The following is a 115,343-nucleotide window of genomic DNA, read 5'->3' on the forward strand; positions in this document are numbered from 1 at the left end:
AGCAGGGTCGTCCTTGGTTTTGAGGGCGGCGAAGATTCAGATTCCGTTGACGAGCGTTGGGCATGTGACAACGCCATTCAACAAGTCCAGCAAAGCCATTTACACGTTCCTCAAGCCCTTCAGGAATATACGTTGTTTCTTCCGGGCGTTCGGGTTTGAGCAGGTGCTCGTAGTCAACTACGACTTGGGGATGGCCTGGAATCTGGGACTTTCGCGGGCTTCGATTTTGGCGATAGTCTTGTGGGATCGCATCAAACTGGGGCACGGATGGCCGAGAGTTAGTCACGGCGGGTAGGCTCGTCGCCATTGACCCAAATGTAGATTCTATGATCTTCGGTGTCGGCTTTGACGAGAGCGGTGTTCTCTCCCCGCTTGAGTACCGCGCCAGAACGCTGTGACCGTCTTGAAGATGAAAGTATTCATGCGCACAATGAAGCGCGACATAATGCTGGTCGGCAGGACGCGTCGCGAAGCGGTACTGGAAGGCGAGCGCGCGGGCCCACTCTCGCCTGTATACGGCTCGTCTTTGGGCAACAGATCAGGCACCAGCAAAGTCTGGTTCGGTCTGGATGTCGTAGCACAATCCTCGAACTTGCGCATCATGTCCACGATGAACAGGCGCTTGCTACTCGGATATTGGGGCAGGTTCAAGATGTCGTTGAGCATATCTATTAGGTGAGGACACCCTGCGCCTGGAACAACTGGTGAGCATTGAGAATCTTGTAGACGCCGTTGGTCACCCACTGTGGATTGAGAATACCAAGTGCTTCGAGGCGCGAGTCGTCCTGAAAGTGCAAGACAACACCCAGGTCGTGTAGAAAGCCGATCAGCGTGCGCTGGCTGAGATCATTGGCAATGTGATTCTCGGTACACAACGCAAGATACTCGTCATAGTTGATATAGTTTTTGTCATGCCCCAGGCTTTCAAGGAGAGTCTTGACCGTGAACCACCTCTCGGGCAGCAAATCATGCACGTGGGGCAGGGTGCTGACCTGAGCGGCGATGGCAGCGCGCAAATCGGAAACGCTACCCCCGTAGCGGCAGATGTTTCCACAATGTCAACGAGGGTGGGATATTTGTTGCGTAAGCCCGTACGGTCACCGCCGAGTGGGTGCTGGTCAATCTTATTGCTGATGATCAGCACCGGCGACCCACCGCCGAACGAGTGAATGATTTTCAGCCAATACTCTACTCGGTTTTCCTCCTGCGTCAGGCGTGCATCCAGCACGAGCAGGTAGAGACTACGTTTGGTGAGAAAGAACTGGTGGGTGGCATGCATGATTTCCTGCCCACCGAAATCCCAGAGGTTCAAATGAATTCTAGGTTGCTGGTTCTTAATTCCAGATGGATCGCCCATAGCCCATTGACTGATGACAATACCGTCCGTCTTAGATTCGTGAGGATCATAGGTATCGTACAGGATACGCTGGACGAGGTTTTACAACCGAGCCTTGTCCGACCCACTAAGACTTTGACCTCGTTGATCGGCTTCTTGATTCCTTCCTCGAAGTAATAGGCAAGAATGGCGGCTGGCTCTTTCGTTCTTTCAAGGATTTCAGGCGGGATGGGCAGAGGATTGCCAACCAGTTCTAGTTCTTCGAGTGTCAACAGCCGACGGATGGTGTAGGGCAGTTTGGTTATTTTGTTGGGCACTCCCTCACGGCCGCCAAGCAAATCTGATTTGCCTGCCTTCAATTGACGTAGATTCTTGAGTTGGCCGATTTCGTAGGCAGCGCCGTGAGTTGGTTGCTGGAGATGCCGAGCGACGTCAGTCTGGTGAGTTGGTCAGACTTCACCGGCAGCGCCGTGAGTTGGTTGCTGGAGATGCCGAGCGACGTCAGTCTGGTGAGTTGGGCGAGTTCCGCCGGCAGCGCCGTGAGTTGGGTGCTGGAGATGCTGAGCGACGTCAGGCTGGTGAGTTGGCCGATTTCCGCCGGCAGCGCCATGAGTTGGTTGTACCCGAGGTTGAGCGACGTCAGGCTGGTGAGTTGAAAGAGTTCCGCCGGCAGCGCCGTGAGTTGGTTGCTGGAGATGCCGAGCGACGTCAGTCTGGTGAGTTGGCCGATTTCCGCCGGCAGCGCCGTGAGTCGGTTGCTGGAGATGTCGAGCGACGTCAGGTTGGTGAGTTGAAAGAGTTCCGCCGGCAGCGCCGTGAGTTGGTTGTACCCGAGGTTGAGCGACGTCAGTCTGGTGAGTTGGCCGATTTCCGCCGGCAGCGCCATGAGTTGGTTGCTGGAGATGTCGAGCGACGTCAGGCTGCTGAGTTGAAAGAGTTCCGCCGGCAGCGCCATGAGTTGGTTGTACCCGAGGTCGAGCGACGTCAGTCTGGTGAGTTGGCCGATTTCCGCCGGCAGCGCCGTGAGTTGGTTGCTGCTGATATCGAGCGACGTCAGGCTGGTGAGTTGGCCGATTTCCGCCGGCAGCGCCGTGAGTCGGTTGTACCAGAGGTTGAGCGACGTCAGGCTGGTGAGTTGGCCGATTTCCGCCGGCAGCGCCGTGAGTCGGTTGCTGGAGATGTTGAGCGACGTCAGTCTGGTGAGTTGGCCGATTTCCGCCGGCAGCGCCGTGAGTCGGTTGTACCAGAGGTTGAGCGACGTCAGGCTGGTGAGTTGGCCGATTTCCGCCGGCAGCGCCGTGAGTCGGTTGCTGGAGATGTTGAGCGACGTCAGGCTGGTGAGTTGAAAGAGTTCCATCGGCAGCGCCGTGAGTCGGTTGCTGCTGAGATCGACGATGTTAGTCTGGTGAGTTGGCCGATTTCCGCCGGCAGCGCCGTGAGTTGGTTGTACCCGAGGTCGAGCGACGTCAGGTTGGTGAGTTGAAAGAGTTCCGCCGGCAGCGCCGTGAGTTGGCTGTACCAGAGGTTGAGCGACGTCAGGCTGGTGAGTTGAAAGAGTTCCGCCGGCAGCGCCGTGAGTTGGTTGCTGGAGATGCCGAGCGACGTTAGTCTGGTAAGTTGGCCGATTTCCGCCGGCAGCGCCGTGAGTTGGTTGCTGCTGATGTCGAGCGACGTTAGGCTGGTGAGTTGAAAGAGTTCCGCCGGCAGCGCCGTGAGTTGGTTGCTGCTGATATCGAGCGACGTCAGTCTGGTGAGTTGGCCGATTTCCGCCGGCAGCGCCGTGGAGTTGGTTGCTGGAGATGTTGAGCGACGTTAGGCTGGTGAGTTGGCCGATTTCCGCCGGCAGCGCCGTGAGTTGGTTGCTGGAGATGTTGAGCGACGCTAGGCTGGTGAGTTGGCCTATTTCCGTCGGCAGCGCCGTGAGTTGGTTGCTGCAGATGTCGAGCGACGTTAGGCTGGTGAGTTGGCCGATTTCCGCCGGCAGCGCCGTGAGTTGGTTGCTGGAGATGCCGAGCGACGTTAGTCTGGTAAGTTGGCCGATTTCCGCCGGCAGCGCCGTGAGTTGGTTGCTGCTGATATCGAGCGACGTTAGTCTGGTGAGTTGAAAGAGTTCCGCCGGCAGCGCCGTGAGTTGGTTGCTGGAGATGCCGAGCGACGTCAGTCTGGTGAGTTGGCCGATTTCCGCCGGCAGCGCCGTGAGTCGGTTGCTGGAGATGCCGAGCGACGTCAGTCTGGTGAGTTGGCCGATATCCGCCGGCAGCGCCGTGAGTCGGTTGCTGGAGATGTCGAGCGACGTCAGGCTGCTGAGTTGGCCGATTTCCGCCGGCAGCGCCGTGAGTTGGTTGCTGCTGATGTCGAGCGACGTCAGTCTGGTGAGTTGGCCGATTTCCGCTGGCAGCGTTGGCGAGTCGGTTGTACCAGAGGTTGAGCGACGTCAGTCTGGTGAGTTGAAAGAGTTCCGCCGGCAGCGTCGTGATTCGGTTGCCAGAGGTTGAGCGACGTCAGGCTGGTGAGTTGGCCGATTTCCGCCGGCAGCGCCGTGAGTTGGTTGCTGGAGAGGTTGAGCGACGTCAGGCTGGTGAGTTGAAAGAGTTCCGCCGGCAGCGCCGTGAGTTGGTTGCTGCTGATTTCGAGCGACGTCAGGCTGGTGAGTTGGCCGATTTCCGCCGGCAGCGCCGTGAGTTGGGCTGTACCCGAGGTCGAGCGACGTCAGTCTGGTGAGTTGGCCGATTTCCGCCGGCAGCGCCGTGAGTTGGTTGCTGCTGATTTCGAGCGACGTCAGGCTGGTGAGTTGGCCGATTTCTGCCGGCAGCGCCGTGAGTTGATCGCTGGAGATGGCTAGCACGTCAGGCTACTGAGGTAGTCATCCCTCAATAATGTCATGAAGTCATCAAACAAGACTAGAGCTATGTTCTCGCCATGAAGGTACTGCTTTTCAGTCTCTGGAACTCTTGTAATTACATAACTAGAGCCTTCTTCCAAAACAAGGTGCTCAGAACCCTGATGAAGATTTGATTCGTCAACCACGACCAGATCTTCTATCCGGTATTGACGTAGCAACTCGATCAGGTGTTCGTACGTTGGCATTTCCGGCTCCATTCGATGCAATAAGCCCATTCCAATGTGCCTACCAGGATCTCTGGTGTTGATCCCGCGTCTCCAGACATTGCATAACAGGTCCATTTTCGTAAGCCGATGGACCTGTCTACATTCCAGATCAGATGCAGCGGCACTATGCAGGTGGTAGACGCTTTCCAAGCCCCGGTCTTGCGCGATTTCGTAATGTCAAGAACCGGTGCAAGGCCACATTGAGGCTGGCACGATGATTATACTGTGGGCATGACAAGGCGTCAACCGTCCTGTGCCGGCGACTAAGCCATTGGTGCAGGCGCGGCATTTCCCCTCAAGCGGCGCCCAGGCTCACCGGGTGCATCAAGCTTTGGGCAAAGGTAAGGTCTGCGAGCGCGCGTGCGCGGCGTTAGCCCGCAGGCGCCATTCCTGCGGCTGGAAGTTGTGATCACGTCGAATCCCTCACGGCCGGTAGGTCACGACCAGGCGCGGTGGATTGGGCGGTGCGCTGCTTTCGCGGCTGGCAAAGCCGCGCCAGCCGATGGTGATCTCGTTCTTGCTCATCAGCGCCAAGCCGTTGTTGACCGCGCCATCCACCCAGGTCTGCACCAGGCTGGTCACATTCCACGTGTAATAGGCCGGTGCGATGCCGACGCCCAGCACGTTGTTGGCGCCGGTGTAGCCAGGCTGCGTGTTCCAGGTGACGGTCATCTCCTGCCAGGCGCCGTCGCTGCGCTTCAGTTCGATGTCGAGCAGCGCCGGGCTGGCGCTGGACGAAACCAGGTAGGCCATGAATGAGGCGCTCTGCACGGTTGCACCGGCCGGAATGCCGCCGAGGTTGAAGCGGTAGAGCGCGCGGCCCGTGGCGCTGGCGCTCTGGCTGCCGACGTAGTGAATCGTGGCCGCGCCGTAGTTGCTGGTGGGCGCGGCCGAAAAGACGTAAGTGTCGGCCACAGGCGTCAGAATCACCGTCACCGGCGTGGCAGTCGGCGTCGGCGTGCGCGTGGGCGTTGGGGTGCGCGTGGGCGTAAACGTCGGCGTGCGCGTGGGGGTGTAGGTTGGTGTGAACGTGTAGGTCGGCGTGCGCGTCGGCGTGTGCGTGAGGGTCGCCGTCGGCGTGGCAGTCGGCGTATGCGTGAAGGTTGGCGTGCGCGTCGGCGTATGCGTCAAGGTGGCCGTCGGCGTAAAGGTGAAGGTCGGCGTGCGCGTCGGCGTAAACGTGAAGGTGGGCGTCGGTGTGAATGTCGGCGTGTGCGTGAGGGTAGGCGTTGGCGTATGCGTCGCTGAGAACGTGGCCGTCAGGGTCGGCGTGCGCGTCGGCGTTGAGGTGGCGGTTGGCGTGCGCGTCGGCGTTGACGTAAACGATGGCGTGGCCGTCGGGCTTGGGGTTGGCGTGGGCGTTGGGCCGGATGGACATTCCTGCAGCCAGCGCTGAGCGCCGGCCGTGATATCGAGCACATCCACGTCGCCGTCGCGGTCCAGGTCGCGATGGTAATCGAAGTCGGGCTGGCTGAGGTCCAGGCCGAAGCTGGCCGCCACCCGCTGCACATCCACGATGCTGACCCGGCAATCGCCGTCCAGGTCGAAGAAGGAGGCGCTGTGAGTCACCGTGACGACCACGGGCGCCACCACGCTGCCCACCAGGGAGGCGCTGGTAAAGGTCACATGCCCGCTGTGAACGCCATCCTCCAGCTCATAGGCCTGCACCAGGATGGTGACGCCGGACACAGTGACGCCGGTGACGACCGTGGAGGCCAGCCAGTCCACGTCGGCCGCCACGGTGAAGGTGGCCGGCCGGCGGCTGACTACCTGCAGCGCCTGCTGCGGCAGCGGGGTGTCCAGGGCAAGGTCGGCCGTGAAGCTGAGGCTGGGCGGATAGACCGCCAACTGGTCGGGCGGCAGGGGTGGGTCGTTGGTGGCCGGGTCGGTGCCAGCCAGCAGCTCGTCGCCGTCGGAGCGGCCATCACCATCGCTGTCAGGGTCGCCAGGGTCGGTGTGGCGCCTGATCTCCACCAGCCGGGAAAGGCCATCGCCATCGGCGTCGCTGAATAACTCCTGCGCGTTCAGCGGGCTGAGGCCCATCCCAGATTCCTCGGCGTCCGGGAGGGTGTCGAGGTCGTAGTCTCCCTGCACGGTCACGCTGATCGCGATGGTATCGGTCAGCCCTACGCTGTTTTGCGCCTGCAGGACCAGGGTATGGGCGCCCACGCTGAGGATCACCGCGAAATCTGCACCGCTGCCCAGCGCGCCGTCCCGGCTGCTCCACCAGGTCAGATTGGCGCCGGCCACGCGGCGATCCTGGTTGTCATAGGCGCCGCCGCGAAGGTCAATCCGCCGTCCTTCCAGGAAACTGTCGCCCGCCTGGGGAAAGCCGATGTAGGGCAGGGGCGGCTGACCGGCCACCGTGAAGGCGGGCGAAGTGGCGCTGCCCTCGGTGAAGCCATCGCTGGCCGTGACCCGGAAGCGGGCATTGCCGCTGCCGGCCAGGCGGGCGACCGGTACCTGCACCGTACCGCTGCCGCTGCTGAAGGCCAGGGGCAGCCAGGAAGCGCCGCCGTCGGCCGAATAGTCAATCGCAATCACCAGCGGGTCGGCGTCGGCGTCGCTGGCGATCCAGGTAACGGGGATGTTGCCGCTGCTGTAGGAGCCGCCGCTCGGGCTGCTGATGCTCACCGTGGGCGCGGCGCCGCCGGCCGTGAAGCTGTCGAGCAGGGTGTCGCCGTGCCGCAGTTCCAGACGGGCCACGCCGGTCTGACGCAGGATGGTGGCGGCAAAGAAACCGCTGGCGTTGAGGCCGGTTTCCGGGGTGCGAAAGGCCGGAAAGACGCCGTTGCGGGCCAGTTCAGCGCCGCCGCCATCGAGCTGCACCAGCCAGTAATTACTGACAAAGTCCACGCTGAGCGGCGCGTCCTCGCCCAGGGTTTCGACGCGGCGCAAGACGCCAGCTTCCACCGTCCGGCTGACCAGGCCGGAGACGTAGAGCCGCGGGCCTGGCACAGGGGATGTCACCGGGATGCTTGCCGGCCCGGTTGGCGCGGTGCGGTTGGCGCTGTCATTCGCTCCCGCCAGGCGCAGCCCGCCGAACGGCCGCAGGTCCTCGAAGCCGAGCCGCGTCGAGATCATGCCATATTCAGCCCGAACTGCCTGCTCGTCCACCGGCTCGAAGAAGACGTTATCGTCGTCCCGGCCGCAGGCATAGCTCATCAGGGCCTTGCCGCGGCGGGTGTTTTCATCGGCCGGATCGCCGTCGTCTTCTACAATCCATTGCGCGCGGTATTGGCGGCCGGACATCGGGTTGACCACCGGTTCCTCCACCCCCGGTTGGAGATAGATCGTCTTGGACACGTCGTAGCTGGCGCCGCCATCGTTGCATTCTCCGTTGTCCAATTCGTCGTTGACCGAATGGCTGAGGTTGTCGGTGTAGGAGCCGTTGGCCGCGGTGGGGCCAACCAGCCCCATGATATGGCCGATCTCATGCCCCAGGCGCCGGCTGTACTCGGTGTTGTCGGCGCCATCCGTGACGCTGCCCACAGCCCAGCCGACATAGAGCGGCACTTCGACCTCGCAACTGCCAAAATCGGCCAGACCCAGGGTAGCCACGGTCAGCGCGGCGTCGGTCAACTCGCAGAAGGCATCCAGTCCGTCCAGGAAGATGATGTTGATCAGGTCGCTGACATCGGCCCACAGTCCGTAGCCGTTCTTGTCGCCGGTTTTCAGCCGCTCATCCACGATGCCGAAGGCGATGATCGCGTCAGGATCATGAAGATCGTTCCAGCGGCGGCGAATGGGATCCATGTCATGGGCGGCTTCGAGCAGCTCGCCCCAGGACCCCAGGGTCAGCGACACGGCGCTCGTCAGGCTGACATCGGCCCATTCGAACTCCAGGCGGCCGGTCGGCATGTAGCGCTGGCGCAGCTCCTCCAACCCGTTGCTGACGTTGACCCGCAGGTGAAACTCATCGGTCTCTCCGGCCTGATCCCACATGATGGGCACCAGCAGCACGCGCAGGGGCAGGTTGCGGCGGAACTCGGCTGTCGTGTCGAAGGCAGCGACGGTGAAGCCGCGGCGGCGCAGCACGGCATGAACCTGTACGGTCGTGCCCTCGTCGCTGACGAAGTCGTTGAGCAGCGGCGTCAGCGACACTTCGACGCTCTGCGCGATGTCACGCAGGGCCTGCGGCGGCAGCGGCTCCGGGTTGTAAGGAATCACATGCAGCGCGTCCTGGGTCTCGCTGTAGCTCTGGCCGCTGCCCGGCTCGGTCAGGCTGATCTCGATGCTGTCCACCTCCAGCACATCATCGTCGTTCGGCCACAGGGCGTGCGTCAGATAGAACTGGATCATCGTCGGCCGGTCCGCCACCAGGTCGTAGGCGCTCAGGCCCTGGTTGAGGACGATGGCGTCCGCGTGCAGCTCCACCACGCGCAAGAAGTCGGCGCTGGTGGTGCTGTAGGTGGGGCCGCCCGGGCAGGCGTTACGCACATGCACCGGGCCGGACTCGTCGCCGGGCTGCACGATCATCTGCAGATGGCGAGGGCCGATGTAGGTCGGGCTGCGATAGGGGCCATCGCCCACGGCCACCATCGCGCCAGGATCGAAGTTCGAGCCAGTGATGTCCACGAACAAGCCCACGTTGCCCCCTTCCGGGCTGACCGTCAGGATACTCGGCTCCGCGCAGAAGGCCGGCCGGCCCACGCCGGTGAGGGTGGCGCGACGCCGGCCCACGCTGACGGAGACATCGCCGTTGACGTTGTCGCGATTCAGGCGCACCTCGATCTCGGTCTCGCTGATGCTCTCGATCTCCACGACCGCACCGCCGATGACCACCGTGACATCGGCCGGGTTGGAGCCGAAGCCGGTGCCGCTGATCGTGATGTGATCGGGCGAATGGCCGTGGTCCGGCGAAATGCTGTTGATGGCAGGGATGACATCGGCCAGGGGCGGCAGGAACGCGCCGCGCACGCTGACCCCGTTGGCCGGCGCGTGGCCGAACCAGACCCGGTCCGCGCCGTCGGCCGCCACGTCGCTGATGGTGCTGCTGCGCAGGCCGGAGTTGGTCCACCAGTAGCCCTGCCAGCCGTTGACCGTGCGCACCGCGGCGCCGGCCCACAAACGGCCCAGTTCATCCACCGCCAGGGGCAGGCTGTAGGCCGCAATGGGCGGGGTTTCGTTGGCAAATCCGTTGCCGTCGAAGAGGCTGAGGCCGTTCGCGGTGCTGATGGCAATGTCGCCATCGCCGGTCTGCGCCAGGTCGCGAATCTGATTGGAAGGCAGGCCGGAGGCCGTGGTGAACACGATCAAGGTGTTGCCCTGCAAACGGGCCAGCCCCTGGTTGGTGCCCACCCACAACCGCTGCTCACGGTCGGCCAGCAGGGCGCGCACGGTCGTGGCCGGCAGGCCGGAATTGCCCGCGTCGAAGGTAGTCACGAAGCGCTCCCGGTCGAAGAGGGTCAGGCCGCCCGCGCCGCCGATCCAGATGCGGCCGTTCATGTCCTGGGCCAGGGCCTCGATGGGGCCGGCGGGCGGCGTTCCCTCGGCCCAGGCCAGCAGGTCCCAGCCGCCGGCCGTGTAGAGGCGCACATCGGTTGCGGTGCCCACCCAGATGCGGCCGCGGCTGTCGCCCAGGACGCTCAGCGCCTGCACGTCATTGCGGTTGTCCCAGGTCTGGCCGTCGGGCTGCAGCACGTGCAGGCTGGAAGCGGTCGCCAGGAAGGCCCGGCCCCGCACTGTCCAGACGTGCGCGATGGCCTTGCTGTCCAGGCTGTTGCTCTCATCCAACTGCTGCCAGCGCTGGGCCACCGTCACCAGGCGACCGTTCTCTTTGCCGGCCCACACGCGCTCATCGGCCGCGCCGACCGCGCTGACGCCGCTGTCCCAGACAGTTGCGGGGCCTGACGAGTCGGCCGTGCGGCTGCCCAGCGGCGCGGCCGTCCAGTTGTACTCTTCGGTGTACAGGGTGGCCTGATTGGGCGGCGCGCCCACCGCCTGGTAGGCCACCAGGCCCCCGCTCTCGCCCGGCTGCGCTTCGACAGCCGTCCAGATGCGGCCGTCTGCGTCCACATCCACGGCCGCAGCCGCCACGCCCAGCAGCGGTTCCAACAGGTTGCCTGCGCCGGGCGTCACCGCGCCGGGAATGCGGCAAACGCCCTGGCCGTCTACATCTGGCCGCGCGCCCAGCACGAAGTAGTTGGGCGAGACGACCCACCAATCGCTGTTCGGTCCCAGGGCCAGATCGTCCGGCTCGAACAGGTTGCACTGGCTGCCGCTGTAGTTGGTCTCGGTGTAGAACGGATCGAACTGCATACGCCGCAAGCCGCCGTCAGCGATCACCCACACATCCTGCACAGGCTCGGCGCGCAGGGCGATGGCGTCGAGGCGGCTGCCCACGAAGTTGGTATGCCACTGATAGCCGGGAAAGGGCCAGAGGATGCGGTCGCGCCAGCGCAGCCCCTGGCCGTCCGTGCCGAAGAAGGGAATACTGTCAGCGCTGGTCGCGCCGGGCTGCACCGCCACGGCCAGCACGCGGTTGGCGCCGAGCACCCCGGCATCGAAGGTGGTCACCGCGCCGGCGCTGGTGATTTGCTTGCCGCCCGCGTCATCGGTCGCCAGCCAGGTCTCGTCGTTGACCGCGTCGTAGCGCACATCGTTGATGATGCCGCTGGCGCTGCCCAAGTCGGCCGGGGTGTAACGGGTGCGGCCGCTGTTGGCGTTGTAGCGATAGGCGCCGCTGCCATACGTAGCCACCACCACCCGCGTCTCATCGCCATCAATGGCGTTGACCGCATCGCCCACTGTCATGGGGAAATCCCAGCGGCCCAGGGGAATGGCCGGCCCGTCGCCCAACGGCGCCCGCCAGATGCTGGCTGTGGCCCCGCCGCCCCCGCTCGTCCAACCGCCCATCAGCAGCGCGTGGCGGTTGCGGCTGCTGTAGATCACGCTGGCGTAGAGGCGATCTTTCGGCAGCGGAATGAGCGTCGGCCAGAGCTGGGCAGTCGCCGGGTCGAAGACCAGCACGCGGTCCACATCAACCCCGCCCAGCAGGTAGATCAGCCGGCTGACCGGGTCCTCCACCGCGGCGAAGGCGTAGGTCTCGACCGGCAGGGCGACGCCGGCCACCAGGCTGACCGAGCCGCCCAGACCGTCGTCATCCAGCGCCAGCTCGTAAATCGTGCTGGTGGGGTCGAGACTGCCGTCGAGGCCGCCAAAGAGATAGATCTTGCCGGTAGCGCCGGCATAGGCCGCGGCCAGGTTGTAGCGCGGCGCGGGCAGGGTCAAGCCGGGCGGGCTGCTGAGCGTTTCCGTGTCTGGGTCGAACACACTGATGCGGCTCTGCACGCTGCCGCTGTAGCCGCCGATGATGGTGATCAGGTGCAGGTCGGGATGATAGACCGCGGCCGCGCTGCGCACAGAAACGGGCAGCGTCGCGGCCAATGTGCGCACCGCGCCGGTGGCGCGGCTGACCGCGTAGATCGTGTTCTGATAGTTGACGCCCGCCTGCCCGCCAAAGACGTAGATGGTGTCGTTGTCCGGCGCATAGGCGGCCGCGGCGTAATTCAGGGCCAACGGCAGGTTGCCAACGGCGCTGGTCGCACCGGTGGCCGCGTCCACCGCCTCGATCTGATCGCTGACCGCGCCGCCGCGGCTGCCGCCCAACAGCCAGGCCTGATTGGTTCCGGGGATGTAGACAGTGGCCGCGCCGGAGCGCGTGGTCGGCAGCGTGTTGAAGGACTCATCCAGGGGAACCAGGGCCGGCTGCGGCGGCGCGGCCGGGCCGCTCAGATCAGCCTGACCGCGCGGCGCGCCATGATGCCCACCGATGCTGTCATTGTAGTCATCGGCCAGGCGCCAGACGGCCACCAGGCCCGGCCGCGGCTCATCCAGGGCGATGTGCATGGTGCGACGAATCTCGTCCTGGCTGCGGGCCACCGTCCACAGCCGCACCTCGGCGATGTTGCCGGCGAAAAGAGAGAGATCAGCCGAGGGGCCGGGGTCGGCGCCGATGGCGACCGGATAGGCGTTGACCGCGGGCGTCGGGCCAGCGTCGCCCGTGTACTCCAGCTCGCCGTTCAGATAGTAGTGGCGCTGGTCGCCATGCTCCCAAACCACCGCAATGTGCGTCCAGACGTGGGCGGGGATGACCGTGCTGCCGTCCTGCCAATCGCCATTAGAATAGTAGCGAATGTGCTGATTGCAGATGCCCAGCCAGTACGAGTCAAGCAGGTCCTTGCTGATGACGGTATTGCAGGCGTCGAGGTTGAGGGGGTAGAGGCTCACCCAGGCTTCGAGGGTGATGGCGTCGCTGTAGGGCACCAGGGCGGAGTCGTGTGGAATCTCAACGTAGTCATCGGTGAGTTGCAGAGGCGAATCGTTGAGCGCCAGGGAATGCTCGAAGGCGGCGGGGACCAGACGTGTCATGGCTGCTTCTCCCGTCAAACTGCCGAAGAGGAGGGCGCAGAGCAGCACAAAAATAACAACCAGCGGTGGGGCACATTTGCAGCGCAGCGTACGCATGGCAACACCTCGCACGTGGGGTATCTGGTTCTCGTCAGTGGGCACCATCAACCATACATCAGGATCGCGCAAAAGTCAAGACCAAATACGCGCAATTTCCTGACCCAAAAAACAGCCCTGTACCGCAATCCTCCGGGTTGCAGCCCCAAACCCATGCAAGCGCCCACAACACAAACGAGTAACAAATTATAAAAAATGGGATCAAAGTATTGACTTTTATAACAAAAAGTTCTATAATGCTCTCGTAGACTCCCGATGAGCATTCCCCCTTCTGGGCGAAAGGCGAGCGAGACAATCATGCCTGACAAACTGCTCACGACCCGTGAATTGCAGGATCACCTGCAATTGGACCGCGTCACCATCTACCGGATGGTCAAAGAAGGCGAGCTGCCGGCGCTGCGCGTGGGCGGCCAGTGGCGCTTCTCGGCCGACGCCATCGAATCCTGGCTGGGGGACCGCGACACTGCACGCTTGCCAGCCGTCGTTCCCGCTCCCGCTCCTGCAGCCGCCCTTCCGCAAAACCTGCGCCTTTCTGATCTGATCCCGCTCAAGATCCTGCAAGGCATTCAGGACCAGTTTGCGGCCGTGCTGGGCATGTCCTCCTTCATCACCGACCTGGACGGCCTGCCATTGGTGCCATGCAGTCGCTGCAGCCGCTTCTGCCGGTTGATCCATACCACCGGGGCCGGCATGGCAGGCTGTCAAGGCTCGTGGCGGTCCGTGGCCCGCTCGGCCAAAGAAGGCGCCAACGTTCACACCTGCCATGCCGGCATCCGCTACGCCAGCGCGCCGGTCGTGGTTGCCGGCCAACGCGTGGGCATGGTGACGGCCGGTCAGTTCCTCACCGAGGCGGCCGATCCGGCCGCGTTCGAGAAGCAGGCGCTGGTCACGGGCGCCCGCATCGGGGTGGATGGCGACGCTCTGGCTGCAGCCCAAGACTCGCTGGTCATCGTCAGTGCGGAGCAAGCCTTGCGCATCACCGAGCTGCTGGCGGTCATTGCCAATGCCCTGTCTGGCATCGGCTATCAGGCCTATCTGGCGCGCCTGACGCTGACCAGGATCGCCCAACTCAGCGGCGCGGTAGCGCCAGAACTCATTAGCTGAGGGTTCGCAGGGGAATTAGTTCCTGTATTTTGCCGAGAAAACGCTGAGAAACACAGGAAGTTATATTTTTACGAACCCTGAGCGCCGGGGATTGCCGGCGTCATCCTAATTTTCAGGAGCCTTTCATGCACCTTCCCGCCTTCATCAAGAAAAACGCCGCCTGGGCCATCGGCCTGACCGTCACCCTGGCGGTGATCCTCGTGCCGCTCATCTTGCTGCGACCGCAGACCACCACCGCGCCCGACGCGCCCAAATCAGCCCTGCTCACGCGCGTCCCTGAGACCGATCACTCGCATCTACTCACCGGCCCGTATGCCAACGGCCCGGAAGTGACCGCAGCCTGCCTGACGTGTCATCCCGATTCCTCCTCGCAACTCATGGCCACCACGCATTGGACCTGGGAGAGCCAGCCGATGACCGCTACCTGGCGCACAGACCTGGTGACGATCGGCAAAAAGAATCAGATCAACAACTTCTGCATCAGCGCGCAGGGCAACGAAAAGAAGTGCATGAGCTGTCACACCGGCTACGGCTGGGAGAACGATGGGTTCGACTTCAGCAACCAGCTCAATGTGGACTGCCTGATCTGTCACGCCGATCTCTCCACCTACGGCAAGGGCGATTTCGGCTATCCGGCCGAAGGCGTGGATTTGACGGCTGCGGCCCAAAGCGTGGGCAGACCCGCCCGTGAAAACTGCGGCGCCTGCCACTACGATGGCGGCGGCGGCAACAACGTCAAACATGGCGACCTGGACACCAGCCTCAACTTCCCGGCGGCCAATCTCGATGTCCACATGAGCAGCCTGAACTTGCAGTGCATTGACTGCCACCGCACGCAGGACCACGTCATCCAGGGCCGTCTGCTGGCCGACAACATCGCCATCGAGCCTGCTGAGCAGGTGCAGTGTACCGATTGCCACGCCAGCACCCCGCATGAGGACGAACGCCTCGATGCCCACACGGGAGCGGTGGCCTGTCAGTCCTGCCACATCCCCGCGGTCGCACTCAAGAACCCCACCAAAGTCTACTGGGACTGGTCCGCGGCCGGGCAGGACATTCCGGAGGATCACTACACCTATCTGAAGATCAAGGGCGAGTTTCATTACGAAGAAGACGTGGCCCCCTCCTACCACTGGTTCAACGGCAGCAACGCCTACCGCTACCTGCTGGGCGACACGATCACGCCCACACAGCCGACGATGATCAACCTGCCGGCCGGCGACATCAACGACCCCAACGCCAAAATCTTCCCCTTTAAGATCCATATCGCCAAACAGCCCTACGACACCGCGACCAACACGCTGTTGGCCCCGCGCACAGCCGGCGAAAACGGCTACTGGACCACCTTCGACTGGCCCTCGGCCCTCGCCCTGGGCGCGCAGGATGCCGGCATCACCTTCTCCGGCCAGTACGGCTTTGCCGAAACCTGGATGTACTATCCGACCACGCACATGGTGCAGCCTGCCGAGAACGCGCTGCAGTGCGAATCGTGCCACGGCGCGGACGGCCGCATGGACTGGCAGGCCCTGGGCTATCCCGGCGACCCCATCACCTGGGGCGGGCGCTCGCAGGCGAAGTGAGGGAGCATCATGAAAATTCCACGCCACTCCGCGCTGTTGACCATCCTCGGGCTGTTGCTGCTGGCCGCGTTGACCGGCCTGCCCTGGGTCGCGGCTCAGCCCGCCGCCGCGCCGGTCTCACAGCCGCCGCCGATTCACCCGCAGTTCGCGCTGCTCGATGAGGCAGGCGCGCCCGTGCTGATCTCCGGCAATCCGGTCTCCACCCTGAAAACCTGCGGCGCGTGCCACGACACCGCCTTCATTCAGAGTCACAGCTACCATGCCACCCTGGGCCTGGATGAATTCAACCCATCCGGCCAGACCGCCGGCGCCCGCGCCTGGGACAGCAGCGCCGGCGCCTTTGGTCGTTGGGACGCCCTGCGCTACCGCTACCTCTCCCTGGCCGGCGACCCCTTGCTTGACCTGGGCACGCCTGAATGGGTCATGGACTTTGGCGATCGGCACGTGGGCGGCGGCCCGGCCCTGATCACGCGTGACGGCGGGTCGCTCAGCGCCCTGCCCGCCGACGCCAGCAACCCGGAGACGGCCGTGCTCGATCCCGTCAGCGGCCAGGCCACCGCCTGGGACTGGGCCGCATCGGGCGTGGTGGAAATGAACTGTTTCCTGTGCCACCTGCCCAATCCCAACAACGCCGCCCGCATTGCCGCCCTGCAGAGCGGTCAGTTCCGTTGGGCCAACACCGCCACCCTGCTCGGCACCGGCCTGGTGGAGGCTGACGGCAACGGCTTCCGCTGGAATGCCGCCGCGTTCGAGGCTGACGGCCAGCTCAGGACCGAATTCATCACCGTGCAGGACCCCAGCAACGCCAACTGCGGCCAGTGCCACGGCCTGGTGCAGACCGGCATCAGCACCCCCGTTTCCCTGACCCAGGCGACAACCACACTGTGGAGCACGCTGACCACCGGCCAAATCATCTCCGGGCAGCGCATCTCTGCCTCGGGCCTCAACCTGGCCGACAAGGCAGAATTGAACCGGCCCTGGGACGTTCACGCCGCGCGGCAGCTTCAGTGTACCGATTGTCACTTTGCCCTCAACAACCCCATCTACTTCCGTGAAAGCGCCGCAACCCGGCCCGCGCACCTGGCCTTCGATCCGCGCCGTCTCGACTTCGGCGAGTATCTGCAGCGCCCAGTGCATGACTTTGCCAAAGGCATCACCGCCCAGCACGCCATCGCGCCGGAACTGACCGACACCATGCGCCGCTGTGATAGCTGCCACAACGCCGCCAGCACTCACCAATGGCTGCCCTACACCGACCGCCACCTGGCAACCGTCGCCTGCGAAACCTGCCACATCCCGCAGGTCTACGCGCCCGCGCTGCAGAGCGTGGACTGGACCGTCCTCACGGCAGACGGCGAGCCGCGGCGTGAGTACCGCGGCGTGGCTGGCGACCCACAGGCCGCGGCGTCCCTCATCAGCGGCTTCCAGCCTGCGCTGCTCCTGCGCCAGGATGTGGATGGCAAGACGCGCCTGGCCCCGCACAACCTGGTGACAGCCTGGTACTGGGTCTACGGCGATCCGGCGCAGCCGGTGCGCCTGCTCGACCTGCAGGCCGCCTGGTTCGATGGTCAGAGCTATGCGGCCGCAGTGATGGCCGGCCTGGACGCCGATGGCAACGGCGCCTTGAGCGAAACCGAGCTGGTGCTCGACACCCCCGCCGGTCAAGCCATCATCGCCGACCGCCTGGCGGCCCTGGGCCTGGCCAATCCCCGCATCGCTGGCGACGTGCAGCCCTACACCATCAGCCACGATGTAGCCAACGGTGAGTGGGTGACCCGCGAATGTACCGCCTGCCACAGCGCAGATTCACGCTTGGCCCAGTCGTTCACGATCGCCAGCGCCGGTCCGACCGGGATTACGCCGGCCCTGCTGGCAAACGGCAGCACGGTCATGGACGGCAGCCTGGTCAACACCGCGGATGGCGCCTGGCGCTACGAGGCAAACGCCGCCAGCGCCGACCTCTACATCTTCGGCAAATCGAGCGTGTCCTGGATTGACTGGTTCGGCATGATCGCCTTTCTTGGCACGCTGCTGGCCGTTGGGGCGCACGGCGGGCTGCGCTTTGCCTCCGCGCTGCGCCTGCCCAAACACACCCCGCAGCTCAAGCAGGTGTACGTGTACACCGTCTACGAGCGTTTCTGGCACTGGCTGCAGACATTCACCATTCTGGGGTTGATCTTCACCGGGCTGGTCATCCACAAGCCGGATCTGTTCGGCCTCTTCGCCTTCAAGTCCATGGTGCAGGTGCATAATATACTGGCCGCCATCGTCGTCATCAACGCCGCCCTCTCGCTCTTCTACCACCTGGCGAGCGGCGAGATCAAGCAGTTCATCCCGCGGCCGGCCGGCTTCTACGACCAGGCCATCGTGCAGGCCAAATTCTACCTGCAGGGTATCTTCAAGAACGAGCCGCACCCGTTCGAAAAGGGTCCCGAACGCAAGCTGAACCCGCTGCAGCAGCTTACCTATTTTGGCTTGCTCAACGTGCTCCTGCCCGGACAGGTCATCACCGGCGCGCTGATGTGGGGCGCGCAGCGCTGGCCTGACCTGGCCCTGAGCGTGGGCGGCCTCCCCCTGCTGGCCCCCGTGCATTCGCTGATCGCCTGGCTGCTCGCCACCTTCGTCGTCCTGCACGTCTATTTGACCACCACCGGTCACACCCCGCTGGCCAACATCCAGGCGATGATGAACGGATGGGATATGGTGGAAACGCATGAAGCACTCCCCGCGCCCGTTGGCGCGGACCCAATCATTCTAGCCCAGGAGGCGCCATCTCATGGCAACTAATACCGAATCTCTCGCTCCCCGGCCCTCGCTCAGGGCTGCGGTCGGCCGCGTCTTGTTTGCACGCCCGGCCAAAGACTACATTCACCCCTATCTGGCCGCGGTGCTGCTCGGCCTGGTGCTCTTCCTGGCCTTCTTCCTCACCGGTAATGGGCTGGGCGCGTCTGGCGGCTTGAACAGCATCATCGCCTTCATCGAAGACCTGGTCGCGCCCGGCCACATGGACCGCCTGCCCTACCTGGTCAAGCTGGCCGGCGGCAACAAGAACCCGCTCGACTCCTACCTGGTCTACATGGTCATCGGCACCCTGATTGGTGGGTTTCTGTCCGGCTGGCGCAACGGCCGCCTAAAAGTAGAAACGGTGCGCGGCCCGCAGATCACCCCGCGCACCCGCTGGTTCATGGCCTTCCTGGGCGGCGCGATCATGGGCTACGGCGCCCGCCTTGCCCGCGGCTGCACCTCCGGCCAGGCGCTCTCCGGCGGCTCCGTGCTCTCGGTTGGCTCGTGGGCTTTCATGTTCGCCATCTTCGGCGGCGGCTACGCGGTGGCCTACTTCGTACGCAAACTCTGGAACTAGATTCAGGCACCCAAAGGAGACATCATGGCGCCTTTTCCGCTTTCGTTGGCAACCCTACTCGGCCATTGGGGCCAATATGTAGTTTATCTGTTGATCGGCGTGGGCTTCGGCTACGTGCTGGAGAGCGCCGGCTTCGGCAACTCGCTCAAGCTGGCGCGGCAGTTCTACTTCCAAGACCTGACGGTGCTCAAGGTGATGTTTGGGGCCATCATCACCGCGATGCTGCTCATCTTCACCGCCTCCGGCCTGGGCCTGCTCGACTATAACCTGGTTTGGGTCAACCCCACCTACCTGTGGCCCGGCATTGTGGGCGGTCTCATCATGGGCGTGGGCTTCATCATCGGCGGCTTCTGCCCCGGCACCTCGCTGGTGTCGCTCGCCACCTTCAAGCTCGATGGCCTCTTCTTCGTCCTGGGCGGGCTGTTCGGCATCTTCCTCTTCGGTGAAACGGTGGACTCCTTCGCGGTCTTCTGGAATTCGTCCTACATGGGCCGTTTCACCATCCAGGACTGGTTGGGGCTGCCCGTCGGCGTGGTCGTCCTGCTCGTCATCCTGATGGCGCTCTTCATGTTCTGGGGCGGCGAGCAGTTGGAGCGCCTCGTGGGCGGCAAGAATCTTAAATTGGAACCGAAGATGCGCTACGCCGGCGCCGGCCTGATGGTTCTCGGCGCGGTGATCCTGATCATCATCGGTCAGCCTACCGCGGCAGACAAGTGGCAGGCGCTGGCCCCCGCCAAAGATCCGCTGCTGGCTGAACGCAGCGTGCAGATTCCGCCGGCTGAACTGCTGGACACGCTGCATAACGACGCGCTGAAGGTCATCCTGCTCGACGTGCGCAGCGAAGGAGATTACAACCTGTTTCACATTGCCGGAGCAGAACGGGTGACCCTGGCGGCCCTGCCAACCCTCATTCCTGATCTGCTGCTGGAGCCGGCCAACACCATTTTCGTCGCCATGAGCAACGATGAAACGGCTGCGACAGAGGCCTGGAAAATGCTGACCGCCGAAAGCGTACCCAACGCCTACATCCTGGAGGGCGGCCTCAACCACTGGCTGGAAACCTACGCCAGCGCCGATCCCGCACTGCCGCCGGCCACGCCGTCTCCGGGCGACGACCGTCTGCGCTACGAATTCGCTCTGGCCCTCGGCGCCCAATCGCCGGCCGCCACGCCCGACCCGCATGAGTTCGCGGTAGATTACACCCCCAAGATCCAGCTCAAACTCAAGCGCGGCCCCAGCGGCGGAGGCTGTGGGTAATTCAGGAAATCAACAAACTGCGCAGGTGGCGGCGGACTTCGGGCTGGCGCACCTGACGCAGGGCGATTTGCGCTTCGTGCAGGTCGTCCAGGCGGCGCGAGTCGGCCCAGCGCCCCAGGCGCAGGCCAAACTCACGCAAGCTGTCCAGATCGGCCGTGGGTACCTGCCCCAGCAGACCGGCGCCCACGGCCGCGGCCGCGCACAGGATGGCATTGGACGACCACGCGCTGGCGGGCGCGCTGCCCAACTGCTGGCGCACCTGCGCCTGACTGATGGCCTGCAGCGTCTGCGCAAACAGCGCCACCACGGCCGGCAGTTCGGCCTGCGCGGCAAAAACAGCCGACTGCGCAAAAAGATGATCGCCCAGCAGGACCAGGCCGCCCAGCAGTTTGCTGTTGGCGGCCTTGCCGTTGGTGGGCAGGGCCTCGTGCGCCTGGCTGGCGGTGAAGAGCGCTTCCAGGGCCGCGGCCAGGGCCTGGCGCCGCGCCGGCGCCACATGCAGCGCGCGGCCCACCGTCAGCACCACGCGGGCGCGCAGGCGATCCGCATTAGCCGCCAGGGCCGCGCTCAGCGGGTCAGCCAGGGGCGCAAAGGGCACCACCGCGGCCTGCGCCAGCATGGCCTCGATGCGCACCAGCTCGCTCGGATCGTAGGGAAGCGCCGTCTCCGTCACTTCTGTCAACAAAGGCTGAGGCTTGCCCCACAGCGTGGGCAAAGTCAGCCGTGCCGTTGCCGTCGTCATCAATCTATGTCCTTAACCCGGGCATGCCGGAACCAAACAGGGAGACAGGAACCGCGGCATTATCGCGCCAATCTGCCGGCGTGTCGTGAGGCGAACGGCCCGGCGAACACAACAATCGTCCCAACCTTATTTTCAGGCAATCAACCCGCGACGGTAGCCCTCGGCCACGGCCTGGCTGCTGTTGCGCACATCCAGCTTGCGGTAGATCGTGCTCAGGTGATTCTTGACGGTCTTTTCCGCCATGAACAACTGCTCGCCGATCGCGCGCGCGGTGAGACCGCTGGCGACAAGTTGCAAGACCTGCTGTTCCGCGGTGGTCAAACCAAAACGGCCGCCCGCCTCCCGATTGGCGCGGCGGTAATCGCCCAGAACGTGCTGCGTGACGTCCGGATCGAGCCAGCCCTTGCCGCCATGCACGTTGCGAATGGCCTCTGCAATCCGTTCGGCCTTCGAATTCTTGAGGACATAGCCCTTGGCCCCCGCCAGGGTGACGGCGCGCACATCGTTCTCGTCGTCAGACTCGGTCAGGGCAATCACCTTGACGCGTGGGTGATTCAGCGCCAATTGCTGTGTGGCCCGAATTCCCCCCTTCGGGTCATGCCGCGGCATGCGCAGGTCCATCAACACCACGTCCGGCTCGCGTTCCGCCACCCGCTGCAGCACCTCTTCGGGCGAACAGGCTTCACCGATGACCTCGATATCGCTCTGGCGCTCCAACAGGCGCCGCAACAGTTCGCGGTGCAGCCCCATGTCGTCGGCAATCAAAACCCGAATAGGCGCCATACATCCTCCCACACGCTTGGATTCCGCCCGGCATCGCCCGGCTCAGCCTGCAGCGGAATCTGGATCAACACACGCGTACCCTGGCCGGGCGCAGATTCGATCTGACACCGACCGCCAACCTGCTGCGCCCGCTCGCGGATATTCTCCAGGCCCCAGCCTTTGCTCCCCTCTGGCCAGGCGGCCACTGCGGCCGGGTCAAAACCTTCGCCGTCGTCGCCGATGATGACTTCGATCTGCTCGGGCTGCGTCTCGATGGCCACCCAGGCCGCCTGGCAGTTGGCATGCTTCCAGACATTGACCAGCGCCTCTTCCACGATATAGCCCAGGTGGCGCAGCGTGTCGAAAGGCAGCGCCGGCTCCTGCTCCGGCAAACGCACCTCCACCGGCAAATTGGTGTTGCGCTCGAAACGTTCTACAATACTGCGCACCACGGGGAAGAGACGCATCTGCGTGGGATCGTCGCGCAGCGCACGCACGGTCCAGCGAATGTCAGCATGGATGTCGGATGCCATCGCGGCCACGTGATTCAGCTCATCGCGCATCGCTTCCGGTTCTTCGGTCGCCAGCAGTTCGGCGAACTCCACCCGGCGGCTGAGCGCAGTCAGCCGGCTGAGCACGCTGTCATGAATGTCCATGGCGATGCGGCGGCGCTCCGCTTCGATGCCGGCGTCGGCCTGCAGCGCGTTCATGCGCTCCAGGCTGCGCTGCCAGAGCACCATCAGCAGGGCGATGAAGCCTAAGACGAGCGCCAGGACGGGGTAGGTGCTGGTGCGCAGGATCACTTCATCCACCGCGCGCTGCTCGATGACCGAGGCGAAGGTGTAACCGTTGAGCCACAGCGACAGGGCAAAGCCGAAGGTGCCAACGCCGCCGACGAAGATCAGGAGCAGGCCGCGGCGCCAGAGCGTGGGCGAGGCGGGGATCGAGAAGGCGGTCGTCAGCACCGGAATGGCTGAGTGCAGTGCAAAGACGTTGCGATAGCCGCCGTCCGTGGGGATCAGAATGGCGCTGCAGATCAGGGTGTCCAACAGCAAGAAAAATGGTGCGCGCAGAATCGCATCGCGCACGAACAGAAGAACGATCAGGCCGGCGGTGTAGGCGGCCATCGCCCACCAAACGGTCATGATGATTTCCTGACGCGCTTCGATGACCGGATGCGGGTGAAAACGCGTCAGCACCAGGGCATAGGTCAGGGCCAAAATCCGACACAGCATGGCAAATGCACTCAACCAGCGGTTGATGCGCCGGCTGTCCAGGTCAAACACAATCATGGGATCATCTTACAATGTCTATTTTCGATCTGCAAATCACCCTGTACAGCACCGCACTCTACACCACCTGGATCTTCATTGACCAGTGGAAACTGCTGTTCGATGCCGGTGATGGTGTGACGGCGGGACTGTTGCACAAGTCACGCAAGGTGCAGACCGTGGCCCTGACGCACGCTGACCGCGATCACCTGGCCGGGCTGCTGCAATTCCTGCAGCTCAACGGCCGGCCGGGCGCGCCGCGGCTGCTCTATCCGCGCGATTCCAATTCCTTCCGCAGCCTGGCCGCGTTCACTGCGCAGTTCGACCCCACCACCAGCGCAGGGGCCGTCTGGCAGGCGGTTGCGCCCGGCGATGTGATTCCCTTGCAGAAACAACTGCAACTGCTGGTACGCCCCAGTCTGCATTGGCGCGATGTGCCGCCCGAACAGGTGAAGGTCGTCGCGTACACCGTGCAGCACGCGGCATCGAGCCTGCGCCCCGAACTGCAGGGGCTGCCCCAGGCCGAGTTGGACGCCATCCGCCTGCGCGACGGTCGCGACAGCCTGATGACCACGCGCACGCACGATCTGCTAACGTTTAGCGGGGACACGCCGCTCATGCCCGCGGACGCCTGGGGCCAGCCGCAGCTCCTGATTCACGAAGCCACCTTCCTGGACGACGAAACCGCGGCTGACGCGGCTGCCACGCGTTACAACCGGCACAGCGGGCTGCCCGGCGTGCTGGACATGGCGCTGGCGCTGGCGCCGCAGGGCCTGATCCTGACCCATTTCTCCCTGCGCTACCCGCCCGAGGAGATCGTCGCGACCATTCAACGCGAGGCGCAGCAGCGCCAGCTTCCGTTCCCGGTCTGGGCTGTCCTGCCCGGCGAGATCCAGCGCGACATCCTGCACACCCCGCCCGTGTGGGGGTGAGGCCCCCTGGCCCCCAAGTATGGGGGGATTGGGCCTCCACACCCCGCCCGTGTGGGGGTGAGGGTTGGCGATTGACAAACCGCTCAATTTAGTATGAATTAGGGGAGTCGTCCCACCTGATTAAGGAGAATTTCATGATTCAATACGTTCGCGCCATCCAGCCCGCCGTTGAAGCTGCCTTGTTCAGTCAACCGCACCAACTACCTGGATTTCGTGACGGCCTGAACCTAAACGTGATTCTCCGAATCCGCTTGCGCGCCGGATGTAATCAGACCAGAGATGCTCGCCACGAGCGCGTCGCGCTCCCAGCCTACTTCGAGTGCAAACGCGGGGTGGCGCGCCAATAGGGTGTGCGCGTGGTGCAGCACGGTTTCCAGGAAGGGCAGGCTGTCCCACCAGCCGAGCGCAGGAATGGCCCGCTCGAGCGCCTGGCCGGCCGTCAGCGGGGTGATGTGCGTGGCCAGGCGCTGTCCCACTGAAACGAACAGAGGCAGCAGACGCGTGACCCGCGGCGACGCGCTGGTGTAGCGCCCCGGAAACACCTGCGCCAGGTCGAGGCGGTATTTCTCCCCTTCCCAGGTGTTGAGCGCCACCGCCTGCTGGCGCAGATGAGGGAAAAAGTCGAACGCGCCCGACCGCACCCGTAATTCGCCCACCGGGCTGGCCAGTACCTCCACGCCCGCGGCATCCAGCCGTGTGTAGATCAGCCCATCGGCCAGCAGCGTGAAGCCCGCGTGCAGCAGCGTCAACGCGGTGGTGGATTTGCCGCTGTTGTCGTGGCCGATGAGCAGCAGCACAGTATCCTCATGCACCAACGCCACCGCATGCCACTGCAGCAGTCCGGCGCGGCGTGTGAGCAGATTGTAGAGGACGGTGCCGAAGATGAACTTGCTGACCAGCGCGGTTTGCGCCGCCAGAGACGGCGCGACGAAACCGATTGCCTCCTGCTTCCGCAGATCGGCCAGCACATGCCCATCCCTCCCGGCGCTGATCGCAATCCAATCGCCATGCCCATCGTAGGTAAACGGCGATTCACCCTCCAGGTTGACCGCGTCCCACTCTGCCGTCTCCGCCCGGCCACGCGATCGGTCAGCAGCCTGGCGCTCGAACAGACTGATCTGCATCGGCGCCTCCGCCGCGGCCAGGGGCGCTGTGCTGAACTTCGCTACCCACGCCGCACAAGCCGCGACCAGCCGCTGACTGTTGGTCGTCAGCAGCAACGGGTAGCCGAACACATTGAACTGCTGCGTCGTTGCCCCCTCCGTCGCCCGACGCTGCCAGAAATCAGGCATGCGCTGGCGTAAAACTTCCATATCCAATCTCCCTCAATAATGCGCCAGACTGCCATCCTGACGAGCGCGATGCGTGGCATAGCGGAAGAGCGCGAGGCTGACAGGCAGCAGCACCACCGTGAAGGCAAGCAGGGCCAGCAGCGGGCGTCCCAGTTGCCCCAGGGAAAGGCCTTGCAAGAGCGCGCCGCGGATCGCTTCCAGCGCATGCGTGACCGGCAGCGCGTAGGCTACGACCTGCAGCCAGCGCGGCAGGATCGAAACCGGGAAATAGACGCCGCCAAAAATATAAGTCGTGCCCGACACCAGCCAGGCGATGGGATCGCCTTTCTTGAAGATGAGCACGAACGCCGCCGAAGCAATGCCCCAGGCGCTCAGGCAGACCAGCGACAGAGCGATGGTGATGACCAACGTCGGCCAGTTGGCGCCGAGAAAACGTGCCCCCAGCAGCCAGCCCGCCAGCAGTTGCAGCGCCAGGATGACCAATCCTTCGAGCAAGGCCCAGAAGGCGCCGCCCAGCAGCGCCAGCGACGGGTGTGTAACCGTGACCAGCAGCGGCTCGATGGTGCCGGTCAGCATTTCCTCGCGCAGGCCCAGGGCAAACTGGCGCAAGACGGTGTTCAGGTACTGGGAAAAGACGGTGCCGACCAGCGCGAAGGTGAAATAGTCAACCCCGTACGCGGCCACGGCCGCGGGCGGTGTGCTGAACAAGCGGCCCAGGAAATAGACAAAGACCAACCCCGTGAATGCTTCGATGTAGCGTGCCCAAAAATTGGGACGATAGCTGCGTTCCAGCGTGTAGCCCTTCAGCACGAAGGCCAGAAATTTCTGCCAGCTCAGCCCGCCGGCGATACCGATGAGGCTTCTCATGCGGCCGTGACCTCTTTGACGACATCGCGCAGGCTGCGCCGGCGCACCTGCTCACAGCGGCGCAGTTGCGCGCCGTGCAGCATGACGGCCTGCCAGACCTGGGGCCATACCTCGCCGCCATCCTCATTCAAGGTCAACTCCCAGGCCACCAGGCCCGCGGCTGCACCGCCGTTGATCGGCCTTAGCTCCTGCACGCCGGGCACGGCCTGCAGGCTGACGCCCAGCGCCGCGCCCTCGTCGGTCGCTACCTCCAGCAGGTAGGTGGAGAGGCCCGGCAACGCCTGCAAGACCGCGGCCGGGGTGCCTTCGAGCACAATTTCGCCCATGCGAATCAGGGCCACGCGGTCGCACAGGTCCTCGACGCCGTGCAGCTCATGCGTGGTGTAAAACACGGTCTTGCCCTGGCGTCCCACCAATTCCTGGCGAATCAGATCGCGCAACTGATCCGCGCTGGTCACGTCGAGGCTCTTCGTCGGCTCATCCAGGAAAAGCAGCGGCGGATCGTGCAACAGGGCGCGTGCCACATTGAGCTTCTGGCGCATGCCGGTGGAGAAGAACTGCACCGGCAGGTCGCCCGCCCGCTGCAGATCGAACCAGGCCAGCAGTTCTTCGATACGCGGGCGCAGCCGGCGCCACGGCACTTCCTGCAAAGCGCCGTAGAAGGTGAGGTTTTGGCGGGCGCTCAGGCGCGCGTAAAAGCTGCGGTCTTCACTGGAACAAAAACCGATGGAAGCGCGCACCGCGGGCGCCTGCGTCCGCGTGTCGAAGCCGTTGACCCAGGCCTGGCCCGCGCTCGGTTCCAGCAGCGTGGTGAGCAGGCGAATCAGAGTGCTCTTGCCCGCGCCATTATTGCCAAACAGCCCAAACAAAATGCCCCGCGGCACCTGCAAACTGACCCCCCGCAACGCCTCCACCCGCCGCTTCTCGCTCGTGTACGTCTTACCCAAACCCCGCGTCTCGATCGCCTGCACGCCTCTCTGGGGTGGGGAGAGAAAAAGGGGAGGAGGGGAGAGGAGAGAGGGGGGGTTGGGGGGGGGGGAAAAGGGGGGGGGGGGTTCCCCCTCCCCGGGTTGGGGCGCGGGCCCCCCCCCCCGCCCCGCCCCCCCCCCTCCTTTTTTCCAGATCTCAGTCATGACGCCTCTCCAAAGCGCGTGCGCAACAGCCGCGCCAGTTCGCGCAGGCCGGCGACGGCGTAAGGGCCATAGGCTAAAAACCACCAGCGTGAGGCGGCCAGGGTGGGGTAATGATCGGCCAGGCGCCAGCGGTGCGGAAAGCCTTCGTACCAGGCCAGGCGCAGCCGCTCGCCGTTCGTGTTGCACCAGCGCAGGCGCTCACGCACCGGGCGCCAGGTGGCAAAATCGCTCAACGGCGCCGGCTCCCGTTGGGTAGCCAGCCAGGCCTGCAGCAGCGGCGACAGACGACCGACCAGCCGCGCCAGATCGGCGGCCGGCACGCAGTCTGGAAAGAGTTCGGCTGCCATCGTCAGCGCGGGCGCGGTCAGACGGGCGTCCAGGCGGTCGAGCCAGGCTTGCGCGTCTGACCACAGGCCGGTCGCCTGCACTTGGCGCGCCAGGTAGGCGGTGTCCTGCAGCCAGATCAGCCGCGGCGGCCCCTGGATGATGTGCGCGGCGGCATGGGCCAGCGAGTAGATGAAATGCGTCACGAGGTCGGGCAGCAGGGTGTTGACGCCGAGCAGCACGCCGGGCCGCGCACCGCGCCAAAGGGCCTCGGTAAAATCCACTGCCAGCCACTCCATGCCCTCCTGCGCCTCGAGGTTGATGTCAACCAGGCGGGCGTTGTCAGGGTGCCAGGTCCAGGGCACTTTTTGCGACCAACCGGGCCGGGTGAAGGTGCGATTCTTCCAATTCTGCTCGCGTTCGACATAGCCCAGGCTGTGCAGGCCGGCGCTGAGCCCCGGCCAGTCGTCCGGATGCGCCAACAGATCAAGGTCTGCCATCTGGCGTTGGTCCGGCGAGGCGTAGAGGGTCTGCGCGGTGACCGCGCCTTTGAGCGGCAGTACGGCAATGCCCGCCCGCTCCGCGCTGCGCAGAATCGCCGCCAGCTCGTCCTGTTGAAGCCGGCTGCGCTCCTGCCCCCACGCGTGCAGCGTCGCCAGGTGCTGGTGCAACCACTCCGGAAGCGCCGCGGCCAGGGCCGGCTGCTGCGCCAGAATGGGCACAATCCAGGGCGTCAGCGTATGCAGATAGAGCACGCGCGGCGCCTGACGCCAGGTGGCGTCATCCCAGCCCCGCACGCGCGCGGCCGCGGCGTCCCAATCCGTTGTGCGCAGCCAACGGGTCAGTTCGGTGGCTGCCAACGCAAAGCGAACCGGGTCCAGATTCGCGATGTTGTCCACTGTGGCTCTCTCCTTCAGATCATCCTCACCGGCGCGGGATTGTACCGCAAAAGGCACAGGAAGCCAAGCGTGGGGCTGCGCGAGGGCGCACCCAAATGTAACCTGATTGTGTAGCTTACCCTACAAAGATGAAGGGCGGCCCCTGCCATAATGACTTCAGTCACCCCTTCATTGCTCGCATTGCTCGCATTGCTCGCATTGCTCGCATTGCTCGCATTGCTCGCATTGCTCGCAGCCAATGGCACGTCATCATCCCCCGGTGTTTTAGAGGAAAAAAATGAATCGGTCATTACAATATACCCTATACGCAGGTGTTGCCGCGCTCATTGGTCTGCTCGTGGTGCAGCCGTTGGTACATGCCGGCGCGCCACGGAGTGCAGGCGTCATGTGGGCGGCGCGGGCACAGGACCAGCAATCTGCTGCCCAAGCGCCGCAGGTGACGCGCACGGTCTGTCCGTCCGGCTGTCCGTACAGCGTGATCCAGACGGCCATTACGGCTGCTAGCAGCGGCGATGTGGTGCGGGTGCTGGCCGGCGTCTATCAGGAGAACATCACGCTCAAGGCAGGCGTGTCGGTCATCGGCAGCGGCCCAGGTCAGAGCATCATTGACGGGCGTGCGCTCAACGCCACCGTGTTGGCAACCACCAGCACAATCGGAAACAGCACGGTGGTGTCCGGCTTCACGATCCGCAACGGCTCGGCCACTGCGGGGGGCGGTGTACGCCTGGACGGCGGCGCCTCGCCCACGATCCGGGACAACATCATCGAGAACAATGTGGCAACCACTTTCTTTGGCGGCGGCATGTCGCTATCGGGCGGCTCCAGTGCGCGCATCGAGTACAACCTGATTCGCAACAACAGCGTCAGCGCTGCCACCGGCTCCGGCGGCGGCGTCTTCATCCGTGAAAGCTCCAACGCCACCTTGATCGGCAATCGCATCGAGGGTAACACGGCGAACAACGGCGGCGGGGTGTACGTGCAAGGTTCAGCGCCCATCCTGACCGCGAATCGGCTGGCCAACAACCAGGCCGCCAACCTGGGCGGCGGCCTGATCCTGACGCAGAGCAGCCACGCAACGCTTTTGAACAACGTCCTGGAGTCCAACACGAGCGGCCTGGACGGCGGCGGCGCCATCGTTCAGAACAGCAGCAACGCCATCTTGCGCAGCAACGTGCTGCGCAACAACACGGCCAACAACAACGGTACGGCCGGCGGCATCAAATTTTACGGCGCCGGCACGCCCACCTTCGATGGCAACTGGCTGGAGGGCAATGAGGGCAAGGACGGCGGCGGGGCGTATCTGGAGTTGGGCAACAACGTGCTCTTTGCCAACAATGTGCTCGTCGCCAACCGCGCCCGCAACTTCGGCGGAGCAATGGTCGCCAATGGCGTACCCGCGATCATTCGCAACAACCTGATCCGCGAGAATCAGGCGGCGCAGAATGGCGGCGGGGTTTATCTGCAGGCAGGGACGCCGCAATTCAGCAACAACACGGTGGACAATAATGATGCGCAGGGGCCAGGCGATGGCCTGGTGGTGCAGGGCGGCGCCGTTGCCACGGTGCGCGAGAACATCATCACCAACAACGCCAGGGGCATCAATGTGCAGGGCGCCACCGTCACCCCGATCGCCAACGATGTCTGGAACAACACGACGAACTACATCAACCTGGCCCCGGATACCGCCAGCATCTCGCAGAATCCGTATTTCACCAGCGGGCCGTTGGGCGCATTCTATCTGAGTCAAACCGCAGCCGGGCAGACCGTCAACAGCCCGGCCGTGAACGCCGGCGCGCGCACGGCCGTCGCGGCCAGTGTGGACACCCGCACCACGCGTACCGATGAGGTGTTGGACAGCGGGGTCGTTGATATGGGCTTTCACTACCCGCCGCAGGCGCCTCAACTGCGAGTCGAACCGTCCGAACTGGTCTTCCATGCCGACAGCGCGGGCGTCACGCTGCCGAGCCGCTGGCTGCTGCTGCTGAGCGACAACGCCTTTCCCCTCACCTGGGGCCTGACCGAAGAAGTGGCGTGGCTGCGCTTGAACGTCAGCACCGGCGCGACTCCTGCTGTGGTCGAAGCCACCGCGCTTTCCGCCAATCTGGCCGAGGGGGTTTACGACGTGTGCGTGTTGGTCGAGGCCGGCGGCGTCAGCGCCGACTGCCTGCCGGTGCGCCTGGAAATCGCCCGCACCTGCAGTCTGCCCACCGACCTGGATTGTGATGGCAGCCTGGCGGCCGCGGATCTGGTTCTACTGGCCGGGCATTGGGGCGAAGCGAGCGGTTCGCTGCCGTTCGTGCCGCGCTTCGACCTGAACAGCGATGGTCGAATCTCCGTGGCCGATTTCATTCTGGCGACGGCCAATTGGGCGCTGGCGCAGTAGAATTGACAGGCATTTCCGGCAAGGCTATAATCGTTCGTAGATTCTGGCACAAATCAGGACGCAGCAGGGGGGGAACGATGCCTGTGAAGGGAACGCTCTACATCACCGGACAGAAGAAGCCGGTGGCCGATCTCACGTGCGATGTCTTCGAATACACGGATAATCATCGTCCAGGGGACCGCTACCGCATCAACTACGAGTATGTGAAACGCCATCAGAAAGTGCGGATCGAGTTGATCCGGGAAACACCGATGCGCCTGGAGCTGGAGGATGGTCGCAGGGCCGATGTGACCGTGCAGTGTGAAAGCACCGCGCCCAACGGCGGTCAGTTAGGCGTCCTGCGCGTCAAGGGCGATTTTACGCACTGACCTGTATTTTCTGCCACGAATTTCACGAATTTTCACGAATTGGTTTCGTGTGTATTCGTGGCATTCGTGGCCCTCGAAAGAAGACCGTTGTATTTTCTGCCACGAATTTCACGAATTTTCACGAATTGGTTTCGTGTGTATTCGTGGCATTCGTGGCCCTCGAAAGAAGACCGTTGTATTTTCTGCCACGAATTTCACGAATTTTCACGAATTGGTTTCGTGTGTATTCGTGGCATTCGTGGCCCTCGAAAGAAGACCGTTGTATTTTCTGCCACGAATTTCACGAATTTTCACGAATTGGTTTCGTGTGTATTCGTGGCATTCGTGGCCCTCGAAAGAAGACTGTTGTATTTTCTGCCACGAATTTCACGAATTTTCACGAATTGGTTTCGTGTGCATTCGTGGCATTCGTGGCCCTCGAAAGAAGACCGTTGCTCCTGGCGCGATAGAAGACACTCGCCATTTTGCGGATTCCACCAGCGGAGAGTGCCGTCACTGCCCGCGCTGACCAATTGTTTGCCGTCCGCACTCCAATCATACGTAAGATAGAAATTGGTGGTCAACAAACCGCTAGTCTACAGTCAATTTGACTGGACTGACAGTTGCTTCATTGGTGGCATAGATGCGCCAACCTGTCTCAAACTCAGCGGTTTTGATTGCCGGTTGATTGCGACTGACCGTCACCTGATAACGCACCTGGCGCTCCATGTGCGCCGGTTTGTCTTTGTAGGCGCGTACTCGGCGCTCGGTCACCTCTTCTTTGAGGTCGTGCTGGAAGAATCCTTGCACCCGGTTTGATTCCGACCGCTACTGAGGGGCTTCACAGAATCTTCACAGTGTGTACATCACGCCAGCACAACTCGCACCTATACTGAGGGCTGTGTTACCCAGGGCGCGATTGCAAGCGCCCTGCGCGGCAACTGAAAACCCAAAGCACGCGTATCGGAGGAGTTCATGAAGCAGGTCGGGAAGAAGAAGCGTCGGTTGAGTTGGCTGTTTATCGTTTTGCCGTTGGTCGTGGTTGCATTGGCCGCCGGTGGTTGGTACTATTTCGGCCAGCGCGCGGCCGCGACCAAAACGCCGGCCACCCCCGCGCTGCAAACTGCCAAAGTGCGCACCGGCGATATCACCATCACTGCCAGCGGCGCTGGCAACCTGTTGCCCGCCAGCGAAACGGCGTTGGCCTTCCGCACCAGCGGCCTCCTGGCCCAGGCGGCTGTCAAAGTGGGGGATCGCGTGGAAGCCGGACAGGTATTGGCGCGGCTGGATGACGCGGATGCACGTGCCCAGGTCGCCCAGGCCGAGGCCAATTTGCGGCTGGCCGAGCTTAAGCTGGCCGATCTGATGGCCGGGGCGGATCCGGCCGCAGTGGCAGCCGCGCGGGCCAGCCTGGCCGCGGCCCAGGCGGATCTTAGCCGGCTCATTACGCCCGCCACCGCGTCCGAGCTGTTGGGGGCGCAGGAAAACCTGCGCAGTACACAGGAGGCTTTGGCTCTCCTGCTGGCCGGCCCTGATCCGGCGAAACTCACGGCCGCCAGAGCCACCTTGACCCTGGCCGAGATCAACGTGCGGGCCGCGCAAGCCGCCTACGACAAGATCGCCGACCGTGCTGACGCTGGCGCGACGGCGCAGGCCGCCGCACTGTGGCAGGCGACGACCAACTATGAGAAGGCCGCGGCGGACTATGAGACGGTGCAGGCTGGCCCGGCCGCGGATGTCATCACCGCGGCGCGCGCTAAGGTGGCCGTGGCGAAGTCCCAGCTTGATGCTGCGAAAGCTGCCCCCGATGCCGCGGCGCTTAAGGCGGCCGAGGCCAAGGTGGCGCAGACCCAGGCGCAGCTGGACGCGCTGCTGGCCGGGCCTAACGCGAACGACAGCGAGGCCGCCAGACTCAGCGTGACCCTGACGCGCTACAGCCTGGAGAATGCCCAGCGGGCGTTGAACAACACGCAGTTGCGCGCGCCGATCTCCGGGACGGTGCTGGCGGTGAACGCCGAGGCCGGCGAGACGGTCGGGACAGCGCCAATCATCACGGTGGCCGATCTCTCCGCTTCGCAGCTGCGCTTCTGGGTCGAAGAAAGCGACCTGATGAGTGTCGCGCCGGGCAACCCCGTACAGATCGTCTTCGATGCGCTGCCCGACCTGGTCTTCGCGGGCAAGGTCTTGCGCGTGGATCCGTCGCTCGTCACGGTGGAGGGCACGTCCGCGGTGCAGGCCTGGGCCAGCATTGATCTGGCGCAGCATCCGGTCAAGCTGCTCTCCGGCCTGACCGCGGAGGTGGAGATCATCGCGGGCGAGGCCAAGGGCGCTGCTCGTGCCGGTGCAGGCGCTGCGCGAGCTGGCCCCCGGCTCCTATGCGGTGTTCGTTGTGAAGGCCGACGGCCAGTTGGAGATGCGGCCGGTGACGGTGGGCCTGCGTGATTTCGCCAACGCCCAGATCACCAGCGGCCTGGCGAAGGGCGATGTGGTCAGCACGGGAACCGTGGAGACCAAGTAGCGGCGGCCAGAGCGAGGTGAGTCGAGATGGAACCGAATGCGAATGTGATCGAAATCCGTGGCTTGACCCGGGTCTACGGCATGGAAGACGCGATGGTGTATGCGTTGGCCGGCGTGGATCTGCAAGTCAAGCGCGGTGAGTTTGTGGCAATCATGGGGCCGTCCGGGTCGGGCAAGTCCACCCTGATGAACATCCTGGGCTGCCTGGATCGGCCGACGGACGGCGAATATCACCTGGATGGCGAGGATGTCAGCCAACTGGACCGCAACGACCTGGCGATCGTCCGCAACCTGAAAATTGGCTTTGTCTTCCAGTCATATAATTTGCTGCCGCGGTTGAGCGCGGTGAAGAACGTGATGCTGCCGCTGCTTTACAACATCGAAGAGCGCCTGACCGAGGCGGAACGCTACGAGCGCGGCGTCGCTGCGCTGGCAGCGGTGGGGCTGGGCGACCGGCTGCATCACCGGCCCAACCAAATGTCGGGCGGTCAGCAGCAGCGAGTGGCGATCGCGCGGGCGCTCATCAACAAACCGGCGATCATCCTGGCCGACGAGCCGACCGGCAACCTGGACACCAGGTCCAGCGTGGAGATCATGGATCTGTTGAACAAGGTGCATGGCAATGGCGGCACCATCGTCATGGTGACGCACGAGCCGGACATCGCGGGCCATGCGCAGCGCGTGGTCTGCGTGCGCGATGGGAAGATTGTCTCGGACGGCCGCGACGGCGCGGGCCATTGCCTGGAACGGGGAGGGCGTGATGACGCTTAATGAAACACTGCGGGTGGCCTGGGAAGGGCTGAAGCTCAACCGGGTGCGCTCCTTTCTGACAACGTTGGGTGTGATCATCGGCGTGGCGTCGGTCATCATCATGTTGGCGGTCAGTGCGGGGGCCGAGGCGGCCATCGCCGATCAGATCAACGCTCTGGGCGCCAACCTGATCATCGTCAACCCGGTGCGCGGGGTGCCGGGCGCATCGCAGACCCTCACCTACGACGACGCGCTGGCAATCAAGGAGGCGGTGAGCAACAGCGAAGGCGTGTCCGCCGAATTCCAGGTGGTGCAGGATACGAGCACCGCACGCGCCAGGCTGGAAGGGATCACCGTGCTCGGCGTCACAGCCGACTTCCCGATCGTGCGCGATTATGCAGTCGGGGAAGGCCGGTTCTTCACCGCCGACGAGAACGAACGCAAGCTGAAGGTGGTCGTCCTCGGCTATGGCATGGCGCAGGATCTGTTCGGCAGTGACAGCGCCATCGGGCAGGTAGTTACCGTCGGTTCAACCAGGCTGACGGTGGTGGGCGTGATGGAGGAGAAGGGCGTGGTGGCCGATGTGGATTACGACGGCCGGCTGTACATCCCGCTGCAACTGCTATATCAGAAGTTCAGCCCATCCGTCCTCGCCGCGGATCGGGTGCGCACCATCTACATCAAGGCGGAGAGCCAAGAGGCGATGACCAGCGTCACCAACCAGATCAAGGCGCTGCTGGTCGAGCGCCACGATGTGGATCCGGCCAAACCCGACTTCGTCCTGCAAACACAGCAGGACATCATCAGCACGCAGCAGGCCACGACCGAGGCGTTCCGCGATCTGCTGGCGTGGGTGGCGGCGATCTCGCTGCTGGTGGGCGGCATCGGCATCATGAACATCATGCTCGTGTCGGTGACGGAGCGCACGCGTGAGATCGGCCTGCGCCAGGCGTTGGGCGCCCGGCCGCGCGATGTGCTGCTGCAATTCCTGATCGAGGCGGTCACGCTCAGCCTGGTCGGCGGCCTGGCAGGCGTCATTCTGGGGATCGGCGGCGCGGAGCTGTTCGGCCGGCTGGGTGACATGCAGACGCAGATCGTCCCGGTCTCGGTCCCGCTGGCGTTCGGCGCGGCCGCGGCCGTGGGCATCTTCTTCGGCTATTATCCCGCCACGAAGGCGGCGCAACTCGACCCCATCGTGGCGTTGAGGCACGAATGATAGGAGAAAATATGAAACGATTCGTTTTGGTTATCAGCCTGATGACCCTGGCCGCCCTGCTGTTGGCGGCGTGTGGCGGCGCAACGGCGCCGCAGGCGGCCCCGGCGAGCGCCAGCGCACCTTCCGGGGCTGCGACGAGCCTGGACACCAGTTATCCCAACGCGCTGCCCATCCGCAATCAGCTCCTGCTAGGCATGCTGAAACTCGAGGAGAGCGCACATCCGCTCAGCGCGCCGCAAGCGGCCGCGCTGCTGCCCTTGTGGCAGGGCATTCGCGGCACGATGAACAGCGGCGCGGCGGCCCAGGCCGAAACCGATGCGCTGCTCCAGCAGATCGAGGCGGGCCTGAGCGCCGAGCAGCGGGCAGCGATCCGCGGTTGGAAGCTGACCCAGGCTGATCTGCAGGAGTGGGCGCGCAGTCAGGGAATCACAACGGGGAGCGGCGATACGGCCGGCAGCGGCATGGGGTCGGGCGAGCCAGGCGGCGGTCAGGCGCTCTCCGCCGAGGCGCGCGCCACACGGCAAGCCGAACGCGGCGGCAGCGCCGAAAGCGGCGGGTTGAGCAAGGCGTTGGTGGATGCTATGATCAAGTTACTCGAAAGCAAGAAAGCAAACTGAGGCACAAACCATGAAAATCCTGAAGACATTCGTGATCGTACTGAGCCTGGCCGTGATGGTGGCAGGCTGTGGTGGGGCGCCGGCCCCTGCACAGCCGGCAGCGGCGCCTGCGGCGGCGAGCAGCGGCGGCCTGGTTGAGGATTATCCCGACGCGCTGAGCGTTCGGAATCAGTTGGCCTTCGGCACGCTCCGCCTGGAGGGGACGGCCAATGCGGTCACCGCGGCGGAGGCAGCCAAGCTGGCGCCGCTGTGGCAGGCGCTCAAGACACTGGCTGCCAGCTCGACCAGCGCGACCGAAGAGGTGATCGCGGTGCAGAACCAGATCAGCGCAGCCATGACCCCCGCACAGATCAGCGCCATCGCCGGCCTGAAGTTGACCAACGCCATGCTCCAGGCGTACTACGTGGAGATCGGTGTGAGCGTCGCGAGCACACCGGAGCCGGGCGTCACGCCGCAGAGCGGCAGCCTCAAGGATTTGCCGCCCGAACAGCGGGAAGCCGCCAAAGCGACCGCCCAGGCGCAAGGCACGCCGGTGGGCGGCGGCAGCTCCAGCGCCAAGAAGGATGCCCTGCTCGACAATGTCATCCTGTTGCTCACGAACCGGGCGAAGTAGGCAACCACCGCCGCCGTGGGCAGCCCTGATGGACCGTTCCTGGGATGTCACGATGCTCCGGCCGCGTACGGCCGGAGCATCGTTTTTTTTACAACCGTAAAATCTGCTTTGTCACCCTTCACTACCGTACAGAACACCTGTTCATCAATCCACTGCGTTGATCTACCCCGGGGGGGGGGCCGGGGTGGGGCAAGGGCGCCCGGAATGGGCATATCCAGCACGGGAGGGGCCCGGCGCGGATTCGGGCGGGAAAAGACCGGCCCACTCATGAAGGTGAGCATACTGAAAGTAAGCTTCCCGGCCCGCATGAGCAGGCCGGGAAGCCGTGGCTCGCCCTGTAGAATGTCCTCCCTACTCGTAGCGGAGCGCGTCCGCCGGATAGATGCGCGAGGCCTGGATCGCGGGTACGATGGTGGTAAGCAGCGAGAAAAGGTACGCGCCAAGGACGATGATCCCGATCTGGCTCCACGGCACGGCCAGGGTGCGCCCGGCCGTGATGACGCTGAATAGTTGGCCGATGATGGCCTGTCCCAGCAGGATGCCCGCAGCCGTGCCCAGGCCGATGCCCACCAGGGCGATGAAGCTGGCCTCCAGCACAAAGGAGAGCGCGACCATTTCAGGCTGGTAGCCGATGGCCCGCAGCATGCCCACCTGCTGCCGTCGCTCCACCACCGTGCGGGCGCTGATCACGCCCAGGGCGGCGATGCCCACCAGCAGCCCGAGGGCCAGGAAACCCTGGAACAGTTGCAGGATGCCGCGGGTCAATGCCTGGCCCTGGGCGGAGCTGTCCGCGATGACCGTGGCGTCCAGCGCGGAGCTCAGGAAGACCCGCTCCACCTCCTGGGCTACTTCCCGCACGTTCGCGCCCTCGGTCACCTTGATGAAGAAGGCGTCCGGCTTCACGTCCTCGCCGGTGACGGCGGCGATGGCCCGGCTGTTGACGTGGACCGAGCTCATGCTGACCGTGGTGATGTCCGACAGCACGCCGATCACTTGCACCCGGTGGATGCGCACCTGTCCGCCCGACTCATCCCGCAGCTCCAGCCACACCTCCGGCAGATCATCCGCCCGCGTGAAGCCGGTCAGCCGGAATCTGAACTCCCCCTGTGTGGCCGGCGTGTCAGCCTGAGAGCCGGCCTCCTCGGCGAGCCCGCCGAGGGTTGCCATCAAGTCGTTGCCACCGCCGCCTCTGGAGCTTTCGTAGCTGCTGTCGGGATTGGCCACCAGGAACGGGGTGACGATCGCCACGTCGTCCCGCTCCAGCAGCGCCTGCCAGACCGCGGCGTCGTCCTCGAACCCCGCCGCTCGCTGTTGGAAGGTGTAGATCCCCCGGGCCTGGGCCATGAAGCGTTCGTCCATGCCCGTCAGCGTGAGAGAATGCCACTGCCCGGGCGTGCCGGGGCCCGCCTGGCGCACGTCCACCATGGGGTTGACAATGGCCCCCACTGCCGCCACATCGTCGTGGGGAAAGTCCTCCATCCCGGCTAAGTCCGCTTCCAGATCCGTCACCCGGTCAAAGAAGCTGAGCAGGCCAAACGACGTGCTGATCTCAAAGCCGGCGCTGCCCTTGGCGTCCGGCGCGATGACGCTTTCCGTGGCCTGGATCACCACGGCCATGAGCACCACGGTGGTGATGATCATGGCGAACATGACCATGGCCACGCCGGTGCGGAAACGACTGGTCAGTGGATAGGCGATGGCGGTCTTGAGCACCGGTGTCAGCGGGCCGATGCCGCCCAGCACCCGGCTCACCGTCTGCAGCAGGATGTCCGCGCTGAACATGATGACCAGGATGCCGCCCAGGATCAGCGCCGGACCCTTTACCACCAGCGAGAGGACGGTCCATCGGGGATCTTGCTGCAGCAAGCCGAAGCCCCTGCCGGGCGCCAAGGTCTCCCAGGGCAGCCCCCAAATGAGCACCAGACCCAGGCCCATGACGGTATAGACCAGCCGTCGCCTGCGTTCCGTGCGCATGGACGTCGCCGAGAGCGCCCAGCTCACGCTCAGCAGCCCGCCCACCAGCACCATGGAGAGCGCGATCAGCAGTAGAACGCCCGACCCTCCGCCCGCCACGCCGAAGGTGAGCCACACACCCACGGCCACGGTCAGCGGGCCGGTGATCAGCCGCCCGATCAGCTTGCCCGTGCCCCGCTCGCCCCCGTCCGGTTCCGGCGTGTCCAGGATAGCCGAGACGATGTTCAGGCGACTGACCCGCCAGGAGGAGACGGTGACGACGGCAAAGGTCAGGAGCACGCCCAGGGTGTAGGCGATCACCACTGACGTGGGGGCGACGTTGAAGCGGAAGGTGAAGAGGCTGCTGGAAAGTTCGCTGCTGATCTGCTGGGCCGCCGTGTTGAAGATGCCGCCCAGAAAGCCGATCATGGCGTAGGAGATGGCCAGCCCCAGGACGATGCCCAGAGCGGCGGCCACCAGATCGTAGATCATGCCCTCGGAGACGAACATCTGCACCAGGTGGCCCCGCTGCATACCGATGGCTCGGGCCATCCCCATCTCGCTGCGCCTCTCCGCCGCCAACATGACGAAGATCAGGAAGATCAGCAGCACGCCGGCGAAGATGGAGAAGATGCCAAAGATGGTGAAGACCGTGGTAAAGACCGTGCCGCCGATCCCTGCCGCCGCGACCACCGTGTTCTTGCTCAGCACATCCAGCACTTCCAGATCGCTGATCCGGCCCAGGATCTCGTCCAGCTTGTCTCCGGTCTCGCCTGGGAGGGGCAGTCTCCGCAGCCAACTCTGCATGTCCGGCTGGGCCAGGATCACCCGCAGCTCCGGGGAGACGCCAGGTCCCGCCAGTTCCGCGACCAGAAGGGGCGTGCGCTCGGCCAGAGCCACGTTGCCCGTCCCCCCGCCGAAGAAGGCCATGAAGTCGGCCATGTCCTCTTCCTCTCGACTCAGGGTGGACGGGGCGGAGCCGTCCGCGCCGGCCGCGATGGCAGCCAGCACGTCCGGTTCCCGGAGCAGGGCGACCAACTCTGTTAGGGCGGCCTCGTTCAGGGCCAATGCTCGCAGTTGCCGGGCCGCGGCCGCCGTGTTCGCCATGCCCGTGTAGGCATCCCCGGTGTTGGAGACGAGCACATTGTTCACCCGCCCCGGCATGAAGAGCAGTTCCTGGGCTTCATCCAGCCGCAGCATGACCACCGGCTTGAGCGCACCCAAGGGGCCGGCCTGCTCCACAACGGCTCGCACCCGGAAGGGCACGGGGATGGGGCCGATAAAGACGTCCAGCACATCTCCCGGCTTAGCGTTGAGCTGCTCCGCGCCCAGTCGGTTGAGGTAAACATCCCCCTGGCGCAGTTCCAGCCCCACCTGCTCCAGGACGCGGTCAATCTCCATGCCCAGGGTGTTCAGGTTCACCGCGCTGAGGATCGCGTCCGTGTTCAAGCCCAACGCCGCTCCCGCCGCGGCCAGGTCGAGATTGCCCCCCGACAAGGCCCTGCCCAGGGCGGCGATATCCGGCTGGCCTGTGTCCGGCGCCGAGGGCCCAGGGTCTCAGTCAAGGGCAGAGTGGGTCCGGGGGGGGCGGCTCGGCTGTGGGTCGCTACCGGGCGAGTTCATTCAGCAGTCCCTGACCCTGGGTGATCAGCGCGCCGGCCTGGGCCACGCCGGCGGCCACGCTTTCCACGTTGATGCCGATGCTGTCCGCCCAGCGAAAGAGGTTGCTGGCCTGGGCAAAGATGTTCCCCACGCCCGTGCGCAGGTCCTCCATCTGCACCGGCTCCCCATCCACCGTCGTGAGACCGAACTGCTCGTCGTATTCGTTGTTCACGGCCACGATGAAACCCAGCGGGATGCCCTGGCCGCTTGTCCGGTCACGGATAATGGTCGGGAAGGCGATGGAGGGCGCCAGCCCATCCACCACGGCGGCGGTGGCCGGGTCTGCCTGGGCCTGATCCCGGAGTTGGGCGTAGCGCGCCTTCGCTGATGCCCGGCAACCCCTTCTGGAGCAAGCCCAGGATGCTGAGCAGGTCCCCCTCCAGCAAGCCGGACAGCTCGGAGCCGGCCAGGGCGTCGGTTGGATTATCCCCCTCCGCGGCATTCGTGGCGAGTCCGGCCAGCACTGAGAGCAAGGGCGGCGAGATCACCTGATCGATGGTGCCGTAAGCGGTGATGGCGTGGCGGCGCACCGAGTAGCTGAGCGTGTCGCCGATACTGAGCGCGCTGACGATGATGATGGTGCTCAACGTCAGACCCAGGATGATGAGGGCCGACTGGGAGCGTCGACGGGGAATGTTGCGCACACCCAGTTTGGCAATGGTGCGGTTGCGCAGCCCCATCACGACCAGATAGAGCAGGACCAGCGCCACGGCGACAAGGAGTCCGATGGCCCATGTTTGGGCCGAGCCTGATCCAAGTTGAGGTGCCATGGTTGCCCCTATTCCCCTGCCGCCACGGCGCCGGACGTCCCGGTGCGGGGATCGGCACCTCCATCTACCCCATCGGGCCGATCGCCTGCGGTGATGCCGATTGGGGGCGCCTCATCGCGCACATCTGCCACGATCTCGCCATCCTGCATGCGGATGACGCGGTCGCACAGGTCACCGATTTTGGGGTCATGGGTGACGATCACGAAGGTTTGACCCTGTTCCCGGTTCAAGTCGCGCATGAGCGTGAGCACATCCGCGGCCGACTTGGTGTCCAGGTTGCCGGTAGGCTCGTCGGCCCAGACGATCGCGGGTTGGCTGGCCAGCGCCCGCGCAATGGTCACCCGTTGGCGCTCGCCGCCGGAGAGTTCCGCCGGGCGATGCTCCGCGCGATCGGCCAGTCCCACTTGGGTCAGGCCACGCAGGGCACGTTGCCGGGCCTCCCGCGGGCGGACGCCGCTGAGCAAGAGGGGAAGTTCGACGTTCTCCACCGCCGTGATGACGGGGAGCAGGTTGAAGGTTTGGAACACGAAGCCCATGCGTCTGGCCCGATAGCTGGTGCGCGCCCGGTCGCTCATCGCCCGCAGGGAGGTGCCTTCGATTTCTACCTCTCCCTCATCGAAGCTGTCCAGGCCGGAAAGGCAGTTGATCAATGTCGTCTTGCCGCACCCCGATGGCCCCATCACGGCCACCATCTCGCCGGCCGCGATGGACAGATCCACGCCGCGCAGGGCATGCACCTCGATCTTGCCGTTGCGGAAGGTTTTGTGTATGTTTCGAGCCAGGATGATTGGTTCCGGGGCCCCCCCTTCGCCCCCCCCCCCCCCCCCCGCGGGGGAACGGGGGAGCGTTTGTTTCCGGGGGGGGGGGTCCCCCCCCCCCCCCCCCGCGCCCCCCCCCCCCCCCCCCCCCCCCCCCCCGCGCGCCCCCCCCCCCGCCCCCCCGAATCTCCCCCCCCCCCCCCCCCCGGCCCCCCCGGCCCCCCCCGCCCCCCTTTCCCCTGGGCCCGTTTCCCGCCCCCCCCCCCCCCCCGCGCCCCCGGGGGTCGCCCCCCGGGGCCCGCCCCCCCCCCCCCCCCCCCCCGGCCCCCCCCCCGCCCGGCCCCGGCCCCCCCCCCCCCCCCCCCCCCCCCCCCCCCCCCCCGCTCCCCCCCGCCCGCGCCCCACCCCCCCCCCCCCCCCCCCCGGCCCCCCCGATTCCCCCCCGGGGCCCCCCGGGCCCCCCCCCCCCCCGCCGGTTCTGGTTGCCGCCCTGAGGCATTTCCTCCTGGGCCACCGCTTGCTGTTGGAGTTGCCTCAACGGTCATGGCAGGTGTCGGGCCGCACTCTCCCCGGAAATAGGCCCACTCGTCACAGGCGCTGCCATCCGGAAAAACACAGATCCCGGATTGACTGCCATCGGCAGCAGTGCGAATTTCGAGTTTATTGCCACCCTGCGTGCAATAGACCGAGGCAGGATTGGGCATACCCGCCTGAGGCATGTCTGTCGCCGCAGGTTCAGGCGCCACCTGAGTCGGGGGCGCCGCCGTGCAGGCTGCCAGTGCTGTCAGAATGAGTATGAATGTAACGATCCTTTTCATTTTTTCCTTCCTTTCTGTTATTCCAGTCCTGCCGGTCTGCGCCACTTGCTCAATGCACAAGTAGAATATCTGCAATACGGTGTTAGTGTATAGACACTTTGGTGTTGATTGGAGGTGTTGTCTTGGATTAGCCCAAGGGGAGAACCCAACATGATGACATCAGTCTGGAGGGATAGAGGGGCTTCTTGTCTAGTCCTTGGCCGTGGCCCAAGTGCCCAAGTGTTTTGGGTTTTCTGACGCACTACGTTTATGATATAATACTTGGAGCGTATAGCGAAGGAAATTCCCGTATGCTCAGCATTTGGGACGCCGAATTCCAGTCCGTGCATATCGCTCTATAGTTGTAAACCGGCGGAGATCATCTGTCCATACGATGTTGGGCGGGAGGGCAACAATCCGCTTTTTGCGCCCCACCGGGGGATTAGGTGGAATGGTTTCCGCATAATAACAAGTTGAACTAAGCGCTTTGCGCAGGTAGTCATCCCGACGTTTCGTGCGCAAAGGGTTTCCATATTCTCCTCGCCAGTTTTTGCTTCTGCGAACGATCTCCATTTTCATCTTCGTGTAAATGAGCTATGCTTTCTGTGCGGGTAACAGCCCGTAAACAAGCACAGGAGGGATGGCGATGGGTGAGTTACGCCAACGGATGTTGGAAGAGATGCAGTTGCGCGGCATGTCGGTGCGGACGCAGGAGACGTACCTGCATGCGGTGACGCAGCTGGTGCGGCGCGTGGGTAAGGCGCCGGATCAGATTACGGTGGAGGAGTTGCGGTCGTATTTTCTGTACCTGACGAACGAGAAGAAGGCCGCGCGCGCCAGCGTGACGATTGCGCTGTGCGGGATCAAGTTCTTGTATGAGCAAGTGCTGCACCAGGCGTGGCAGCGGTTTGGGTTAGTGCGGCCGCAGAAAGAGCACAAGCTGCCCGTGGTGTTGAGTGTGGAGGAGGTGCGGCGGGCACTGGCGGTGGTGGAGCGGGCACCTTATCGAGTCTACTTAAGCACGCTGTACGCCTGTGGGTTGCGGTTGCAGGAGGGACTGCACCTGCAAGTCAGGGATATTGACAGCGGTCGTATGCAAGTTCACGTGCGGGGCGGCAAAGGGAGCAAGGATCGGTATGTGCCGCTGCCGGAACGCACGTTGGCGATGTTACGCCAGCACTGGTTGACGCACCGCGATCCAGTTTGGCTATTTCCGGCGCGCGGCGGGTACATTCTTGGCGAGAGCGCGGCGCGGCAACCGTTGTGTGATAGTACGGTGCAGCGGGCGTGGCAGGCTGCGATGAAGGCAAGTGGACTGCACAAGCATGCCACGGTGCATACGCTGCGCCATTCATGGGCGACGCATCTGCTGGAGGAAGGTGTGAGCCTGCGCCTGATCCAGATCTGGCTGGGCCACAGTTCGCTCAAGACCACGGCCATCTACACCCATCTGACGACGAAAACTGAGATCGCGGCCACGACTGTCATCAATCACTTAATGGCCGATTTGCCATGAGCGAACTGGCCGACATCTTTCGTCAGTTCGGCCCCGCCTACCGAGACAAATACAGCCAGCACATGTTGCCCAGCCACTTGGCGGTGATGCGGGCGATTGAGGCGTGCCGGACGGAGGCGTTGGGCGGGCAGGTGTACCATTGTGCTACGTGCGATGAGACATGGTACTGCTATCACTCGTGCAAGAATCGTCATTGCCCCAAGTGCCAGCAACAGGCGGGCCAGGTTTGGTTGGAACAACAACAGAGCCTGCTCCTACCTGTGCCCTACTTCCTGGTGACCTTCACGTTGCCGGCATCGCTGCGGGACCTGGCGCGGCGCAAGCAGGAGTTGGTGTACAACCTGTTCTTTCGCGCCTCGGCCGCAGCTTTGCAGGAACTGGCCGCCGATCCACGCTTTGTAGGCGGGCAGATTGGTTGCATGGGGGTGCTGCAAACCTGGACACGCGATTTGCGCTATCATCCTCACATCCACTACTTGGTGCCAGGCGGTGGATTGGCCGCCGATGGGCAACGCTGGCTGGCATCAGATCGGAAGTTCCTGGTACGGGTAGAACCGCTGGGGCGTCTATTTCGGGGCAAGATGCGAGCCGGACTACGCAAGGCTGGTCTGCTTGACCAGGTTCCGCCGGCGGCCTGGCGCCAAGACTGGGTGGTGGACTGCCGTTCGGTGGGGCGAGGGCAGACGGCGCTCAAGTATCTGGCGCCATACATCTTCCGTGTGGCGCTGAGCAATAAGCGCATTGTCAAAGTGGAGGATGGCAAGGTGACGTTCACTTATCGGGAAGGCGACACAGGGCGCCGGCGCATCAGTACCGTGACGGCTGAGGAGTTCATTCGACGTTTCCTGCAACACGTTCTGCCCAAGGGCTTCGTGAAAGTGCGCTACTACGGTCTCCTGGCGCCAGGGAATCGCCATCGGTTGCGGCAGGTGCAGGCGCTGTTGGGGGCGCAGGCTCAGCCAGGGTTGTCGTCAGCGACTTCAGAACAGAGCGCGGAGCAGATCGCCCAAGACCACACCGTGCTTTGTCCACGCTGCGGTCAGCCCATGCAGGTTGTGCAGAGCATCCGTCCAACCGCCCAGCGACCGGCCATGCCCGTGCCAGCAAGCGCCAGGCCCGCGCAGAGCTCCTCACCCTAACCGTACAACAGCGCCTGGTTGCGCAAACGCAGCGTTGATGTATGTGGTGGCCTGCATGTGCGAGCGCCTGCGCTGGTGCATCTTGTTCGACGCGCCCATCAGGCGCACCTATGCGCTCGCCGAGGCCGACACCTAGGCTGCTGGTGCTCGCAACCGGCCCTGCCAGATTGTCAAAGTTGCCAAGAAAGGGGCTTGATATTTCTCTCGCTGTGGTGTAGAATCGTGTCAGGCGTGTTTGCCGCTTCGTTGTGCATCGGGTAGGCACGCAAGTCGGCTCTCAAATTCCATATCCCACGTTTTCCGGACGGCTCAGTTCAACTCAGGTTATGCGGCGGCTCAACCGTTACGGAAAGCGCGATGCTGTCTTATTGGCCACCGCATAACCCATATTCCGTTAGGCCATCCCATGCGACACTGTGGTCAATCACCAGGATGACGAGCGGCTCGCCATTAAAGCTCACGCTAAACTCTGTGAGGTAATCGAGTTGTGATGCTACGCTCCAAACTTGAGACCTTCCGCACCAGCTATGATTGGGAGACCACCCAGAATCGATACTTCCGGGATCTGGCTTTTTTAGATGTTGCTGAGTCACTCCCGAATCTTGGCCGCCAGCGAGAAATCTCCGAGAAAGAAGCCAAGTCGGGCACTTATTGCTCTAAAGCGTATTTTGATGCACAAGGAAGACTGCTCAGACTTGACCAGGTAGGTTCTGGAACGATCCCTAGCGAGGTATACGTCGAATACACGGACGGGGTTCCAATACGAGCCGCGAAATTTCGACTTGGTATTGGTTTTTACGGGAAGTTTGTTTCGGAGAGTCCAGAAATATCTGACGAGTGGACATACAAGTACGACGAAAACGGTTGTTTGACTGAGTTGATTTGGCATTCATTCCCCAGTCTGAATTTCAAGTACGGATACCACTACAACGAGAGTTTTACTCATGAGTATTTTGAGTATGATGCGGAGGGATTGCTGCGTATCTCACAACAGCACAAAGGGCTAACCGTAGACGGTCGCCCCTTTTGCCTTGACAAAGTAGTGACCTACGACCGCATAAGACGAAAACTTCTATCGAGGCACACAGTTTCCAAAACCGCTTGGGTTCCCATATTGAAACAGAGGAAGAATCAAATTCCGTTCGTTTTTGGCGGGTCTCCACGCTGGTTGGGTGTAGAATCGCCTACTTGTTGTCGATGCGGCCAATTGCTTACTTTTATTTGTGAGGTAAGACTTGATCAACCACTCAAAAATCGCTCCTTGTTGACCACAGCACCCATTTTCTATTGTTTCGACTGTTTGGAAGGGACTACCAGTACCAAGTTCCAGACAGATGTTGATAACTCGGAAGCTGCAAACAGGGCCGACGGCGTCTTTTCAGAAATACATCTGCGATTAGGCAAGTCCACTGATTCAAATCCAGAAACGGAAATGCTCATAAAGCTGGGAGGACTTCCCGACTGGATACAAGATGAGGAATACCCGAAATGTGCAGAATGCGGACAGGTGATGATGTTTGTCTGCCAAATCAATTCAGATGAGAGCATTGCTGGCAGCAATCGGGTGCTAATGTTTGGAGACATGGGCAAACTATACACGTTTGTCTGTTGTCATACGGTAACTTCTGTGATGCAATGTTATTGACAATCATCCCGGTTGACGGTTTCTTACGACGGTAGTCGGGCAGTTCCGTTCGCCATTATGGGTGACGGGTCTCGTTTTAGTGGGGGGCGGGGGCAGGGGTGGGGCCTAACCCTGCGTCCACCTGACTCGCCACCGTGGCGAGGTTGGGGGTACCCCGGTCACGGGGGGGGGGGGGGGGAGGGGAGCTGTTACCGGGTGGCCCCCAAAAAGGCACGGGGCAAAAGGAAGCCAATTGCGCCATGGAAAGTAAGTCGCTGAACCAAGGCCTGGGCGCCGCGAAGGCGGCCAAGCAGGACGAGTTCTACACCCAGTATGTAGACATCCAGAAAGAGGTCGAGGCCTACCTGGAGTTCGACCCCGACACCTTCCGCGGCAAGGTCGTCTACTGCAACTGCGACGACCCCTTCGAGAGCAACTTCTTCAAGTACTTCGCCGCCAACTTCAACAAGCTCGGCCTCAAAAAGCTCATCACCACCAGCTACGACGGCTCCCCCATCGCCGGCCAGCTCACCTTATTCCCGGAATACAACGAGGGGAATGGCAAGCGCCAGAAGCCCAAGGCGCTCGCCGTCATCCTCGACCAGGTGAAAGACGAGGACGGCGACGGCGCTGCGAACGTGACCGACGTCGAGCTTTTCCTCAAGCGCAACAAGGCCGCCCGGATAGCGTTGAAAGGCAATGACAAGTACCCCGGCGGCGACTTCCGCAGCCCCGAGTGCGTCGCGCTCCTGAAAGAGGCGGACATCGTGGTCACCAACCCGCCCTTCTCCCTCTTCCGTGAGTACGTCGCCCAACTCGTGGAGCACGGGAAGAAGTTTCTGATCATCGGTAACAAGAACGCGATCACCTACAAGGAGACCTTCCCGCTCATCAAGGACAACAAGTTGTGGCTGGGCGTGATCAACGGCGGCGATGGTGGCCCAGTTCAGCATTCACTACGACATCAAGGTCCGAGTCGCGGACGAAGATCGTGAACGGCATAAAGGACTCGTCAGTTTCGGAAGCGTCGGCTGGTTCACAAACCTGGACCATGGCCGCCGCCACCAGAAGCTGCCCCTCATGACCATGACGGACAACTTGAAGTTCAGCAAGCACAAGGAGATCCAAGGGAAGGCGGCCTACGACCGGTACGACAACTACGACGCGATCGAAGTGCCGTTCACCGACGCGATCCCCAGCGATTACGACGGAATGATGGGCGTCCCCATCACCTTCCTCGACAAGTACAACCCCGAACAGTTCGAGATTCTGGGCTACGAGCAGTGACACTGGATGGCGTACGAGATGCTCCCAAGTCGCAGGCGGGAAAGCAATTCGGCAAGCTGAACGCGCGGGTTATCCGAATCGGCCCACGACGAAACCTATACAGTGGCGGCGAGTTACGCAGCAACAGCGAATCTTCATCCGCCACCGCCGCACCCGGCCCGCAGGAGGGACGAATAAGTGAAGACCACCCTGAGAACCGACATCACCGTCGCCGACATCTGCGCCGGGTTTGTGTACAACCAGTTGGAGGGCAAGGGGCTGTTCGGGCTGGGCGGAAAGCTCACCATCCAGCCGGAGTACCAGCGCAACTACATCTATGCGGACGGCGGCGGCAAAAAGGAGCAGGCGGTCATCCATTCGCTGCTCAAGGGGTATCCGCTGGGACTGATCTATTTCAACACCGTCGCGAGGACAAGTTCGAGGTGCTGGACGGCCAGCAACGGATCACCAGTATCGGACGGTTCGTTACCAACAAGTTCGCGATCATGGATAACGGCAATCCAAAGAACTTCGACAGCCTGCCCGCCGACCAACAAGCCAAGATTCGAGACTCGAAATTGCTGATCTACGAGTGCGAGGGCACGGAGAGCGAGATCAAGCAGTGGTTTGAGACGATCAACATCGCCGGGGTGCCGCTCAATCCCCAGGAGCTTTTGAACGCCATCTACTCAGGGCCGTTCGTGACGCTGGCGAAGGCCGAGTTCAGCAACAGCCAGAACGCGAACATCCAGAAGTGGAGCGCGTACGTCAAGGGCAGCGCAAACCGGCAGGAGTTCCTGGAGCGGGCGCTGGACTGGGTGAGCAAGGGCGATATCGGCGGCTACATGAGCGCGCATCGCCACGACCACAACATCAATGAGCTGAAGACCTACTTCAACAGCGTGATCGACTGGGTTTCAACCGTGTTTATCGACGTTCTCCCGGAAATGAAGGGTTAGAGTGGGGCAGGCTGTACGAGGCGTACCACGGCAAGTCCTACGATCCGAAGAAGCTGTCCGGCGAAGTGAAAAGGCTCGCCGCCGATTCGTATGTGACGAGTCGCAAAGGCATCTTTGAGTATCTCTTGGGCGGTTCGGTAGACAAGAAGTTGTTGGCGGTTCGGGTGTTCGATGACAAGGTAAAGCAAGTCGCATACGCTCAGCAGACGCAAGCGGCCCAGGCCAAGGGCGAGTCCAACTGTCCGCTCTGCGCGCTTGGGGACACCACGAACAAGAGCAGAATCTATAAGTTCAACGAAATGGACGCCGACCACGTTTCCGCGTGGAGCAAAGGCGGCGAAAGTTCGGCCATGAACTGCCAGATGCTCTGCATTACCCACAATCGGGCCAAAGGTAATCGATAATTTGGACGTGCCGCGTTAGGCGGCGTCTGTAGCGGAAAAAACAGTGTTGGTTGTATAAAAGACGCGGCCATTCGCAACCACAGGTGAAGTCGGTTCTTCATTCTCGCTTGTCCGGTGTTGTAAGGATTATAGCGAGACACCCAATTGGGATCGAGCGTCAAAGCCCCCTGCTCGATTCGTAAACGGAAGGTATCCGTGTGTTGAGAAGGGATGCCCGGTAACCGGGTTGGGTGTTCGCATTTCCCGGGTTGGTGATGGCGGGATGACCGACATCCTGTGTGGAGATGATGATTTGGCCGGCAGCATGGTCTGGCGTGGTAAGCCATCTCGCCAGCCAAAGGCTGCCGGTCAGCAGCACACCAGAAACAAGCACCCAGAAGGCAAACCGCCAGTGCGATGCGACCGCTTCTTTTTCTTTCATCATTCATTGTCCTGTGCTTGTGGATTGCGTTTTGCCCGGGTTCGATTCGCATCCTCGATCACGGTTTGGCCAACCAGACCGATCACACCGGCAATGATGCCCAAACCGATCAAGACGTAGAACGTTGTGAAGATCTTTGTAAGTGGGGTTGTGGGACTAAAATCGCCATAGCCAATCGTGGTGAGGGTGATGGCCGTGAAATAGTAGGCATCCACCCAGGTAGTGATGGTAGGCTCGAACTGATGATAGAACCATGTCCCAGAAAGAATGGTGATAAAGGCGATCAGAAGCAGGCCGCGCGTCCCTTCTTTACGCCACAAGGCGGCCGCGATCCGAAAGAAAAATCTCCCAATGGCGAATAACCCTACGATAGGCATGGCGTCTCCAATCAATCCTCTGCTGCTGCAAATTCGGCGCTATGGGGCGCGGACTTTGGTCGGTGCGCTGAAGTTCATCTGCCGTTTCGCTGGCTTGGTCCTGGTTGTTGATGATCGTGCGGCGGAGGGCTCCCTCAGCGCCGTTGCTCTGCAGAAAGAGTAGGCCCGATGGCAAGAACGGGAACGAGGACAACTGCGCCGCCGATAATGAGGTTTCGTTTATTCATGATATTTTCCTTATCGAGGTTCCTAGGGCGCGGCCCGATCAACCCGCATGGGGTTATCCAACGCAATGATCACCGGCTCCATATCTGCCGGGCCGGGGGCGGTGTAACGAACACCTTCAAACGGCTCCGGTCCAGGTCCACCGGGGACATAGAATGCACGATAGCCGCCTTCCAAGGAAGGGATCTCTACAAACGTGATATTCCGGGCCGCTTCTTCATCGCCTACAAGAATGATGTCAATGTAATTATCGCGGTCTTCCGAATAGCAGCCGTCGTAGTAGATGCCTGCCTCTGGATTCTCTTTGCCCAGGTCTGATAAACCGACAACGCGCAAGGTCACCCGCCACAGAATACTCCACACCGACTTTTCAAGGAGAATCGTTTCACCATCTGCCCCTTTAACGTAGATACGGAAGAAATCTTCGTACATGTCGGGGGTTACTCCGGTGACGCCGTCGGGCGAAAACCCGCCGGTCGTCAGAATACGAATGCGGAAATCACCTTCATCGTAGAGGGCAAATTCATCATTGGGCAGTAAGCCACTGCCGCTGTCCAATAACGGAACACCCCCTTCTCCCGGCGCTACTGAGCCTACATAATTGAGCTTGGCACCCACAAGAAAGGGCCCTCTGTCGTAGGCCGTCGTGTCCGTTGCCCAGGTGAGACCGACGGCGTTGAACTCCTGACCGCCCGGTCCGATCAGCAGCAGCGGGGTTTCATCCGCCACAATTTCTAGCTGGACGGGAAAGATCACGTCAGCCTCGCTGCGCTTGCCACGATTGCCAAAATCGCCGAAGACCACAACTACGTTCCGCTCATTTAGTTCCCAATTGGGCACCATCCCTGCGGAGTGGGGGAAGACGACCTCCCCCGTGTTGAGCGTGAATTTAAAATCGGTCACGTCAACCGTTTCGGAGGCAACCGGCCAACTGAAGACAATTGGCAAACCATCATCGTAATCGGCGTAGCCTTTGTAGTACCGTTCGACGATATTCGAGAGGGTCGTGCTGGTGCGGTGTCCAAGACTGGGCGCTTCGCCATTGGCGCAGGTCAGTGATCCATACCAACTGCCACCCGCGGCGCGCACCGTCTCTTCGGTCAATTCAGGTAAGCCAATGATGTTATCGGAAACCCATGCCTGCGCTAAGGATCATCGGCTCATCACGCCAGTAGTCGGCTCCTTCCAGAGCACCATCGTGGAGTTGATTCAAAATGATTGGCAGGGTAGCTGGTGGCCCGCTCAGCGTAATGATACCGACGCCAACCAGCGCGGCAACGAGCGCCATCCACCAGCGATAGTAGAAGTTACGGGCAACACCCTTTGCAAGGATCACTTGTGTCCAGCGGAGCAGCAAAAAGAGGGTGAACCCAATGAATACCAGCATGGGAATACCAAATCCATGCGCTGCCGCATGAAGCGCATTGACAACGATGACAACGACGGCTGCACCGCCTAGAATATGGGGCGCATACGGATTGGCAATTCCTAGCAACACCATGAGCGCCGCCGCGATGCCAACGATGTTACCAGTAATGCGTAATGGTTCGGCCATGTTTAGGGCTACATGTGACCACGATGTCGATCAGATTCCATACAATGAGCAACGTGGGTAACCATTGAATCTTTCTGTTTTCCATTTTCGTTTTTTCTCCTTGGTTTCTTCAATTGAGCAGGTAAATGTTGCGCTGTTTCTGGATAAAGTCTTGTTCATGAGATTATCCCTTCTTGTGAGCTTGCTTGAATCACTGGCCTGAGCATAGCAGGATGCGCATTTGCGGAATAGTGGGCTGTGTCAGGAAGCCGTGTGAGCAGGTTCATGGCGCCATGTGAGCCGACTCACGGATGCCTATGAGTGGTCGGGGTGGTCTCAGTCCCCCGCTTCCGCTATACTCAGGATGTGAAGACTGCCAAACCGTGGTATACTGGCCGCATGGCCGAATCTATTGCTTCCATCCTGGACGATCTGCGACACTCAGAGACCACCAGCCTGGAACCGGGCTTGCTGTCGGTGTTCCGAATAGTGACCGGCATGCAGCTAATCCTGATGTTGCTGGGGTTCATTGGCATGATCCTGGGGAGAGACTCCCTGCCCATTCCGGTGTTGGGCACAGGACTTGTGTGGCTGAGCATCCTCTTGCTTTACTTGAACTGGCCGGGGCTACAGGATCGGATGGGCCGTTGGTTTCTGCCGCTGGCGTTGATCGTCAGCGGCTTCATGCCGGCGGTCGACCGCCCTGGGTATATCTGCAGTCCATCGCCGATAACGGCAACATCCTCCTGTCATTCGACCGGGTCGAGGATAGCGCCTGGCGCCTGCTGTTCTTTGTGCTCTTCCCCCTGGTGCTGATCGCCTGGCAGTATGGCATGGCCCACGCCCTTCTTTACTCCATCGGGATCACCGCACTCAGCGTCGCTATGAACGCATGGGTCATCGGTTGGGCCTCCCCAACCGCCGTTGGTGCGGTCCCGCTGGCCGTCGGCGGGAGCATAACGTTGGCCCTGGTGGGCTATGTGGTGGCGCGATTGGTCACGGCCCAGCGAGAACAGCGGGGAAACTGGCCGAGGCCAATGAAAAGCTGGCCAACTATGCGGCGACGATGGACCAACTGGCAACCAGCAGAGCGCAACCGGTTGGCGCGAGCTGCACGATACCTCTCCCACACCCCTCAGTTCCCTGGCCGTGCAACTGGAGGCGGTGGACAGCGTTTGGACCGAGGCGCCGGACCGGGCCCACTCGCTGTTGATCAAGTCCATTGCCAACACTGGGCGGCCTGGCGGAGACCGTCAGAGCGCTTCACGCCTTGCGCTTCGCCGCTGGAAGACTTGGGGCTGGGATTGGCCCTGCGCAACCTGGCCGAATCCGCGGCCAAGCGGGCCGGACTCGCGCTTACGGCGGACCTTCCCAAACAGATAAGGGCCTCTCGCCCGAAGCGGAGCAGTGCATCTTCCGGGTTGCCCAGGAAGCGCCCGAAAACGTATGAGACCACGCATGCCCAGGGGATCCAGGTAGCGTTGTGCCAGCAGACTGCTGGCAATGGCAGTTGGTGGTTGAGGATAGCGGGCGGGGCTTTGATGCCTCCAAAGTGATGGAAGAGGGATACTATGGGCTGAAAGGGCTGCGGGAGCGAGCGGCTATGTTGGATGGACGTCTGGAAATCGACAGCCAGCCGGCATCAAGTACACGAATCCGTCTGATTCTGTGAAATGCCCTGGGTATTGAGCTTTCGTCCGTGGGCGGGCCAACCGGAGGCACGACATTCGACCAAACGAACCCGACTCCGGGAGTGTTCTAGGCATAGGAGTTAGAATGATTCGCATCGTGTTGTGCGATGACCAGGATATCGTCACCGAAGGGATGCAGGTGATCCTGAGCACGGTGAGGAGTTTCCGAGGTGATAGGGGTGGCCCATGATGGGGCCAGGGCCGTGGATTTGGTGGCGGAACTGAATCCAGATCTGGTGCTGATGGACCCGCGCATGCCCATCATGAACGGCATCAGGCCACCCGGAGAAATCCACCGGACCTACCCGGCGGTCAAAGTGCTGATCCTGACCACCTATGACGATGACGTCTGGGTTTTCGATGCCATCGAGCCGGCGCAGCCGGGTGTTTGCTCAAGAAGGATACGCCTGGGGAGCAACTGATTGCGGCCATTCGCGGCACCGTGAGCGGGGATACGCATGTGGACCCTAAGGTAGCCGGCAAAACTGTTCGGGCAGATCGCCCGTTCCGCTTCCGGGCCTATGGGGACACCACCTTTGGGGAAGATCTCAGCGACCAGGGCGAGAAGTGTTGAAATTGATCGCCAAGGCTTATATCCAATGCAGACATTGCCGACGCTCTGTATCTCTCCAAAGGGACGGTTCAGGAACTACGTATCCAGTATCTTCATGAAACTGGAAGTCACTGACCGCCCTCAGGCCGCGGTGCTGGCCCTGAAGCACGGACTGGGCCAGGCTTGGGGATAATAATCCTGGCGACCTCTCTGTTCTCATACCCCAACAACAGGCTCAGCTTTCACGGGCGGGCGACGGCTTCGCTACATCGCCGCACACCTTGCACAGGCGTGGTGGATTCGCCCGTTCCTATGCCAGACCGGAATCACGGGCGCAAGGCCGCCTGCGCCCGGTCGGCCACTTGCAGCTTGTTGAGGATGTTGGAGACGTGGTTGCGCACCGTCTTGACGCTGATGGTCAGTGCCGAGGCGATGTCGGCGTTGGTGTTGCCACAGGCGATCAGGTGGATGCTGCGTACCACAAGGGTGATCTGCGCCGCCACGGGGTCGAGTTCGTGTCAGCGACCCAGAAGGTGCCCGAGAATTTCGCCGTCCTGTACGAGGCGGTGCTCGACACCGTCGCCCGTATTCAGATCGACCAGATGGCGATTGACGTGAGACGTGGCCTGCGCGCCCACCTGGTGGGAGGCTTTGCGCCCTCGGGCACGGCGCCCACAGGCTACATCACACGCAGAAGGTCTTTGCCCAGGGGCAAGATGCCCGCACCAGCCAGAACCAGTGGCAGCCAGATCAGCCAGGACCAACCGAACGCAACCACGAAAAACTGATAGGGGAATCTTGCTTGTCTTGCCATTTCCTCTAAATCCTAACCGGGGGTGGCTAAAGCTTCGATAATTTTCGCGCAGCCGCCCTGGCGCAGCAAACCGCTGGGTCGGCGACATCCGCAAACTTGCGCCCAACGATGCTGGCGCACTCGAACTCATAATCGGCGCTCGCCAGGCGGCAGTATGACTTATACTGCGCCTTCGCCGGTACCCACCTGTCACACCGGCAGCCAGGCAGACCAGCATCGCCACAAGTCCACCCAGCCAAATCCGCCCCACGCCAGGAGCACCGGCGTTAGCAGCAGCTCTGGCACGGCTCCCACAAGCAGACTGCTAACCAGTTGTCTTTGCTCGCTCCCTTTCACCTAACCCAAGCACGCCACACCACCAGCAGGCCAACAACGACGATCAGCCCCACTTGCGGTAACCAACTGCCTGCATACAGGGTGGCTATCTTCTGGCTGATTTGTTGGCTGATAGCGGCTGGCCTTGCTTCTGGGTCCTTTCAAGGCCAGGAAGGCAACGACAAACGCGGGAAGCATATAGAGTGCAAAACCGAGGTGAACCAAGCCGGTAGTCCATTCAGCCTGCCTTGCCGCGAAAGGTGTTCATTCTGATCTTCTCCTTTTGTGTTTCTATGTTCTGTTCTGGATTCGGTTCTTAGGTACGCCACTTGCCTGAGACCGCCGACAACATCAGCCACGGTTCGATGACGATGTTTATCAGTACGTGGGCAAATATGCAGGGTCCCAGATTGCGTCCGCCCGCGAGATAGATGATAGCCAGGGAGATCCCTAGAATTGACGTTGACATGATCGCCGGAAGCGTAGCCTTGAAGTCGCGCTTTGCGAGTAGTGTCCAACTGGCATGTGCCAAACCAAATGCGACCCCGGAAATAACGACCTGGAGGATGGGATTGAATCCACCCGACATGAAATTATCCATGATCCAACGTCGAAAGAAGACCTCCTCGACGATGCCGCCGACCACTGCAGAGAGAATCCCCAGGAGTTTGAACAGCGAGACTTCGCGCTGCATACTTGCAATGAAAGGGATGGCTCTCATCGTGTATAACGCATATACGATTCCGACAATGGTAGCGAGAATCCACGCTATCGGAGGAGCCATTGTTCCTCTCGCAAAGCCGAGATTTTGGAACATGGGGATTGGATACCCTGCCAGGACCATCGCCAGCGGGCTGAACATAGTTAATGTTGCCCCACCCAAGACCCACGCAGTTTTGCTTCGATCAGTCATGGTTTTTCCCTCTCACTTCCTTCCGGTCTGCGCCACTTGCTCAATGCACAAGTAGAATATCTGCAATACGGTGTTAGTGTACAGACACTTTGGTGTTGGTCGGAGGTGTTGTCTTGCGCCGTTCGTGTGCAAGCGGTGATTAGATCGTGTTATGTTAGATCCTGAAACATTTCAATACCAAAAATCCCGCTGTGCAGCTTACCTCTGCCAGGATGCTGCGTATCCAAAGCGGGCCAGCACATCGGCTGCCTGGCGCTTCCACTCGTCAATGAGCAAGCTCATCAGCCCTTGTAATTCGTCCGGAGTCCGGCCTAGCACGATTGACAGCGCCTCGTAGATGCGCCGTGGAAAGTCTGCCGCCGAGGGGGGACGCCAGCCCAACTGACACTTGAAATCAATGGACTGGGCCCAGAATGCCTGGCTGAACCTGAGCAGATCGGCATTGGTGAGGTGGATGCCGTAGCGACTCAAGAGACGCACCAGCAGATCGTCTTCGCGCAATGCCTGGCCCTTGCCATCCTGGCTGAATATGATAAAGGTGAAAGCGCAATGAGAAAAAGCGTTGCATAGCAGCCAAAAGAACTCCCGCTGGAGCATGCTTTCGACAACCTGCTCAAAAAAAGTTCGCAGAGTCTCCCCGTCGGAACCAGGCGGAGGCAACGCGCCAGCGATTTTGTAGGTCTGACCGGAGTAATGACTAAAGAAGCGGGAGAAAGGCATCATAAAAGTCCACAGGGCGTTGCAGTGACCGGCATTTCCCAACGTTTGTTTTCCGCAGGTAAAGACAATATCCTGCATTTCAGGATACCGGTCGCCCAACCCCTGGGGCCCGTCTCCCACTGCCCGCAACGCTGGAAACCGGACCGCTTTGGGAGAACGGAGGAGCGCTACTGCCTGCACCGCTGCTTCCAGGCGCTGCTGCGAGTTGCGGAGCGAACTTGTCGAAGGAGCGCCAAAGCTGGCGCCATTGGAGATGCAGTCCGGCACGTCGTCTGTGGGGATGATCCCTCGTTCGACCCCTTCGAAAAGCGCCGACAATCCCACGCCAGTGTCAATGACGTCCAATCCCATCTGCTCGATAGGCTGCATCAGGCGCGCGTCCACATCGGCGATCAGGTCAAGTCGGGACTCAACGGTGTCCTCAGCCGGGATCAAGCCCAGCATGGCGTCTATGGCATAGGCAGGTTCAAAGTCATCCAGGAACAGGTCAGCGCCATCGGGGGCATAATCGGCGGGGAGCGAGTGATAGTGACGGCAATGCACCTGACACCAATGGCAGCCGGTCTGCCCTGCGCGGGTTGCACTGAGCATGTGCGCAGCGCCCGCATCGGCCATCGCGTAGCCGAGGGCCTGCGCGTTCCAGGCGGGGAGCGTGTTCTTTCCCGCCGGGCGGGCCCCGGTTTCGTATAGCTTGATAATCGTCCCGCCGGTTCTACTGGATAACCGGTGGCAGTACTGGTCAATGAGGGGGGTGATCTCGCGATTCGGGTTGCGGGCAAATCTGCACCGGCGTCTCCAAAGAACTCGAACGGCCCCAACGACTCCCCACGCAGAACCATCGCTGCGGCAAAGCGAGCAAACACCGCACCTGCGCCGCCTCGCCCAGCATGATAGAGACCCTCAGCAGCCAGATTGGCCGACCGATAACCCAGGTGCGCACCGTCTCCGAGCGTGAGGACACTGCCAGATTGGGCATCGCCGTTCAACTCTTTCTCGACCAGCCAGTAGAACGCGCTGCGCTGACCAGTCGGCAGACCATCTGGGGCTTTGAATTCCAGCGTCAGCGACGGCGCACGGCCACTCATGATGACGATTGGCAGGTTGGGAGATGGGAAATGGGGAGATTGGAAAGCAATGGCATCGAGGCCGAGGTTGAATAGCTGCGCCGCCACGCGTCCGCCGAAGTAACTGTAGTGTGGAAGACCAGTCAGGGGGGAAACGTAGCCAACCGTTGCCTTGTTGCCGGTGAGGAAAGGCGTGGGGCCTCGCGCGACGATCAAGGCGCCCGGATCGCGGCGGAGGAGATACTGGCACAGTGGCTCACCGCTGAGCACGAGATACTCCTCGCGCAGGTCTTTTCCAACGACTCTACCGCAAGTGTTTCCAACTGCCAGCGCTGGACGGCTGGTTCGATCAGCAGAATCTGTCTCTCCATTGCTTTCTCTCTGCCTCCTGTAGATCCGTCACTTGGCCTCATCGCGGCCCTCCTGAAGTTGCCTGACCAGATTCAACAGCGGAATGACGGTGGGCGAACAGTTCTGGCCGTGAGAATTGGAAACCGTTGCTGCTCGAAGTACACGACGTCAGACAGTCACTACAAACCGTACATTCGCCCGGATCGCTTACGAAACCTCGCCGTGGATCAAACGCGTTCATCGGGCAGGCGCCCACACAGACCGAACAATGGTTACAGCGAACGCGCACGATTCGGCGCATGGGGGCGATCTTCGATAACAGCGCCACTGCCCCTCCCAAAGGACACAGATAGCGGCACCAGAAAAGGTCGGTGATGAGATTCAGCCCCACGCTGGCAGCCAACACAAGGATGATGACGATGCCGCTCGCAGCCGGGTTCTTGCCCATCCAATCTGCCGCAGGGCGCACAAGGCCCAGCAGCGCCGCTGCCAGGATCAGGGACAGCAGGACGTACTTGACCGTCCGCCAGCGGTTCGACAGACGCACTCCCCGTTCTGTGACTCCCTTGAAACGCGTCCAATAGAGGACTGTGCCCCAGCGGGCACACCCAGCCGCACCACACACGCCCAAGAACCAGCGTCAGAATCGCGGTCGTCAGTGTCATTATTAGCAGCGGTACCCAGCTCCCCGGAACCCGTCCGAACAAGGCCTTGACCAGCAGAAAGGCAAAGACCAGCAGAAAGACAATCTGAACGATTTGACGCAACCGCCGCAGTTTAGATGGATCGCGTCGTTTTTTGATCATATCTATTCTCCATATCCCCTTGCAGCCTGTCGGAGAGGCACCCTGGAGTCAAGGCTTCAGCCGGTTCTAGCTGGAAATCGCAGTGATTTTACCGGCTAAAGCCTCGATTCCGGCCCGTTGGGGGTTCTCTCCGACAGGCTGCTAATGACCGTGGTGACCACCACCGATTTCTGGGTTCAACTGGCGCATGATGCTCAGCGTGTTGCGCGCCTCCCAGATTTCTGCGATCCTGCCGTTTTCAATCCGGTACATTGACGAGCCTGCGTACTCGACTGGATTGCCAGTCGGTGGCAGCATCAGGAAATTGCCTTTTGATGTTGCTGTCCAGTGTACTGCGACGATGTCGCCCTGCGCGACCATCAAGGTGTCGGTAACGATCAGGTCGGAGAAGGTTTCCACTGCCCGCCCAACCAGCCGCCCGCACCGTTGATGTGAGAAACTGGCTTCACAGGGCATTGCCGTTGGATGGATGAGGATGTTCGGTGAAGCGATCTCGGCCAGCACATCCAGGTCGTGTCCGCTCAACACTTGCTCGAAGAAGCGCTTGACCACCGCGCGGCTGAGCTCGGTATCGGCAGACGGATCGCCGGCATACGGCGGATTGGTCGTGAACTCGAGGGAGTGGGCCAATTCAAGCGAGTCCTGGGCTGCGCGGTAGATCTCGACCTTGCGCGTGGTGGTATCGCTTGCGTGCTGAGGAGGTCCCAACGCCACCACCACGTCGCCAAAGGCGGTCAGGGTGTCGAATTCCAGGCCGGCGGGGTTGATGGTCTGCTGGAACAGCTCGATGTTTGCCTTTTCGGTTGCGTTGAGCTGGCGCGGCGGCAGTGACGGTGCAGCCCCCATCTGCTGCCTTTCTGCCAGCGGGTCCATACCGAACCAGTTTTCCGCCAACTTGCCGTCTTCGAAGCGCACGATGTTCACCATGCCGTATTCCAACCATTTGCCAGTGGGTGGAGCGCCGTGATAGGGTTTGCCAGTGAAATGGCCGTAGGTGGGCAACAGCACCGCCAGGTAATCGCCCTCCGCGATCATCACCGGGATCGGGTGCCACGAGTCTGGCAGCGCGGCTTTGAAGTCCGACCACGCTGCGACCATGCCTTCTGGTCCCGCCTGAACGGTACCGCCAACCGGATGGTGGAACACATAGTTTGGAGCAACCACCGCGCGGACGGTATCCCAATCCGCGGCATTGAAGGCCTCGATGAAGCGGATTGCATTCGCTTTGTTTGTCTCAATTGTGCTGTTCATAATAAAATCTCCTGTTTTCAGTTTCCCGCTATAGACTGGAGCGCTCATCATCCCTGTCCTGTCCGATGTTCGCCGGCTGAGCCGCTTGCTCAAGGCACAGGTAATATACCGGCGCGGCGGTGTTGTTGTATAGACACTTTGGTGTTGGTGGGAGGTGTTGTTTTGGGTTATGGAAGGAGGAGAATGTCGGGAAAACGCATACTTGCGGTTATATGAAGTTTGGATAATCTTCTGACTCGAGTGAAAACGCGCCACTACAATAACCAGTAGCACACCATCCACTTACTTCGTGTCAGCAAGGCTATTCGTCCCTGCCAGAACGTCCTCCTGTAAGATATGTCCCATTTTTTCAGGTTCTTCAAACAATGGGCTGTGAGCAGATTGTTCAAAGGTGTAAAACCCTTTTACTGGCGCCTTGAGTTTCTCAAAATAGGATTTTGCCTCGGTGTAGGAGCAAGTGTAATCGTAGATGCCTTCAAAGAAATAGACGGGCAGGTCAAGCTCAAGCACCTGTTTGGACAAGTCTGTGCTGATGATCTTGTTCCATAGTATGCTAATGCCGGAGCGGGATTTGCCGCGCCATATATTGACCTTTCGCCCAACGTGTATCTCTCGGCTTGTCAGCGACGGCAAGAAGATACCCGTGATGACTGAGTTCATATCATGTGTCGTGCCAATGCCGAGGCTGTGCATTGCGGGGTCACGCAATGCACGGTATGCATCCGGCGTGCCGTCCGTCATCGTGACTGGTGCTTCTTCGAGTTTGCGTACCATTTTTGTGTTTCCGCTTTCTTGAACCTCTGGAGCATATACTCATACGCCAGTCTTTCAGATTTGAGTTGATTTGACATCTGAGCCACGCCAATGTAAGCGTAGTACAACCTCGGCGCCCGTCCCGCCGCCTGGATGCCGATAAAGGTGCCCCCCGAATGTCCCATGAGGTAGATCTTGTCCTGACCGAAGCGGTGGCGCAAGGTGTTCGTCAGCTCCAACGTGTCGGCTATCATTTGCTCCAGAGTCATCGTCTCCGGTGGAATGTCGGCATTGTAGGATATTCCTGAACCGCGCTGTTCCCACCAAACAACGGTGAAATAGTCTTCAAGACCTGTCGGGTAGCTCTTTGTAAGAAAGGTGTCAGGCATACCGCCATGCAGGTAAAGCAGCACTGGATGCGTTGCATCTTTGCTCTTGATAAACATCCCCTGCTCCACACCGTTGATGTTAACAAACACTTTCTCCGAAATGCTGCCCGCCAGCGGACTCCCGTTTTCATCCACGAAGGGGGTTGGTTTTCCGTGGCTCCATAGCTGCAGCACGCCCACAAGAATGAGTAGGCAAGCCAACAAGATAGCAAGTACGATCAACATAATATGCCCTGCTTTTTGTGCGAATGATTGAATGGAAAGTCGCTTTACTTTATTGTCTGTCATTTACTTTATCCAACTCGAAAATGCCGCAGAATCCCCAGCGTCCAGGGCATGCCTTGTTAGGCGGCGTTTACCAGTAACACGCCGAGATGCTTGATGGGTCACACATAATCTTATGATTTCCATTCCCTCTGTAGCAAGGCAAAAAGGTAATGGTCGTAAAACTTCCCGTCCAAACAAAAATAATCACGAAGAACACCTTCTTGCTTGAAGCCCAGTCTCCGCAATAGTTGAATCGAGCGATCATTCTCGATATACACCAGAGCCTCAATCCGATTTAGCCTCATGTGCTCGAACCCACTGGCGATAACTGCCCGCAGAGCTTCCATCATGTAGCCCTGTCCCCAAAAACTGGGGCTTACATCATAGCCGATTTCAGCGCGAAAATAGCGTTTGTCCCATTTATGAAAACCACATGTGCCAATAGAACGATGGTCGGATTTTCGAACCATTAGCCAGCGATTGTGCGTCCCCTCTTCTGGCTCTAAATAGAATTGAATGATCTCTTGGGCTTGAGCATACTCTGTCACAGGCGGTTCGTCCATGAGATATCAGGACACGGCCGAATCACTGAAGTGCTGGAAAACAAAGTCGGTGTCTTCAAGTGTCATTTGCCGCAAGATCAAACGCTCGGTTTCTAAGGTAGGAAAAGTAACTATGTTTAGTGATTTGAGTCATTGTCATTCACCACTTTGAAATCACTTGATTGGAGCCGAGTCCCCGAAAGGGCCATCGTCATCACCTAATCACAAAGGTCAAGCTGACCCATATCAATAACGGGGCTGTGCAGCCCCCGCAACCATCACTACCGTAGGGAACAGGGAACAAACGCATTGGCCCACCCGTGAGAAATCAACCCAGCCCAGATGTACGTTTTCCAGAAGCTTGGCGCACATAGGCGTGGAACCAAGAATACCCACTTGTCAATTTAACAAAAACCCGCAAAAGGCATAAACGTCTGGTCGATCCCTGGATAAAATATAGCGGCAAAATGCCAACAGGCCCATATCACTCCCAGCACCAAGTTCCCAACCACGCCCCGAGGCGTGCTTCCTGGGATCAAAATATAGCCGCGCCACCCCAGTTCTTCCTGCCCGCCGCCTAATAGAATCGTGAACAAAACATACGGAGGAAAAGCCCATAGGGAGGGCAAGAGCATATCCACACGCGGCTCACCCCAAAGCTCCGGCAGCATCCACGCGATCCAAGTGCTCCCGCCTAGCACGAGTATAGGAAGAGCCACGCCCGCCAGCCCAAACGGAAATCCAGCAAACCACGTAGATATTGGCGAATAGCACCTTTAGCATGGTATGTCTTGAGACAGTAAAGGTTCCGGCCGCTGGACCAAAGGCTCCACAATAATGGCGGGTACGGTCAAAGCACTCAGAAAGGTCTTTTGCCTATGGGTAAGATACCAACACTAGCCAAAACCAGTGGTAGCCAGACCAGCCAAGACCAGGCCGAACGCAACCACGAAAAACTGATAGGAAATCTTGCCTGTTTCCATTTTCTTCTAAATCCTAGCCAGGGGTGGCCAACGCTTCGATGATTTTCGCGCAGCCGCCCTCATGCACATAAGCCGCGTGGTCGGCGGCATCCGCGAACTTGCGCCCAACGATGCTGGCGCATTCAAATTCATAATCGGCGCTCGCCGGAAGCGCTCCATCTCCGGCGAACTGGCGCCGAGATCGAAACTCAGCTTGCCGCCATCCTTGAGCGTGTTGATGCCCCTGAACCAGATCGCGGCGCCCAATACGCCGCAGGCGCCGCCGCTCAGCCCGATGCCCCCGGCAAGCCCCGCCGCCATCACCACGTGCATCTCGAGACGCCCATCTTCTGCGCCAGCAGCGCCAGTACAGCTCACCGGCTGAGCCGGCGTGCTGAGCTGCTGTTCGTCAAGCGCGTTGTTGATCGTATCGAACGCAATCTGCGCGTAATCCGCCGCCAAACGAAAACAACCAATCGGTCCGCCCCTGGCGAGGAACTTGACCACCTGACCACCGGACGGTTTCTTCCATTCAAGCTCGGTGATTTCAGCGCAATTGATTTCTTTGGCGCGCGCCCGGAACGTCTCCACCAGTTTCTGCGACGCCAGCAATGCCTCGACCTCTGCGCGGGCGCCTGCGCCATGGTGCCGATAGGCTTGTGCGCCCGCAGCCAGCGCCCCCGCCCAAAGCATGCCACATTGATAGCCGTTGCCCATGATGCCGCCGGCGAGCGGCATGGCGGCGTGCTCCTCGATTTTCAACGGATGATCGAATAGGTCGTCAACGACGCTCATAATCGTTTCCGATCAGGTCCCCTCGCGAAGAAATGTGCGTATTGTTCCCAGTGCTGAGATGGTGCTTTTTCCTTTGGTGGACATCGTTTTCTCCTTAATGCTAACCCGAATAACCCGCTCGGGCCGGTCTCTGACCCCCGGCTCGGTCGGAGACCGGCCTTAGCAGGTGTTCGGATAGGTTCTTGCGGGTTTAGTTGCTATGTTCCACAGTGATGACAACCTTCCCACGGGCGTGCCCTGTGCCAAGATACCGGAGCCCCTCAGCAGCCTCACTCAGCGAGTAGCGTTTATCAATAACCGGTACGACCTTACCCGCTTCCACAAGCTCTTTGAGCATGACCAAATCCTTCTGGTTCGCTTTCGCCGTGAAGCCTCCCAGCTTCTTCCCCCCTTTTTCCGACATCCAGCTTCCCAGGAGCATGGCTTGGAACATCTGCCCTGGCTTGCCTCCAGCCATGACGTAGATGCCCTGGGGGGTCAAGGCGCGCTTGTAGGCTGACAGCGGATGGTAGCCGTTCGCGGCGAAAATCAGGTCATAGGCCTGCCCATTGCGGGTAAAATCCTCTTGGGTGTAGTCAATGACCCGGTCGGCCCCAAGCGTGCGCGCCAGATCCAGGTTCCGTGTACTGCACACGGCCGTGACTTCAGCGCCGAACGCTACGGCGATCTGCACCGCAAACGTCCCCACCCCGCCGGACGCCCCGTTGATCAAGACCTTCTGCCCCGCCTGAATCCGCCCGTGATCCCGCAAACCCTGCAGGGCCGTGACGGCAGCCATGGGCACAGCCGCGGCTTGCTCGAACGATAGCGTGGTCGGTTTCGGCGCCAGCGCACTCTCAGGCACAGCGACATACTCGGCGAAACCGCCCCTGTCACATGCGGAGATATCCCCGAAGACCTCATCACCTGGCCGGAACAGCTTGACGTTACTGCCGGCCGCTTCAATCCGCCCGGCGATGTCCACGCCGGGTATCGCCACCTTGGGTCTAAGCAGCCCCCCGCCCATCAGGCGCACCAGGGGGATGTCAGCGGTCAACAGATGCCAGTCATACATATTGACGGAGGCCGCATGAATCTTCACCAGCACTTCATCCGCCGTGGGCGCAGGTTTTGCCACCTCTTGGAACTGAAGTGCGTCAGGGGCCGTATTTGGTGCAGATAATCGCTTTCATGGTGCGTGTTCCTTTCTTGTTCTTGAAGATACTGATAGAGTGAAATCATGCGGGCCTGGCTGAATGAATGCCTTTGGCGATCAGCCAGACCGCGAAAACAATCTCTTGCAGGGCAAGTGGAAAATCCATATAGACGGATGTCATCAGATTGATAGAGCGGAACATAAACAAGCAGCTTGCTACGATGGTCACGCAGTTCCAACCAGACCCCAACCCGCCAACCAACGCGGACAAGTTTTATTTGATACAGCAAATAATAAAACATCAGGCTGCCCATACTCATAACCAGAATCACGCCTACATGATTGACCAAATCGCGCCCCGTCCGCAATAGTTCACCGATGGTTTGAAAATGGGATGAAACAGGAGTCCCAGCTTTGACAAACTCCTGGCTTAAAGTCAAGAGCAAGAGCAAGATGACGACTCCAATCACATTAAACGCCGCAGCAATCAGCCTGGACCCAACATATCCCAGCGCCAGGCTTTCATTGTGTTTTTTCAAGATCGGATATAGCGTAATCGCCATGCCCACATGCGCCGCTGTCATCAGGAATTGGAAAAAAGCCCCTGAATTAACCTGGCCCGCATTGGCCGAAATTTGAACCAGGTAATCGGGAATGTCTATGACAGGAACCATGCTAAACACCCCAGCGATGATCCCCAGAAAATACAGCACGCCAGCCAAGATGGCGATCTTTCTATCTGCATTCATATTTTCTCTCCTTGTTTTTTGTCGGTAGTTCCTACCGTGATAACGACGTTGCCCTTTTTATGCCCTTGCTCAACATAGCGGTGCGCCTCGGCCATCTGTTCCAACGGATAGCATCTATCAATGACCGGTTTTATCTTCCCTGCCTCGATCAACTCTGTGAGAAAGACAAGGTCCTTGCTCTTCGCACTTGCTGGCCGCAAACCCGTAGCCGCAAACTTGACCTTTTTGCGGCCGCCTTTTGCAGACCATAACGCTTGAAGCATCATTACCGGCGTAGGAACCGTCGCAAGATAGATGCCTTTATCGGTCAGCGAGCCTTTGCACTCTGAAAACGAACGCTTGCCGACCGTGTCAAAAATGATGTCGTAGGTCTTGCCGTTTTCGGTAAAATCTTCCTGGGTGTAATCAATCACCCGATCGGCGCCCAAAGAGCTGACCCATTCCAAATTCGCAGTACTGCATACCCCGGTTACCTCCGCCCCGTAGTACTTGGCCAACTGTACCGCCGCAGCACCAACCGATCCGGAAGCGCCATAGATCAGCACGGTTTGTCCGCTCTGGATCTTGCCCTTATCTCTCAGGAAAGGCAGCGCGGTTAATGCTCCGTTCGGAACGCTGGCCGCCTCCTCATAGCTCAGATTGGCCGGTTTTATCGCCAGCGCCCCGTTTTCAGGCATGCACTTGTATTCAGCATACGCGCCAAACGAATCTATGCCAAATACCTGGTCGCCTGGCTTAAATCGGGTTACGCCTCTGCCGATAGCTTCAACCTCTCCGGCCAGCTCTTGCCCCAGGATCGGGTTTCTGGGTTTCAGAAAACCGTTAAAACCTGGGGAAGCTCGCATGTCTGGGTCTTCTTTGGTGACTGCTGTCGCATAAATCTTTATCAGCACCTCATTCGCTTTTGGGGTGGGCTTTTCCACCTCTTGAAGCTGAAGTACCTCGGGCGGGCCAAATTTTGTGTATACAATCGCTTTCATGTCATCCTCCAGGATTACTTTTCAGAATCGGAGTGTTGGGTCAGGCGTGAGCTACCCTCTCCAATACTCCTACTTGCCGTTGAGCCTTGAAGGTGAAGCTCAAGACCATGCCCACCACCAGGGCTGTTGCGTGACCCAGTGCGGCAATGCCGCCCATCTTCTGTAAATTCTTCATTAGCTATCTCTTTTTCTGATTACGATTTGACGTCTGACTGATCCGCCTGGCCTGTCCCGAGCGTAGTCGAGGGGCCGGGTTCGACAGGACTGACCGAGACCAATGGCATGCCTAAATCACGCACTTTTTCAACAAGCCGTGCAGCGCAGACTGGTCGGCCACCGGGCCGGCGAGGAGTGTATCGCCGTCCTCTTCCAGCGTGATGGTCAGGCCGCCAAACCACCCGGCCCAATCGGCGCCCAGATGGCCCTTGAGCCTGATCTGATAGACCACGGGCTGGCCAGGATCAGTTGTTGGTTCGAGTTCGTTCGCCATGACCTTGCACCTGTCCTGTCCGATGTTCGCCGGTTGAGTTGCTCGCTCAAGACACAGGTAATATATAGGCGCGACGGTGTTGTTGTATAGACACTTTGGTGTTGGTGGGAGGTGTTGTTTTGGAGTGACTATTCAGCCGTAGCGGAGCATCCTAAGAGTGGCGGTGTGGTTTCCGCCCCGCAGTCGAAGAGCCTGTCCTGAGCGAAGCCGAAGGAATGCGGAGCGGCTGCGACATGGAGGAGAGTGTCGAGGAATACGGACCCTGCTGTTACAGCAAGCCCAGCTCGCGGGCGCGGGCGATGGCTTCGGTGCGGCTTTGAACCTGCAGTTTGTCGAAGATCCGGCGGTTGTGCCCTTTCACCGTGTCCAGGGCGAGGAAAAGCCGCTCGCCGATCTCACGGTTCGAGAGTCCCTGGGTGATCAGCTTCAGGATTTCCAACTCGCGTTGGCTCAATGGCTCAAGCATTTGCGATTTGCGATTTGCGATTTGCGATTGTCGAAGATCCCCGATAGGGGGCGGCTGGGCCGTCGGTTGTTCAAAAGCAGCCAGGAGTTTATCTGCGTAACCAAGCAGTCTCTGATCCTGGCCGCGCGGTTGCTTTTCAATCCACAATCTAAAATCCAAAATCAACAATCGCATTGGCTCGCCTTCGTCCACAAAGACCCGGATGAAGCCGCCCGGCTCCGCCAGCGCCAGGGCCTCACCCAGCAGTTGTACAGCCTGATCCTCCTCGCCATGGGCACGCAGAGCGACCGCCTGAAGAATCATCGCTTTAAAACGTTCGTCTGCCAAACCCTGGGCTTCCATTTGTTGACGCAATGGCCTCAGCACCGCCAACGCTGCGGACGGGTCTCCCTGGGCCAGGAGTACCCTGGCCCGGATGAGGGGCAGCTCGTACTTCCCGGCCAGATCAGCGGCGGCCGTTATATTCCCCTGTCTTAGCAGCACCTTTACCTGGACAGCAGCGACATCAGGCATGCGCTCCACGAAATTATTCTGGCGCACGGACTGCTCGGTCTCCGCTAACATGGCGGCCGCGCCGGCCACATCTCCCCGGGCCAGTTTCTGTCGGGCAAGATATATCTCACAGAGAACGAATCTATCAATACTTTTATCATACTGCCGCGCCAACTGAAGGCTCTGTTGGAAGTACTGCTCCGCGGCATCCAGATCGTTCCATTCGTAGAATATGCGGCCCATGCCAAGATACGCTTCGTTGGCACTCAGAGGGGGCTGATCACCAAGCAACTGCAGATAACGCCGATAGGTATCCAGGGCGCGCGACTGGGCATCTATCTGGTGATCATTGAGAGCCAACGTAGCCCTGTGGGCGGCAATTTGCCCAATCAGAGCGCGGGTCTTGTCGTCCGGCTCGGCGCCTTGCAGGGCGACAGCTAAAGCTGCCTCAGCCGCACCTAGTTTCTCTTCGACACCGGTCGTTTGGCCGCCCACCAGTAATGCCGAGGCATGCCTCACCCACAACGCGGGCCTGGCATCCAGCACCGTTGTCGGCAGTGACGCCAGCCAGTCCAGTATCGCAGCCACGCCACGAGAGTGCAGGTGCAGACCCTTTTCATCTATCAGGTGCTCGGCGCGCCCCACATCATTGGCGGCTGCCGCATGCTGAAAAGCTTCAAGCTCCAATCCATGGTCTTCATACCACTGGCTGGCACGGCTGTGCAATTCGGCCACACCCCGCCCCTCGCCCCGTGCCGACGTGGCTGTGCTCTGGTGCAGTCTCTGGCGCAGCAGATCGGCAAAGAGATGGTGATAGCGGTACCAACGCCGCTCGTCGTCCAGGGGGACGAGGAACAGGTTGGCATGTTCGAGATATTCCAGGGTTTCTTGCCCGGAAGCAGATGGATCAAGCAGAACAGCATCACACAGCGGGCCGCACAGGCGGTCGAGGATGGAGGTGCGCAGCAAGAAAGTCTGGACGCTTGCGGATTGCTGTCCCAGGACTTCTTCAACCAGATAGTCCAGCACGAAATGGTGGCTGCCGGTGAAAGATTTGATGAAGCCGGCGGTGTCCTGCTGTCCCTGCATGGAGAGCGCGGCCAATTGCAGACCGGCGATCCAGCCTTCGGTGCGGGTTTCCAGCGCAGCAATATCCCCGGCCGAGAGGTTGAGGCCCATCACCCGATTGAGAAACTCGGCGGCTTCGGCGGGCGTAAACCGCAGGTCGGCCGCGCGCAGCTCGGTCATTTGCCCTCGGGCGCGCAAGCGGGCCAGGGGAAACTGCGGATCCTCACGGGTGGCGATGACCAGGCGCATCTGCGGCGGCTGATGTTCGACCAAAAAGGTGAGGGCCTGATCCACCGGTTTGGAGTCAATCGTGTGGTAGTCGTCAAGGACGAGGATGAAATCAGCCGGGATGGCGGCGATTTGGTTGAGCAGGATCGTCAGGAGCGGCTCGATGGGCGGCGGCTGGGGGGATTCGAGCGCGGCCATCACCCCGGCGCCGATGCCGGCAAAGAGAGTCTGCAAAGCCGCCACGAGGTAAGCCAGAAAGCGCGTGGGGTCGCTATCCCCGGCGTCCAGTGACAGCCAGGCAACTCGATTTGCGATTTGCGATTTTAGATTTACGATTTCGCCTCCGTTTGCAGCATCCAATCGAAAATCGTCACTCGTAAATCGCAAATTGTTCACCCATTCGCTGACCAGCGTGGTTTTGCCAAAGCCGGCGGGTGCAGAGATGAGGGTCAGCTTGCCGTGCAGACCCTCGTTCAGCCGCGCGATCAGGCGGGGGCGGAGGACGACTTTAGGCCGCGGTGGGGGGATATAAAGTTTAGTGGCTAAAACTGTCGTAGACATAGATCCATTATAAGGTACACGCCCCAGATTCAAAAAAGCGGAAGCGGCAAAACCTAATCAGGGTTTGTATCGGACGGCTCTAGCGCCAAAGCGCTTTCAGGAACAGAAACATATTCGGCAAAACTGCCACTGCCAAGCCCAAAAATATCTCCAAAGACCGCATCCCCTGGCCGAAACAGTTTGACGTTTCTGCCAACTGCTTCAACGCACCCCGCAATGTCAGCGCCGAGGATTGTGTTTTTGGGTTTGAACAGCCCAACGCCCATCAGACGCATTGGGAAGGATGTCAGCAGTCAGCAGATGCCAGTCCCCCGCATTGATGGATGCTGCATAGACTTTTACCAGCACTTTTTCTTCATTGAGGGCAGGCTTTTTCACCTCTTCGAGATGAAGAACATCTGGCGGTCCATATCTTGTGTATACAATCGCTTTCACTTTGTCTCCTTGAGTAACACAATACCTTCGCCAATCCATTCCTGAGCGAAGGTATTGTGCTTGCTAGATTCGATTAGGAGGGCTGAACTTCAGGGTTAGTCCATTTCCAAGCGTACCAAACAACCAGTAGGCCAAACACAACTTGTGCTGTTGACCAGACTATCTCATAACCAGCGGATCGCCACACAAGAAGATGCAAAACCCAAAAGGTAAGATTGATCATGGCATAGAGTATGCCTATGATGCGGTTTGCCCAACGACTCACGGCAGACTTCAACGTCAGGGTCAAGACACTCATAAGAACCGAACCCACGAGCAATGTTGCCATTACCAACAAGAATTCGGGGGGTACTCCGAGAGGTTCGGTAGCCGCAGATAAGCGGTACGTATCTCCATTTAAACTACTTAACATTCCAGCTACCCATAACACTGCAAGGATTATCCTCACATCTAGCAGATTCCTTGCGGTCTTGTTGATGATATTCATTGTCTATCTCCTTTTTTGCCTGATATTGATGAGTTCCATTGAATTGAACTTGCAGAAAACTGTGGTCGCCATCCTGTTCCTGGGGGCTGAATTAGGCTGGTAATGTTATCAAAGGCAAACCTCCTTTCCAAATAGCTTGTCTCCATTTACGGTTTGACATCTGACGCGTCCGCCTGGCCTGTCCCGAACGTAGCTGAGAGGCCGCGTTCGACAGGAGTGACCGAGACCAACGGCATGCCTAGATCACGCACCTTCTTCAGCAAGCCATGCAACGCGGCCTGATCGACCACAGGCCCGGTCAAAAGCGTATCGCCGTTGTCTTCCAAGGTGATGGTCAGTCCCTCAAACCAGTCGGCCCACCGGTCATCCAGGTGTCCCTTGAGGCGGATTTCGTAGCACTGATGCTGGTTATGTTTTTGGTCGAATGTTTGTCTGTCACTCATCATGCGCCTCGCGTTTTTCCTTTCGTTGTTTATCTGCCCAAAGGATACCGCCCGATGTGGTGAGGCGTCATCACCACATGATGTGATTGAGGTTGTGATTGTTGGTGAAAACAAAAAGCCCCGGCAGATGGTTTGAGGACACCTGTCGGGGTCGGAGTTGGGGCTCTTGGGTCAGTTAGAACAAATCGAGTTCCTCGGCCCGGCGGACAGCCGCCCGGCGATTATTGACCCCCAGTTTGTCGAAAATGTTTTTGGTGTGGGTACGAAAGGTGTTGAGCGAGACGATCAATTGGCCGGCAATTTCGGGGCCGCTTAATTCGGTGCGGAGCAGCTTGAGCACTTCCAGTTCGCGTTCACTCAAAGGCTCTATCATGTCTGATTTTTGATGGATGATTGCTGATTTTGGCGCCGCCACCGGTTGTGTAAAGGCAGCCAGGAGTTCATCCACATAATCGCTCAGCGGATGGTCTCGATTGCGCGATTGTTTTTCAATCAACAATCGCATCGCTTCGCCTTCATCCACAAAGATGCGAACATAGCCTTCCGGCTCGGCCAGGGCCAGGGCGCGTTCCAGCGCGGCGAGAGCCTGGGGGCGATTGCCCTGCGCCTCGTGGGCCAGCGCCTGCACCAGTAGGATGTCGAGCGCGCTGCCCGGCGCTTTTGCGCTTCGGCGGCTTGCAACAGGCGTGCAAGCAGGGCGTTGACCAGCGGGTTGGCGATTTCCAGCCGGGCCAGGGTGAGGTGCTCGAACTCATGCAAGTAGCTGACTTCATCTGCCAGCGAAAGCCCGCGTTCTGCCGCCCACGCCCGGGCTTTATCGGGCCGCCCCTGTTTGAGATAGATGCGCGCTTTCAGGGCCGCAATGGGGCGCAGGTCAGGTATGAGGGTTTGGATATAGACCCGTTTGGCCTCGTCGAGCAGGGCCAGGGCGGTTTCCAGATCGCCTGCGGCCTCTCTCAATTGGGCCTGGGCCACATGCCAGCGGTACAGCCAATCCACCAGGGTGGTTTGCAGACCCAATTCGGCGGCTCGTTTCAAGTGATGAGCGGCGAGGGTGTCATCTCCCCGTTGACGGTAGATCATGGAAAAGCCGAGATGGTGGTGGGTAGTGATGTGTTCAGCCTCCGGGCCGTGTTGGGCGGCCAGTTGCAAGGCATCCTGATAGGTCCGCTCGGCCTCGCTCAGGCGCCCCAGACCCACCAGCAGGTCGGCTACAGCAAAGGCGCTGGCAACCACCATGACGTGATTGCCCAGCTGGGTCAATCTCTCCATCGAATCACCAATCCCCCGGATGACCGACTCCAGGTTGCCGCTGGCCCAGTGGATGACTTCCAATATGGTGGTGGCCCGGGCGCGCCGGTCAAAGTCATCTTCGGGGATGATTTGGAGCGCCAGTTCGGCGTATTTCACCGTTGCGGCGGGATCGCCCTGCACCTGGGCGTTGTAAGCGCGGGTCAAAGCGATCATCGCTGGCAGGGGTTTAAGCTGCGCTTCGTTCGTAAATTCCGAACCATCCAGGCATCGTTCAGCGTCCTGCAGGCGCAACTCGCTGGCCTCCAGCTCGCCGGTATCCGTAAATGCCTGGGCAATCTGGGTACAGAGCACAGGCATGGTGCGGATCAGCTTGTCTGGCAGCTTCTTCACCCAGCCAAGCCAGGCGGCAGACTGGAAACTTTCATTCATCCCCTGCCAGGCCGCTTCAGCCAACCCCGCCGCCCGCACAAAATCCCCGGCTGCGATGGCGTGGTAAAACGCCGCGCCTAAGTCGCCGTTCTCTTCATGCCACTGGCTGGCGTGCAGGTGGAATTCGGCGAATTCTTTGGGTTTTCCCAGGCGCTGGCGCAGCAAATCGCCAAAGAGATGGTGATAGCGGTACCAGCGCCGCTCGTTATCCAAGGGGACGATGAACAGGTTGGCGCGTTCGAGATATTCCAGGGTTTCCTGTCCATAAGCAGAAGGAGAACCCAAAACAGCGTCACAAAGGGGGCCGCACATGCGGTCGAGGATTGATGTGCGCAGCAGAAAAGTCTGGACACTTTCGGATTGCTGTTGCAGGACTTCTTCCATCAGATAGTCCAGCACGAAATGGTGGCTGCCGGTGAAGGACTTGATGAAGCTGGCGGCGTCTTGATAGCCCCGCATGGACAGCGCCGCCAGTTGCAGGCCGGCAATCCAGCCTTCGGTGCGGGTTTCCAGGGCGGCGATGTCTTCCGCTGAGAGGTGAAGGCCCATCACCTGGTTGAGAAAATCGGCGGCTTCGGCGGGGGTAAAACGCAGGTCGGCGGCGCGCAGTTCGGTCAATTGGCCCCGGGCGCGTAACCGGGCCAGGGGCAGATGTGGATCCTCACGGGTGGCGATGACCAGGTGCATCTGGGGCGGCAGGTGCTCGAGCAGGGTGGCAAGAGCCTGGTCAACCGGTATGGCCTCAACCAGGTGGTAATCGTCAAGGACGAGGATGAAGTTGTCCGGGATGGTGGTGATTTCATTGAGCAGAGCCGTCAGAATTGATTCGGTGGGCGGCGGCTGGGGGGATTCAAGCGCAGCCAACACCCCGGCTCCGATATTCCCCGCAATGGTCTGCAAAGCCGCGACAAGGTAAGTCAGAAAACGTGCGGGATCGTTATCCCCTGCGTCCAGCGACAGCCAAGCAACTCGATTTGCGATTTTAGATTTACGATTTACGATTTCGCCTCCGTTTGCAGCATCCAATCGAAAATCGTCACTCGTAAACCGTAAATTGTTCACCCACTCGCTGACCAGCGTAGTTTTACCAAAACCGGCGGGGGCAGAGATGAGGGTCAGTTTGCATCCCGAAGAGAGACCCTCGTTCAGCCGCTCGATCAGGCGGGGGCGGAGGACAATTTTAGGCCGAGGTAGGGGGATATAAAGTTTGGTGGCTAAGATGGGCGTGGACATAGATCAATTATAAGTACACGCCCCCCAGAAATCAAATAGCGTCCCAAACCAGTCACAATCTTCCAGTTGCGTTGCGTATAGACGCCGAGGTTTTCCTTGCGGCGGTCACTCCTCAAACCGGCCTGGTTCCTCCGTCAGTGCTGCAACACTCGATAGGGGTGGGGGGGTAGCCCTTGCCTCACAGGCACTTGCACCCTGTCAGAAACGCCAAACTTCTTGGCGCACAACGGCTCGCGGCTCACCTGCGCCGCACACGACTGTTGATACTGCAGTCGCATAAAGAACTTGGCGCCTTCGAAGCAGCCATTCTATGCGTATGCACCCCGCAACTATCATATGGGCTTTGGGGCTGGATCTGCCGGGTCGATGGCAGGGGTCTTTCGCATTCCCACTAGCTGTCGGACTGCTGAAGATACTCCCGCAATCGCAACGCCCAGCATGAACATGGAGGCCGAGCATATCGCCAGTACGATCAGGAAGCTAGCAAGAGCCACGTAACGGCTCATCTGAATGACATACCCCGTACGCTGATGCAAATAGAGTTTTCCGTGAAGCCCGCGACGAGCGGCTCTATACCCTAAGAGATTGCTCAAATGAGTCGTAATCACAATGAAGTATAATCCCCACACGTAACCGATCAATAGAACACGAAAGCCCTCCGGAATCCAAACCAGTGATAACGCTACAATCGCGCTGAGAATTGCCGCCGGAACAATGTGCCTACGATCAACGATTTGCCGAGCCAGAACTGCCTTCTGATACAGAGGGTTGCCTTCAATGGTGTTAATCGGATAACTTTCATAGTGCTCGGAGTAATGCAGTTGACGCTCGCGCTCCTGGCTGATTGTAAGCAACCAATCACTCCACATCAGAAAGAATGTGACGACGCCTGTTATCCAGGGTTGGACTGCAAACCATTCAATCATCACGACACCTCACTAGTTCAGCGGAGGAGAATTGAAGCAGCCCCTTTCTCACCACCAGCGCCCCCGTGCCGAAAGGCGCGTAGGCCTTGTGGGCAGAGAAGGCGAGATAGTCAATCCCGCAGGCTGCCATTTCGACCTTTCGGTGGGCGATCAATTGGGCCGCGTCCACCAGCAGGCGCGCGCCGTATCGGTGCACGATGCGGCTGATCTCAGCCAGATCGTTGAATACCCCCAGGACGTTCGATGCGCCGCTCACTGCCACCAGGCGAATGCGCTTTCTGCCGTGCCGCCCCTCCTGGTTGTAGGCGCGCAGGAGCGCTTCCAGGGCGTTTAGATCCAGGAATCCTTCGTCGTCGGCCGGGAACCGGATGAGCGCCACGCCGGGGAGTCTGCGCCACGGCAGCTCGTTCGAATTGTGTTCCAGGATCGTGTTCACCACGACCGGCCTGATCCCGTTCTTGGTTTCACCCCCCAGGCTTTCGGCGGCCAGGTTGATGGCCTCGGTGGTGTTGGATGTAAAAATCACGTCGTAGTCTGCCGGAGGCGCGCCCAGCACCCCGGCGCAAATGGACTTGACCTCCCGGACAATCTCCCGCTGCACCTGCTCCGGAAGACGCCAGGCCTGGCAGACCGCGTTCCATATCGGCGTGAATGTAGGAGTGCTGGCGCCATTATCCAGATTGATGAAGGACCTGGTGCCTGCCAGCGTCGGGACGGGAACCCTTTGACCGATCAGGGTCGGCCGGAGTGCATCCAGCAGCTCCCGCCCGGAGAATTTCTCCAGCTCGTCGTGATACAGGATGTCAGCCGCCGTCTGTCTTTCGGTGTTCGCTGCAAGAAATGCGTCCTTGCCGAACTGCCGGATCAACTGCAGCGCCCGGGCAAAGGCAATGACGTTAACAACGGCCGGTGTGCCGGCCTCGAACTTGTCCGCCCCCCTGGCCCAGATGACCCAACCATGGGAGACGAGCCGGGCGGTGCCGCCGCCCGGCTGGAGGGGCGCGCCTGCGGGCAACGCATTTCGTGCGACAGCCACCGCCCGCAGACCCAGGGGCAGGCCGATATCCCGGCTGGACACAGTGTGGCAACGCATCCGCCCGAATCGCGCCTGGAGCAGCTCCGCCCGCCTGGGAGAGCAAAAGATGACGGTGTGTCGGTCCTGATCCAGCCCCAGATCATCCAGGACAATCTCGCGGGCCTGCTCGTACAAGTGCGTGGAGGCCAGCGAGTTATGGCCGCTGCCGCGGTGGACGTTGGCATAGGTCTCCAGCGCCGCCTGCACGCCGCGCCCCAGCTCGGCAAAGGCTTCATTGTGCCTGGCCCGCTCCTCGGGCTGAAGAACTTCCAGCGGTTCGGAGGTTGTGCCTGCCATCGTTTTCATCAGAGGCTCATCCTTTTCGGTTGGCGGTCACCAGGACCTGTTCCGGCCATCAGCCGGCCTCGTTTGCGGCCGGTTTCTGCCCTTTGGCGCCCATGATCAGAAGCCACAACGTCAGCCCAAATTCCGCAATAAAGCCAAGCGGCCAACTGATATAGGTGATTGCCGCGAGGCCTGGGAAGAGGAAAAACTGAAGCGCAGTCATCAGCCAGAAAGCGCAATGCAGCATCAACACAATGCCCAGGATCCTGGGCAGAAAGCCCGACTTGAAAACCAGGTAACCCAGCGGGAAGAGCCAGGCGCCGTAGAAAATCTGGGCGATCGCGAACCCATTTTTGTGCAGAACCAGGGACAACATGGCCAGCGCCGACAGTTGATCGGCCGGGAATACTTTCAAGTATTCAGCGCCGCCCAAGAGCAGCTGGCCGGCAATCAAGAACAGATCGCTGAAACACTGGATGGCGACACCGCCCAGGTTCAACAGCAGGAACAGCAAGGCGATGTTCTCGTTGACCGGCTTCAGCAGCGCGTACAAAGCCCAGGCTGCCAGAAGGAAAAGCGCAGCCGCGACCAGATCGCCCACAACGCCGATACGAAATTGCGATGCAGACGCCGCGATGTTCCTGGCGGTTGTCGCGGCATCTCCGAAGACAATCAGCCTGGAACGCCCAATCACATCTGCGGAGATGTGAAACACCATGTAAATCAGATACAGCAATCCAGCCATTCTTGCGGACTTATTGACGGAATTCATTTTGCTCTCTCCTGAGGGTTGGCAACTGTCGAACAGTTGCCAACCCTGTCACTTTTACGCCGTCCGGCCTGGCTTGCTGCGCAGCAGCACAATCCCCAGCCCGACGAACCAGATGATCTGGCTCAAGCCGAAAATGCCGGTCATCGCCTCGGTCAACCCTGGGATCAGCGAGAGGATGCCCACCGCGCCCACCCACAAGCCGAGGATGTTCAGGCCCTTGGGCAGCCCGCCGGCCCGCAGCGCGGCCAGGCTGACCAGCAGCGCCCACAGGCCGCCCAGGATTTCGCCGTTGGCGTTGCCCAGCCCGCCTGCCACGGTTTCGATGGCCTGCCAGGTCAACGCAGCCTGGGCCGGGTCTGTGGCATAGAGCGCGACGACAGGGGCGATCCCGGCATTGGCGACCATGCCGCTGGCGATCAGCGAGCCGGCCCAGATGATCCCGAGCGCGGTGGCCACCTGCATGAGCGCCGGTGCGCCGGACTTCAACCGGTCGTACAACGCCAGCGACAGGACGATCAGAAAAGCGCCAAAGAACACGTACATGAGCAGGTTGGTTGAGAAGATGACCATCTGTTTCTCGACGAGCAGGGCCACCTTTTGGGCCGGGTCGGTGATGCTGGGGTAGTCCAGAACGACGAGAAAGAGGACCATTCCGATCAGGTAGGCGACTGCCAGGTACAGCGCGGCGATACCGCCAGATTTCTGCAAGGATTTCATGTTTAGCTCCTTTAATGTTGATGGTTTTGCTTTCATATCTTCTTGGGTGGTCTTGTTGTTTGAATTCGTTTTTTCTCCTTGAGTAACACCAGACCTTCGCCAATCCATTCCTGAGCGAAGGTGTGGTGTTTGTTTGGTTTTACCCTCAGGACTGACTTTCAGGGTTAGTCCACTTCCAGGCATACCAGACGATGAACAGATTGCAGGCAACTTCTATCGCGCTATAAAACAGGTAGTGAAGGGTTGGCGGGGTTCCCATACCCATTGTCCCTACTTGAATAGCCGTCATGATTGCCCCTGCGATGATATTTGCCCAGCGGTTGGCTCGATACTTCAATACCCGCGACAGGATAATCATCGCAATCGGGATCTCCATCATGATCGCAGCGGTCAACAAAAAACCTTGCGTGACTTGAATTGAACCTATCGTTCCCGTGATGAGTTCCTTAAGAGCCGCAGGAACCATGTGTGAGAAAACATCACAATAGATATAATTGGCCACTAAGAATATCCACAAGGTTGAAAGTACTGCTTTCCTGTCTTGCACTCCGACGGTCTTACTGTTTGTGTTCATTTCTTGATCTCCTTGTTGTGATTGATTTTGGCGTAAACAAGACGCTCACGCCAATTTACGATTTGACATCTGACGCGTCTGCCTGGCCTGTCCCGCGCGTAGTCGAGGGGCCGTGTTCGAGAGGACAGACCGAGACCAATGGCATGCCCAAATCACGCACTTTTTTGAGCAAGCCATGCAGCGCGGCCTGGTCAACCACGGGGCCGGTGAGGAGCGTATCGCCGTCCTCTGCCAGCGTGATGGTCAGACCGCCAAACCAGTCTGCCCACTCGCGCCCTAGATGGCCCTTGAGCCTGATACGATAGACCGCGGGCTGGCTTGGATCAGTTGTTGGTTCGGGTTCGTTCGACATAACCTTGCACCTGTCCTGTCCGATGTTCGCCGGTTGAGCTGCTTGCTCAAGGCACACGGCGCGACGGTGTTGTTGTATAGACACTTTGGTGTTGGTGGGAGGTGTTGTTTTGAATTTATGGAGGGGGGAGGATGCTGAGGAATACGAACACGTGCAGCCAGGGCACGGTCAGAGACCGGCCCCAGCAGATGAGCACTTGGGGTTACAGCAAGCCCAGCTCGCGGGCGCGGGCAATGGCTTCGGTGCGGCTTTGCACCTGGAGTTTGTCGAAGATCCGGCGGTTGTGCCCTTTAACCGTGTCCAGGGCCAGGAACAGCCGTTCGCCGATCTCCCGGTTCGAGAGTCCCTGGGTGATCAGCTTCAGGATTTCCAACTCGCGGCCGCTCAGTGGCTCGAACGAAGGCTGAGGGATGAGGGATGAAGATTCTTTTCTTCTTTCATCCTTCATCCTTCATCCTTTCAGAGACCCATTCGCTGACCAGCGTGGTTTTGCCAAAGCCGGCGGCGGCAGAGATGAGGGTCAGTTTGCCGTGCAGACCCTCGTTAGGCGGGGGCGGAGGACGACTTTGGGCCGCGGTGGGGGAATATAAAGTTTGGTGGCTAAGATGGGCGTGGACGGTGTGGATGTTTCTGCTCTTGATGAACAGGCCCTGTTCCACACCGTTGATTTCGACGTGGATTTTCTCTGAAAGACTGCCGGCCAGCGGCTCCCCGGTTTCATCGAGGAAGGGCTGCGGCTGACCGGGACTCCAGGCGAACAGGATGCCCAGTAAAACAAGACTGATTGCCAGGAAAGAGCCGAGGACGATCCACATCACGCTTCGTGCCTTTCGTAAGTTGAATGGGAACATGATTCCGTTCAGGGAAACTGGATGGCTTCGCCAACCTTCAGGGTGTGATATGCGCCAGGGAAGGCGCTCTCGAACGCGGACAGGGCTTCCGGTCCGCTGTCGTGCGGCGAGAGGGCGACCAGGCTGACCCGGCGGGATTGCAGGATCTGTATCTGTGGTTGAACATCTTGCGCGGTTGCGTTGGTGTAGTGCAGGCCGCCGACCACACCGACAACCTGCGCGCCGTACAGGGACTCGGCGCGCGCCACCAGCCGTTCCAGGCCGGGATGCCCGCAGCCGGTAATCAACACCAATCCGTGACCGGCGACATGCACCACCAACGCTTGTTCGCCGCCTTTGGCCGCGAACAGCGCCAGCGGCCAGGCTTCCAGATAGGAAATGACGCCGGTCGTGGCGATGTCGGGCGCGGGCAGGGTGGGGATGGTGGCATGAACCGCGCCTTTGTAGGTCGTCACATGCGGGACAAACACCAGCCGCTCGCCCAATCCGCCGGGCAGTTCGCCAAACGAAATTGTGCGCTGGCGCCAGGCCGTCAATCCGCCGACGTGGTCGGGGTGGGGATGGGAAATCACCGCCCGGTAGACTTCATCCCAGGCGATGCCCAGGGCCTGCATATTTTGCGCGAAAGGCGCGACGGTCAGCCCATCGGGATTGTCGCCGACATCCAGCAGGATGGTGGCTGAGTCGGTGCGGATCAGGTATGAGACGCCATGTCCGCTGCTGAAGTCGGGGCTGGCGCTCGCCGCCTCGTACAGCGGGATGATTTCCAGGCTGGAAGTCGTCGCCAGGGCGGGCGCATGGGCGTCGAAATTCGTCCACGCGTCGGCCACTGCCTGCCTCGCCTGCCACCAGCGAAAGCCAATCAGGGCGGCGATGAGCAGGGGGATAAGGATCAGCACTGCGAAGAAGAGTTTAACTTTGTTCATTTCGGATTCCTTTCTACGGAAGTAGTTTGCAGGGTAGTCGTCATGGAATTCTCCATCTATCTGTACGTTTCAGCAAGGACGGTATCCACCATTAGGCTGTGGAACTTGTCAGCCTCCTCCCAAATCATGCCGTGCCCGGAGTTTTCAAAGAAGACCAGTTGCTTGCTCGGCGCTTCGAGCAGGTTGAAGTATTCTTCGGGAATCTGGGATGGATTGTTCATGTCGTGGCGTCCCAGCACGATGTACGCCGGCAGGGCGAGGCGGGTTGCGTCCTGGCGGAAGTCCATCTCCTGCAACTGCGGATAGACCACATTGAAGGTGTTCATTAGGCCCAGCAGGTAGTAGATCCGGTCCAGCCAGCCGTACTCGGGCTGTTTGAGCATCAGCATCAGGATGTCGCCGTCACGGCGGTATTCCGGGTCTTTGATATTGGGGGCTTCGAAAAGGGCATACTCGCGCCCAAACAGAGTGGCATAGGGCTGGATGGGGCTTTTGCCGAAGTAGGGCGGCGGGCCTTGCTTTTCCAGCGTCGCCACGAACTTGGCGTCGCCGCTCTGGCGGGAGTGCTCCAGTACCATGTCGTAGATCATCTGGTCGGTTTCCTGCACATCCACCATTTGCGACGTGCCGACGTAAGCGTGGAACAGGTCGGGGCGCTGTTGGGCGGCGCGCACGCCGATGATGGTGCCCCAGGAATGCCCCACCAGGTAGATTTTCTGCTCATCGAAGCGTCCACGCAGCAGGTCGGTCAGTTCGATGAGGTCTGCAACGTACTGGTCAACGGTCAACGCCGCTTTCGGGTTCAGCGCCGGGTAGGACTTGCCGCAGCCGCGCTGCTCCCAGATGACGACCACGAAATGCTGCTCCAGTTCGCTGTTGAAGCGCAGGACGCGTGCCGCTTCGCTGGCGCCGGGACCGCCGGAGAGGAAGAGCAGGACCGGCTTGTGTACATCCTGTCCGCGGACGATGAGCCACTGATCCACGCCGCCGAGTTTGACCTTCTCCAGCGCGGCGATGCTGCCGGGCAGGGGCTTCCCGTCCGCGCCGGTGATGGCGGGGGTGTGGGCGGTCCACTGCGAACCGATGACGATCGTCGCCAGTAGAACGATGATGACGGCAAGCAGAAGAATCATGCGACCTCCAAATCGCTTCAGTCGTTGAGGAGTGTTCATTCTGGTTTCCTTTCTTGATCTGGTTCGGTCTGCGCCGGGGCGCGCTGGATGGAAATCAACTCCAGCCCCAGGTCGCGCATCCGATTGAGAATGGCATGCAGGGCGGCCTGATCCAGCCCTGCGCCGGTGATGATGGTCTCGCCGGCGGGCGTCAGGCTGAGCGTCAGTCTGTCGAACCAGCGGAACCAGCGCTCATCCAGGTGACCTTGCACGCGGATTTGATAATCGTGGCGGTCCATACGTCAACTCCTTTGGGTCTCACATGGCGCCAAGCGCCGGCTGTTGCTCAGTGGCCGCAGCGCCCTAATGACAGCCCCAGTCTACCGCAACCAAGCGCGGCCTGTCGCCTATCGAAGGATAGGTTGGAGGATAGGTTGCGTGTCAGGTGAGGGGAGGGTGTGGACGAACTAAGGGTTCACAAAAGCATCCGTTCCGCCGCTGGTTCAGTCGGAGACCGGTCAGAGCAGGAAGTAGGAGGGGATGGGGCTGGACGAACTAATGCAAGCCGAGATCGCGTGCCTGCGCGATCGCCTGGCTGCGGCTGCTAACGCCCAATTTCTGCAAGACGTTGTGTACGTGCCACTTGGCTGTGCCCAGGCTGATCACCAGCTCATCGGCGATCTGCTGGTTGGACTTGCCGGCCGCGAGCAGGCGGAGGACGCGCAGTTCCTGTTCGCTGAGAGGCTCCGGCAATTGCCCACAGGGTGCGGGGCGCGCGCCGCCGGCGGCCGTGCCCATGCCCAGCAGGGAATCCACCAGTTCGGGCGCGTGGTGGCGCGCTTTGGGCAGCAGGTCGAGCAGGGCCTGGCCTTCATCCAAAAAAATCCGGGCGTAGCCTTCGGACGCGGCCAAGCGCAGCGATTGCCCCAGCAATTCCAGCGCAGCCGGGGTGTCCCCCCTGGCGTGCTGGCACAGGCCCAGCAACATGAGCGTCTCGATGCAGGCCTGGGTGCGGCCGGCCGCGGTGGCCCGTTCCAGGAGCGGGCGCAGGATGGCCGGGATCGCTTCCAGATCGCGTGTCGCCAGCAGCACGCGCGCCAACGTCAGATCCACAAATTCGTACGGCGCGTCAGCCCGTAGCGGCCGAACCTCAGCCGCCCATTGCGCCGCCGCGGGGATCTGCCTCAGGAGCAGTTGCAGGCGGGCCAGATAGGCCGCGACGTGTACATCCATGTGCTGAATGCCATACGCCTGTACGATGGACTTGACTTCCTGCATGGCGGCGAGCGCCCCGCGTGTGTCGCCCTGGCAGCCCCGCAGGCGGGCGAGAGACGCCAGCCCCAGGATCACATCTTCCATCAAGCCGCCCTGCCGGGCCAGCGCCATGCCATCCGCCAGCAGTTTTTCGGCCGCGGCCAGATCGTTGCGCTCCAGGGCAATGCCGCCGAGAATCGTGTACGCCAGCCCCAGCGGCGGCAGGCGGGCGCCTGCGGCCAGTTGAATGGCGGCGCGACAGGTCTGCTCGGCCTGGTGTAAGCGGCCTTGCCGGATTTGCACCTGCGCCGCGGCGCAGAGCGCATGGATGGCCAGGAAGAGCACCCCAGCCGCTTTGGCTTCCGCGCTGGCGTGTGAATAGTTCGCGACGGCCTGCCCGTTCTGATCAGCGATCTCGTACGCCAGCCCCAGGCTGAAAAAGGCGCGGGCATGCGCCAGGTGATTTTTGCGAGGGATTCGGGATTGCGCAAAGGCAATCTGCGCAATGGCTTGCGGGGCATCTCCGCGCATGGCCGCGATCGCGCCGCGATAAAGCGCAGCCAGCGCCTGCACTTGTCCGCGTTCCGCGTCAGGCAGCGCAGGGGCCGCTTCCAGCGCTTGTTCGGCTTGCATAAGGTGGGATTCGGCCAGCTCGAAGCGTCCCGCAAGATACAGGATACGTGAGGCGTCCAGGTTCAACTGCGGACGGCTTTGGAAGGCCGGCGGCGGCAAGGCGTCCAGCCAGGACAGCCATTGCGTCAGGTTGCCGGCCGACCAGGTCGCATCGCGCTGCAAGGCCCGCTCGATGACATCCGCAGCGAAGTTAGTATCGCCGCCGGCCAGCGCATATTGCACCGCCTCGCCCATCAGGTCATTGGCTTCGTGCCATGCAGATGCCTGCTGATACAACCGGCTTTGTTCAGGCCTGGTCAGCAGGGTGCGCAGGTAATCGGCAAACAGGTGGTGGTAGCGATACCAGCTCCGCTCGTCATCCAATGGCACGATGAACAGGTTGGCTTGTTCCAACTGCGCGATGGCCGCCTGGGCATCCCCTCGCCCGGTGAGCGCGCAGCAGACGTCGGCGTTGAAACGCTCCAGGATACTGGTTTGGATCAGGAAGCTGCGCAGCGCCTCGCCCTGCTGGCGGATGACTTCCTCTGCCAGGTAATCCAGCACGTAGCGATGGCTGCCGGTGAAAGATTGGATGAAGCGGGTGACGTCCTGGTGTCCCTGCATAGAAAGCGCGGCCAGTTGCAGACCGGCGATCCAGCCTTCGGTGCGGGCTTCCAGCGCGGCGATGTTTTCTGCCGAGAGGCTCAATCCCATCACCTCGTTGAGAAAATCGGCGGCTTCGGCGGGGGTAAAACGCAAGTCGGCAGCGCGCAGTTCGGTCAACTGGTCCCGGACGCGCAAGCGGGCCAAGGGGAGCTGCGGATCCTCACGCGTGGCGATGACCAGGTGCATCTGCGGCGGCTGGCGCTCGACCAGGAAGGCGAGGATCTCGGCAACCGGTTTGGAGTCAATCGTATGGTAGTCATCAAGGACGAGGATGAAGCCTGTTCCTTCACTGCGTTCAGGACAAGCTTTGAGCGGAGGCGAAGGATCAGCCGGGATGGCGGCGATTTGGTTGAGCAGGATCGTCAGGAGCGGCTCGATGGGCGGCGGCTGCGGAGAATCGAGCGCGGCCATCACCTCGGCGTTTTCGCAGAAAATCGCCCCGGCGCCGATCCCGGACGAGATAGTCTGCAAGGCCGCCACGAAGTAGGCCAGGAAGCGGGCGGGATCGTTTTCGCCAGCGTCCAGCGACAGCCAGGCGACCCTCACCTCTGGCCCCTCTCCCGCTGGGAGAGGGGAAGGGGTGAGGGCGGCGACCCATTCGCTAACCAGCGTGGTTTTGCCGAAGCCAGCGGGGGCAGAGATGAGGGTCAGCTTGCCGTGCAGACCCTTGTTCAGCCGCTCGATCAGGCGGGGGCGGGGGACCACTTTGGGTCGCGGTGGGGGGATATAAAGCTTGGTGGCTAAGATGGGCGTGGACATGGATCAATTATACAGCACGCCTCCCCAAACTCAAACAGCATCCCAAATCAGCCACGATCTTCTATACAACAAACCCAGCTCGCGGGCGCGGGCTATAGCTTCAGTGCGGCGCTGCAACGGTATGGGTTTCGGTCATGCCGATATACTGCAAGCGGGAATAGGCTTCACTTTTCCGCCTAAGGGGTCAGGCGCAATTCATGCCCGCTTGCAGTATAGCTTAACGATCAGTCCTCTGCACGCAGACCCCGCGCCGCCAGCCAGGCTTTGAGCCACGGGACCAGGCCCCACGTCTGGCGGCTGAGTGCATCCACGGCCCACGCCTGCGTCAGCGCATCCACGCGTACGCGCTCGACCTCCTGCTGGGACAGCGACTCGCGGCCCTGCACCGAGGCATCGAGCAGGCCCATCGCCGCGTAGATGTTGCTCAGGGCCGTTGCCACCTCCACCGGGCCGCGCAGGTCCAGCGGGTAGTCACCGCGCACGGTCTGCACGTGCTGAAGCGCGCTGCGCAGCACTGCTCCCAGCGTCAGCAATTGCGCCGCCTGTTCTTGCGCCAGAAAGCCGGCCACGCCTACGACCTGCCCCACGGTATCCCACACAAACTCCGCATCCATTTGCAACGCCAACGCCAGCGCGCGCGCCAGTTGACTGCACGCCTCATCCAGGCGCGCCAGGCGCAGCAGAATCAGCGCCTGGCTGCGATAGGCCACCAGCAGCCCCGGCGCATCACCGGCTTGCAGGAAACGCGCCGCGGCCGCCTCGTTCAGCGCCAGCGCGGCCGCCAAATCGCCACGGTCTTCGGCCGCGCGGCTTTGCTGGCCCAGGCTGCGCGCCTGCGCCGCCAATTCGGTAGGGGTATCCGGCAGCAGGGTCATGCCAGCGTAACCTGGGGGGAGGGCGCGCTGCGGCCGGCCAGGTGGGCACGGCTGGATTTGACGTAGGACTGCGCGATGCGGCGAATCATGGCGGCCTGCTCCGAACTGACCGGCCGCACGATTTTGGCGGGCAGACCGAGCACCAACGAATGGGGCGGCACCACCATGCCTTCAGGCACCAGCGCGCCCGCGCCGATCAGCGAGCCGTGGCCGATCAACGCGCCGCTGAGCACGGTGGCGCGAATGCCGATCAGCACGTCGTCTTCCACCGTACATCCATGCACGATGGCGCCGTGCCCCAGGCTGACACGGTCACCCAGGCGCAGCGGCTTGTCCCCATCCACGTGCAGGATGCAGCCGTCCTGAATGTTGCACTGCGCGCCGATGGTGATCGTGTTGACATCGCCGCGCAACACGCAGCCGAACCACACCGATGACTCCGGCCCCAGCGTCACCTGGCCGGTGATGATGGCGCCGGGCGCGATGAAGACGGAACGATGAATCGTCTCAGGGTGAAAAAAAGGATCGAGCATCAGGTTTCATCGCCTATTCTGGCAGGTCGAGCTCTTCGACCAGCTCGCGCAAGAACAGTTCCGCATCGGTCACGATGCCAACCGCCTGGAACGAACCGCGGTCCGCCAGCTTAGTCACCGTGGCCGGGTTGATGTCCACCGCCACCACCTTGACATGGCTGGCGAGCAGGTTGCCGGTGCCAATCGAATGCAGCATGGTGGCCAGCATGATGCACATCTCCACGCCATGTAGCGCGGCGCGCATCTGGCGCTGCGCCTCGCCCATATCGCCGATGACATCGGGCATGGGGCCGTCATCACGCACGGAGCCGGCCAGCACCATGTCAATGCCACTGCGATAGGCCTCCGCCATCAGGCCGCTGCGCAGGAAACCGCTCTCCACCGCGCGCTTGATCGAACCGATGCGCCGCATAGCATTGATCGCGCGCATGTGATGGCTGTGACCGCCGGGCACGGGCAGCCCGTTGGTCAGGTTGATGCCGAGCGAGGTGCCGAAGAGCTGCGACTCGACATCATGCACGGCGATGGCATTGCCGCCAAAGAGCACCTGCACATAGCCGCTGCGAATCAGGCGCTCCATGTACGGCCCCGCGCCGCTGTGAATGATGGCCGGGCCGATCACAAAGCAGATGCGCTGCCCGGCCTCGCGCACCTGGCGCATGGTGCGCGCAATCTGGGCAATCGCCAGCTTGTTCGGCCGCTCCGATGAGACTTCGTTGCGCATGAAGCTGAAGACTTCCTGCTCACGCTGGCGCTGCGGCGGCAGTACGCGGATACCGCTGTGCCCCACGACGACCAAATCACCCTGTTTGACCTCTGAGATCGGCACGTTGTGCGCCCGGCCCTGGTCCGGGGCCACCACCACCACCAGGTCCATCTCCGTGCCTTCCACAGACTGCCAGCGTCCGCCCAGGCGCACCTCGGTCGGCAGGTTGGTTGTGGAATAGAAGGCATCTGGCAGGGCGCCGTCTGTCGGCGCTGGCGTCACATGCGCGTCGTCGCTGTTGACCAACTGCGCGCCCAATTCCTGCAGCGCAGTGATGATATGATCCATCTGCTCCTGCGTGTCGGCAAGAACCTTCATACGCGCCAGGCTGACCGCGTGCTTATGCGTGCCCACGTCCACTTCGAGCACATCGAAGTTGCCCCCCGCGTCCATGATGACATCCATCACACGCGGCAGGATCAAGGAGTCAATAATATGCCCTTCGAGCCTGATCTCTTCGCTCAGGCGAGAATGAGAATTCGCCACAGGTACCTCGTCCTCAAGTATCGTTTGCTTCAGGCGTGCAGCAGGCGCAGCAGATCATCCAGGCTGATCGTAGGAACGCCCAGGCCGGCCGCCTTCGCCGCCTTACTGCCGGGGTTTGTGCCCAACAGCAGATAATTGGTCTTCTTGCTCATAGAATCGGTCACTTTGCCGCCCTGGGCCTCGATCAGAGCTTTGGCCTCGTCGCGGCTCAGGCCTTCCAACGTGCCGGTGATGACGAACGTCATGCCTGCGAATGTCTGCGGCCCGACCAGGGCCGGTGCGTCTGCGGCCAGGCGCACGCCCGCGGCGCGCAGGCGCTCGATCGTCCGCCGGTTCGGCGCGTGGCTGAACCAATCCACCACGCTGGCGGCCAGCACCGGCCCCACGCCGCTGATCTGGCTGAGGTCATCCGCGGTGGCGGTCAGCAACGCTTCGATACCGCCAAAATGACTGGCGATAGTCTCCGCGCCCACCGCGCCGACGCCGTGAATGCCCAGCGCGTTGAGCAAACGGCTGAAGGGGCGTTCCTTCGACGCCTCGATGGCGCTCAGCAGGTTGCTGACCTTCTTCTCGCCAAAACCTTCCCGGCCCAGCAGCTCAGCCCTGCGCTCATGCAGGTAATAGATGTCGGCCAGATCGGTAATAAAGCCCAGTTGCACGAACAACTCGGCCTGGCGGATGCCAAAGCCCTCGATGTCCATCGCGCCCCGCGACACAAAGTGCTCGATGCCGCGCACCAATTGCGCCGGGCAGGCGCTGTTGACGCAGTGGTAGGCTGCCTCGCCGGCCGTCCGCTGGATCGCCTCGCCGCAGACCGGGCATTTCTCCGGCATCGTCCAGACGCGCTCGGAGCCGTCACGCAGTTCCGGCAAGGAGCGCAGCACCTGCGGAATGACCTCGCCGGCCCGCTTGATGATCACGCGGTCGCCGATGCGCAAGTCCAGTTCCGCGACATAGTCAGCGTTGTGCAGCGTGGCGTTGCGCACCATCACACCGCCCACGGCCGCCGGTTCCAACACGGCAAAGGGGTTGATCGAACCGGTGCGGCCCACGTTGACCTGAATGTCGAGCAGGCGGGTGATCACCTCGTGCGCCGGGTATTTGTAGGCGGTGGCCCAGCGCGGCTCTTTACCCACGAAGCCCAATTCCTCGTGCAGCGCCACCTGGTTGATCTTGATGACCAGGCCGTCAGTTTCATAGGGCAACGCCTGACGCTGATCTTCCCAGGCGACCACGTAATCCACCAACGGCTCGAAGTCGTCGAAGAGGCGAATGTGCTCGCCCAGGGAGATCACCGGGAAGCCCAGGTCGCGCAGAAAAGTCAACGCGTCCCACTGCGTGGACAACGGTGCTGCGCCTTCGAGTACCACCACCTGGTAGGCCCACAGGCGCAAGGGGCGCTGCGCACTGATCGCGGAGTCAAGTTGGCGCAGCGCGCCGGCCGCGAAGTTGCGCGGGTTGGCATAGGTGCGTCCTTCCTGCGCGGCGCTCTGTTCGTTGAAGCGTTGAAAGTCGGCCACGTTGACATACGCCTCGCCGCGCACCACCAGGCGAGCCGGCGCGGGCTGCTTGCCCGTCAGCGGGATGGTCAGCGGCAGGCCGCGCACGGTGCGCAGGTTGGCGGTGATGTCCTCGCCCTCCGTGCCATCACCGCGCGTGGCGCCGAGGACAAAGCGGCCGTTGTCATAGTGCAGCACCACGGTCAGGCCATCAATCTTCGGCTCAACCACATAGCTGAGCGTTTGGCCCACCTCAGGCGACAGCAAGCGCAGGGTGCGCTCACGCCAGGCGCGCAGTTCACCGGGATTGAAGGCATTGCTCAGGCTGAGCATCGGCTGCGGGTGGCGCACCTTGACAAAGCGATCGGCCACCCAGCCACCCAGCCGCTGCGTGGGTGAATCCGCGGCCTGAAGCTCTGGATGATCAGCCTCCAGGCGCCGCAGTTCGTTCAACAGCGCGTCATATTCCGCGTCGCTAATCTGCGGCGCGTCCAGCACGTGGTAGAGATAGCCATGATAGTTGAGCGCCTGGCGTAGGGCGGCGGCTTTTTGCGTCAGATCCATGGTCATACTGGGTTCAATTGATCGGCTGCAGCCAGGCGGAAGCCATCCAGCCGACAGTGCCATCGTCCATGCGGATGCGCCACCAGGTGAAGCCGTCGGCTATCGTGGGGTAGGGATCGGTGTAACCGGCCGGCGGCTCCATGACCGTCAGTTCAACGCCATCGTACAGGGTTGTCATGCGTGCATTGCCCTGACCGGCGCCAAAGCGGACGCTGATCCCTTCCGGATTCGCGTTGACGACGCGCACACGGCCGCCCATGCGAATCTGAGTGGCAGGGATCGGCGCCGGCGTCGGCGTGGCGGTAAAAGACAGATCGGCCGTCGGTGTGATGACGGCGCCGGCAAGCATGGTTGGCGTGGGCCGTGGCTTGAAAGACCGTCACCAGGGTTGGGGTTGGGGTAGCGGTTGGCTCCACGCGGCCAAAGCCGCTGATGCCCCAGATCAACGCCAGGACGATCAACGCCAGCACCACGCCACCGGCAACCCAAGCTAACAGGCCAGGGCTACGGGACGCTCCGGCTGCGAAATTCGGCTGATTGTCCCAGCCGTCGGCATCAACGTCAGCATCAGCATCAGGATCAGCCGCGCCGGTGTCGTCGGCCGAATCATTCCAGTCAGCAGGCGCCGATCGGTTGTTCTCAGAGTCATACGTCATGAAAAATGCCTCCACTTCTGGTCAGGGTTCCCCAGGCTCGAACGAGCAGACGGGGAGTCAACAGAGCCCCCTGCGGAGGCTGTCTGTTACCCGCCAATTATACCAACGTACAGGATGCTTGACAAAGACCTCTGCACGCATTTGTCAAAGGCGCGGCAAACTGCTAAAATTGTGAAGATTTACATTAGAAACCGAAAAAGATGCACAAGCTGACACCACACGGAGGAGGATAGACGGGGTGATTCGTCGTAATACGCAGACTACCGCCTATTGGCGTGAATCGTTCAAGATCAATCTCGATGATTTGGAGTACCTCGGAAACTATCTCCTGGAGAAAGAGACTCCGCAGACCTCTGAAGCACTGACCCTGGCGCTAATTGAGTATCGCTGCCAGCGTGAAGAGAGCAAGATCCGCAGCGAGCTGAGCAAAGGCGAGATTTACCAACCTAGCAAGGCTTATCGCACGGGCCAACAGGTGGTTTTTCCCGCCTTTGAGTACACCCTGGGAACGATCACCAGTGTACGCAAAGGCTCGAATCCTGAACACGGCGAGTTCGACGTTGTCCAGGTGATGCTGGAAGGACAAGCGGAACCACGTGAATTTGCCGGTAGCCTCAAGACCGCGCATCGCCTCAGCCGCACCGATGGCGAAACCGTGGAAACTGGCGAGCGCCTGCAGACGCCGCGAGATCTGTACAGTCAATACGGTGGCAGTGTGCGCAAGGCGTTGGTTGAGCAACTGCGCGCCAGCACTCAGCCGGCGTTCGTGCAAGACGGGGATCAGTGGCTGACCCGTGAGGCGCTCGTCGAGGTTCATGTGGGGCATCTCAACATTGCCGAGGCGCTCATCGAGATGAAGACTCAGCCCATCACGACCACTGTGCTGCTGACCGAGATGGGTCTGCCGACGGAAGTGCCGGAGCACCTGCGTCGCTTTTCAACCAATGCCGGGTTGCGCCAGGACGAGCGTTTCGATGACGTGGGTAGCGGGACCGAACCGTCATGGTATCTGCGCCGTCTGCAGCCGCCCGAAGTCTGGCAGACGCCAAGCGCCCTGCGTTATGAACCGATCCCCTATGATCGCCTGGCCCTGGGCGTTGAGATGCTGCAACAGGAATGGGAACTGGACGATGAATGGTCAACCGACGGCATTAGCGTGGACACACCGATGGTGGTGCCGACCATTACGCTCAATCTGATCTTTCCCCACCTGCGCTCTGGCACGTTGCCCTTGAGTGGTCGGGCGCAAGGATTCTTCCCGCGTGGCCTCGGCCGCAGCACGATGATCACCCTGGTTGATGGGCGCTGGGGCGCACGCTTTGCGGCCTTTGTCTGCCATGAAGGGCGCTACATCGCCGGTCTTGGCGGCTGGTTAGAACAGCACAAGCTACCGGTTGGGGCCATCATCACGCTGGAACGCACGCGCGAGCCGCTCGAATATGTGGTGGACTTCCGTCCGCGGCGCCCACGCCGCGAATGGTCGCGCACCGCCGAGATCCGAGACGGCGAGTTGGCCTTCGCCCTACAAAAACAGTCCATCAACTGCGATTACGATGAACATCTGACGGTCGCCGAGATCAGCCCGGGCGCCTTGGATGCGTACCGTCAGACCCTGGCGACGGAGCGCGTCCCACTCAGCCGCCTGGTGCGGCAGTTGGCCCAGGAATTGGCAGGCAAAAGCCCGCAGGGCACGGTCCATGCCAAGACGATCTACAGCGCGGTCAACCTGGTGCGGCGCTCACCTCCGGGGCCAATCTTCGCCATTCTTGCCACCGATAGTACGCTGCGCAGCATGAGCGGCGGTTATTGGGCAATGGCGGTGCGTGCATCCTAGATCATTTCCAAGAAAGCAGGCAAAGGCGACGATTCATGACAACAACCTGGATAAAGCCGACAGTTAGTTCCAAGTTTCATATTGACTTTAATTGGTGGGAAACGAGCGGGCTTGATTTCCGCCTCTATCTGCGCAATCAGTTGTGTGAGGATTGCAAGTCTCGTTTTCCCAGTCACCGCGACACGGAGATGGTTGACTGGATTGATCCGGAGACTGCGGAAGTCAAGCGCACCGATGCCCTATGGCAGTGTTTGCGTACCGTTTGCGCGCGCAAGCCAGACTATATCAATAACGGCTTGCCCCTGGCAACGGCTGTTTTTCGCGCGTTTTTGGCCAACAACAATGCCCCGCTGAGTCCCAACGAGATGCACGATCTGATTCCCTGGAAATTGCCCGACGTGATTCTGCGCACCCTCACCGCCGGCGACACCCATATGGGCATCCGCCCGTTGCAGATTGTCTCCAGGCGCTAGTCTGCCAGAGCTAAAAACGGAGAAGAACCAGATGCCGGCTCCCATCTTTCCCTTTACGGCCATTGTCGGCCAGGACCGCATGCGGCGGGCGCTAATCTTGAATGCCGTCAGCCCGCGTATCGGCGGTGTGTTGATTCGCGGCGAGCGCGGAACCGCTAAATCTACGGCTGCGCGCGCGCTGGCCGCACTGCTGCCAGAGATCGAAGTGGTGGCCGACTGCCCGTTCCAGTGCGACCCGAACCGCCCTGACCATCTGTGCGATAACTGCCGCGGTCGTCTGCAGCGCAGCGAGGTGCTGCCCACGGCTCTACGGCGGACCCGTTTCATTGACCTGCCCGTCAGTGCCACCGAGGACCGCGTGGTGGGAACCCTCGATATCGAGAAGGCCATTCAGCGAGGTGAACGCCATTTCGAGCCAGGCGTGTTGGCCGCGGCCAACCGTGGCCTGCTCTACGTGGATGAGGTCAATCTGCTGGATGACCACGTGGTGGACATTCTGCTCGATTCCGCGGCGATGGGAATCAACGTGGTGGAGCGTGAAGGCATCTCGTTTCAGCACCCGGCGCGCTTTATCCTGGTTGGCACCATGAATCCAGAAGAGGGCGACCTACGGCCGCAGTTGCTCGATCGGTTTGCGCTGTGTGTAGATATGCAGGGTATCAACGATGCCAACCAGCGCGTGGAAATTCTGAAGCGCCGCATCGAGTTCGAGCAAGACCCGGATGGTTTCCGTGACCGCTGGTACACTTCGGAGCGCCATCTGACCGAAGAGATTGATCACGCCCGTGCGCGCTTGCCCCTGGTGACGTATGCACAACGCGATCTGTATATGATCGCGGCGCTGACCGCGGACTTCAAGGTGGACGGTCACCGGGCCGACATCGCCATTCTGAAGACGGCCCGTGCCCAGGCTGCCTACGAGGGCCGCCTCAGCATCAACGAGCGGGATATTCTGCTGGCGGCCGAGTTGGCCCTGCCCCATCGCATCAAGAAAGCGCCGTTCCAGGATATTGCCCTGGAACCGCGGCAGTTGGAAGAACGCCTGCGCCAGATTCGCGCCGACATGGGGCCATCCGAAGAGAGCAGCTCGACCGAGAGCCAGGCGCCGTCGCCCAATGTAAAAAAAAAGATGATGTAAACGACGAAGCACAGGAGGGCGAGCCGCAGAGTGCCAGCGGCTCGCCGGATATGAGCACCAACCCCAGCCGCCCAGGCGAGGACAACAAGGCGCCGGCCGGCCGGCCGATCAAGGTCGGCGACACTTTCAAGACCAAGCGCATCGGCACTCCACTCGACAAATTGGCCCGTCAACAGGCGGGCAAACGCTCTGTCACCCGCACGCAACGCAAGCGCGGCCGCTACATCAAGGCGCGGCCAGCACACGATCACCCAACCGACATTGCCTTCGATGCCACGATTCGGACGGCCGCGCCCTATCAGTTGCAGCGCGCCCATCTGCGCGCGGAGCGGGCGGTTGCCTTTGCCGTTCAACGCCGCGATTTGCAGCAGAAGGTGCGCGTGCGCCGCACCGCCAATCTCGTGCTGTTCGTGGTTGATGCCAGTTGGTCCATGGCCGCGGCCGAGCGCATGGAAGCCACCAAAGGGGCCATTCTCTCGCTGCTCATGGACGCCTATCAGCGGCGTGACCAGGTTGGGCTGGTGGTGTTTCAGAAGGATCGTGCGCGCCTGATCTTGCCGCCTACTTCCAGCGTGGATCTGGCAGAGCGAGCGCTGCGCACCATTCCGGTGGGTGGCAAGACGCCTCTGAGCAGTGGCTTGCTGCTGGCGTATGAGATTTGCCTGGCGGCTCGCCAACGTGACCAGGAGGTGCTGCCGATCATCATCCTGCTCACCGACGGGGCCGGCAATGTCACCATGACGGGAATGCCGCCCCAAGAGGAAGCCACGCGCATGGCAGGCCTGATCAAGGCGAACCATTTACGTAGCGTGGTCATCAACATGGAACATGTGGCGTTCGATCGTGGCCTGGCGCGCAATCTGGCCGACGCGATGGGCGCGCCCTGCTTCACACTGCCTGAGTTACGCACCGAGGTGTTGGTGCGCACCGTGCGCGAACACCTCAAGCCGTAAGGCCGTAGATGCGCCGCAGGCGCTGCATCTCCAGAGTCTCGACCGCGACCACGAAGGCCTCGACATCGCGCGCATGGTGAAAAACCTTGTAGCCTCGGATCAAAAAGGCCAGCGTAGGTTCCCAACCCAGGCGCCGCGCCGGCAGGCGCAGGGCCTGCAAGTTCCAATCAATCAGTGGCAGGCGGCTGAGGTTGGCCACCGCCCGCAGCGTGGCGCCGATGCGTTCGATCTGCTCGACCCGCGCCAGGTAGTTATTGCACTCTCGGTAGGCCCACTCATACTCCGCAGTCGTCCAGCCGTCGGCCTTTTCGTGCAGAACCAGTACATCAATCAGGTAATCGTCCAGGGCCTCGGTCAGTTCCACCAACTCCAGCGATTCCTTCATCGTTGCCAGCGGCTTCGGCCCGACGATGTGAACTAACTTGTCGTACAACTGACGAAAACGAGTATTGCGGTCATCGAAGTCGTGCGGGCCATAGATATCAACGAAGAAGAACTCCGCCAGGCGTCCGTACACGGGCGAACGCGCCAGGTCGTCGTGATCAAGGCGCAGACGCTGGCTCTGGTAGGCCTGCAGCCGCGTACGCAGCACGGTGCGCTGGGCATCGGCCAGGTGAACAGCAGTCAACGTCGGTTTGTAGCGAACATGCATCCAGTCAGGCATGGCAAATCGCAGGTGGTGATCAGGCTCTATCGTGCATTGGGCGTCGGAACGTCTCCGGCATCCGGCGTGCTGCCAGTCGCGGAGACGTTCCGGGCCAGCTCGAATTTACGCGGGTTGGGCGATCAGGCTGGCATCCTGATACTTGCGCCCTTCGTCAATCAACATCACGGGGATGCCGTCACGAATGGGATACCGGTAGCCATTGCGGGGGTTGATGAGCCATTTGCCATCCGCGCTGAGGGTCAGAGGCCCCCTGTCCAACGGGCATACCAGGATCTTCAACAGGTCCGGGCTGAGGTCGCCGCCCAGTTCAGTCTCTTTCAACGCTTCGGCTTCTGACGGGCCTGTGTTTTCTGCGCCGCTCAAGTCAATCGCCTTCTGTTCGCCCAGGATCTTGCGCAGAATCATGATGGCGGCTGCAATCAGGGCCAGGGGCAGCAGCCATTTCAGTAGACTTTTCATCGTCGTGATGATCTCCTTTACAAACTAATTGGCCTGCCCTGCGCAGCGTAAACCACGCCACGCAGACGCCAGGGCACCCGGCAAATATCTTACGACGAACAGGGCGACTTGGCAAATTCGAGTCTGAGGTCAATTTGCAGCCCAGGCCCGGTGCCCGTTATAATCGCAGCATGGCGATTCGGCAAGAGAGTGACCTGTACGCGCCGCTCAAGCGGTTCTTCGAGCAACAAGGCTACGAGGTGCGTGGCGAGGTCAAGGACTGTGATCTGGTGGCACGGCGGGACGTGCGGCTGCTGGTCGTGGAGATGAAGATTGCCTTCAACCTGACGCTGGTGCTGCAAGGGCTGCGACGCCAACAGGTGACGAATCATGTCTATGTGGCGATCGAGGCGCCGGGACGCAAACAGCGGACGTCACGGTGGCGCGAAGTCCAGCAGTTATGTCAACGGCTTGGCTTGGGACTGCTGATCGTCAATTTCGGGATGGAGCCGCCGTTGGTCGAAGTGGTGTTGGAAGCAGGGGTCGAGCAAGCGCCCCGCACTCGCCGAGCCAAGCAAGCGCAGGTTGCAGGCGAGTTCGACGGGCGCAGCGGTGACTTCAACACGGGCGGAAGCACACGGCGCCCATTGGTCACCGCCTATCGCCTGCTGGTGTTGCGCATTGTGGGGTATCTGCAGGAGCATGGCGCCAGCCCGCTGGGCGAGATCAAGACCGCGCTGGGGCAGGCCCATGTTGCGGCCATCCTGCAGCACAATCATTACGGCTGGTTTCAGCGCGACGCGCGGGGTCTATGGGCTGAGCGCGGAGGGGGAGGCCGCAGGCCGGCAGTATGCGGATGTCATCGCCTCTGCCGTCGCGGGCAATTTGAGGTCCCGCTAGCGGACACAAGAGGCGGCCAGGCAGCACAGCCAACGTCGTGCGCAGAGAGGTTTGACAATTCACTAAAAGCGGTTAGAATAACTTCGATCCTCGTGCTCGAATGTCAGCGAGGAAGTCCAGTGCGCACCAGCCGTGCGCCCGCCACGCCAGGCGTGGCCAATCTGTTTCCGACCGACAATTGCACGGCAGGCGGGCGCGTCACGGCACGCATTGCTGAACGTTGTGACCAAGGAGAAACCCTAATTCATGGGTGAATGGGAATGTATGGAATGTGGGTACATTGCACCGGGGCAAAAACGGCCTGACCACTGCCCTGAATGTGATGCGCCGACTGAGGCCTTTGAATACTTCGAATACGAAGAGGACAACTTCGAGGACTTCGACGATCTCGATGAGAGCGACGAGGACTACGAGGGCGTAGAAGCAGCGATTTCAGCGTAACCTCGCCAAAAGGAGACACTCTCTATGACCAAGATTCTGTGCCCACTCTCGGACTGTGGCAACTGGGATGACGGTTTCTGTGCTGCCGAGACGATTCGCCTGAGCGAAGAAGGCTATTGTTTGACCTACGAAGAAGTGGGCCAGGTAGCTGCGGACACAACTGAAGACCAATGGGAAGACGACGATCTGGATCTCGACCTGGATGAGGACGAGGACTGGATGGATGAAGAAGACGATGAAGATGAAGAAGATGAAGACGACTGGAGCGACGATGGGGATGACGATGACGTCTCGTCTTGGTAGCTGTGTGATGTGTACTGCAAGCGGGCACGAATTGCGCCTGTTTCCTTAATCGGAAAAGTGAAGTCTATTCCCGCTTGCAGTATAACTGCAACAAAAAAGCCAGGCTTTTGGGCAAAGCCTGGCTTTTTTGTTGCCATCGGCGCGCGGCTCAGGGCCGACGCCGGCGCAGCAAGAGAAACGCGACAACCCCGACGAGCAAGATGCCTGCGCCCAAGAGCAGAGATTGCGCGTTGTTGATGGAGGCGGGGGTAGCCGCCGTGGCCACGCTGACCTTACCCGCGCTGATTTCGCCCGGCAAGGCTGTGCCACCCGCGCCGGCCAGTTGCAGCTTCTGCAGTTGCAGATCCAGGTTGCCGTTGGCTTTGGCCTTCCAGCGCAGCGTGACCATCAGGCCATCACCACCGGCGCCGGCTTGCTGACCCAGGGTATAGGCGCCAATGGTGGCGCGGCCGCCCTCTTTGGCCAGGGCGGGGCCGAGCTTGGCCGGGCTGCGGCCAGAGCTGCCCAGCCAGGGGCCGAGATCGAAATCGCTCAATTCCACCAGATTGGCATCGTAGAGTACGTCGAACTGGAAACCCAGGACTGCCTCCGCGCCTTCGATGGTGACATCGGTCGTGAATTCACTGCCAGCCACGACGCCGGCTGGCGGCGGGTTGAGCGTAACGACCGCGCCCGCGGCCAAGACGGTGGCGGGCAGGAGCAGCAGCAGGGCAATAACCAGGTAGCTTGTCGTGCGTGTCAGTCGCATCAATCTCCTCCGATTCGTTGGTGTTCAAGGCCTGCGTGTGCGCAGGAAAGCGATCAGCGCAGCCGCAAGCAAAATGATGCCGCCGACGAGCAGCGCCAGGATAGGGGCCGAGGTAGCCAGGGGAGACGCTTGCGCAACAGGGCTGTCAATCGTGGTCTGGATGCCTTCGGTCTGGTCGCCACAGGCGCCGCCATCGAAGAGATCCGCGTCGGTGAAGGTGTAAGGCTCATTGTTGACGTCAATGATGTCGCTGACCCCTTCACCAAATTGCTGGGCGCCGGTACGCAAATCAACCACAAAACCCTCGCGGCAGTCTGCCCAGTGCAGAGTGGCGATGACCAGCACATCCTTGACCAGGCCGGCCGGGATGCGCGTGGTGCAGAAGCCGTGGATGACATAATTGTTGGGTGAGCCAAGCGCCGCTGGGTCTGGCTCGTGCGAGATGTTCGAGGTAAAACCACAGTCCAGCGCCTCCCATTCCGGCCCAGAGGTAATCCCCGCCAGGCGTCCACGGCTCTGGGAAATTGAAATAGATATCCCAAGAGATGGCCGGTTGCGCGCCGGGGTTGGTGCCCACGTTGTGCGCGATGATTTGGGAGGTGGTGGCATCTATCGGCTTGACAGACAGGGTGGTGGGGCCGGGGGAGGCCGCCGCCAGCCAGGGCAGCAGGAGTAAACTCAGGCAGGCAGCAATGGCAGCAATGGATGATGATACAGTAACAAGAAAACGTTTCATGGTCCGTCCGCGGTTGAGCAGAAAAACAACAGGGGCAGCCCTGTCGGCAAGGCTACCCCTGTGAGTCACGAAGACGCAACAGCTTAGTGCTTGCGCATGCCCTTGAAGGCCACGCCAGCCACAGCCAACAGGGCCGCTGCGCCGGCCAGCGCCGGGTAGAGGGCGTTGGCAATCGGCGCCACGGGGCCGGCCGAGATGTTCGCCAACTGCACCGCGGTTGGGTTGCCGCACGCGCCGCCGTCGGTCAGTTCAGCATCCGAGGGGAAGTACGGATCGTTGAAGCGGTCAACAACGTCGGTCACCTCGTCGCCGAACGCATCATCGCCGCTGTCCATGTCCATGAGGAACCCAGTAGCCGGACAGCCGCTAAAGGTGAGTGTTGCAATTAAGACGTCACTACCGGTCACAGGAGTGGTCGGAGTAGCAGTACAGAAACCACTGATGTAGTATCCATGCGCCCGCCAATCGCCGGTTGACCGGCTCATAACCGTCGTAAAACTGCACGGAGACATGGCAGTCCACGCTGGCCCAGGGACAATAGTGATGGTCGGGTACGGCATGGACACACTCGCCGGCAAGCGGAAGTAGACATCCCACGAGATGGCGCCATTACCGGCGGTGCCGCCGTCTGTAATGCCGTCGGCGCGGATCTCTGCAACACTCGGATTGGCCGTTGCACGCCAACGCAGGGTTGGCGCTCCAGGAGCGGCCGGGCTGGCGCTGGCCATGGACGCAACCAGCAGCAGGGCGACCAACGCACCGAGAATAATAAATCGGCGTTTAATCATCATGACATTCCTCCTCTGACGATAGTGAACGGAATCTGAACAAAGCAAGAAACATTGACTCGCCCATGCGTCCAAACTGAATCTAGCTGGCGCAGCTCATGGGGCAGTAGCGAGTCGAACATCTACAGTGTCCAAGTTGTTTAGCATTCACGCACGCTGTCGTCGTGTTTGACCGAGCTTGGCGACAAACCGCCGTGACATCCAGTGAATTGATCAGTGGGCCACCCAACGTTGCATCGTTAACGGTAGTTGCCACCGACAGCACTGCCGCACCGACAGCCGATCCACTTGCCAACCACCGCATTGACATCCAGTGAGTTGATCAGCGGGCCGCCGGCGCTGGTGTCGTAGCGGCTGAACACAGCTACCGAGCCGCCGGTCTGATTGGTCAGGGCAATGACGGTGCCATTGATGTCAACCAACTGGGTCTCGGCCAGGGTCACGGCGGCGGAGCCACACGTGGCAGAAGGCTTGACGCTCACGGTGGAGAGGAGGCCGTCAGCCGCGTTGCCCGGAGGATTGCCGGCGCCCCAGGAGTAACCACCCCATTTGACGGCGTCGGTAGAGACGGCCTTGAGGGCCGGTGTGCTGCTGTCACCAGTCTGTTGGCGGGTGCCGCCGTTGGTGAGGTAAGCGCCAATGTTGATGGAAATGTCAGCATCGGCTGAGCTGAAGCGACCGGCGGCCCAACTGAGTTTGGTCTCATAGCCACCCAGGCCGGCGCTCAGGCCGCTGACGTTGATTGCCACAGGCACTGCGCAGTTGTGTCCATTCCACACTTGCGCACCAGAGCCTACGGCTAGAGTCCCGGCGTCTGGTGATGCCGGGAGCGCGGGGGCCGCAGTAGCTACGACCAAGAGAGCTAGTAGCCCCACCACGGCTGCCAGTCGCCCGAGGGTTACACGATTCATGTTGCGCCTCCTAATACAGAAATCTGAAGGTGAGAAATTGGTGTGTGGGGAAGCGAGCTTGGCCATCAGCCTACATGCTCAGCCACACGATTTTAACACAGGGCCGTGAATTTGTCCAGTACCACGTTTGTACTAAATCCCGGCGCTTTGCCTGCGCTTTGTTACTCGCTGCCCCGGCCATGCGCTTGCGAGCCGTCTGGACAGCCATCTGGGGTGGAGCCACGATTCGTTATCATGACACCGTCAGTCCAAACTTTGTTACAGGGCTCTTCACGCCTCGATATGCTCAAAGAGATGAACAGCGTCTCTTTCTTGCAGGCGAATCCGACGCGCTTTGCAGCCCGGCACTGCCTTGAACCTCCTTAAGTGCCTTCTTGTACCTCCTTGAACCCCCTTGTCTCGCGGCCCGGACGTTTAGCCGGACTTTGACGAATCGTGCAAAGCATTGTATTATCCCCATCGCTGCAATGGGGGTGGATGGGTCCCGGTGGGCTCCCCGGTCTTCAAAACCGGTGACGGGTGCTCGAAGCGGCCGTGGTGGGTTCGACTCCCACCCACTCCCGCCTCCTGGGCTGACGCGTGGATCAGACAGCGTATGTTAGCAGACCGCGGGGTCATCATTCTGCAAGCTAAAATCCGAACTGCGTCGCACTCGTGAATCATGCAAATACAGATCAACTGGGAAGACCAGGCACCACAGATTATGGCGGCGGTTGTTTATCCCTACCCTGACCTGGGCCGGCTATGGCTGCGCGTGGCGCTCAGCGCGTTTGCCGAGTATCCCAACCTGGATGTGATCATTACCGACCCTGCGGGCAACCAGGTCGCAACTCTAAGCGTGATAGAGGTACGCGAGCAGGAAGTTGCCTACACCTTGCACTTGCGCCAGGCGCCGCAGCCTGCCGCGATCTACCAGGCCCATTTCCTCCTCACGCGTGGCGATGTGACGCTGCACCGGTCAACGATTGATTTTCCCCTGGCCTTTGTCGAGCCGGCAAGCTGAACGCGCGATCAGCAGCACGGCCAATTTTCTTGATGGGGAGGGAAGATGGGAAAGAGGGAGAGAACCCATGAATCGTGAATACCACAAATGGTATAGCCCAACGCTGAACCGGGAGATGGAATTGCTGGTCTTCGGGCACGGGGGGGCGCGCATGATTGTCTTTCCAACCTCGCGCGCCCGTTTCTTTGAATATGAAGACCGGAGCATGGTCGCGGCGCTTGGCGATCACATCGAGAGCGGCAGATTGCAGCTCTTTTGCGTGGACAGCGTGGATGCCGAGAGTTTCTACGCGCGCGCGGCACATCCTAGCGGACGCATCGTGCGCCACCTCCAATACGAGCAATACCTGATCCACGAGTTGCTGCCCTTCGTGTGGTCCAAGAACCTGACACCGTTTACCATTGTGCATGGCTGCAGCTTCGGAGCCTACCACGCCATCAACTTTGCCCTGCGCCACCCGGAACTGGTCAACCGAGCCATTGGGTTGAGCGGCAAGTATCAGATGCGCGGTTTCTTCGATGGCTATGACGACGATAACATTTACTCCAACAACCCCAGTGACTACGTGCCCAATGAGCATGACTCCGGACGGCTTGAGCAGATTAAGAAAGTTGACCTGATCATGGTCATCGGTGAGCATGACCCGGCATACCAGAACAATCGCGAGCTATCCAGTGCGCTGTGGAGCAAGAATATCTGGCACGCTTTTCGGTCGTGGAACGGATGGGCGCACGATTGGCCCTACTGGCAGCAAATGATCCGCAGGTACATCGGCGGCGCCTGAATGGTCGCCGCAAGCAGCTACGTGCTGACCGAGCGCTTGACAGTCAAGCGGCCAGCCGTCCGCATACAACATCATGCAGGAGGAACAGATGACAGACATCAAAAAAGTTGGCGTCATGGTGGGCCGTGAGTGGTCTTTCCCCCCCGCTTTCATCGAAGAAGTCAACCGCCGCAATGTCGGCGTCTACGCGGAGTATGTCAAACTTGGCGGCACGGTGCAGAACGAGCCGAATGAGTACGCGGTGATCGTAGATCGCATCTCGCATGAGATCAAATACTATCGCACCTATCTGAAGAATGCCATCTTGCAGGGTACGTACGTCATCAATAACCCCTTCTGGTGGTCGGCTGACGATAAATTCTTCGAGGCGTCGTTGGCCACGAAACTTGGCGTCGCCAGCCCGCGCACGGTGGTGCTTCCCAACAAGGGCTACGTTCCGGGCGTCGTCAGCGAAAGCCTGCGCAACTTGAAATACCCCATTGACTGGCAGGCCATTGCCGACTATGTGGGGATGCCTGCCATCTTGAAGGATGCCTGGGGCGGCGGCTGGCGCGATGTCTACAAGGTCAACACGATTGATGAGCTGATCTACCATTACGACCAGAGCGATCAGTTGTGTATGATTGTGCAGGAATTCATCGCGTGGGATCACTACGTGCGCTGCATGTGCATCGGCCAGGAGACCATCCTACCCATGAAGTATGACCCGCACGAGCGCAAGTATCATGTGGAACATGCACACTTGGACCCTGATCTGGGCCGGCGCGTGGTGCATGACGCCCGTCTGCTCAACCGGGCGCTGGGCTACGATATGAATACGGTCGAATTTGCGGTGCGCGATGGGGTACCCTATGCCATTGACTTCATGAACCCGGCGCCCGACATGGACATCTACTCCCTGACACCGCACTATTTCGAATGGGCGCTCAATGCCATGAGCGACCTGGTCATCAGCCGGGCCACCCAGCCTGTCTGGCAGGGCTACCAGTACCCGTGGGGCAAGCTGGTACGACCGTAGATTACAGAGGAAGGGCCAATGAGCGCCGAGACCAACATCACCGATGTCATCGCGTACTACCACGATCTGTGTACGCCGGCCATGGCAGCCGCAACCTGGAGCGAGCTGGAACAGGGAATGCGCGACCGCCGTCTGTTTTTCGGCGACCGCCCGCTATGCACCGTTTTGCGACCCCACCTGCTGACGCAAGCGCAATGGGACTACGTCGTGGGCGTGTGTGAACAGCTGCTGAGCGCGTTCAACAAAATCTACAACGCCATGATGGCCGATGCCTCGTTACGGCAGCAGGTGGCGCTGACGCCTACCGAAGAGTATTTGATCACGCTGGAGACCGGCTATGATACACCGGTGCCCACCGCGCGCCTCGATTCCTTCTTCAGCCATGACGGCACGCTGCATTTCGTCGAGTACAACGCCGAAAGCCCGGCGGCCATGGCCTACGAGGATGTCCTCTCCGAGGTCTTTCTGCAGACGCCGCTGCTCAGGAAGTTCCAGGAGCGCTACCCCCTGCAACCACTGTGGGCGCGCCAGCACGCGGTAGATGCCATCCTGGAGATCTACTACGCCTGGCGCGGCAACCGCGGGGCGCTGCCCACCATCGCGATTGTGGATTGGCACGGCGTCCCCACGGCCAACGAGTTCATCCTGTTCCAGGAATACTTCGCCCGGCAGGGCATCCAGTCTGTCATCGTCAGTCCGGACGAGCTGGAGTATCGTCACGGCGCCATGATCGCGCACGGCGCCGGTGGGGGGCTGGCGGTTGATTTCATCTATAAGCGTGTGCTGTCCACCGAACTGCTGGAGCGCTACGGCCTGAATCATCCGATCATCCATGCGCTGGCCGATGGCAAAATCTGCATGATGAACCCCTTCCGCTGCAAGCTGTTGCACAAAAAGGCCAGTTTTGCCGTGGTCAGCGATGAACGCAATCAGCACTTCTTCACGCGCGCCGAACAGGCCACCCTCGCTGCCCACATTCCGTGGACGCGCATGATCGAAGAGCGCAAGACTCTCTTCCACGGCCAGGAAGTGGATCTGCTGCCCTTTGCGCTGGAGAACAAGGACCGCCTGGTCATCAAACCAAATGATGAATACGGCGGCAAAGGCGTTGTCATCGGTTGGGAAACCGATCGCACGGCCTGGGAGCAGGCCCTGCAGACCGGTCTGCCGGAGAATGCCGTCCTGCAGGAGCGGGTGAAAATCGCCTACGAGGACTACCCGACCTTGACCAGTAACGGACAGGTGGAGATCAGTCGGCGCCTGGTGGATTGCGACCCCTTTGTGTTTCATGGGCGCATGATTGGCGGCTGCCTGACCCGACTCTCCACGGTGACACTACTCAACGTGACCGCCGGAGGCGGTTCAACGATTCCCACCTTCGTGGTGTGATCCACGGTGCATCTCGAACCGCAGGGAATGGCAGAAGATTTAACGGGAGGCACGCGATGGCCCAACAGCCCAGCCTGAACATTGGCATTAGCGAAGAATACCAGATCATTGACCCGGAGACGCGCGAACTGCGTTCGATCATCTCGCGCGTGATGGATAGCGAGCGGCTTATCCTGCGCGAACAGGATGCGCAGGGGGACGTCCTGGTGGAATTGCCGGCCACGCTGGAGATGGGCACGCCTGTGTGTGCCAACATCAAAGAAGCGCGCCAGGCCCTGGTGCAGCAGCGGCGGGGAGTCATGAAACTGGCCGAGAAGCGCGGGTATGTGGTGGCCCTGGCCGGCACGCACCCGATCACCTCCTGGCGCACACCCGGCATTCCGCGCCCCGGTCACATCGAGGGTTTGGTGTCGGGACGTGACATGCTGGCGCAGCGACTCCTGATCTTCGGCACGCATGTGCATATCGGCATCGAAGACCCGGAACTGTGCATTGACGTGATGAATGTCATCCGCTACATGGTGCCGCACATGCTGGCTCTCAGCACCAGCTCGCCATTTTGGAGCGGTCGCAACACCGGGTTGAAATCGTACCGCAACGTGCTGCTTGAAAACTTGCCGCGCAGCGGCATCCCGCACCACTTCGCCTCGTGGAGTGAATACCGCCAGTACGTTGACATGCTGCTGGCTACCCACTGCATTGATCACGAACGCCAGATCTACTGGGATTTGCGGCCCCATTGGCGCCTGCCCACGCTGCAATTCCGTGTCTTCGACGCCTGCACCACCATAGATGAAGCGCTGGCCGTGGCCGCACTGGTGCAGGCCACCGTGGCCTGGCTGGTGGAACTGCGGCGCCACAACATGATGTTCCGCGACTACACGCGCAGCCTGGTCGCCGAAAACAAATGGCGCGCCGTGCGCTACGGCCTGGATGGCAAGCTGGTGGACTTTGGCAAGGAACAGCAGTTCTCTGCCAAGCAACTGGTGCGCGAGCTGTTACGTCTGGTTGACCCGGTAGTGGATGAACTGGGTAGCCGCGAGGAGCTCGAGTTCGCCTATTCGATCATCGAACAGGGCACCAGCGCCGACCGTCAGTTGCGCATCTACGAGGAGAACAACCATGACTTGCGGGCCGTGGTAGACTATTTGATTGCCGAAACACGCAAGGGGCTGGACTGAGAGGACTATTTATGGTAAAGCGACCATCACTGACCATTGGCGTCGAAGAAGAATATCAGATCATTGATCCCTCCTCGGGCGATCTGAAGGCCGCCATCACCGAACTGATGGAGCAGACCGGCGCCCAGAACGTGGAAAAAGGGGTGCTCAAAGAGCATGGCATCAAGCCAGAGATGCACCAATCCATGGTAGAGCTAGGCACGCCCATCTGCCAGAACGTGACACAACTGGCGGACGAGCTGCGCAGCCAGCGTGCGTCCATCATCAGCCTGGCTGCAGAGCACAACCTGGCGATTGTGGCCGCGGCCACGCATCCGTTCTCGCACTGGGCGCAGCAGGAAATCACGCCGTTCGACCGCTACAAGGGCGTGGTGCAGGACATGCAAATCCTGGCGCAGCGTCTGCTCATTTTCGGCATGCATGTACACATCGGCATCGAAGATCGCGACTTCGCGATTGATTGCATGAACGTCGTGCGCTACATGCTGCCGCACGTTCTGGCTCTCTCCACCAGCTCGCCTTTCTGGCTGGGGCAAAATACCGGCTTCAAGTCCTATCGCAGCATCGTCTTCGAGGATTTCCCGCGCTCCGGCGTGCCAGAGCGCTTCGAGTCATGGGGCGCATTTCAGCGTTTCATTGACCTGCTCATCAACACCGGCTGCATCCCCAACGGCTCCAAGATTTGGTGGGATGTGCGGCCGCACTACTCCTTCCCCACCATTGAGTTTCGCGTGTGCGACATGGTGACGCGGGTGGATGAGGCCATTGCGATTGCAGCCCTCTTCCAGGCCATGGTGGCCTGGTTGTGGGAGCTGCGACGGCGCAACATCACCTTCCGCATCTACCGCCGCGACTTCATCGAAGAAAACAAACGTCGCGCCGTGCAGCATGGCATTGATGGCAAATTGATTGATTTTGGCAAGAATGTCGAAGTGCCCACGCGACAACTGGTGCGTGAGATCCTGCGCCTGGTAGACGAACAGGTGGAAGAACTGGGTAGCCGCGAAGCCATCGAGCCGATCTACCGCATCCTCGAACATGGCACCAGCGCCGACCGCCAGCTCAGGGTGTTCGAGAAGACGCACGACATCCGCGCGGTGGTGGATCATCTCATTACAGAAACCAAAATGGGAATTTAGGGTCTGAACCTCTCCCACGGTGGTGCAGACTCGATTATCCCTCGCGGTCCTTGGAGGCCTTACGTCTCTGGTCCGAAGCTAAAATGCGTTTGCGCATGCGAATGTTGCGCGGCGTCACTTCAACCACCTCATCGTCGGCAACGAACTCGATGCAGTCATCCAGGCTCATGATGCGATGCGGCGTCAGGCGAATCTGAATCTCGCTGCTGGATGCGCGCATGTTAGTCAACTGCTTCTTCTTGCAAACGTTGACTTCCATGTCGCTGTCGCGGCTGTTCTGGCCCACAATCATGCCTTCATACACATCCCGATTGGGGCCGATAAACAGGATGCCGCGGTCCTCGGCATTTTTCAGGCCATAGGTCGTCGCGATGCCCGCCTCCCAGGCGATCAAGCTACCGTGCGTGCCCGTGGCGATCGGCCCGTAGAACGGCTCGTACGCGGCAAACAGGGTGTGGAGGATGCCGTTCCCCTTGGTCATGGTCATGAAATCGTTGCGAAATCCGAGCAGGCCGCGCGTCGGCACCTTGTAGTGCAAATAGACGATGCTGTTCTCGCTGTGGCGCATGTCCTGCAACTGTGCCCGCCGCATACCCAACATCTCCACGACCGCACCCAGCCACGGTTCCGGCACTTCGATGAAAGCTTCCTCGATCGGCTCCAACCGTTCGCCGGTTTCTGCATCGGTACGGAAGATCACCTCAGGCTTGCTCACCTCGAACTCATAGCCCTCACGGCGCATCGTTTCGATCAATATCACCAGGTGTAATTCACCGCGTCCAGACACCAGGAAAATTTCGGCCGAGTCGGTCTCGTTGACGCGCAGGCTGACGTTGTGCTCCAATTCCTTGAACAGGCGCTCGCGCAGCTTGCGGCTGGTGCTCCAGGTGCCCTCACGCCCGGTGAAGGGGCTGGTGTTCACGCCAAAGGTCATGCGCACCGTCGGCTCTTCGATGCGGATGGGCGGCAGCGGGTGCGGGTCATTGGCATCGGCAATCGTCTCGGACACGGTGACATCAGGCAGCCCGGTGATCGCGACAATGTCGCCGGCCTCCACCTCTTCCTGCTCGACGCGCTGCAGGCCCTGGTGCGTAAAAACCTGCGCCAGACGCCCGAAGGTCGTCTGGCCGCTGGGCGTAATCACCGCCATCGGTTGCAGGCGCCGCATTCGTCCGGCAAACAGGCGGCCGATCGCAATGCGTCCCTTGTAGTCGTCGTAGGCCAGCAGCGTCACCAGCATCTGCGCCGGGCCGTCCATGTTGACGGAGGGGCCAGGCAGGTACTCCAGGATGCGGTCGAGCAGAGGGGTCAGGTCAGGCGCCAGGTCTTCCGGCGTGTCGCCAGCGCGCCCATTCTGGCCAATGGCATAGATGACCGGATAAGAAGCCTGCTCGTCGGTGGCGCCCAGATCAATGAAGAGATCGAAGATGGCATTGGTGACCCAATCGGGCCGGCTGTCCTTGCGATCCACCTTGTTGACCACGACGATGGCGCGATGGCCCAGTTCCAGCGCCTTGCGCAGCACGAAGCGCGTCTGCGGCATCGGCCCATCCACCGCATCCACCAACAAGAGAACGCCATCCACCATGTTGAGCACGCGCTCCACCTCGCCGCCAAAATCGGCATGGCCGGGCGTGTCCACGATGTTGATCTTGACATCCTTGTAATAGACCGCGGTGTTTTTGGCGAGAATCGTGATGCCACGCTCGCGCTCCAGATCGCTCGAGTCGAGCACCCGATCTATCACCGTCTGGTTGTCGCGGAAGACCCGCGTCTGCTTGAGGATGGCATCCACCAGCGTGGTTTTACCATGATCCACGTGCGCAATGATGGCGATGTTGCGGATGTCGTTTCTTGTTGTCAGGTTTAGTTCAGCCATGTTTTTATATTTCCGCTCATTTTCTTCAGATGATTCCCACAAAAAGAGACCCTCACCCGGCGGCAAGGGCCTCTGGCGTCTCTTGATTTCAGGGATAGATCGGCTAGTAGCGAATGACCACCGGCATGCCGATGTAGGCCAGGCTGTACAGTTGGGCAGCCGTTGTGTTGTCCAACATGACGCAGCCAAAGGTGATGGGGGTGCCCACCAATCCGGCCCACACCTGGCCCCCGTTTGGATACCAGGGCTGGCCATGAATTCCATTCTCGCTGGAACCGGCCCAGTAGATACCCAGCCAATAGGGCATCCAGAACTGCCAGCGCGAACCCCACGCGTTGCGAATCTTGCTCTGCACGCGGAACGTGCCGGCCTTGGTGCCCGAACCTTGACGCCCGGTGGAGCAACGCCAGGTGTTGAGCAGCGTGTTGCCAGCGTACAGTTGGCAGCGCTGCGCGGAGATGCTGACCTGGAAGCGCAGATTGCGACTGCCGCCCGGATAGGTGGTCGCGCCACCGCTGCTGCTGGTCGCCCCCGCACTGGGAATACGCAGGCGTTGGCCAACGATGATCAGGTTGGCGCTGCGGATGCCGTTGGCCGCCATGACCGCGGACACCGTTATGCCATAACGGGCGGCTATGGCGCTCAAAGAATCGCCACGCGCCACCACGTGGACGCGAGCGCCGGTCGTAGTGGCGCTGCCGCCGGCGGCCGGCGCACTGCCGTTGACCCGCAGACGCTGGCCCACGATGATCCGGCTGGCGTTGGTGATGCCGTTCAGCGCCATCAGGTTGGCGACCGTGGTGTTGTAGCGCGCTGCAATGGCGCCCAGGCTATCGCCAGGCTGCACCACGTAAACCCCAGTGGTCGTGCCGGCGCTGGTCCCAGCACTGGCGCCGGGGATGCGCAGCCGCTGACCCACGTAAACCAGGTTGGCGTTGGCAAGGCCATTGGCCGCCATGATCGCTTGCACCGTGGTGCCGTAGCGCTGGGCAATGCTGCCCAGGGTTTCACCCGCCTGCACCACATGGATCGCATTCAGAACGGGTTGCTCGCTGGGGAGAGCGAGGGCGGGCACGGCAGTCGCCAACAGCAGAAGCAGCGTGAGCGCGACCTGTGCGAATCTACGTTTCGTCATGTCTTCCTCCTCTCGGCCTGACCCAATCAACGCCAACTGTCATAAGGCTACATCATATTCATATTCAGACAACGATTTTAGCACCGTCCGGGCAAACCGCCAAAACGGAACGCAAGTAATGTACGAGCGCGCGGCGATAACCGGCCAACTCAACCGGTCGGCTCTACCCGGTCTCCAATCAGCTTCTCTTTGACCGATTGACCTTCGGGCCAGACGCAGCAGTAAGCCAGGCGCAGCGGATATTCCAGGTTGATGGCCCCAGGGCCGCCGCGGTTCTTCTCCAGCGACACGATCAGCCAGTTACGGTACGCCTCGGCCTTGTGCGGGCTGTAGGTCAGATGCGAACGGGAGACGATGTCATACTTGTTGTTCAGCATCAGGATGACGTCCGACTCGTACTGGAGCGCGGAACTGCCGCGCAGATCGAACAGGCGAATGCGATCGCCTTGCAGCGCCTTGCGGTCGGCCGCGGCCACGGCCAGGACCGGGATGTTGAAGGTGTTGGCGATGTCCTTCAGGCCTTCGGCCACCATCGTGGACTTGTCATCTTCGTCTTTCGCGACGCGTGGATGGATCGGAATCTTCTGCAGGTAGTCCACAAAAAAGACGCAATCGCCCTGGAAGCGGGCGGCCAGCGCGCCGGCCATCTGGCGCAAGGCGTCGAGCGTGGTGGTGGTGGTATTGGCCTTGACCATCTCCAGCCGGCTGCCATAGCGGTCCACCTGGGCCAGCATCGGCGCCACCCGCGGGTCGGCGCGCAGGGCTGAGGTGATGGGACGGCCCGAGCGCGCCGCTTCCAAAAAAAGCGTGTTCAGGTGATAGAGCGTGAGCGGTTCTGGCAGCCCGGCCAGGGCGCTTTCCATGCACAGCAGGCGCTTGGAAAGGTCAATGTGGTCGTGTTCGTAGCAGACGTACATGGCGCCGCGCGTGGGTGATGACGCGACGACGTTGCGCGCCATTTGCAGGGTCATGGTCGTCTTACCCACACCGGGCGCGCCGCCGAACAGGACCAGCTCGCCGCGACCAACGCCGCCGCCGATCAGGCGATCGAGCGGTTCATACCCCAGGGGCATCATCGTGTAGCGCCCGGTTGTACCGCGACTGGTTTCCTGGTCGGCCCGACGTAGAACCTCGGCCAGGCTGGCCGGCTGCGTCTGATGGACTTGCCAGTCACTGTTATTTGCGTTTGCTTCGGGCATACCCGATCTCCTCTCGACCTGGTTGACTCCCGTGTGGGCGGTGGTATGCGGATCATGGTCATGGACAGCGCCTATTGTCCCCGCGGATCGGTCTCTTGTCAACCCCTGCTGTAAGGCTATTTTTGCACTACAGCGCCACCAATTGGGGAGCATAAACCCGGCTGTGCTATAATATGCTGCAAGCGGGCACGAATTGCGTTTGTTTCCTTAGGCGGAAAAGTGAAGTCTATTCCCGCTTGCAGTATACAGTCCAGCCAGATTTCATCCACAAAGGACATCGCGATGTCATTTTCTTTCGACCCGGCGGCTGCAACCGCCCTGCCTGCTGCCCCACGGGGACCGCACCCGTTTACCCTGCTCTGGTGGATTTGGGTGCGTCCCCGCATGGCGCTGACGGCCGTGCGCGACGGCCGGCGCTGGCTGCTGCTGATCCCACTGCTGGTCATCCTCAGCCTGCTGGCGCTGCGGGTGGTGGTCGAGGCGCCCTATGTGACTGAACTGCGGCGCCAGGCAAGCATCGAACAGATGCGCCAGACGCTGTCGCCGCAAGAATTCGAGAACCTGCCGCCCGAAGCGCTGCAAGGCCCCACAGCCCAGCCGATCTCCCTCGGACTGCTGGCCGCGCTGGGGCCGCTGCTGCTGGTCTGGGGGGTTCGCGCAGGTATCCTGCACTTACTCGGACTGGCCTTTGGCGGTCAGAACACGTATGGCAGCCTGTTCAGCACCGCGGCCTGGGCCAGTTTGCCCCTGGCCTTGCGCACGCTGCTGCAGATCATCTTCATCGCCGGCACCCGGTCACCGGTCGTGGGCAGCGGCCTGGCCGGCCTGATGACGCCTGCCGAGCAGATCATCAGCGGGCCGGCGGGGTTCGCTGCTGGGCTGCTGAGCACCGTGGATCTGTTTTCGCTCTGGTACGTCATTCTCTTGGGCATGGCGATGTGGGTCAGCGGGCGTTTGAGTCGCAACAAGGTGCTGATCATCATGAGTATTTACGTCGTGCTTTCCCTGTTGCTGGGCGCTGCGCCCAGTCTGCTGATGGGCGCCTTGTCCCGGGGCTTTTAGCGCGGCAGGCGTTGATTTCGATGGCAACCATGGCAAATTCAGACAACGGTCAGGGCACGCCTTCGACGATGATGATCGAGGTTAGCGGCCTGCAAAAAATCTACGTGATGGGCAAGACCCAGGTGCATGCGTTGCGCGGGGTCAGCCTGCGCGTGCCGCGAGGCGAGTTCTGCTGTCTGATGGGAACCTCTGGCTCCGGCAAATCCACCCTGCTGCACCTGATCGGCGGCTTGGATCGGGCGTCGGCCGGTGAGATCACGGTGTCCGGGCAGAAACTAAGCGAATTGGACGAAAATGACCTGGCGGCCTACCGGCGCACGTGCATCGGCTTTCTCTTCCAGTCGTTCAACCTGGTCTCGACGATGACCGCGGCGCAAAATGTGGAGTTTCCGATGCTGTTTGCCCGTGTGGCGGCGGTCGAGCGCCGGCGGCGGGCGCAGCATCTACTGCAAGCGGTGGGCCTGGCCGCGCGTGTGGGGCACAAACCGACTGAGCTATCCGGCGGCGAGCAACAGCGCGTGGCGCTGGCGCGGGCGCTGGTCAATCAGCCGACCATTCTGCTGGCCGACGAGCCGACCGGTAACCTGGACAGCCACACCGGCCAGGAGATCATGGACATCATGCTGCGCGCCAACCGTGAGGCCGGCATCACCATCCTGATGGTGACGCACGACCCGGCCGTGGCCCGTTATGCGGACCGCGTGGTGCGCCTGAAGGACGGTCATGTCCTGGGTGAAGAAAGCGCCGAGAACCTGGAGAAGGCGGCAGCCGTTATTTGATTCAGGAATGCTTAAAGGAGCATTATGCGTTCGAGCCTGAGACTCGCCTTGTATCTGACCGTGCTGTGTATGCTGATCGGTGTTGGGCTGCCAACCCTGGGTCACGGCATGGTGGCGCATGCGCAAACCAGCACGCCGCCGACTTCTAACGAGCGGCCGCTGATCTTCATCCGCAGTTTCCGCACGGAGCCAGCCGTGGTGCAGGCCGATCAGACCTTCCGCCTGTTCCTGGAACTGCACAACGTGGGGTCGGCGGGCGCGACGAACATCATCATCTCCCTCGCCAGTGAAAACTTCGTGCCCCAGGGATCGTCCAGCGTCAAAACGCTGAACGGGCTGACGGTGGATGAGCACGGCTGGGTCTGGCAGGACCTGCGCGGCAATCCCGATCTCAAGGGTGGCACCTATGCGATGGCGATCAGCATCAGCTATCAGGGCGACGATGGCGTGCCCTATGCCTCCAACGAGACTGTGGGCGTCAATGTGGCTGCGGCGCCCCCCACCCCAACGCCCACCGCGCAGCCCAAACCGGGCATCCCCCAGTTGGTGATCGAACAGGTAGCCACCGATCCCGTCACCATCATCGCGGGGGAGCCGTTCACGCTGACCTTTGCGGTGCGCAACACCGGCACCGGCGCGGCGCGGCGCACGTTGGTCACGGTGAGCAGCGAGAATAAGAATTTTGCGCCGACCGTGGGCAGCAATGTCGTCAGCGTGGGCGACATCGGCTTCAACAAGCGGCAGGCGGTCTCCTTGCACCTGGTGGCCGACACGGATACGACGCCGGGTCTGCACACCCTGCAACTCGGCCTCGATTTCATCAACTGGGGCGATGAAAAGTACAGCTCGCAGCAGGTGATTGCCGTGACCGTGGGCGGCGTCAGTGTTGGCAGGCCTTCGACGCCGCAAGCCCTGCCGATCATCGAGAGCTACGTCAGCGAACCGCTGCGGCCCAGTCCTGGCCAGCCCTTGACGCTGCGCCTGAACATCCGCAACGTGGGCACGAGCGATGCGCGACGGCTGAATATCACCTTCGGCACCGCGTCCACGGGCGGCGCCTCCGCGGTCACCGTGTTTGCCCCGCTGGGCACCGGCAACGTGCGCGTCGTACCGGTACTCGGCGTCAACGAATTGACGACGGTCGAGATGCAGTTCATCGTCAGCGGCTCGGCCAGCGCGGGCACCTACGTCGTGCCGATTGAGTTTAGCTACGATGGGCCGACCGACAAGACGCTGGAGCGCACCGAGCAGATCACCCTGCTGG

At 61.1% G+C, this 115,343-nt stretch carries 105 protein-coding genes, 1 tRNA gene and 6 pseudogenes (1 of these 112 running past the window's edge); 39 read left to right on the forward strand and 73 right to left on the reverse strand.

Annotated features, from left to right (window positions below):
• Positions 1-671 precede the first annotated feature (671 nt).
• From IPF85_RS03165 to IPF85_RS03205, 9 genes and pseudogenes are all read right to left on the reverse strand, one after another.
• The gene (locus IPF85_RS03165) at positions 672-1,016 is read right to left on the reverse strand and encodes a COR domain-containing protein (protein WP_343406618.1); all 345 of its coding nucleotides are present in this window, start codon (positions 1,014-1,016) and stop codon (positions 672-674) included.
• A gap of 292 nt (positions 1,017-1,308) precedes the next feature.
• Positions 1,309-1,695, reverse strand: coding sequence for a hypothetical protein (locus IPF85_RS03170; protein WP_343406619.1), 387 nt, complete (start codon positions 1,693-1,695; stop codon positions 1,309-1,311).
• Complete coding sequence (locus IPF85_RS03175; RefSeq protein ID WP_343406620.1) at positions 1,692-2,693, reverse strand: leucine-rich repeat domain-containing protein; 1,002 nt, start codon at positions 2,691-2,693, stop codon at positions 1,692-1,694. The genes IPF85_RS03170 and IPF85_RS03175 overlap by 4 nt, the downstream gene beginning before the upstream one ends.
• Positions 2,666-3,112 carry a leucine-rich repeat domain-containing protein gene (locus IPF85_RS03180; protein WP_343406823.1) on the reverse strand — a complete coding sequence of 149 codons (447 nt, stop codon included), beginning with the start codon at positions 3,110-3,112 and terminating at the stop codon, positions 2,666-2,668. Before IPF85_RS03180 ends, IPF85_RS03175 begins: the two co-directional genes overlap by 28 nt.
• Positions 3,113-3,179: 67 nt before the next feature.
• Positions 3,180-3,734: pseudogene (locus IPF85_RS03185) on the reverse strand (leucine-rich repeat domain-containing protein); the annotation flags it as partial.
• Positions 3,701-4,009, reverse strand: coding sequence for a leucine-rich repeat domain-containing protein (locus tag IPF85_RS03190; RefSeq protein WP_343406824.1), 309 nt, complete (start codon positions 4,007-4,009; stop codon positions 3,701-3,703). The gene IPF85_RS03190 and the pseudogene IPF85_RS03185, both read right to left, overlap by 34 nt.
• A gap of 76 nt (positions 4,010-4,085) precedes the next feature.
• Positions 4,086-4,181: pseudogene (locus IPF85_RS03195) on the reverse strand (leucine-rich repeat domain-containing protein); the annotation flags it as partial.
• Positions 4,175-4,423, reverse strand: a complete 249-nt coding sequence (locus tag IPF85_RS03200; protein ID WP_343406621.1) for a hypothetical protein — start codon at positions 4,421-4,423, stop codon at positions 4,175-4,177. The pseudogene IPF85_RS03195 and the gene IPF85_RS03200, both read right to left, overlap by 7 nt.
• A gap of 444 nt (positions 4,424-4,867) precedes the next feature.
• The gene (locus IPF85_RS03205; protein ID WP_343406622.1) at positions 4,868-12,817 is read right to left on the reverse strand and encodes a DNRLRE domain-containing protein; all 7,950 of its coding nucleotides are present in this window, start codon (positions 12,815-12,817) and stop codon (positions 4,868-4,870) included.
• A gap of 393 nt (positions 12,818-13,210) precedes the next feature.
• Between IPF85_RS03205 and IPF85_RS03210 the strand changes: the two genes are divergently transcribed.
• The 5 genes from IPF85_RS03210 to IPF85_RS03230 all read left to right on the forward strand — a co-directional run bounded on the left by IPF85_RS03210 (position 13,211) and on the right by IPF85_RS03230 (position 20,215).
• Complete coding sequence (locus tag IPF85_RS03210; RefSeq protein WP_343406623.1) at positions 13,211-14,017, forward strand: PocR ligand-binding domain-containing protein; 807 nt, start codon at positions 13,211-13,213, stop codon at positions 14,015-14,017.
• A 125-nt stretch (positions 14,018-14,142) separates the two neighbouring features.
• Entirely contained in the window at positions 14,143-15,597 is a 1,455-nt protein-coding gene (locus IPF85_RS03215) for a tetrathionate reductase family octaheme c-type cytochrome (RefSeq protein ID WP_343406624.1), read from the forward strand.
• A gap of 9 nt (positions 15,598-15,606) precedes the next feature.
• Positions 15,607-18,384, forward strand: coding sequence for a cytochrome b/b6 domain-containing protein (locus tag IPF85_RS03220; protein ID WP_343406625.1), 2,778 nt, complete (start codon positions 15,607-15,609; stop codon positions 18,382-18,384).
• A complete protein-coding gene (locus tag IPF85_RS03225; protein ID WP_343406626.1) occupies positions 18,374-18,958 on the forward strand; it encodes a YeeE/YedE thiosulfate transporter family protein in 585 nt (194 codons plus the stop codon). Before IPF85_RS03220 ends, IPF85_RS03225 begins: the two co-directional genes overlap by 11 nt.
• A gap of 24 nt (positions 18,959-18,982) precedes the next feature.
• Positions 18,983-20,215 (forward strand): YeeE/YedE thiosulfate transporter family protein, encoded by a 1,233-nt coding sequence (locus IPF85_RS03230; protein WP_343406627.1) that lies wholly within the window; start codon positions 18,983-18,985, stop codon positions 20,213-20,215.
• Position 20,216: 1 nt separating this feature from the next.
• On the opposite strand, the gene IPF85_RS03235 is transcribed toward IPF85_RS03230, so the two are convergent.
• The 3 genes from IPF85_RS03235 to IPF85_RS03245 all read right to left on the reverse strand — a co-directional run bounded on the left by IPF85_RS03235 (position 20,217) and on the right by IPF85_RS03245 (position 23,011).
• Positions 20,217-20,957 carry a hypothetical protein gene (locus IPF85_RS03235; RefSeq protein ID WP_343406628.1) on the reverse strand — a complete coding sequence of 247 codons (741 nt, stop codon included), beginning with the start codon at positions 20,955-20,957 and terminating at the stop codon, positions 20,217-20,219.
• Between the two features lie 132 nt (positions 20,958-21,089).
• Entirely contained in the window at positions 21,090-21,740 is a 651-nt protein-coding gene (locus IPF85_RS03240) for a response regulator transcription factor (RefSeq protein ID WP_343406629.1), read from the reverse strand.
• A complete protein-coding gene (locus tag IPF85_RS03245; protein WP_343406630.1) occupies positions 21,719-23,011 on the reverse strand; it encodes a sensor histidine kinase in 1,293 nt (430 codons plus the stop codon). The genes IPF85_RS03240 and IPF85_RS03245 overlap by 22 nt, the downstream gene beginning before the upstream one ends.
• A gap of 14 nt (positions 23,012-23,025) precedes the next feature.
• On the opposite strand from IPF85_RS03245, the gene IPF85_RS03250 reads away from it, so the two are divergent.
• Positions 23,026-23,922, forward strand: coding sequence for an RNAse Z (locus IPF85_RS03250; RefSeq protein ID WP_343406631.1), 897 nt, complete (start codon positions 23,026-23,028; stop codon positions 23,920-23,922).
• A gap of 227 nt (positions 23,923-24,149) precedes the next feature.
• On the opposite strand, the gene IPF85_RS03255 is transcribed toward IPF85_RS03250, so the two are convergent.
• The 4 genes from IPF85_RS03255 to IPF85_RS03270 all read right to left on the reverse strand — a co-directional run bounded on the left by IPF85_RS03255 (position 24,150) and on the right by IPF85_RS03270 (position 28,437).
• The gene (locus tag IPF85_RS03255) at positions 24,150-25,235 is read right to left on the reverse strand and encodes a hypothetical protein (RefSeq protein WP_343406632.1); all 1,086 of its coding nucleotides are present in this window, start codon (positions 25,233-25,235) and stop codon (positions 24,150-24,152) included.
• A 12-nt stretch (positions 25,236-25,247) separates the two neighbouring features.
• Positions 25,248-26,081 (reverse strand): ABC transporter permease, encoded by an 834-nt coding sequence (locus IPF85_RS03260; protein WP_343406633.1) that lies wholly within the window; start codon positions 26,079-26,081, stop codon positions 25,248-25,250.
• Entirely contained in the window at positions 26,078-27,028 is a 951-nt protein-coding gene (locus IPF85_RS03265; protein ID WP_343406634.1) for an ABC transporter ATP-binding protein, read from the reverse strand. Before IPF85_RS03265 ends, IPF85_RS03260 begins: the two co-directional genes overlap by 4 nt.
• Positions 27,029-27,210: 182 nt before the next feature.
• Positions 27,211-28,437, reverse strand: coding sequence for a nucleotidyltransferase family protein (locus IPF85_RS03270; RefSeq protein ID WP_343406635.1), 1,227 nt, complete (start codon positions 28,435-28,437; stop codon positions 27,211-27,213).
• A gap of 277 nt (positions 28,438-28,714) precedes the next feature.
• Between IPF85_RS03270 and IPF85_RS03275 the strand changes: the two genes are divergently transcribed.
• Positions 28,715-30,820 carry a right-handed parallel beta-helix repeat-containing protein gene (locus IPF85_RS03275; protein ID WP_343406636.1) on the forward strand — a complete coding sequence of 702 codons (2,106 nt, stop codon included), beginning with the start codon at positions 28,715-28,717 and terminating at the stop codon, positions 30,818-30,820.
• A 77-nt stretch (positions 30,821-30,897) separates the two neighbouring features.
• A complete protein-coding gene (locus IPF85_RS03280; protein ID WP_343406637.1) occupies positions 30,898-31,188 on the forward strand; it encodes a hypothetical protein in 291 nt (96 codons plus the stop codon).
• A gap of 570 nt (positions 31,189-31,758) precedes the next feature.
• Here the strand turns inward: IPF85_RS03280 and IPF85_RS03285 are convergent.
• A complete protein-coding gene (locus IPF85_RS03285) occupies positions 31,759-31,977 on the reverse strand; it encodes a hypothetical protein (RefSeq protein ID WP_343406638.1) in 219 nt (72 codons plus the stop codon).
• Between the two features lie 165 nt (positions 31,978-32,142).
• Here IPF85_RS03285 and IPF85_RS03290 point away from each other — a divergent pair, with 165 nt between their 5' ends.
• From IPF85_RS03290 to IPF85_RS03310, 5 genes are all read left to right on the forward strand, one after another.
• Positions 32,143-33,609, forward strand: a complete 1,467-nt coding sequence (locus IPF85_RS03290) for an efflux RND transporter periplasmic adaptor subunit (RefSeq protein WP_343406639.1) — start codon at positions 32,143-32,145, stop codon at positions 33,607-33,609.
• 102 nt (positions 33,610-33,711) lie between these two features.
• The gene (locus IPF85_RS03295) at positions 33,712-34,455 is read left to right on the forward strand and encodes an ABC transporter ATP-binding protein (protein ID WP_343406640.1); all 744 of its coding nucleotides are present in this window, start codon (positions 33,712-33,714) and stop codon (positions 34,453-34,455) included.
• Entirely contained in the window at positions 34,445-35,650 is a 1,206-nt protein-coding gene (locus IPF85_RS03300; RefSeq protein WP_343406641.1) for an ABC transporter permease, read from the forward strand. The genes IPF85_RS03295 and IPF85_RS03300 overlap by 11 nt, the downstream gene beginning before the upstream one ends.
• An 11-nt stretch (positions 35,651-35,661) precedes the next feature.
• Complete coding sequence (locus tag IPF85_RS03305; protein ID WP_343406642.1) at positions 35,662-36,267, forward strand: hypothetical protein; 606 nt, start codon at positions 35,662-35,664, stop codon at positions 36,265-36,267.
• A gap of 10 nt (positions 36,268-36,277) precedes the next feature.
• Positions 36,278-36,880 (forward strand): hypothetical protein, encoded by a 603-nt coding sequence (locus IPF85_RS03310; RefSeq protein WP_343406643.1) that lies wholly within the window; start codon positions 36,278-36,280, stop codon positions 36,878-36,880.
• A 351-nt stretch (positions 36,881-37,231) separates the two neighbouring features.
• Here the strand turns inward: IPF85_RS03310 and IPF85_RS03315 are convergent, their stop codons facing one another.
• From IPF85_RS03315 to IPF85_RS03330, 4 genes are all read right to left on the reverse strand, one after another.
• Positions 37,232-40,330 carry an FtsX-like permease family protein gene (locus IPF85_RS03315; protein ID WP_343406644.1) on the reverse strand — a complete coding sequence of 1,033 codons (3,099 nt, stop codon included), beginning with the start codon at positions 40,328-40,330 and terminating at the stop codon, positions 37,232-37,234.
• Between the two features lie 109 nt (positions 40,331-40,439).
• Entirely contained in the window at positions 40,440-40,760 is a 321-nt protein-coding gene (locus IPF85_RS03320) for a hypothetical protein (RefSeq protein WP_343406645.1), read from the reverse strand.
• Positions 40,711-41,265, reverse strand: a complete 555-nt coding sequence (locus tag IPF85_RS03325; protein WP_343406646.1) for a hypothetical protein — start codon at positions 41,263-41,265, stop codon at positions 40,711-40,713. The genes IPF85_RS03320 and IPF85_RS03325 overlap by 50 nt, the downstream gene beginning before the upstream one ends.
• An 8-nt stretch (positions 41,266-41,273) precedes the next feature.
• Entirely contained in the window at positions 41,274-42,002 is a 729-nt protein-coding gene (locus tag IPF85_RS03330) for an ABC transporter ATP-binding protein (RefSeq protein WP_343406647.1), read from the reverse strand.
• Positions 42,003-43,466: 1,464 nt separating this feature from the next.
• Between IPF85_RS03330 and IPF85_RS03335 the strand changes: the two genes are divergently transcribed.
• From IPF85_RS03335 to IPF85_RS03360, 6 genes and pseudogenes are all read left to right on the forward strand, one after another.
• The gene (locus tag IPF85_RS03335; protein ID WP_343406648.1) at positions 43,467-44,336 is read left to right on the forward strand and encodes a site-specific integrase; all 870 of its coding nucleotides are present in this window, start codon (positions 43,467-43,469) and stop codon (positions 44,334-44,336) included.
• The gene (locus IPF85_RS03340) at positions 44,333-45,475 is read left to right on the forward strand and encodes an IS91 family transposase (RefSeq protein WP_343406649.1); all 1,143 of its coding nucleotides are present in this window, start codon (positions 44,333-44,335) and stop codon (positions 45,473-45,475) included. Before IPF85_RS03335 ends, IPF85_RS03340 begins: the two co-directional genes overlap by 4 nt.
• Before the next feature lie 487 nt (positions 45,476-45,962).
• Complete coding sequence (locus IPF85_RS03345; RefSeq protein WP_343406650.1) at positions 45,963-47,120, forward strand: hypothetical protein; 1,158 nt, start codon at positions 45,963-45,965, stop codon at positions 47,118-47,120.
• A 239-nt stretch (positions 47,121-47,359) separates the two neighbouring features.
• The gene (locus IPF85_RS03350; protein WP_343406651.1) at positions 47,360-48,094 is read left to right on the forward strand and encodes an adenine-specific methyltransferase EcoRI family protein; all 735 of its coding nucleotides are present in this window, start codon (positions 47,360-47,362) and stop codon (positions 48,092-48,094) included.
• Positions 48,033-48,386, forward strand: coding sequence for an adenine-specific methyltransferase EcoRI family protein (locus IPF85_RS03355; RefSeq protein WP_343406652.1), 354 nt, complete (start codon positions 48,033-48,035; stop codon positions 48,384-48,386). The genes IPF85_RS03350 and IPF85_RS03355 overlap by 62 nt, the downstream gene beginning before the upstream one ends.
• Before the next feature lie 177 nt (positions 48,387-48,563).
• A pseudogene (locus tag IPF85_RS03360) lies at positions 48,564-49,728 on the forward strand (DUF262 domain-containing protein).
• Positions 49,729-49,885: 157 nt separating this feature from the next.
• On the opposite strand, the gene IPF85_RS03365 reads toward IPF85_RS03360, so the two are convergent.
• The 4 genes from IPF85_RS03365 to IPF85_RS03380 form a co-directional block, all read right to left on the reverse strand.
• Complete coding sequence (locus IPF85_RS03365; protein ID WP_343406653.1) at positions 49,886-50,152, reverse strand: hypothetical protein; 267 nt, start codon at positions 50,150-50,152, stop codon at positions 49,886-49,888.
• Positions 50,149-50,526: a potassium channel family protein gene (locus tag IPF85_RS03370; RefSeq protein WP_343406654.1), complete on the reverse strand. Its 378-nt coding sequence runs from the start codon at positions 50,524-50,526 to the stop codon at positions 50,149-50,151. Before IPF85_RS03370 ends, IPF85_RS03365 begins: the two co-directional genes overlap by 4 nt.
• Before the next feature lie 249 nt (positions 50,527-50,775).
• Entirely contained in the window at positions 50,776-51,855 is a 1,080-nt protein-coding gene (locus tag IPF85_RS03375) for a phospholipase (RefSeq protein WP_343406655.1), read from the reverse strand.
• Positions 51,856-51,874: 19 nt separating this feature from the next.
• The gene (locus IPF85_RS03380) at positions 51,875-52,306 is read right to left on the reverse strand and encodes a hypothetical protein (protein WP_343406656.1); all 432 of its coding nucleotides are present in this window, start codon (positions 52,304-52,306) and stop codon (positions 51,875-51,877) included.
• A 1,840-nt stretch (positions 52,307-54,146) separates the two neighbouring features.
• Here IPF85_RS03380 and IPF85_RS03385 point away from each other — a divergent pair.
• Positions 54,147-54,398, forward strand: coding sequence for a response regulator transcription factor (locus IPF85_RS03385; RefSeq protein ID WP_343406657.1), 252 nt, complete (start codon positions 54,147-54,149; stop codon positions 54,396-54,398).
• 457 nt (positions 54,399-54,855) lie between these two features.
• Here the strand turns inward: IPF85_RS03385 and IPF85_RS03390 are convergent, their stop codons facing one another.
• Positions 54,856-55,011 carry a LuxR C-terminal-related transcriptional regulator gene (locus IPF85_RS03390; protein ID WP_343406658.1) on the reverse strand — a complete coding sequence of 52 codons (156 nt, stop codon included), beginning with the start codon at positions 55,009-55,011 and terminating at the stop codon, positions 54,856-54,858.
• Here IPF85_RS03390 and IPF85_RS03395 point away from each other — a divergent pair.
• The gene (locus IPF85_RS03395; RefSeq protein ID WP_343406659.1) at positions 54,994-55,317 is read left to right on the forward strand and encodes a hypothetical protein; all 324 of its coding nucleotides are present in this window, start codon (positions 54,994-54,996) and stop codon (positions 55,315-55,317) included. The genes IPF85_RS03390 and IPF85_RS03395 overlap by 18 nt on opposite strands.
• Before the next feature lie 657 nt (positions 55,318-55,974).
• Here IPF85_RS03395 and IPF85_RS03400 read toward each other — a convergent pair.
• A complete protein-coding gene (locus IPF85_RS03400; RefSeq protein ID WP_343406660.1) occupies positions 55,975-56,571 on the reverse strand; it encodes a CPBP family intramembrane glutamic endopeptidase in 597 nt (198 codons plus the stop codon).
• Between the two features lie 198 nt (positions 56,572-56,769).
• Complete coding sequence (locus IPF85_RS03405; RefSeq protein WP_343406825.1) at positions 56,770-58,047, reverse strand: aldehyde ferredoxin oxidoreductase C-terminal domain-containing protein; 1,278 nt, start codon at positions 58,045-58,047, stop codon at positions 56,770-56,772.
• A gap of 131 nt (positions 58,048-58,178) precedes the next feature.
• Here IPF85_RS03405 and IPF85_RS03410 point away from each other — a divergent pair, with 131 nt between their 5' ends.
• Positions 58,179-58,451, forward strand: coding sequence for a hypothetical protein (locus IPF85_RS03410; protein ID WP_343406661.1), 273 nt, complete (start codon positions 58,179-58,181; stop codon positions 58,449-58,451).
• 313 nt (positions 58,452-58,764) lie between these two features.
• Here IPF85_RS03410 and IPF85_RS03415 read toward each other — a convergent pair whose 3' ends face one another.
• From IPF85_RS03415 to IPF85_RS03590, 36 genes and pseudogenes are all read right to left on the reverse strand, one after another.
• A complete protein-coding gene (locus IPF85_RS03415; RefSeq protein ID WP_343406662.1) occupies positions 58,765-59,253 on the reverse strand; it encodes a hypothetical protein in 489 nt (162 codons plus the stop codon).
• Positions 59,254-59,653: 400 nt separating this feature from the next.
• Positions 59,654-60,763, reverse strand: a complete 1,110-nt coding sequence (locus IPF85_RS03420) for an ester cyclase (protein ID WP_343406663.1) — start codon at positions 60,761-60,763, stop codon at positions 59,654-59,656.
• 282 nt (positions 60,764-61,045) lie between these two features.
• Entirely contained in the window at positions 61,046-61,537 is a 492-nt protein-coding gene (locus IPF85_RS03425; protein ID WP_343406664.1) for an alpha/beta hydrolase, read from the reverse strand.
• Positions 61,501-62,193: an alpha/beta hydrolase gene (locus tag IPF85_RS03430; RefSeq protein ID WP_343406665.1), complete on the reverse strand. Its 693-nt coding sequence runs from the start codon at positions 62,191-62,193 to the stop codon at positions 61,501-61,503. The genes IPF85_RS03425 and IPF85_RS03430 overlap by 37 nt, the downstream gene beginning before the upstream one ends.
• 110 nt (positions 62,194-62,303) lie before the next feature.
• On the reverse strand, positions 62,304-62,735 hold the full coding sequence (locus tag IPF85_RS03435) for a GNAT family protein (RefSeq protein WP_343406666.1): 432 nt from the start codon (positions 62,733-62,735) through the stop codon (positions 62,304-62,306).
• Between the two features lie 968 nt (positions 62,736-63,703).
• Positions 63,704-64,471, reverse strand: a complete 768-nt coding sequence (locus IPF85_RS03440) for a C-GCAxxG-C-C family (seleno)protein (RefSeq protein ID WP_343406667.1) — start codon at positions 64,469-64,471, stop codon at positions 63,704-63,706.
• A 190-nt stretch (positions 64,472-64,661) separates the two neighbouring features.
• Positions 64,662-65,558, reverse strand: coding sequence for an NAD(P)-dependent alcohol dehydrogenase (locus tag IPF85_RS03445; RefSeq protein ID WP_343406668.1), 897 nt, complete (start codon positions 65,556-65,558; stop codon positions 64,662-64,664).
• Positions 65,549-66,355: a DUF4386 domain-containing protein gene (locus IPF85_RS03450; RefSeq protein ID WP_343406669.1), complete on the reverse strand. Its 807-nt coding sequence runs from the start codon at positions 66,353-66,355 to the stop codon at positions 65,549-65,551. Before IPF85_RS03450 ends, IPF85_RS03445 begins: the two co-directional genes overlap by 10 nt.
• Positions 66,352-67,335 (reverse strand): NAD(P)-dependent alcohol dehydrogenase, encoded by a 984-nt coding sequence (locus tag IPF85_RS03455; protein WP_343406670.1) that lies wholly within the window; start codon positions 67,333-67,335, stop codon positions 66,352-66,354. Before IPF85_RS03455 ends, IPF85_RS03450 begins: the two co-directional genes overlap by 4 nt.
• A 40-nt stretch (positions 67,336-67,375) precedes the next feature.
• A complete protein-coding gene (locus IPF85_RS03460) occupies positions 67,376-67,510 on the reverse strand; it encodes a hypothetical protein (RefSeq protein ID WP_343406671.1) in 135 nt (44 codons plus the stop codon).
• 111 nt (positions 67,511-67,621) lie between these two features.
• Positions 67,622-67,825 carry a hypothetical protein gene (locus tag IPF85_RS03465; protein WP_343406672.1) on the reverse strand — a complete coding sequence of 68 codons (204 nt, stop codon included), beginning with the start codon at positions 67,823-67,825 and terminating at the stop codon, positions 67,622-67,624.
• A 268-nt stretch (positions 67,826-68,093) separates the two neighbouring features.
• On the reverse strand, positions 68,094-70,640 hold the full coding sequence (locus tag IPF85_RS03470; protein WP_343406673.1) for a LuxR C-terminal-related transcriptional regulator: 2,547 nt from the start codon (positions 70,638-70,640) through the stop codon (positions 68,094-68,096).
• Positions 70,641-70,859: 219 nt separating this feature from the next.
• On the reverse strand, positions 70,860-71,075 hold the full coding sequence (locus IPF85_RS03475; protein WP_343406674.1) for a hypothetical protein: 216 nt from the start codon (positions 71,073-71,075) through the stop codon (positions 70,860-70,862).
• Positions 71,076-71,148: 73 nt separating this feature from the next.
• Positions 71,149-71,562: a hypothetical protein gene (locus tag IPF85_RS03480; protein WP_343406675.1), complete on the reverse strand. Its 414-nt coding sequence runs from the start codon at positions 71,560-71,562 to the stop codon at positions 71,149-71,151.
• 146 nt (positions 71,563-71,708) lie between these two features.
• Positions 71,709-72,008 carry a hypothetical protein gene (locus IPF85_RS03485; protein WP_343406676.1) on the reverse strand — a complete coding sequence of 100 codons (300 nt, stop codon included), beginning with the start codon at positions 72,006-72,008 and terminating at the stop codon, positions 71,709-71,711.
• A gap of 172 nt (positions 72,009-72,180) precedes the next feature.
• The gene (locus IPF85_RS03490; RefSeq protein ID WP_343406826.1) at positions 72,181-72,510 is read right to left on the reverse strand and encodes a LuxR C-terminal-related transcriptional regulator; all 330 of its coding nucleotides are present in this window, start codon (positions 72,508-72,510) and stop codon (positions 72,181-72,183) included.
• Positions 72,511-72,555: 45 nt separating this feature from the next.
• A pseudogene (locus tag IPF85_RS03495) lies at positions 72,556-72,633 on the reverse strand (hypothetical protein); the annotation flags it as partial.
• 77 nt (positions 72,634-72,710) lie between these two features.
• Positions 72,711-74,921, reverse strand: a pseudogene (locus tag IPF85_RS03500) (helix-turn-helix transcriptional regulator); the annotation flags it as partial.
• A 332-nt stretch (positions 74,922-75,253) separates the two neighbouring features.
• Positions 75,254-75,847 (reverse strand): hypothetical protein, encoded by a 594-nt coding sequence (locus IPF85_RS03505; RefSeq protein WP_343406677.1) that lies wholly within the window; start codon positions 75,845-75,847, stop codon positions 75,254-75,256.
• Positions 75,840-77,228 (reverse strand): aminotransferase class V-fold PLP-dependent enzyme, encoded by a 1,389-nt coding sequence (locus IPF85_RS03510; RefSeq protein ID WP_343406678.1) that lies wholly within the window; start codon positions 77,226-77,228, stop codon positions 75,840-75,842. The genes IPF85_RS03505 and IPF85_RS03510 overlap by 8 nt, the downstream gene beginning before the upstream one ends.
• Positions 77,229-77,277: 49 nt before the next feature.
• Positions 77,278-77,979: a DUF4386 domain-containing protein gene (locus IPF85_RS03515; RefSeq protein ID WP_343406679.1), complete on the reverse strand. Its 702-nt coding sequence runs from the start codon at positions 77,977-77,979 to the stop codon at positions 77,278-77,280.
• A 54-nt stretch (positions 77,980-78,033) separates the two neighbouring features.
• A complete protein-coding gene (locus IPF85_RS03520) occupies positions 78,034-78,696 on the reverse strand; it encodes a DUF4386 family protein (RefSeq protein ID WP_343406680.1) in 663 nt (220 codons plus the stop codon).
• 145 nt (positions 78,697-78,841) lie between these two features.
• A complete protein-coding gene (locus tag IPF85_RS03525) occupies positions 78,842-79,270 on the reverse strand; it encodes a DUF6326 family protein (protein WP_343406681.1) in 429 nt (142 codons plus the stop codon).
• Positions 79,271-79,325: 55 nt separating this feature from the next.
• Positions 79,326-79,622, reverse strand: coding sequence for a hypothetical protein (locus IPF85_RS03530; protein WP_343406682.1), 297 nt, complete (start codon positions 79,620-79,622; stop codon positions 79,326-79,328).
• Positions 79,623-79,824: 202 nt separating this feature from the next.
• Positions 79,825-80,016, reverse strand: a pseudogene (locus IPF85_RS03535) (LuxR C-terminal-related transcriptional regulator); the annotation flags it as partial.
• A 43-nt stretch (positions 80,017-80,059) separates the two neighbouring features.
• Positions 80,060-80,437, reverse strand: a complete 378-nt coding sequence (locus tag IPF85_RS03540; protein WP_343406683.1) for a hypothetical protein — start codon at positions 80,435-80,437, stop codon at positions 80,060-80,062.
• A 44-nt stretch (positions 80,438-80,481) separates the two neighbouring features.
• Positions 80,482-81,399: an MBL fold metallo-hydrolase gene (locus tag IPF85_RS03545; RefSeq protein ID WP_343406684.1), complete on the reverse strand. Its 918-nt coding sequence runs from the start codon at positions 81,397-81,399 to the stop codon at positions 80,482-80,484.
• A 56-nt stretch (positions 81,400-81,455) separates the two neighbouring features.
• Positions 81,456-82,532, reverse strand: coding sequence for an alpha/beta hydrolase (locus IPF85_RS03550; RefSeq protein WP_343406685.1), 1,077 nt, complete (start codon positions 82,530-82,532; stop codon positions 81,456-81,458).
• Positions 82,533-82,567: 35 nt separating this feature from the next.
• Positions 82,568-82,810, reverse strand: a complete 243-nt coding sequence (locus tag IPF85_RS03555) for a hypothetical protein (RefSeq protein WP_343406686.1) — start codon at positions 82,808-82,810, stop codon at positions 82,568-82,570.
• Positions 82,811-83,066: 256 nt separating this feature from the next.
• Positions 83,067-85,802 carry a LuxR C-terminal-related transcriptional regulator gene (locus tag IPF85_RS03560; RefSeq protein ID WP_343406687.1) on the reverse strand — a complete coding sequence of 912 codons (2,736 nt, stop codon included), beginning with the start codon at positions 85,800-85,802 and terminating at the stop codon, positions 83,067-83,069.
• Between the two features lie 224 nt (positions 85,803-86,026).
• Complete coding sequence (locus IPF85_RS03565) at positions 86,027-86,677, reverse strand: hypothetical protein (RefSeq protein WP_343406688.1); 651 nt, start codon at positions 86,675-86,677, stop codon at positions 86,027-86,029.
• Positions 86,674-87,210, reverse strand: a complete 537-nt coding sequence (locus IPF85_RS03570; RefSeq protein WP_343406689.1) for a gamma carbonic anhydrase family protein — start codon at positions 87,208-87,210, stop codon at positions 86,674-86,676. Before IPF85_RS03570 ends, IPF85_RS03565 begins: the two co-directional genes overlap by 4 nt.
• A gap of 13 nt (positions 87,211-87,223) precedes the next feature.
• Entirely contained in the window at positions 87,224-88,462 is a 1,239-nt protein-coding gene (locus IPF85_RS03575) for a TIGR00300 family protein (RefSeq protein ID WP_343406690.1), read from the reverse strand.
• Positions 88,463-88,491: 29 nt separating this feature from the next.
• Positions 88,492-90,531, reverse strand: a complete 2,040-nt coding sequence (ligA, locus tag IPF85_RS03580; protein ID WP_343406691.1) for an NAD-dependent DNA ligase LigA — start codon at positions 90,529-90,531, stop codon at positions 88,492-88,494.
• A gap of 7 nt (positions 90,532-90,538) precedes the next feature.
• Complete coding sequence (locus IPF85_RS03585) at positions 90,539-90,874, reverse strand: SH3 domain-containing protein (RefSeq protein WP_343406692.1); 336 nt, start codon at positions 90,872-90,874, stop codon at positions 90,539-90,541.
• Positions 90,875-91,015: 141 nt separating this feature from the next.
• Positions 91,016-91,174 (reverse strand): hypothetical protein, encoded by a 159-nt coding sequence (locus tag IPF85_RS03590; RefSeq protein ID WP_343406693.1) that lies wholly within the window; start codon positions 91,172-91,174, stop codon positions 91,016-91,018.
• Between the two features lie 245 nt (positions 91,175-91,419).
• On the opposite strand from IPF85_RS03590, the gene IPF85_RS03595 reads away from it, so the two are divergent.
• From IPF85_RS03595 to IPF85_RS03610, 4 genes are read left to right on the forward strand one after another with little or no spacing between them, the layout of a single operon-like run.
• A complete protein-coding gene (locus IPF85_RS03595; RefSeq protein WP_343406694.1) occupies positions 91,420-93,015 on the forward strand; it encodes a hypothetical protein in 1,596 nt (531 codons plus the stop codon).
• Positions 93,016-93,050: 35 nt separating this feature from the next.
• On the forward strand, positions 93,051-93,488 hold the full coding sequence (locus IPF85_RS03600; protein ID WP_343406695.1) for a hypothetical protein: 438 nt from the start codon (positions 93,051-93,053) through the stop codon (positions 93,486-93,488).
• Between the two features lie 31 nt (positions 93,489-93,519).
• On the forward strand, positions 93,520-94,626 hold the full coding sequence (locus IPF85_RS03605) for an ATP-binding protein (protein ID WP_343406696.1): 1,107 nt from the start codon (positions 93,520-93,522) through the stop codon (positions 94,624-94,626).
• 50 nt (positions 94,627-94,676) lie between these two features.
• Positions 94,677-95,579: a VWA domain-containing protein gene (locus tag IPF85_RS03610; RefSeq protein WP_343406697.1), complete on the forward strand. Its 903-nt coding sequence runs from the start codon at positions 94,677-94,679 to the stop codon at positions 95,577-95,579.
• Here IPF85_RS03610 and IPF85_RS03615 read toward each other — a convergent pair.
• Both IPF85_RS03615 and IPF85_RS03620 read right to left on the reverse strand, forming a co-directional pair.
• Entirely contained in the window at positions 95,569-96,243 is a 675-nt protein-coding gene (locus IPF85_RS03615) for a hypothetical protein (RefSeq protein WP_343406698.1), read from the reverse strand. The two genes, IPF85_RS03610 and IPF85_RS03615, sit on opposite strands and share 11 nt — an antisense overlap.
• Before the next feature lie 105 nt (positions 96,244-96,348).
• Positions 96,349-96,705, reverse strand: a complete 357-nt coding sequence (locus IPF85_RS03620; RefSeq protein ID WP_343406699.1) for a Trm112 family protein — start codon at positions 96,703-96,705, stop codon at positions 96,349-96,351.
• A 170-nt stretch (positions 96,706-96,875) separates the two neighbouring features.
• Between IPF85_RS03620 and IPF85_RS03625 the strand changes: the two genes are divergently transcribed.
• The 3 genes from IPF85_RS03625 to IPF85_RS03635 are packed head-to-tail and all read left to right on the forward strand — an operon-like array spanning position 96,876 to position 98,328.
• Entirely contained in the window at positions 96,876-97,838 is a 963-nt protein-coding gene (locus IPF85_RS03625) for a DUF2161 family putative PD-(D/E)XK-type phosphodiesterase (protein ID WP_343406700.1), read from the forward strand.
• Positions 97,831-98,025: a rubredoxin-like domain-containing protein gene (locus IPF85_RS03630; protein WP_343406701.1), complete on the forward strand. Its 195-nt coding sequence runs from the start codon at positions 97,831-97,833 to the stop codon at positions 98,023-98,025. The genes IPF85_RS03625 and IPF85_RS03630 overlap by 8 nt, the downstream gene beginning before the upstream one ends.
• 24 nt (positions 98,026-98,049) lie before the next feature.
• Positions 98,050-98,328 (forward strand): hypothetical protein, encoded by a 279-nt coding sequence (locus IPF85_RS03635; RefSeq protein WP_343406702.1) that lies wholly within the window; start codon positions 98,050-98,052, stop codon positions 98,326-98,328.
• Between the two features lie 148 nt (positions 98,329-98,476).
• Here IPF85_RS03635 and IPF85_RS03640 read toward each other — a convergent pair whose 3' ends face one another.
• From IPF85_RS03640 to IPF85_RS03655, 4 genes are all read right to left on the reverse strand, one after another.
• A complete protein-coding gene (locus tag IPF85_RS03640; protein WP_343406703.1) occupies positions 98,477-99,076 on the reverse strand; it encodes a cohesin domain-containing protein in 600 nt (199 codons plus the stop codon).
• Between the two features lie 24 nt (positions 99,077-99,100).
• Positions 99,101-99,685 carry a hypothetical protein gene (locus IPF85_RS03645; RefSeq protein WP_343406704.1) on the reverse strand — a complete coding sequence of 195 codons (585 nt, stop codon included), beginning with the start codon at positions 99,683-99,685 and terminating at the stop codon, positions 99,101-99,103.
• Positions 99,686-99,895: 210 nt separating this feature from the next.
• On the reverse strand, positions 99,896-100,603 hold the full coding sequence (locus IPF85_RS03650; protein ID WP_343406705.1) for a hypothetical protein: 708 nt from the start codon (positions 100,601-100,603) through the stop codon (positions 99,896-99,898).
• 236 nt (positions 100,604-100,839) lie between these two features.
• The gene (locus IPF85_RS03655; protein ID WP_343406706.1) at positions 100,840-101,511 is read right to left on the reverse strand and encodes a hypothetical protein; all 672 of its coding nucleotides are present in this window, start codon (positions 101,509-101,511) and stop codon (positions 100,840-100,842) included.
• Between the two features lie 469 nt (positions 101,512-101,980).
• Between IPF85_RS03655 and IPF85_RS03660 the strand changes: the two genes are divergently transcribed.
• The 7 genes from IPF85_RS03660 (at position 101,981) to IPF85_RS03690 (ending at position 108,025) form a co-directional block, all read left to right on the forward strand.
• Positions 101,981-102,074, forward strand: a tRNA-Sec gene (locus IPF85_RS03660).
• 140 nt (positions 102,075-102,214) lie between these two features.
• The gene (locus tag IPF85_RS03665; RefSeq protein ID WP_343406707.1) at positions 102,215-102,514 is read left to right on the forward strand and encodes a hypothetical protein; all 300 of its coding nucleotides are present in this window, start codon (positions 102,215-102,217) and stop codon (positions 102,512-102,514) included.
• A 67-nt stretch (positions 102,515-102,581) separates the two neighbouring features.
• Positions 102,582-103,298, forward strand: a complete 717-nt coding sequence (locus IPF85_RS03670) for an alpha/beta hydrolase-fold protein (protein WP_343406708.1) — start codon at positions 102,582-102,584, stop codon at positions 103,296-103,298.
• A gap of 88 nt (positions 103,299-103,386) precedes the next feature.
• The gene (locus IPF85_RS03675) at positions 103,387-104,316 is read left to right on the forward strand and encodes a hypothetical protein (RefSeq protein ID WP_343406709.1); all 930 of its coding nucleotides are present in this window, start codon (positions 103,387-103,389) and stop codon (positions 104,314-104,316) included.
• An 18-nt stretch (positions 104,317-104,334) separates the two neighbouring features.
• The gene (locus tag IPF85_RS03680; RefSeq protein ID WP_343406710.1) at positions 104,335-105,705 is read left to right on the forward strand and encodes a hypothetical protein; all 1,371 of its coding nucleotides are present in this window, start codon (positions 104,335-104,337) and stop codon (positions 105,703-105,705) included.
• A gap of 56 nt (positions 105,706-105,761) precedes the next feature.
• Positions 105,762-106,886 (forward strand): carboxylate-amine ligase, encoded by a 1,125-nt coding sequence (locus IPF85_RS03685; RefSeq protein WP_343406711.1) that lies wholly within the window; start codon positions 105,762-105,764, stop codon positions 106,884-106,886.
• Between the two features lie 11 nt (positions 106,887-106,897).
• On the forward strand, positions 106,898-108,025 hold the full coding sequence (locus tag IPF85_RS03690; RefSeq protein ID WP_343406712.1) for a carboxylate-amine ligase: 1,128 nt from the start codon (positions 106,898-106,900) through the stop codon (positions 108,023-108,025).
• Positions 108,026-108,059: 34 nt separating this feature from the next.
• On the opposite strand, the gene typA is transcribed toward IPF85_RS03690, so the two are convergent.
• From typA to IPF85_RS03705, 3 genes are all read right to left on the reverse strand, one after another.
• Positions 108,060-109,904, reverse strand: a complete 1,845-nt coding sequence (typA, locus tag IPF85_RS03695) for a translational GTPase TypA (RefSeq protein WP_343406713.1) — start codon at positions 109,902-109,904, stop codon at positions 108,060-108,062.
• Between the two features lie 103 nt (positions 109,905-110,007).
• Complete coding sequence (locus IPF85_RS03700; protein ID WP_343406714.1) at positions 110,008-111,039, reverse strand: LysM peptidoglycan-binding domain-containing protein; 1,032 nt, start codon at positions 111,037-111,039, stop codon at positions 110,008-110,010.
• 149 nt (positions 111,040-111,188) lie between these two features.
• A complete protein-coding gene (locus IPF85_RS03705; protein WP_343406715.1) occupies positions 111,189-112,238 on the reverse strand; it encodes a DnaB-like helicase C-terminal domain-containing protein in 1,050 nt (349 codons plus the stop codon).
• Positions 112,239-112,520: 282 nt separating this feature from the next.
• Here IPF85_RS03705 and IPF85_RS03710 point away from each other — a divergent pair, with 282 nt between their 5' ends.
• The 3 genes in view from IPF85_RS03710 to IPF85_RS03720 are tightly spaced (at most 29 nt apart) and all read left to right on the forward strand, a layout consistent with a single transcriptional unit that may run on beyond the window.
• The gene (locus IPF85_RS03710; protein WP_343406716.1) at positions 112,521-113,300 is read left to right on the forward strand and encodes a YIP1 family protein; all 780 of its coding nucleotides are present in this window, start codon (positions 112,521-112,523) and stop codon (positions 113,298-113,300) included.
• A gap of 29 nt (positions 113,301-113,329) precedes the next feature.
• Positions 113,330-114,079, forward strand: coding sequence for an ABC transporter ATP-binding protein (locus IPF85_RS03715; RefSeq protein WP_343406717.1), 750 nt, complete (start codon positions 113,330-113,332; stop codon positions 114,077-114,079).
• A gap of 24 nt (positions 114,080-114,103) precedes the next feature.
• Positions 114,104-115,343, forward strand: the 5' portion of a protein-coding gene (locus IPF85_RS03720) for a hypothetical protein (RefSeq protein WP_343406718.1). 470 nt of this gene lie beyond the right edge of the window; only the first 1,240 of its 1,710 coding nucleotides appear in the window; it begins with the start codon at positions 114,104-114,106; its stop codon lies beyond the right edge, outside the window.

The sequence above is a fragment of the Candidatus Amarolinea dominans genome, from assembly GCF_016704685.1.
Taxonomy (GTDB): domain Bacteria; phylum Chloroflexota; class Anaerolineae; order SSC4; family Amarolineaceae; genus Amarolinea; species Amarolinea dominans.

Excerpts from the sequence above, each read along its gene's own strand:
- IPF85_RS03670 (WP_343406708.1), top strand. The coding sequence starts at position 102,582 with ATGAATCGTGAATACCACAAATGGTATAGCCCAACGCTGAACCGGGAG.
- IPF85_RS03470 (WP_343406673.1), bottom strand. The coding sequence starts at position 70,640 with ATGTCTACGACAGTTTTAGCCACTAAACTTTATATCCCCCCACCGCGG.
- IPF85_RS03520 (WP_343406680.1), bottom strand. The coding sequence starts at position 78,696 with ATGAAATCCTTGCAGAAATCTGGCGGTATCGCCGCGCTGTACCTGGCA.
- IPF85_RS03545 (WP_343406684.1), bottom strand. The coding sequence starts at position 81,399 with ATGAACAAAGTTAAACTCTTCTTCGCAGTGCTGATCCTTATCCCCCTG.
- IPF85_RS03490 (WP_343406826.1), bottom strand. The coding sequence starts at position 72,510 with ATGCGATTGTTGATTGAAAAACAATCGCGCAATCGAGACCATCCGCTG.
- IPF85_RS03280 (WP_343406637.1), top strand. The coding sequence starts at position 30,898 with ATGCCTGTGAAGGGAACGCTCTACATCACCGGACAGAAGAAGCCGGTG.
- IPF85_RS03675 (WP_343406709.1), top strand. The coding sequence starts at position 103,387 with ATGACAGACATCAAAAAAGTTGGCGTCATGGTGGGCCGTGAGTGGTCT.
- IPF85_RS03460 (WP_343406671.1), bottom strand. The coding sequence starts at position 67,510 with ATGAAGAATTTACAGAAGATGGGCGGCATTGCCGCACTGGGTCACGCA.
- IPF85_RS03690 (WP_343406712.1), top strand. The coding sequence starts at position 106,898 with ATGGTAAAGCGACCATCACTGACCATTGGCGTCGAAGAAGAATATCAG.
- IPF85_RS03605 (WP_343406696.1), top strand. The coding sequence starts at position 93,520 with ATGCCGGCTCCCATCTTTCCCTTTACGGCCATTGTCGGCCAGGACCGC.
- IPF85_RS03210 (WP_343406623.1), top strand. The coding sequence starts at position 13,211 with ATGCCTGACAAACTGCTCACGACCCGTGAATTGCAGGATCACCTGCAA.
- IPF85_RS03370 (WP_343406654.1), bottom strand. The coding sequence starts at position 50,526 with ATGCCTATCGTAGGGTTATTCGCCATTGGGAGATTTTTCTTTCGGATC.
- IPF85_RS03505 (WP_343406677.1), bottom strand. The coding sequence starts at position 75,847 with ATGATTGAATGGTTTGCAGTCCAACCCTGGATAACAGGCGTCGTCACA.
- IPF85_RS03620 (WP_343406699.1), bottom strand. The coding sequence starts at position 96,705 with ATGAAAAGTCTACTGAAATGGCTGCTGCCCCTGGCCCTGATTGCAGCC.
- IPF85_RS03410 (WP_343406661.1), top strand. The coding sequence starts at position 58,179 with ATGATAGAGACCCTCAGCAGCCAGATTGGCCGACCGATAACCCAGGTG.
- IPF85_RS03310 (WP_343406643.1), top strand. The coding sequence starts at position 36,278 with ATGAAAATCCTGAAGACATTCGTGATCGTACTGAGCCTGGCCGTGATG.
- IPF85_RS03230 (WP_343406627.1), top strand. The coding sequence starts at position 18,983 with ATGGCGCCTTTTCCGCTTTCGTTGGCAACCCTACTCGGCCATTGGGGC.
- IPF85_RS03525 (WP_343406681.1), bottom strand. The coding sequence starts at position 79,270 with ATGAACACAAACAGTAAGACCGTCGGAGTGCAAGACAGGAAAGCAGTA.
- IPF85_RS03295 (WP_343406640.1), top strand. The coding sequence starts at position 33,712 with ATGGAACCGAATGCGAATGTGATCGAAATCCGTGGCTTGACCCGGGTC.
- IPF85_RS03705 (WP_343406715.1), bottom strand. The coding sequence starts at position 112,238 with ATGCCCGAAGCAAACGCAAATAACAGTGACTGGCAAGTCCATCAGACG.
- ligA (WP_343406691.1), bottom strand. The coding sequence starts at position 90,531 with ATGACCATGGATCTGACGCAAAAAGCCGCCGCCCTACGCCAGGCGCTC.
- IPF85_RS03515 (WP_343406679.1), bottom strand. The coding sequence starts at position 77,979 with ATGAATTCCGTCAATAAGTCCGCAAGAATGGCTGGATTGCTGTATCTG.
- IPF85_RS03685 (WP_343406711.1), top strand. The coding sequence starts at position 105,762 with ATGGCCCAACAGCCCAGCCTGAACATTGGCATTAGCGAAGAATACCAG.
- IPF85_RS03565 (WP_343406688.1), bottom strand. The coding sequence starts at position 86,677 with ATGACCCTGCTGCCGGATACCCCTACCGAATTGGCGGCGCAGGCGCGC.
- IPF85_RS03450 (WP_343406669.1), bottom strand. The coding sequence starts at position 66,355 with ATGAATGCAGATAGAAAGATCGCCATCTTGGCTGGCGTGCTGTATTTT.
- IPF85_RS03455 (WP_343406670.1), bottom strand. The coding sequence starts at position 67,335 with ATGAAAGCGATTGTATACACAAAATTTGGCCCGCCCGAGGTACTTCAG.
- IPF85_RS03300 (WP_343406641.1), top strand. The coding sequence starts at position 34,445 with ATGACGCTTAATGAAACACTGCGGGTGGCCTGGGAAGGGCTGAAGCTC.
- IPF85_RS03250 (WP_343406631.1), top strand. The coding sequence starts at position 23,026 with ATGTCTATTTTCGATCTGCAAATCACCCTGTACAGCACCGCACTCTAC.
- IPF85_RS03305 (WP_343406642.1), top strand. The coding sequence starts at position 35,662 with ATGAAACGATTCGTTTTGGTTATCAGCCTGATGACCCTGGCCGCCCTG.
- IPF85_RS03430 (WP_343406665.1), bottom strand. The coding sequence starts at position 62,193 with ATGACAGACAATAAAGTAAAGCGACTTTCCATTCAATCATTCGCACAA.
- IPF85_RS03400 (WP_343406660.1), bottom strand. The coding sequence starts at position 56,571 with ATGACTGATCGAAGCAAAACTGCGTGGGTCTTGGGTGGGGCAACATTA.
- IPF85_RS03570 (WP_343406689.1), bottom strand. The coding sequence starts at position 87,210 with ATGCTCGATCCTTTTTTTCACCCTGAGACGATTCATCGTTCCGTCTTC.
- IPF85_RS03200 (WP_343406621.1), bottom strand. The coding sequence starts at position 4,423 with ATGCCAACGTACGAACACCTGATCGAGTTGCTACGTCAATACCGGATA.
- IPF85_RS03220 (WP_343406625.1), top strand. The coding sequence starts at position 15,607 with ATGAAAATTCCACGCCACTCCGCGCTGTTGACCATCCTCGGGCTGTTG.
- IPF85_RS03435 (WP_343406666.1), bottom strand. The coding sequence starts at position 62,735 with ATGGACGAACCGCCTGTGACAGAGTATGCTCAAGCCCAAGAGATCATT.
- IPF85_RS03420 (WP_343406663.1), bottom strand. The coding sequence starts at position 60,763 with ATGAACAGCACAATTGAGACAAACAAAGCGAATGCAATCCGCTTCATC.
- IPF85_RS03275 (WP_343406636.1), top strand. The coding sequence starts at position 28,715 with ATGAATCGGTCATTACAATATACCCTATACGCAGGTGTTGCCGCGCTC.
- IPF85_RS03630 (WP_343406701.1), top strand. The coding sequence starts at position 97,831 with ATGGGTGAATGGGAATGTATGGAATGTGGGTACATTGCACCGGGGCAA.
- IPF85_RS03590 (WP_343406693.1), bottom strand. The coding sequence starts at position 91,174 with ATGACTCTGAGAACAACCGATCGGCGCCTGCTGACTGGAATGATTCGG.
- IPF85_RS03290 (WP_343406639.1), top strand. The coding sequence starts at position 32,143 with ATGAAGCAGGTCGGGAAGAAGAAGCGTCGGTTGAGTTGGCTGTTTATC.
- IPF85_RS03645 (WP_343406704.1), bottom strand. The coding sequence starts at position 99,685 with ATGCCACCACCTCCCAAATCATCGCGCACAACGTGGGCACCAACCCCG.
- IPF85_RS03465 (WP_343406672.1), bottom strand. The coding sequence starts at position 67,825 with ATGGCGAACGAACTCGAACCAACAACTGATCCTGGCCAGCCCGTGGTC.
- IPF85_RS03440 (WP_343406667.1), bottom strand. The coding sequence starts at position 64,471 with ATGAGCGTCGTTGACGACCTATTCGATCATCCGTTGAAAATCGAGGAG.
- IPF85_RS03710 (WP_343406716.1), top strand. The coding sequence starts at position 112,521 with ATGTCATTTTCTTTCGACCCGGCGGCTGCAACCGCCCTGCCTGCTGCC.
- IPF85_RS03650 (WP_343406705.1), bottom strand. The coding sequence starts at position 100,603 with ATGATGATTAAACGCCGATTTATTATTCTCGGTGCGTTGGTCGCCCTG.
- IPF85_RS03240 (WP_343406629.1), bottom strand. The coding sequence starts at position 21,740 with ATGGCGCCTATTCGGGTTTTGATTGCCGACGACATGGGGCTGCACCGC.
- IPF85_RS03665 (WP_343406707.1), top strand. The coding sequence starts at position 102,215 with ATGGCGGCGGTTGTTTATCCCTACCCTGACCTGGGCCGGCTATGGCTG.
- IPF85_RS03215 (WP_343406624.1), top strand. The coding sequence starts at position 14,143 with ATGCACCTTCCCGCCTTCATCAAGAAAAACGCCGCCTGGGCCATCGGC.
- IPF85_RS03175 (WP_343406620.1), bottom strand. The coding sequence starts at position 2,693 with ATGGAACTCTTTCAACTCACCAGCCTGACGTCGCTCAACATCTCCAGC.
- IPF85_RS03350 (WP_343406651.1), top strand. The coding sequence starts at position 47,360 with ATGGAAAGTAAGTCGCTGAACCAAGGCCTGGGCGCCGCGAAGGCGGCC.
- IPF85_RS03610 (WP_343406697.1), top strand. The coding sequence starts at position 94,677 with ATGAGCACCAACCCCAGCCGCCCAGGCGAGGACAACAAGGCGCCGGCC.
- IPF85_RS03335 (WP_343406648.1), top strand. The coding sequence starts at position 43,467 with ATGGGTGAGTTACGCCAACGGATGTTGGAAGAGATGCAGTTGCGCGGC.
- IPF85_RS03260 (WP_343406633.1), bottom strand. The coding sequence starts at position 26,081 with ATGAGAAGCCTCATCGGTATCGCCGGCGGGCTGAGCTGGCAGAAATTT.
- IPF85_RS03380 (WP_343406656.1), bottom strand. The coding sequence starts at position 52,306 with ATGGCCGAACCATTACGCATTACTGGTAACATCGTTGGCATCGCGGCG.
- IPF85_RS03560 (WP_343406687.1), bottom strand. The coding sequence starts at position 85,802 with ATGTCCACGCCCATCTTAGCCACCAAGCTTTATATCCCCCCACCGCGA.
- IPF85_RS03550 (WP_343406685.1), bottom strand. The coding sequence starts at position 82,532 with ATGATTCTTCTGCTTGCCGTCATCATCGTTCTACTGGCGACGATCGTC.
- IPF85_RS03715 (WP_343406717.1), top strand. The coding sequence starts at position 113,330 with ATGGCAAATTCAGACAACGGTCAGGGCACGCCTTCGACGATGATGATC.
- IPF85_RS03425 (WP_343406664.1), bottom strand. The coding sequence starts at position 61,537 with ATGGTACGCAAACTCGAAGAAGCACCAGTCACGATGACGGACGGCACG.
- IPF85_RS03680 (WP_343406710.1), top strand. The coding sequence starts at position 104,335 with ATGAGCGCCGAGACCAACATCACCGATGTCATCGCGTACTACCACGAT.
- IPF85_RS03540 (WP_343406683.1), bottom strand. The coding sequence starts at position 80,437 with ATGTGGATCGTCCTCGGCTCTTTCCTGGCAATCAGTCTTGTTTTACTG.
- IPF85_RS03355 (WP_343406652.1), top strand. The coding sequence starts at position 48,033 with ATGGTGGCCCAGTTCAGCATTCACTACGACATCAAGGTCCGAGTCGCG.
- IPF85_RS03480 (WP_343406675.1), bottom strand. The coding sequence starts at position 71,562 with ATGAATATCATCAACAAGACCGCAAGGAATCTGCTAGATGTGAGGATA.
- IPF85_RS03615 (WP_343406698.1), bottom strand. The coding sequence starts at position 96,243 with ATGCCTGACTGGATGCATGTTCGCTACAAACCGACGTTGACTGCTGTT.
- IPF85_RS03245 (WP_343406630.1), bottom strand. The coding sequence starts at position 23,011 with ATGATTGTGTTTGACCTGGACAGCCGGCGCATCAACCGCTGGTTGAGT.
- IPF85_RS03635 (WP_343406702.1), top strand. The coding sequence starts at position 98,050 with ATGACCAAGATTCTGTGCCCACTCTCGGACTGTGGCAACTGGGATGAC.
- IPF85_RS03655 (WP_343406706.1), bottom strand. The coding sequence starts at position 101,511 with ATGAATCGTGTAACCCTCGGGCGACTGGCAGCCGTGGTGGGGCTACTA.
- IPF85_RS03325 (WP_343406646.1), bottom strand. The coding sequence starts at position 41,265 with ATGGCACCTCAACTTGGATCAGGCTCGGCCCAAACATGGGCCATCGGA.
- IPF85_RS03510 (WP_343406678.1), bottom strand. The coding sequence starts at position 77,228 with ATGAAAACGATGGCAGGCACAACCTCCGAACCGCTGGAAGTTCTTCAG.
- IPF85_RS03600 (WP_343406695.1), top strand. The coding sequence starts at position 93,051 with ATGACAACAACCTGGATAAAGCCGACAGTTAGTTCCAAGTTTCATATT.
- IPF85_RS03205 (WP_343406622.1), bottom strand. The coding sequence starts at position 12,817 with ATGACACGTCTGGTCCCCGCCGCCTTCGAGCATTCCCTGGCGCTCAAC.
- IPF85_RS03585 (WP_343406692.1), bottom strand. The coding sequence starts at position 90,874 with ATGCTTGCCGGCGCCGTCATCACACCGACGGCCGATCTGTCTTTTACC.
- IPF85_RS03485 (WP_343406676.1), bottom strand. The coding sequence starts at position 72,008 with ATGATGAGTGACAGACAAACATTCGACCAAAAACATAACCAGCATCAG.
- IPF85_RS03555 (WP_343406686.1), bottom strand. The coding sequence starts at position 82,810 with ATGGACCGCCACGATTATCAAATCCGCGTGCAAGGTCACCTGGATGAG.
- IPF85_RS03255 (WP_343406632.1), bottom strand. The coding sequence starts at position 25,235 with ATGGAAGTTTTACGCCAGCGCATGCCTGATTTCTGGCAGCGTCGGGCG.
- typA (WP_343406713.1), bottom strand. The coding sequence starts at position 109,904 with ATGGCTGAACTAAACCTGACAACAAGAAACGACATCCGCAACATCGCC.
- IPF85_RS03365 (WP_343406653.1), bottom strand. The coding sequence starts at position 50,152 with ATGATGAAAGAAAAAGAAGCGGTCGCATCGCACTGGCGGTTTGCCTTC.
- IPF85_RS03340 (WP_343406649.1), top strand. The coding sequence starts at position 44,333 with ATGAGCGAACTGGCCGACATCTTTCGTCAGTTCGGCCCCGCCTACCGA.
- IPF85_RS03625 (WP_343406700.1), top strand. The coding sequence starts at position 96,876 with ATGGCGATTCGGCAAGAGAGTGACCTGTACGCGCCGCTCAAGCGGTTC.
- IPF85_RS03235 (WP_343406628.1), bottom strand. The coding sequence starts at position 20,957 with ATGACGACGGCAACGGCACGGCTGACTTTGCCCACGCTGTGGGGCAAG.
- IPF85_RS03700 (WP_343406714.1), bottom strand. The coding sequence starts at position 111,039 with ATGACGAAACGTAGATTCGCACAGGTCGCGCTCACGCTGCTTCTGCTG.
- IPF85_RS03530 (WP_343406682.1), bottom strand. The coding sequence starts at position 79,622 with ATGTCGAACGAACCCGAACCAACAACTGATCCAAGCCAGCCCGCGGTC.
- IPF85_RS03225 (WP_343406626.1), top strand. The coding sequence starts at position 18,374 with ATGGCAACTAATACCGAATCTCTCGCTCCCCGGCCCTCGCTCAGGGCT.
- IPF85_RS03640 (WP_343406703.1), bottom strand. The coding sequence starts at position 99,076 with ATGCGACTGACACGCACGACAAGCTACCTGGTTATTGCCCTGCTGCTG.